This window comes from Sphingomonas sinipercae, assembly GCF_011302055.1.
GTDB lineage: Bacteria > Pseudomonadota > Alphaproteobacteria > Sphingomonadales > Sphingomonadaceae > Sphingomicrobium > Sphingomicrobium sinipercae.
Map to the genome: position 1 here is coordinate 1367693 of NZ_CP049871.1, position 112597 is coordinate 1480289.

At 65.0% G+C, this 112597-nt stretch carries 111 protein-coding genes, 2 tRNA genes, 1 other RNA gene and 1 pseudogene (2 of these 115 cut by a window edge); 56 read left to right on the forward strand and 59 right to left on the reverse strand.

Annotation, left to right across the window (positions count from 1 at the left end):
* Both crcB and mutL read right to left on the reverse strand, forming a co-directional pair.
* On the reverse strand, positions 1-250 hold the 5' portion of the coding sequence (crcB, locus tag G7078_RS07145; protein WP_166094475.1) for a fluoride efflux transporter CrcB. The gene continues 137 nt to the left of window position 1, outside the view; the window shows 250 of its 387 coding nt (coding positions 1-250); the start codon lies at positions 248-250; its stop codon lies beyond the left edge, outside the window.
* Between the two features lie 21 nt (positions 251-271).
* The gene (gene mutL, locus G7078_RS07150; RefSeq protein ID WP_166094477.1) at positions 272-2002 is read right to left on the reverse strand and encodes a DNA mismatch repair endonuclease MutL; all 1731 of its coding nucleotides are present in this window, start codon (positions 2000-2002) and stop codon (positions 272-274) included.
* A 146-nt stretch (positions 2003-2148) separates the two neighbouring features.
* Between mutL and G7078_RS07155 the strand changes: the two genes are divergently transcribed.
* From G7078_RS07155 to G7078_RS07180, 6 genes are all read left to right on the forward strand, one after another.
* Positions 2149-3192: a rod shape-determining protein gene (locus G7078_RS07155; RefSeq protein WP_166094479.1), complete on the forward strand. Its 1044-nt coding sequence runs from the start codon at positions 2149-2151 to the stop codon at positions 3190-3192.
* Positions 3193-3203: 11 nt separating this feature from the next.
* Positions 3204-4085 carry a rod shape-determining protein MreC gene (locus tag G7078_RS07160; protein ID WP_166094481.1) on the forward strand — a complete coding sequence of 294 codons (882 nt, stop codon included), beginning with the start codon at positions 3204-3206 and terminating at the stop codon, positions 4083-4085.
* Positions 4085-4609 carry a rod shape-determining protein MreD gene (locus G7078_RS07165; protein ID WP_166094483.1) on the forward strand — a complete coding sequence of 175 codons (525 nt, stop codon included), beginning with the start codon at positions 4085-4087 and terminating at the stop codon, positions 4607-4609. The genes G7078_RS07160 and G7078_RS07165 overlap by 1 nt, the downstream gene beginning before the upstream one ends.
* Positions 4606-6495, forward strand: coding sequence for a penicillin-binding protein 2 (gene mrdA / locus G7078_RS07170; RefSeq protein ID WP_166094485.1), 1890 nt, complete (start codon positions 4606-4608; stop codon positions 6493-6495). The genes G7078_RS07165 and mrdA overlap by 4 nt, the downstream gene beginning before the upstream one ends.
* On the forward strand, positions 6492-7604 hold the full coding sequence (gene rodA, locus G7078_RS07175) for a rod shape-determining protein RodA (RefSeq protein WP_166094487.1): 1113 nt from the start codon (positions 6492-6494) through the stop codon (positions 7602-7604). Before mrdA ends, rodA begins: the two co-directional genes overlap by 4 nt.
* Positions 7605-7683: 79 nt before the next feature.
* Complete coding sequence (locus G7078_RS07180) at positions 7684-9660, forward strand: ATP-binding protein (RefSeq protein WP_166094489.1); 1977 nt, start codon at positions 7684-7686, stop codon at positions 9658-9660.
* Here the strand turns inward: G7078_RS07180 and G7078_RS07185 are convergent.
* Both G7078_RS07185 and G7078_RS07190 read right to left on the reverse strand, forming a co-directional pair.
* Positions 9617-10492, reverse strand: a complete 876-nt coding sequence (locus G7078_RS07185; RefSeq protein ID WP_166094491.1) for a hypothetical protein — start codon at positions 10490-10492, stop codon at positions 9617-9619. The genes G7078_RS07180 and G7078_RS07185 overlap by 44 nt on opposite strands.
* Positions 10493-10503: 11 nt before the next feature.
* On the reverse strand, positions 10504-11460 hold the full coding sequence (locus G7078_RS07190; RefSeq protein WP_246166537.1) for a diacylglycerol/lipid kinase family protein: 957 nt from the start codon (positions 11458-11460) through the stop codon (positions 10504-10506).
* Positions 11461-11650: 190 nt separating this feature from the next.
* Here G7078_RS07190 and lptF point away from each other — a divergent pair, with 190 nt between their 5' ends.
* Complete coding sequence (gene lptF, locus G7078_RS07195) at positions 11651-12850, forward strand: LPS export ABC transporter permease LptF (RefSeq protein WP_246166294.1); 1200 nt, start codon at positions 11651-11653, stop codon at positions 12848-12850.
* Positions 12847-13944, forward strand: a complete 1098-nt coding sequence (lptG, locus tag G7078_RS07200) for an LPS export ABC transporter permease LptG (RefSeq protein WP_166094498.1) — start codon at positions 12847-12849, stop codon at positions 13942-13944. The genes lptF and lptG overlap by 4 nt, the downstream gene beginning before the upstream one ends.
* A 4-nt stretch (positions 13945-13948) precedes the next feature.
* Here the strand turns inward: lptG and G7078_RS07205 are convergent, their stop codons facing one another.
* Genes G7078_RS07205 through G7078_RS07225 form a run of 5 tightly spaced genes read right to left on the reverse strand, consistent with a single transcriptional unit; the run spans position 13949 to position 17960 of the window.
* Complete coding sequence (locus tag G7078_RS07205; protein WP_166094500.1) at positions 13949-15214, reverse strand: MgtC/SapB family protein; 1266 nt, start codon at positions 15212-15214, stop codon at positions 13949-13951.
* Positions 15195-16028: an S-formylglutathione hydrolase gene (fghA, locus tag G7078_RS07210; RefSeq protein ID WP_206367493.1), complete on the reverse strand. Its 834-nt coding sequence runs from the start codon at positions 16026-16028 to the stop codon at positions 15195-15197. The genes G7078_RS07205 and fghA overlap by 20 nt, the downstream gene beginning before the upstream one ends.
* Positions 16029-16030: 2 nt before the next feature.
* Complete coding sequence (locus G7078_RS07215; RefSeq protein ID WP_166094504.1) at positions 16031-16408, reverse strand: VOC family protein; 378 nt, start codon at positions 16406-16408, stop codon at positions 16031-16033.
* 11 nt (positions 16409-16419) lie between these two features.
* Positions 16420-16791, reverse strand: a complete 372-nt coding sequence (locus tag G7078_RS07220) for a cupin domain-containing protein (protein WP_166094506.1) — start codon at positions 16789-16791, stop codon at positions 16420-16422.
* Between the two features lie 56 nt (positions 16792-16847).
* Positions 16848-17960, reverse strand: a complete 1113-nt coding sequence (locus G7078_RS07225; protein ID WP_166094508.1) for an S-(hydroxymethyl)glutathione dehydrogenase/class III alcohol dehydrogenase — start codon at positions 17958-17960, stop codon at positions 16848-16850.
* 350 nt (positions 17961-18310) lie between these two features.
* Here G7078_RS07225 and G7078_RS07230 point away from each other — a divergent pair, with 350 nt between their 5' ends.
* From G7078_RS07230 to G7078_RS07255, 6 genes are all read left to right on the forward strand, one after another.
* Positions 18311-19429, forward strand: a complete 1119-nt coding sequence (locus G7078_RS07230) for a S8 family serine peptidase (protein WP_166094510.1) — start codon at positions 18311-18313, stop codon at positions 19427-19429.
* A gap of 100 nt (positions 19430-19529) precedes the next feature.
* Entirely contained in the window at positions 19530-20297 is a 768-nt protein-coding gene (locus G7078_RS07235) for an SDR family NAD(P)-dependent oxidoreductase (protein ID WP_166094512.1), read from the forward strand.
* Positions 20294-21103 (forward strand): enoyl-CoA hydratase family protein, encoded by an 810-nt coding sequence (locus G7078_RS07240; RefSeq protein ID WP_166094514.1) that lies wholly within the window; start codon positions 20294-20296, stop codon positions 21101-21103. The genes G7078_RS07235 and G7078_RS07240 overlap by 4 nt, the downstream gene beginning before the upstream one ends.
* Entirely contained in the window at positions 21103-22245 is a 1143-nt protein-coding gene (locus tag G7078_RS07245; protein WP_166094516.1) for an acyl-CoA dehydrogenase family protein, read from the forward strand. Before G7078_RS07240 ends, G7078_RS07245 begins: the two co-directional genes overlap by 1 nt.
* Positions 22242-22634 (forward strand): RidA family protein, encoded by a 393-nt coding sequence (locus G7078_RS07250; RefSeq protein WP_166094519.1) that lies wholly within the window; start codon positions 22242-22244, stop codon positions 22632-22634. Before G7078_RS07245 ends, G7078_RS07250 begins: the two co-directional genes overlap by 4 nt.
* Positions 22631-24214, forward strand: coding sequence for an AMP-binding protein (locus G7078_RS07255; protein WP_166094521.1), 1584 nt, complete (start codon positions 22631-22633; stop codon positions 24212-24214). The genes G7078_RS07250 and G7078_RS07255 overlap by 4 nt, the downstream gene beginning before the upstream one ends.
* Here the strand turns inward: G7078_RS07255 and G7078_RS07260 are convergent.
* From G7078_RS07260 to G7078_RS07275, 4 genes are all read right to left on the reverse strand, one after another.
* A complete protein-coding gene (locus tag G7078_RS07260; RefSeq protein ID WP_166094523.1) occupies positions 24211-24687 on the reverse strand; it encodes a HEAT repeat domain-containing protein in 477 nt (158 codons plus the stop codon). The two genes, G7078_RS07255 and G7078_RS07260, sit on opposite strands and share 4 nt — an antisense overlap.
* A complete protein-coding gene (locus G7078_RS07265) occupies positions 24684-26690 on the reverse strand; it encodes an acetyl-CoA carboxylase biotin carboxylase subunit (RefSeq protein ID WP_166094526.1) in 2007 nt (668 codons plus the stop codon). Before G7078_RS07265 ends, G7078_RS07260 begins: the two co-directional genes overlap by 4 nt.
* Before the next feature lie 98 nt (positions 26691-26788).
* Entirely contained in the window at positions 26789-28927 is a 2139-nt protein-coding gene (scpA, locus tag G7078_RS07270) for a methylmalonyl-CoA mutase (protein ID WP_166094528.1), read from the reverse strand.
* Between the two features lie 40 nt (positions 28928-28967).
* Positions 28968-29282, reverse strand: a complete 315-nt coding sequence (locus tag G7078_RS07275; RefSeq protein ID WP_166094530.1) for a DMT family transporter — start codon at positions 29280-29282, stop codon at positions 28968-28970.
* A 47-nt stretch (positions 29283-29329) separates the two neighbouring features.
* Here G7078_RS07275 and G7078_RS07280 point away from each other — a divergent pair, with 47 nt between their 5' ends.
* Complete coding sequence (locus G7078_RS07280) at positions 29330-29974, forward strand: DUF1345 domain-containing protein (protein ID WP_246166296.1); 645 nt, start codon at positions 29330-29332, stop codon at positions 29972-29974.
* Here G7078_RS07280 and G7078_RS07285 read toward each other — a convergent pair.
* Positions 29971-30873 carry a DMT family transporter gene (locus tag G7078_RS07285; RefSeq protein ID WP_246166298.1) on the reverse strand — a complete coding sequence of 301 codons (903 nt, stop codon included), beginning with the start codon at positions 30871-30873 and terminating at the stop codon, positions 29971-29973. The two genes, G7078_RS07280 and G7078_RS07285, sit on opposite strands and share 4 nt — an antisense overlap.
* Before the next feature lie 18 nt (positions 30874-30891).
* Positions 30892-32025: a flavodoxin-dependent (E)-4-hydroxy-3-methylbut-2-enyl-diphosphate synthase gene (gene ispG / locus G7078_RS07290; RefSeq protein WP_166094533.1), complete on the reverse strand. Its 1134-nt coding sequence runs from the start codon at positions 32023-32025 to the stop codon at positions 30892-30894.
* A 138-nt stretch (positions 32026-32163) separates the two neighbouring features.
* Between ispG and G7078_RS07295 the strand changes: the two genes are divergently transcribed.
* Positions 32164-32239 (forward strand) — tRNA-Lys (locus G7078_RS07295).
* 44 nt (positions 32240-32283) lie between these two features.
* Here the strand turns inward: G7078_RS07295 and G7078_RS07300 are convergent.
* Positions 32284-33201: a hypothetical protein gene (locus G7078_RS07300; RefSeq protein WP_166094535.1), complete on the reverse strand. Its 918-nt coding sequence runs from the start codon at positions 33199-33201 to the stop codon at positions 32284-32286.
* A 119-nt stretch (positions 33202-33320) separates the two neighbouring features.
* Here G7078_RS07300 and G7078_RS07305 point away from each other — a divergent pair, with 119 nt between their 5' ends.
* From G7078_RS07305 to G7078_RS07315, 3 genes are all read left to right on the forward strand, one after another.
* On the forward strand, positions 33321-34604 hold the full coding sequence (locus tag G7078_RS07305) for an alpha/beta hydrolase family protein (RefSeq protein WP_166094538.1): 1284 nt from the start codon (positions 33321-33323) through the stop codon (positions 34602-34604).
* 145 nt (positions 34605-34749) lie between these two features.
* The gene (gene msrB, locus G7078_RS07310; protein WP_166094540.1) at positions 34750-35235 is read left to right on the forward strand and encodes a peptide-methionine (R)-S-oxide reductase MsrB; all 486 of its coding nucleotides are present in this window, start codon (positions 34750-34752) and stop codon (positions 35233-35235) included.
* Between the two features lie 113 nt (positions 35236-35348).
* Positions 35349-36413 carry a glycosyltransferase family 2 protein gene (locus G7078_RS07315; RefSeq protein ID WP_281346907.1) on the forward strand — a complete coding sequence of 355 codons (1065 nt, stop codon included), beginning with the start codon at positions 35349-35351 and terminating at the stop codon, positions 36411-36413.
* Positions 36414-36500: 87 nt separating this feature from the next.
* On the opposite strand, the gene rpsI is transcribed toward G7078_RS07315, so the two are convergent.
* From rpsI to G7078_RS07335, 4 genes are all read right to left on the reverse strand, one after another.
* On the reverse strand, positions 36501-37082 hold the full coding sequence (rpsI, locus tag G7078_RS07320) for a 30S ribosomal protein S9 (protein ID WP_166094546.1): 582 nt from the start codon (positions 37080-37082) through the stop codon (positions 36501-36503).
* Positions 37082-37561, reverse strand: coding sequence for a 50S ribosomal protein L13 (gene rplM / locus G7078_RS07325; RefSeq protein WP_166094548.1), 480 nt, complete (start codon positions 37559-37561; stop codon positions 37082-37084). The genes rpsI and rplM overlap by 1 nt, the downstream gene beginning before the upstream one ends.
* Positions 37562-37681: 120 nt before the next feature.
* A complete protein-coding gene (gene cutA / locus G7078_RS07330) occupies positions 37682-38005 on the reverse strand; it encodes a divalent-cation tolerance protein CutA (protein WP_166094550.1) in 324 nt (107 codons plus the stop codon).
* The gene (locus G7078_RS07335) at positions 38002-39060 is read right to left on the reverse strand and encodes a COX15/CtaA family protein (protein WP_166094552.1); all 1059 of its coding nucleotides are present in this window, start codon (positions 39058-39060) and stop codon (positions 38002-38004) included. The genes cutA and G7078_RS07335 overlap by 4 nt, the downstream gene beginning before the upstream one ends.
* A gap of 101 nt (positions 39061-39161) precedes the next feature.
* Here G7078_RS07335 and G7078_RS07340 point away from each other — a divergent pair, with 101 nt between their 5' ends.
* From G7078_RS07340 to metC, 10 genes are all read left to right on the forward strand, one after another.
* Complete coding sequence (locus G7078_RS07340) at positions 39162-39530, forward strand: MerC domain-containing protein (RefSeq protein ID WP_166094554.1); 369 nt, start codon at positions 39162-39164, stop codon at positions 39528-39530.
* A 38-nt stretch (positions 39531-39568) separates the two neighbouring features.
* Positions 39569-40030, forward strand: coding sequence for a Fur family transcriptional regulator (locus G7078_RS07345; RefSeq protein WP_166094557.1), 462 nt, complete (start codon positions 39569-39571; stop codon positions 40028-40030).
* 94 nt (positions 40031-40124) lie between these two features.
* A complete protein-coding gene (gene dxs, locus G7078_RS07350) occupies positions 40125-42047 on the forward strand; it encodes a 1-deoxy-D-xylulose-5-phosphate synthase (protein WP_166094559.1) in 1923 nt (640 codons plus the stop codon).
* Positions 42048-42052: 5 nt separating this feature from the next.
* Complete coding sequence (locus tag G7078_RS07355; protein ID WP_166096245.1) at positions 42053-42781, forward strand: TlyA family RNA methyltransferase; 729 nt, start codon at positions 42053-42055, stop codon at positions 42779-42781.
* A complete protein-coding gene (locus tag G7078_RS07360; protein ID WP_166094562.1) occupies positions 42774-43307 on the forward strand; it encodes a TspO/MBR family protein in 534 nt (177 codons plus the stop codon). Before G7078_RS07355 ends, G7078_RS07360 begins: the two co-directional genes overlap by 8 nt.
* A 10-nt stretch (positions 43308-43317) precedes the next feature.
* Positions 43318-43623, forward strand: a complete 306-nt coding sequence (locus G7078_RS07365; RefSeq protein WP_166094564.1) for an accessory factor UbiK family protein — start codon at positions 43318-43320, stop codon at positions 43621-43623.
* Positions 43624-43628: 5 nt separating this feature from the next.
* Positions 43629-44129 carry a type III secretion system chaperone family protein gene (locus G7078_RS07370; protein ID WP_425505267.1) on the forward strand — a complete coding sequence of 167 codons (501 nt, stop codon included), beginning with the start codon at positions 43629-43631 and terminating at the stop codon, positions 44127-44129.
* 1 nt (position 44130) lies between these two features.
* Positions 44131-44937: a pyrroline-5-carboxylate reductase family protein gene (locus G7078_RS07375; protein ID WP_166094566.1), complete on the forward strand. Its 807-nt coding sequence runs from the start codon at positions 44131-44133 to the stop codon at positions 44935-44937.
* Between the two features lie 28 nt (positions 44938-44965).
* Entirely contained in the window at positions 44966-45856 is an 891-nt protein-coding gene (locus G7078_RS07380) for a branched-chain amino acid aminotransferase (protein WP_166094568.1), read from the forward strand.
* 35 nt (positions 45857-45891) lie between these two features.
* A complete protein-coding gene (gene metC, locus G7078_RS07385) occupies positions 45892-47016 on the forward strand; it encodes a cystathionine beta-lyase (RefSeq protein ID WP_425505237.1) in 1125 nt (374 codons plus the stop codon).
* Here metC and G7078_RS07390 read toward each other — a convergent pair.
* From G7078_RS07390 to G7078_RS07400, 3 genes are read right to left on the reverse strand one after another with little or no spacing between them, the layout of a single operon-like run.
* Positions 47013-48557, reverse strand: coding sequence for a DHA2 family efflux MFS transporter permease subunit (locus G7078_RS07390; RefSeq protein ID WP_166094570.1), 1545 nt, complete (start codon positions 48555-48557; stop codon positions 47013-47015). The genes metC and G7078_RS07390 overlap by 4 nt on opposite strands.
* A gap of 3 nt (positions 48558-48560) precedes the next feature.
* Positions 48561-49637, reverse strand: a complete 1077-nt coding sequence (locus tag G7078_RS07395; RefSeq protein ID WP_246166300.1) for an HlyD family secretion protein — start codon at positions 49635-49637, stop codon at positions 48561-48563.
* Entirely contained in the window at positions 49634-50065 is a 432-nt protein-coding gene (locus G7078_RS07400; RefSeq protein WP_166094572.1) for a MarR family winged helix-turn-helix transcriptional regulator, read from the reverse strand. The genes G7078_RS07395 and G7078_RS07400 overlap by 4 nt, the downstream gene beginning before the upstream one ends.
* Positions 50066-50209: 144 nt before the next feature.
* Here G7078_RS07400 and G7078_RS07405 point away from each other — a divergent pair.
* Positions 50210-50284 (forward strand) — tRNA-Asn (locus G7078_RS07405).
* Positions 50285-50333: 49 nt separating this feature from the next.
* Here G7078_RS07405 and putA read toward each other — a convergent pair.
* On the reverse strand, positions 50334-53483 hold the full coding sequence (gene putA / locus G7078_RS07410) for a bifunctional proline dehydrogenase/L-glutamate gamma-semialdehyde dehydrogenase PutA (protein ID WP_166094574.1): 3150 nt from the start codon (positions 53481-53483) through the stop codon (positions 50334-50336).
* The gene (gene secA, locus G7078_RS07415; protein ID WP_166094576.1) at positions 53462-56197 is read right to left on the reverse strand and encodes a preprotein translocase subunit SecA; all 2736 of its coding nucleotides are present in this window, start codon (positions 56195-56197) and stop codon (positions 53462-53464) included. Before secA ends, putA begins: the two co-directional genes overlap by 22 nt.
* Positions 56198-56313: 116 nt before the next feature.
* On the opposite strand from secA, the gene G7078_RS07420 reads away from it, so the two are divergent.
* Positions 56314-56754: a GFA family protein gene (locus G7078_RS07420; RefSeq protein WP_166094578.1), complete on the forward strand. Its 441-nt coding sequence runs from the start codon at positions 56314-56316 to the stop codon at positions 56752-56754.
* Here G7078_RS07420 and trxA read toward each other — a convergent pair.
* Complete coding sequence (gene trxA, locus G7078_RS07425; RefSeq protein ID WP_166094581.1) at positions 56751-57071, reverse strand: thioredoxin TrxA; 321 nt, start codon at positions 57069-57071, stop codon at positions 56751-56753. The genes G7078_RS07420 and trxA overlap by 4 nt on opposite strands.
* A 54-nt stretch (positions 57072-57125) precedes the next feature.
* Positions 57126-60530, reverse strand: a complete 3405-nt coding sequence (gene addA, locus G7078_RS07430) for a double-strand break repair helicase AddA (protein WP_166094583.1) — start codon at positions 60528-60530, stop codon at positions 57126-57128.
* 41 nt (positions 60531-60571) lie between these two features.
* On the opposite strand from addA, the gene G7078_RS07435 reads away from it, so the two are divergent.
* Positions 60572-60712: a hypothetical protein gene (locus tag G7078_RS07435; RefSeq protein ID WP_166094585.1), complete on the forward strand. Its 141-nt coding sequence runs from the start codon at positions 60572-60574 to the stop codon at positions 60710-60712.
* Between the two features lie 2 nt (positions 60713-60714).
* On the opposite strand, the gene addB is transcribed toward G7078_RS07435, so the two are convergent.
* The 9 genes from addB to G7078_RS07475 form a co-directional block, all read right to left on the reverse strand.
* Positions 60715-62481 carry a double-strand break repair protein AddB gene (gene addB / locus G7078_RS11010; RefSeq protein WP_343037789.1) on the reverse strand — a complete coding sequence of 589 codons (1767 nt, stop codon included), beginning with the start codon at positions 62479-62481 and terminating at the stop codon, positions 60715-60717.
* Positions 62370-63638: a PD-(D/E)XK nuclease family protein gene (locus tag G7078_RS11015; RefSeq protein WP_343037790.1), complete on the reverse strand. Its 1269-nt coding sequence runs from the start codon at positions 63636-63638 to the stop codon at positions 62370-62372. Before G7078_RS11015 ends, addB begins: the two co-directional genes overlap by 112 nt.
* A complete protein-coding gene (locus G7078_RS07445) occupies positions 63631-64392 on the reverse strand; it encodes a nucleotidyltransferase family protein (RefSeq protein WP_425505239.1) in 762 nt (253 codons plus the stop codon). The genes G7078_RS11015 and G7078_RS07445 overlap by 8 nt, the downstream gene beginning before the upstream one ends.
* Positions 64389-65375 (reverse strand): aminoglycoside phosphotransferase family protein, encoded by a 987-nt coding sequence (locus G7078_RS07450; protein WP_166094587.1) that lies wholly within the window; start codon positions 65373-65375, stop codon positions 64389-64391. The genes G7078_RS07445 and G7078_RS07450 overlap by 4 nt, the downstream gene beginning before the upstream one ends.
* Positions 65372-65803: a tRNA (adenosine(37)-N6)-threonylcarbamoyltransferase complex ATPase subunit type 1 TsaE gene (gene tsaE, locus G7078_RS07455; protein WP_166094590.1), complete on the reverse strand. Its 432-nt coding sequence runs from the start codon at positions 65801-65803 to the stop codon at positions 65372-65374. Before tsaE ends, G7078_RS07450 begins: the two co-directional genes overlap by 4 nt.
* Positions 65800-68151, reverse strand: a complete 2352-nt coding sequence (locus tag G7078_RS07460; RefSeq protein ID WP_246166303.1) for a sensor histidine kinase — start codon at positions 68149-68151, stop codon at positions 65800-65802. Before G7078_RS07460 ends, tsaE begins: the two co-directional genes overlap by 4 nt.
* A 288-nt stretch (positions 68152-68439) precedes the next feature.
* Positions 68440-71421 carry a TonB-dependent receptor plug domain-containing protein gene (locus tag G7078_RS07465; protein WP_246166538.1) on the reverse strand — a complete coding sequence of 994 codons (2982 nt, stop codon included), beginning with the start codon at positions 71419-71421 and terminating at the stop codon, positions 68440-68442.
* Between the two features lie 316 nt (positions 71422-71737).
* Positions 71738-73150, reverse strand: coding sequence for an adenosylhomocysteinase (gene ahcY, locus G7078_RS07470; protein WP_166094592.1), 1413 nt, complete (start codon positions 73148-73150; stop codon positions 71738-71740).
* 84 nt (positions 73151-73234) lie between these two features.
* A complete protein-coding gene (locus G7078_RS07475) occupies positions 73235-73807 on the reverse strand; it encodes a YqgE/AlgH family protein (protein WP_166094594.1) in 573 nt (190 codons plus the stop codon).
* 98 nt (positions 73808-73905) lie between these two features.
* Between G7078_RS07475 and G7078_RS07480 the strand changes: the two genes are divergently transcribed.
* Entirely contained in the window at positions 73906-74385 is a 480-nt protein-coding gene (locus tag G7078_RS07480) for a peroxiredoxin (RefSeq protein WP_166094596.1), read from the forward strand.
* Positions 74386-74503: 118 nt separating this feature from the next.
* On the forward strand, positions 74504-74959 hold the full coding sequence (locus G7078_RS07485; RefSeq protein ID WP_166094598.1) for a hypothetical protein: 456 nt from the start codon (positions 74504-74506) through the stop codon (positions 74957-74959).
* A gap of 61 nt (positions 74960-75020) precedes the next feature.
* Here G7078_RS07485 and G7078_RS07490 read toward each other — a convergent pair whose 3' ends face one another.
* The 4 genes from G7078_RS07490 to G7078_RS07505 are packed head-to-tail and all read right to left on the reverse strand — an operon-like array spanning position 75021 to position 79211.
* On the reverse strand, positions 75021-76919 hold the full coding sequence (locus G7078_RS07490; protein ID WP_166094600.1) for a M2 family metallopeptidase: 1899 nt from the start codon (positions 76917-76919) through the stop codon (positions 75021-75023).
* Positions 76920-76978: 59 nt separating this feature from the next.
* Positions 76979-77734 carry an alpha/beta fold hydrolase gene (locus tag G7078_RS07495; protein WP_166094602.1) on the reverse strand — a complete coding sequence of 252 codons (756 nt, stop codon included), beginning with the start codon at positions 77732-77734 and terminating at the stop codon, positions 76979-76981.
* Positions 77731-78183: a GFA family protein gene (locus G7078_RS07500; protein ID WP_246166305.1), complete on the reverse strand. Its 453-nt coding sequence runs from the start codon at positions 78181-78183 to the stop codon at positions 77731-77733. The genes G7078_RS07495 and G7078_RS07500 overlap by 4 nt, the downstream gene beginning before the upstream one ends.
* A complete protein-coding gene (locus tag G7078_RS07505) occupies positions 78183-79211 on the reverse strand; it encodes an aspartate-semialdehyde dehydrogenase (protein ID WP_166094603.1) in 1029 nt (342 codons plus the stop codon). Before G7078_RS07505 ends, G7078_RS07500 begins: the two co-directional genes overlap by 1 nt.
* A gap of 87 nt (positions 79212-79298) precedes the next feature.
* Between G7078_RS07505 and G7078_RS07510 the strand changes: the two genes are divergently transcribed.
* Together G7078_RS07510 and G7078_RS07515 are read left to right on the forward strand one after the other, a co-directional pair.
* Positions 79299-81506, forward strand: coding sequence for a M20/M25/M40 family metallo-hydrolase (locus tag G7078_RS07510; protein WP_166094605.1), 2208 nt, complete (start codon positions 79299-79301; stop codon positions 81504-81506).
* Positions 81507-81576: 70 nt separating this feature from the next.
* Positions 81577-82797: a hypothetical protein gene (locus G7078_RS07515; protein WP_166094608.1), complete on the forward strand. Its 1221-nt coding sequence runs from the start codon at positions 81577-81579 to the stop codon at positions 82795-82797.
* Here G7078_RS07515 and rplS read toward each other — a convergent pair.
* Genes rplS through G7078_RS07530 form a run of 3 tightly spaced genes read right to left on the reverse strand, consistent with a single transcriptional unit; the run spans position 82794 to position 84284 of the window.
* On the reverse strand, positions 82794-83213 hold the full coding sequence (gene rplS / locus G7078_RS07520; RefSeq protein WP_166094610.1) for a 50S ribosomal protein L19: 420 nt from the start codon (positions 83211-83213) through the stop codon (positions 82794-82796). The two genes, G7078_RS07515 and rplS, sit on opposite strands and share 4 nt — an antisense overlap.
* Complete coding sequence (trmD, locus tag G7078_RS07525; RefSeq protein WP_166096262.1) at positions 83191-83949, reverse strand: tRNA (guanosine(37)-N1)-methyltransferase TrmD; 759 nt, start codon at positions 83947-83949, stop codon at positions 83191-83193. Before trmD ends, rplS begins: the two co-directional genes overlap by 23 nt.
* A complete protein-coding gene (locus tag G7078_RS07530; protein ID WP_166094612.1) occupies positions 83946-84284 on the reverse strand; it encodes a hypothetical protein in 339 nt (112 codons plus the stop codon). The genes trmD and G7078_RS07530 overlap by 4 nt, the downstream gene beginning before the upstream one ends.
* A gap of 58 nt (positions 84285-84342) precedes the next feature.
* Here G7078_RS07530 and G7078_RS07535 point away from each other — a divergent pair, with 58 nt between their 5' ends.
* Positions 84343-85317: an NAD(P)/FAD-dependent oxidoreductase gene (locus tag G7078_RS07535; RefSeq protein WP_166094614.1), complete on the forward strand. Its 975-nt coding sequence runs from the start codon at positions 84343-84345 to the stop codon at positions 85315-85317.
* Here the strand turns inward: G7078_RS07535 and rimM are convergent.
* The 4 genes and pseudogenes from rimM to G7078_RS07555 all read right to left on the reverse strand — a co-directional run bounded on the left by rimM (position 85314) and on the right by G7078_RS07555 (position 88596).
* Positions 85314-85802, reverse strand: coding sequence for a ribosome maturation factor RimM (gene rimM / locus G7078_RS07540; RefSeq protein WP_166094617.1), 489 nt, complete (start codon positions 85800-85802; stop codon positions 85314-85316). The genes G7078_RS07535 and rimM overlap by 4 nt on opposite strands.
* A 237-nt stretch (positions 85803-86039) precedes the next feature.
* Positions 86040-86498, reverse strand: a pseudogene (gene rpsP / locus G7078_RS10925) (30S ribosomal protein S16); the annotation flags it as partial.
* A gap of 25 nt (positions 86499-86523) precedes the next feature.
* Positions 86524-87984, reverse strand: coding sequence for a signal recognition particle protein (gene ffh, locus G7078_RS07550; RefSeq protein WP_166094622.1), 1461 nt, complete (start codon positions 87982-87984; stop codon positions 86524-86526).
* A gap of 183 nt (positions 87985-88167) precedes the next feature.
* Entirely contained in the window at positions 88168-88596 is a 429-nt protein-coding gene (locus G7078_RS07555) for a hypothetical protein (RefSeq protein ID WP_206367437.1), read from the reverse strand.
* 61 nt (positions 88597-88657) lie between these two features.
* Between G7078_RS07555 and dapF the strand changes: the two genes are divergently transcribed.
* The 6 genes from dapF to G7078_RS07585 are packed head-to-tail and all read left to right on the forward strand — an operon-like array spanning position 88658 to position 93818.
* On the forward strand, positions 88658-89458 hold the full coding sequence (gene dapF, locus G7078_RS07560) for a diaminopimelate epimerase (RefSeq protein WP_166094624.1): 801 nt from the start codon (positions 88658-88660) through the stop codon (positions 89456-89458).
* Positions 89455-90594: a MiaB/RimO family radical SAM methylthiotransferase gene (locus G7078_RS07565; RefSeq protein WP_281346908.1), complete on the forward strand. Its 1140-nt coding sequence runs from the start codon at positions 89455-89457 to the stop codon at positions 90592-90594. The genes dapF and G7078_RS07565 overlap by 4 nt, the downstream gene beginning before the upstream one ends.
* Positions 90591-91508, forward strand: coding sequence for a signal recognition particle-docking protein FtsY (gene ftsY, locus G7078_RS07570; protein ID WP_166094629.1), 918 nt, complete (start codon positions 90591-90593; stop codon positions 91506-91508). Before G7078_RS07565 ends, ftsY begins: the two co-directional genes overlap by 4 nt.
* Positions 91505-92122, forward strand: coding sequence for a septation protein A (locus G7078_RS07575; protein ID WP_166094631.1), 618 nt, complete (start codon positions 91505-91507; stop codon positions 92120-92122). The genes ftsY and G7078_RS07575 overlap by 4 nt, the downstream gene beginning before the upstream one ends.
* Positions 92119-93060: an ABC transporter ATP-binding protein gene (locus G7078_RS07580; protein WP_166094633.1), complete on the forward strand. Its 942-nt coding sequence runs from the start codon at positions 92119-92121 to the stop codon at positions 93058-93060. Before G7078_RS07575 ends, G7078_RS07580 begins: the two co-directional genes overlap by 4 nt.
* The gene (locus G7078_RS07585; RefSeq protein ID WP_166094635.1) at positions 93057-93818 is read left to right on the forward strand and encodes an ABC transporter permease; all 762 of its coding nucleotides are present in this window, start codon (positions 93057-93059) and stop codon (positions 93816-93818) included. The genes G7078_RS07580 and G7078_RS07585 overlap by 4 nt, the downstream gene beginning before the upstream one ends.
* 15 nt (positions 93819-93833) lie before the next feature.
* Here G7078_RS07585 and G7078_RS07590 read toward each other — a convergent pair whose 3' ends face one another.
* The gene (locus tag G7078_RS07590) at positions 93834-94457 is read right to left on the reverse strand and encodes a superoxide dismutase (protein ID WP_166094637.1); all 624 of its coding nucleotides are present in this window, start codon (positions 94455-94457) and stop codon (positions 93834-93836) included.
* A gap of 76 nt (positions 94458-94533) precedes the next feature.
* Positions 94534-95589: a phage shock protein operon transcriptional activator gene (gene pspF / locus G7078_RS07595; RefSeq protein WP_166096264.1), complete on the reverse strand. Its 1056-nt coding sequence runs from the start codon at positions 95587-95589 to the stop codon at positions 94534-94536.
* Between the two features lie 164 nt (positions 95590-95753).
* Between pspF and pspA the strand changes: the two genes are divergently transcribed.
* Genes pspA through G7078_RS07635 form a run of 8 tightly spaced genes read left to right on the forward strand, consistent with a single transcriptional unit; the run spans position 95754 to position 98840 of the window.
* Positions 95754-96425: a phage shock protein PspA gene (gene pspA, locus G7078_RS07600; protein WP_166094640.1), complete on the forward strand. Its 672-nt coding sequence runs from the start codon at positions 95754-95756 to the stop codon at positions 96423-96425.
* Positions 96426-96722: an envelope stress response membrane protein PspB gene (gene pspB / locus G7078_RS07605; protein WP_166094643.1), complete on the forward strand. Its 297-nt coding sequence runs from the start codon at positions 96426-96428 to the stop codon at positions 96720-96722.
* Entirely contained in the window at positions 96719-97108 is a 390-nt protein-coding gene (pspC, locus tag G7078_RS07610; RefSeq protein ID WP_281346909.1) for an envelope stress response membrane protein PspC, read from the forward strand. The genes pspB and pspC overlap by 4 nt, the downstream gene beginning before the upstream one ends.
* A 13-nt stretch (positions 97109-97121) precedes the next feature.
* On the forward strand, positions 97122-97445 hold the full coding sequence (locus tag G7078_RS07615; RefSeq protein WP_166094645.1) for a hypothetical protein: 324 nt from the start codon (positions 97122-97124) through the stop codon (positions 97443-97445).
* Positions 97445-97717 carry a hypothetical protein gene (locus G7078_RS07620; protein WP_166094648.1) on the forward strand — a complete coding sequence of 91 codons (273 nt, stop codon included), beginning with the start codon at positions 97445-97447 and terminating at the stop codon, positions 97715-97717. Before G7078_RS07615 ends, G7078_RS07620 begins: the two co-directional genes overlap by 1 nt.
* Positions 97718-97719: 2 nt before the next feature.
* A complete protein-coding gene (locus G7078_RS07625) occupies positions 97720-97956 on the forward strand; it encodes a hypothetical protein (RefSeq protein ID WP_166094650.1) in 237 nt (78 codons plus the stop codon).
* Positions 97957-97989: 33 nt separating this feature from the next.
* Positions 97990-98403: a SufE family protein gene (locus G7078_RS07630; RefSeq protein WP_206367438.1), complete on the forward strand. Its 414-nt coding sequence runs from the start codon at positions 97990-97992 to the stop codon at positions 98401-98403.
* Positions 98400-98840, forward strand: a complete 441-nt coding sequence (locus G7078_RS07635) for a PaaI family thioesterase (RefSeq protein WP_166094653.1) — start codon at positions 98400-98402, stop codon at positions 98838-98840. The genes G7078_RS07630 and G7078_RS07635 overlap by 4 nt, the downstream gene beginning before the upstream one ends.
* Here G7078_RS07635 and G7078_RS07640 read toward each other — a convergent pair.
* Both G7078_RS07640 and rnpB read right to left on the reverse strand, forming a co-directional pair.
* On the reverse strand, positions 98830-99375 hold the full coding sequence (locus G7078_RS07640) for a J domain-containing protein (RefSeq protein ID WP_166094655.1): 546 nt from the start codon (positions 99373-99375) through the stop codon (positions 98830-98832). The genes G7078_RS07635 and G7078_RS07640 overlap by 11 nt on opposite strands.
* Positions 99376-99422: 47 nt before the next feature.
* Positions 99423-99793, reverse strand: an RNA gene (rnpB, locus tag G7078_RS07645) — RNase P RNA component class A.
* A gap of 128 nt (positions 99794-99921) precedes the next feature.
* Between rnpB and G7078_RS07650 the strand changes: the two genes are divergently transcribed.
* Entirely contained in the window at positions 99922-100311 is a 390-nt protein-coding gene (locus G7078_RS07650; protein ID WP_166094657.1) for a hypothetical protein, read from the forward strand.
* Positions 100312-100325: 14 nt separating this feature from the next.
* On the opposite strand, the gene G7078_RS07655 is transcribed toward G7078_RS07650, so the two are convergent.
* From G7078_RS07655 to G7078_RS07685, 7 genes are all read right to left on the reverse strand, one after another.
* Positions 100326-101006: an N-acetylmuramoyl-L-alanine amidase gene (locus tag G7078_RS07655; protein ID WP_206367439.1), complete on the reverse strand. Its 681-nt coding sequence runs from the start codon at positions 101004-101006 to the stop codon at positions 100326-100328.
* 32 nt (positions 101007-101038) lie between these two features.
* Positions 101039-101839: a CheR family methyltransferase gene (locus G7078_RS07660; RefSeq protein ID WP_166094660.1), complete on the reverse strand. Its 801-nt coding sequence runs from the start codon at positions 101837-101839 to the stop codon at positions 101039-101041.
* Positions 101840-101901: 62 nt separating this feature from the next.
* A complete protein-coding gene (cheB, locus tag G7078_RS07665; RefSeq protein ID WP_246166307.1) occupies positions 101902-103008 on the reverse strand; it encodes a chemotaxis-specific protein-glutamate methyltransferase CheB in 1107 nt (368 codons plus the stop codon).
* A gap of 10 nt (positions 103009-103018) precedes the next feature.
* Positions 103019-103384, reverse strand: coding sequence for a response regulator (locus G7078_RS07670; RefSeq protein WP_166094662.1), 366 nt, complete (start codon positions 103382-103384; stop codon positions 103019-103021).
* Between the two features lie 59 nt (positions 103385-103443).
* The gene (locus G7078_RS07675) at positions 103444-103881 is read right to left on the reverse strand and encodes a chemotaxis protein CheW (protein ID WP_166094664.1); all 438 of its coding nucleotides are present in this window, start codon (positions 103879-103881) and stop codon (positions 103444-103446) included.
* Positions 103878-106241 carry a chemotaxis protein CheA gene (locus G7078_RS07680; protein WP_166094667.1) on the reverse strand — a complete coding sequence of 788 codons (2364 nt, stop codon included), beginning with the start codon at positions 106239-106241 and terminating at the stop codon, positions 103878-103880. The genes G7078_RS07675 and G7078_RS07680 overlap by 4 nt, the downstream gene beginning before the upstream one ends.
* Before the next feature lie 68 nt (positions 106242-106309).
* Positions 106310-106972: a histidine phosphotransferase family protein gene (locus G7078_RS07685; protein ID WP_166094669.1), complete on the reverse strand. Its 663-nt coding sequence runs from the start codon at positions 106970-106972 to the stop codon at positions 106310-106312.
* 74 nt (positions 106973-107046) lie between these two features.
* On the opposite strand from G7078_RS07685, the gene G7078_RS07690 reads away from it, so the two are divergent.
* Positions 107047-108000, forward strand: coding sequence for an RluA family pseudouridine synthase (locus G7078_RS07690; protein WP_246166308.1), 954 nt, complete (start codon positions 107047-107049; stop codon positions 107998-108000).
* 57 nt (positions 108001-108057) lie between these two features.
* Positions 108058-108969, forward strand: coding sequence for an RNA polymerase sigma factor RpoH (gene rpoH / locus G7078_RS07695; protein ID WP_166094671.1), 912 nt, complete (start codon positions 108058-108060; stop codon positions 108967-108969).
* A 72-nt stretch (positions 108970-109041) separates the two neighbouring features.
* On the opposite strand, the gene G7078_RS07700 is transcribed toward rpoH, so the two are convergent.
* A complete protein-coding gene (locus G7078_RS07700; protein WP_246166310.1) occupies positions 109042-110022 on the reverse strand; it encodes a YihY/virulence factor BrkB family protein in 981 nt (326 codons plus the stop codon).
* 261 nt (positions 110023-110283) lie between these two features.
* On the opposite strand from G7078_RS07700, the gene G7078_RS07705 reads away from it, so the two are divergent.
* Both G7078_RS07705 and G7078_RS07710 read left to right on the forward strand, forming a co-directional pair.
* Positions 110284-112317: an elongation factor G gene (locus G7078_RS07705; protein WP_166094676.1), complete on the forward strand. Its 2034-nt coding sequence runs from the start codon at positions 110284-110286 to the stop codon at positions 112315-112317.
* A gap of 33 nt (positions 112318-112350) precedes the next feature.
* Positions 112351-112597 carry the 5' portion of an ELM1/GtrOC1 family putative glycosyltransferase gene (locus tag G7078_RS07710; RefSeq protein ID WP_166094678.1) on the forward strand. The gene runs 686 nt beyond the window's last position, so only the first 247 of its 933 coding nucleotides appear in the window; the start codon lies at positions 112351-112353; the stop codon falls past the right edge of the window.

Genomic DNA, 112597 nt, shown 5'->3' on the forward strand with positions numbered 1-112597 from the left:
GCGAAAACGCCGAAAAGGTGGTAAAGCCGCCCAGCACGCCGGTCGTCAGAAACAGCCGAAGGTGCTGGTCGCTGCCACCGCGCGCCAGCCAATAGCCTGCAAGCGCCCCCATCGCGAACGACCCCAGCACGTTCACCGCGAAGGTCGCGAAGGGAAATCCTGAACTTCCTCCGCCCGGCGCCAGCAGGTTGACGAAATGCCTCAGGGCGCCGCCCAGGCCGGCACCGAAGAACACGATCAGATAGGTCATCAAGCGCACTCCCGCACCGCTTCAACGGCCGAACAATTTTTCCAGGTCGCCCTTGGCCAGCTTCACCCACGTCGGGCGGCCGTGGTTGCACTGGCCCGATCGCGGAGTCACTTCCATCTCCCGCAGCAAGGCATTCATCTCGGCGACCGAAAGCACCCGCCCTGCCCTGACCGATCCGTGACAGGCGATGGTCGCTTCGACCAAGTCCAGCTTTTCCCGCAGGGACAACGCCGATCCCAACTCGGCGATCTCCGCCGCAAGGTCGGCGAGCAAGGGGGCGAGATTCGGACTCCCCAAGGCTGCGGGAACGGAGCGGACGAGCAAGGATGTCGCCCCGAAGCGCTCAATTTCCATTCCCAGTTGCGCAAGCTCGCCCGCCGCGGCCTCAAGCCGGTCGCAATCCGGTTCGTCGAGCTCGATCACGTCGGGGATCAGCAGCTCCTGGCGCGGCACCGTTCCTTCGGACCTCGCCGCCCGCAGCTTTTCCAGGACGAGCCGCTCATGGGCGGCATGCTGGTCGACGATGATCAGCCCCTCGTTCGTTTCCGCGACGATGTAGGTGCCGGCGACCTGCCCGCGAGCGACGCCCAACGGATAATTCTGGAGCGGCGCAATCGCAGCTTCGGCGCGGGCGGCGGGTGCAGCGCCGGCCATCGCGAACCGCGCCTGCCCGTCGTTCACCGCGGCCGCCGAGGGCGTTGCTTCTGCGGCTTGCATCTCGCTGGTCGTCCATTGCAGCGGCGCCATCGCCTGGTCGCGAGCCGCACTGCGATGCCCTTCCGCGTCGAGCGCCGCGCGTAGGCCGCCGATGATGAGGCCCCGGATCGCCGCCGGATCGCGAAACCGCACTTCCGTCTTGGCCGGATGCACGTTGACGTCGACGTCGCCCAGCGGAACGTCGAGGAACAGGGCAGCGATCGGGTGACGGTCGCGCGCCAGCATGTCGCGGTAAGCGGCACGGAGCGCCCCCACCAGCAATCGGTCCTTCACCGGCCGCGAATTGACGAACAGGAACTGCTGGTCGGCCATCCCCCGATTGAAGGTCGGCAGGCTGACGACGCCGGTCAGTGCAACGCCGTCGCGTACGCAATCGATTCCAACGCCATGCCGGTCGAGTTCCGCCGCAAGCAGCGCCGCGACCCGCGCGGGCGGCGCCGAGGGTTGCACCGACAGCACCTGGCGCCCGTCATGCTCCAGGCTGAACGCAACATCGCTGCGCGCCATCGCCAGCCGCTTCACCGTGTCCAGGCAAGCGGCATATTCGGACCGTGCCGAGCGCAGGAACTTGCGCCGCGCCGGGACCTTGCCGAACAGATCCTCGACCCGGATGCGGGTTCCGGGCGGCAAGGCCGCTGGCCCCTCGCCCGCCCTCGCCCCATGATCCACCTCGACACGCCATCCGTCGCCGCCGCGCGTGCGGCTATCGATGGTCAGACGGGACACGCTTGCGATCGAAGGCAACGCCTCCCCGCGAAAGCCAAAGCTCGTCACCCGGTCGATGCTGTCGTCGGGAAGCTTGGAGGTCGCATGCCGTTCAAGCGCGAGGCGCATGTCTTCCGGCGACATCCCGGAGCCGTCGTCGGCGACCTCGATCATCCCGATGCCACCGCCCGACAACCGGATCGAGACCGATCGCGCGCCGGCGTCGAGCGCATTCTCGACCAGCTCCTTGAGCGCGCTCGCCGGGCGCTCCACCACCTCGCCCGCGGCGATGCGATCGATGAGCTCGGATGGCAGTCTTCTTATTGACATGGGATTGGGTCTAGCCCAATCCGAGCCACCCCGCGAAGCGCTGATTTTCCGGCGGAAATTTAGTTCGCGTTCAATGGGTAAAGTTTAATTTCCAATGTAGCCGGGGGGATGTCCGGCTGCCGGGGCAAGGCGGAGAGCTGATCGGAATGTTCTGGACTAAGTGGTTCAAGTGGATGTCCCACGACATGGCGATCGATCTCGGGACCGCCAACACGCTCGTCTACGTCCGCGGCCGCGGCATCGTCCTCAACGAACCGTCGGTGGTGGCCATCGAAACCATCAACGGGGTCAAGCGCGTCAAGGCGGTCGGCGACGACGCCAAGCTGATGATGGGCAAGACCCCGGACCAGATTGAGGCGATCCGGCCGCTGCGCGACGGGGTCATCGCCGACATCGATGTCGCCGAACAGATGATCAAGCACTTCATCCACAAGGTCCATGGCGGCAAGATGCGCGCCTGGCGTTTCCCGGAAATCGTCATTTGCGTGCCGTCGGGTTCGACCAGCGTCGAACGTCGCGCCATCCGCGATGCCGCTTCCAACGCTGGCGCCAGTCAGGTCTATCTGATCGAAGAGCCGATGGCCGCTGCGATCGGTGCCGACATGCCGGTGACCGAGCCGATCGGCTCGATGGTCGTCGATATCGGCGGCGGCACCACCGAAGTCGCCGTGCTTTCGCTGCGCGGCCTCGCCTACACCACGTCGGTCCGCGTCGGCGGCGACAAGATGGACGAAGCGATCAGCTCCTACGTCCGCCGCAACCACAACCTGCTGATCGGCGAAGCCACCGCCGAACGCATCAAGCAGGAAGTCGGAATCGCCAAGCCGCCGACGGACGGCATCGGCAAGACCGTGCACATCAAGGGCCGCGACCTGGTCAACGGCGTGCCGAAGGAAATCTCGATCAACCAGGGCCAGATCGCGGAAGCGCTTTCGGAGCCGGTTGGGACGATCGTCGAAGGCGTCCGCATTGCGCTTGAGAACACTGCCCCCGAACTGGCGGCGGACATTTGCGACCAGGGCATTGTGCTCACCGGTGGCGGCGCGTTGCTTCAGGGACTCGACGAGGTCTTGCGCGACGAAACCGGCCTGCCGGTCACGGTTGCCGAGGATCCGCTGACCTGCGTCGCGCTCGGCACCGGCCGCGCGCTCGAGGAAGAGCAGTTCCGCGGCGTTCTCCAGACGGCTTGAGGCGCTGACCGATGGCGCCGCCGGCGGGGCCGCGCCCAGGCTGGTCGAGACGCGCGCAATATGGCGTCTTCTTCAGCCTGATCGCCGCGATTATCGGGATGGTGATCGGGGTCGTCCTGCTTGCCCTTTCCATCGCTGCGCCGAAAACCTTCGCCAGCCTTCGCGGCGCGGGCCTCGACCTCGTTTCGCCGATCAGCGGCAGCCTTTCGCAGGTGAATGCGACCGTTTCGGGCCTCGCGAGCGGCGCTGGCAGCTATTGGGACGCGGCGCGCCAGAATAGCCAGCTGCGCGCTGAGCGCGATGCCATGGCCCGCCAGCTCATCCAGGCGCGCGCAATCCTTCTCGAAAATCGCGAACTCAAGGCGGCGCTCCAGATTCGCCAGCAGAGCAAGCAGCCCGTGGCTACCGGTCGACTGGTCAGCTCGTCGTTCCAAAGCCCGCGCCGGTTCGCCATCCTCTCGGTCGGTTCCTCGGACGGGGTTGAGGTTGGAATGCCGGTCCGTTCCGCCGGCGGCCTGATCGGGCGGGTACTCGATACCGGCTCTATCGCTTCGCGAATCCTCCTCGTTTCCGACCGTGCCAACATCATTCCGGGCCGACTGCTGCGGGGTGGCCAGTCCATCATCGTCCAGGGCCGCGGCGACGGCACTGTGGAATTGCGCCCACTGGAAGTGGGCAAGAATCCGTTCCGCCGCGGCGACGTGATCATCACATCGGGCGTGGGCGGCCTCTATCCGCCGGGCGTGCCGGTCGCTCGGGTCGCAAGGCTGCAGGACGATGGCGCCATCGGCGTGCCCGCCGCCGACCCGGGTTCGACGATCCTGGCACTGGTCGAACGGCCGTATGAACCGGCGGCGGAGGAAGTCGTGCCAGTGCCGGACTCGATGCCCTGATGGTCCGCTCGGCGCTCAGGGCGAACCGCCGCGTCGGTCAGGGCCCGGTTCCCGGTGCCCAATATATTCCCGCGATTAGCGTTGGCCTCGCAAGCTTGCTGGCGGGGCTTCCGATCATCACGCAGAACGGCTGGTTTCCAAGTTTCGCCTTCCTCGTGCTGATCGCCTGGCGGCTGCTTCGCTCCGACCCATTCCCGGCCTGGTGGGCAGCGCCCCTGGGCCTGTTCAACGACTGCGTCAGCGGCCTTCCGATAGGCTTCTCGGTCGCGGTCTGGACTGGCTCGATGCTGGTGCTGGATCTCGCCGACCGACGGACCCTGTTCCGCGACTATTGGATCGAATGGGTGCTCGCGACAGTGCTGATTGCAGTTCATTCATGGTTGCAGTGGCAAGTAGCTGGGTGGATGGACGCAATCCTGCCCCTGAGCGGCCTGGTCCCGCAGATCGTCATCTCGGCGCTGGCCTTCCCGTTGTTCGCCTGGTTCGTCTCCCGGCTTGACCGCTGGAGGCTCGGCCGGTCGTGAAGCATCAGCGGGTCACTACCGTTCATCAATCGCTGACTTTCTCCCGCCGGATGACCATCGTCGGGGCGGCGCAGGCTGCTGTCGGCGCCTTGCTGGTGGGCCGGCTGGGCTGGCTGTCGGTGGCGCAGAGTGAGCGATACAAATTGTTGTCCGAAAACAATCGGGTGCAGCTTATCGTAGTGCCACCGAGGCGTGGCTGGCTGGTCGATCGCAAGGGTGTGCCGATCGCGATCAACCGGAGCGATTTTCGGATCGATATCATCCCGCAACAGCTCAAGGATCCGGAGCCGACGCTGCGCAAGCTGGCGCAATTGCTGGAACTCGACCGTGACGAAATGGATCGCATCCTCAAGGAGCTGAAGCAGAGCCACGGTTTCCAGCCGGTCCAGGTGGCGGAAAGCGTACCCTATGAAAAATATGCGGCGGTCATCGTCCGCCTGCCCGAACTCCCCGGCGTCCAGCCGATGCGCGGCTTCTCCCGCTTCTACCCGGCTGGGCCCGCCGTCGCCCACCTGGTCGGCTACGTCGGCACGCCTTCGGCGGAAGATTACCAGAAGACGAAAGACCCTCTTTTCCTTACGCCGGGTTTCAAGATCGGTAAGCAGGGTCTTGAAAAGACGCTCGAACCCTATTTGCGCGGCGTTCCCGGCGGGCAGCGGATCGAAGTCACCGCGGGCGGTCGCCTGGTCAAGGAACTCGATCCCAAGCCGGACCGCAGCGGCAAGACGGTACAGCTGACAATCGATGCCGGGCTGCAGGAATATGTTGCGCGCCGAATGGGCGACCAGTCGGGCGCCCTGGTCGCGCTGGACATCGATTCGGGCGACATCCTCGCCTTTGTTTCGATGCCCGCGTTCGACCCCAACAGCTTTAGCGGCGGGATTGGCCGTACCGAATGGAAGATGCTGTCGGAAGATGACCATCTGCCCCTTCTCAACAAGGTAACGCAGGGGCTCTATCCGTCCGGATCGACCATCAAGCCCGCGATGGCCCTGGCCTTCCTGAAACAGGGCATCGACCCGAAGCAGCGCATCCACTGCCCGGGTGGTCTGCGCATCGGCAACCGCTATTTCCGCTGCGACGCGGTCCACGGCTCGGTGGATATGCACGCCGCGGTCGAGCGCAGCTGCAACACCTATTTCTGGGCGATGGGTTTGCGGACGGATCCGGCGCTGACGACCGGAATGGTCAATTACCTCGGCTACGGCGAGGAGTTCGACCTGCCGCTTACGACCCAGCGGTTCGGCACGATGCCCAATCCGGAATGGCTGAAGCGCAAATATAAGCGTGAGTGGCAGGGCTATGACTCGGCTAACACCTCGATCGGCCAGGGTTATGTGCTGGTCAATCCGCTACAACTAGCGGTGATGCCGGCGCGCCTCGCATCGGGGAAGCTTGTGCAGCCGCAACTCTTGGCCGGCGCTCCGCGCAAGCCCTTCAAGGTAGTCGGCGCCGATGCCGAGCAACTCGATTACATCCGCAAGGCGATGTCGGCCGTCGTCAACGAAGGCGGAACCGGCGTCGGCTCGAAACTGCCGCTCGACGGCATCCAGATGGGCGGCAAGACCGGCACGGCGCAAGTCTTTCGCCTGACTGAGCGCGGAGTGAGCAATTCCAACTGGAAGCTGCGCGACCACGCTTTGTTCATCGCCTTCGCGCCGGTCGACAAGCCGAAGTATGCAATCGGCTGCATCATCGAACATGGCGGGTTCGGCGCGTCCTCCGCCGCCCCGGTGGTGCGCGACAGCATGACCTACCTGTTCGACCAGCAAAAGGCGTGGGACGCGCTCGGCCCCCTCGAAAAGCAATGGGGCGGGACGCTGGCCGAGCGTAACGCGCGCCGCTCCGCCGCGATCAAGGCGGCCGCCCAGGCGCGTTCGACATGATTTCATCGGCGATCATCCCGCAGCCGCTGGCGAAGCTCCCGTGGCGGCTGATTTTCCTGATCCTTGGCATTTCGCTGATGGGCTTGCTGACCCTCTATTCGGCCGCGGGCGGTTCGATGCGCCCTTGGGCCCTGAAGCAGGCGGTGATCTTCGGGGTGTTCCTGGCCGTTGCGCTGGGAATGTCGACGATCCGGGAATCGACCATCAAGACCGCGACCTTCCCCATTTACGGGGTCGTGCTGGTCATGCTCGTCGCGGTCGAGATGCTCGGTTTCGTTGGCAAGGGGGCGCAGCGCTGGCTGGACGTCGGGCCGATCCGCCTGCAGCCAAGCGAGTTCATGAAGCCCGCGATCGTGCTTGTCCTCGCCCGCTTCTACGACCTGCTTCCGCCCAGCGCGACGCGCACCTGGCGCGGGCTGTGGCCGGCGGCGGCGCTGCTCGGCGTTCCCTTCCTTCTGATCCTCGTGCAACCGGACATGGGCACCGCCCTGATGGTCATGCTGATCGGCCTGACCGTGATTTTCGTTGCCGGCGCGCCAATGTGGATTTTCCTGGGCGGGGCGGCGGCGGTGGCGGCGGGCATGCCCCTCGCCTACGCCCTGATGCACGATTACCAGCGCAAGCGCGTGCTGATCTTCCTCGATCCGGAAAGCGACCCGCTCGGTTCGGGCTACCACATCACCCAGTCGAAGATCGCGATCGGATCGGGAGGCGTGTTCGGCAAGGGCTATCTCCAGGGCAGCCAGAGCCACCTCGATTACCTCCCCGAAGGGCACACCGACTTCGTCTATGCGACGATGGTCGAGGAATGGGGACTGATCGGCGGCATCATCTTGATCCTCGCCTTCGCTCTGGTCATCCGCTGGGGTATGCGCGTCAGCCGGCGCGCCCGCTCCCGCTTCGCCCAGCTCGCCGCGGCCGGCCTTACCGCAACCATCTTCTTCTACGTCGGGATCAACCTGATGATGGTCATGGGCTTGGCCCCGGTCGTCGGGGTACCGCTGCCATTGGTCAGCTATGGCGGGTCAGCGGTCATGACGATGATGCTGTGCATCGGCCTGCTGATGGCGATCGAGCGCCAGCAGCGCAGCGTCTCCTCCCTTTCTTGAGCAACGGTTTGCCGCTCAGGCGTGGCGATCGGGAGCTGTAACCTTTCACCTGCATCGCAAGCGGGCTACACTTGAAGTCATGACGGAAGGCGGGGACGGCATCCGGTTCGATTGGCGACGCGGCGGCGCGGCGGCGGGCGCATTCTTCGCCATGCTCGTCCTGCTTGGGATGGTTTTCCTGGTCAAAGTCTCCAACGACGCGCGCGACGAAGCGCTGCAACTTGAACGCCATGCCTATGACGTCACCCTGCTCACCCGGTCGGTCGATGCCAGTATTTCCCGCTCCGAAGCTGCCTTGGGACGGTTCGCGCTCGACGAAGACCGGGACACGGGCAACATCTACTACGACCAGTGGAGCCTGGCTGGACGGCAGATCGAGCAGCTCAAGAGCCTGCTTCGGAACGACAGCCGACAGCTCGAGCGGGTCCACGCGCTGGAACGGCTCTATGACAATCTCGGCGGGCAATTTGCCACGGCCGCGCGAATCGTTGCGACCCGCAGCGGCGCCAACGGCCTGAGTTACTATTATTCCGCAACCAAGTCGGGCGTCGGCCCGGCCCTTCGCTCCAAGCTTCGCGAGGTCGCGGACAGCGAGCGGGTCGCCTTGCAGGACCGGATGCAGCAAACGCGCTTGTTCTCGGCACGCGCCGACCAGCTTACCGATTACCTTAGCTGGCTCGGTGTCATCGTCGGCTTCGGTGCAATCTTTCTCGGCGTCATCGCCATCCAGGCCGTGCGCCAATTCGCTTACGCCCGGCGCGACGCGGAAAATGAGTCGCAACGCGCCGAGTTGCTGGAACAGGCCGTCGCCGAACGCACGCAGGAGCTTCGCACCGCCAACGAGGCGCTGCGCGCCGAAGCGGAGGAACGCCAGGCGGCGGAAGCGCAGCTTCGCCAGGTGCAGAAGATGGAGGCGGTCGGCCAGCTCACCGGCGGCATCGCACACGACTTCAACAACATGCTGGCGGTCGTCGTCGGCGGCGTCGACCTCGCTCGGCGGCGGCTCAATGGCCCGCGCCGAGAAGTGCTCAACCATCTCAACAACGCAATGGAAGGAGCCACTCGCGCAGCGGCGCTGACCCGGCGGCTGTTGTCGTTCGCCCGTTCCGAGCCGCTGCTGCCGGAACGCGTTGACGCTGCCGAACTGGTCGCGGGGATGTCCGACCTCCTCGACCGGACCTTAGGCGAGCGCATCAGGGTGGAAGTCGATCTCGCCGCGGAAACCTGGCCGATCTACGTCGATCCGCATCAATTGGAGAATGCGATCGTCAACCTTGCCGTGAATGCCCGCGACGCGATGAACGAGATGGGCGCGCTTCGCATCGCCACGCGCAACGTAACGCTCGGCGCCAGCGAGGTCGGCGACGTCCAGGCCGGCGACTATGTGCAGGTATCGGTCACTGACACCGGCTGCGGCATGACCCCGGAGGTGATCGAGCGCGCGTTCGAGCCTTTCTTCACCACCAAGGCGGTCGGCAAGGGCACCGGGCTCGGCCTCAGCCAGATTTTCGGTTTTGCCCATCAGTCCGGCGGCGAAGTTGGAATCGACAGCCAGCTCGGTCGCGGCACCACCGTCTCGCTCTATCTGCCCCGAACGCGGGTCGAAGCACGCGCCCGGCTCCATGCCACGCAGCGGGTCGACAACGATGTGACGGTGCCGGGGGCACGCATCCTGGTGGTCGAAGACGATCCGCGGGTGCGAAGCTCGACCGTCGAAGCGCTTCAGGACCTCGATTACGATCCTATCGCGTGCGACAGCGGCGCCGAAGCGATCCGGCTGTTCGACTCGCGCACGTTCGACCTCGTCATCAGCGACGTCATCATGCCGGAAATGACAGGGCCGGAACTCATCAAGGTGCTCAAGGAACGGCGCACCGATTTCGCGGTCCTGTTCGTCACGGGCTACGTCGGCGAGGGCGAGAGCGACGACCTCATCGGCCATGAGCTCCTGCGCAAGCCCTTTACGGTAACCGCGCTCGCATCCGCGGTCGGCGCCGCGCTGTCGCGCGGCCCTAGCGCACGGCCCCGGTCTTCAGGAGCCGCGGCAGCAATGTGATCGCGCCCAGCAGCGGGTGACGCCGCTGCCATGGCTTGAGCTCGATGCTTGCGCCGCTGTGCCGGTTGATCTTCCAGACGATGTAATCCGCGCCCCCGGCGAAGGTCGCGCTTGCCTTGGCCAGTCGGACTACCGACAGGATTTTCCCTTTCAGACGCATACGCTTCCACCATTTGGTTGCGACTGCTTCTGAAATGGAGTTTGGCGCTTGCAGCGCCGCTTCCCCAAAGCGCTCGTAACGCACCGGATCGGCATCCACGATCGCCGCCGAGCGGTCCGACCGTTCCGCCCTCAATTCCGATGCGAAGGTGTGTGCGAAGGCCGCCTTCCATAGGTTCCCGATGGTCTGCTGCGGCGCCGTTACCGGACGGGTAAAGCCCAGCAGCGTCGGCGCGCACTGGGCGATAGCGGCAACAACGGCGTCCCTCGCCTGCTCATCCTGCGCGTAGACCAGACGCGCAGGCTGGGCGAAGCGCGCCAGCACCGACGTGCTGCGCGCCCGTTGTCCACACTCGCGGACCAGGTCGGCCTGACTGAGGACGGCATATTTCGCCACCAGCCCTTCATGCTCGAAATAGAAGACGTTGGGCGGGATCAGGCGATTGGCGAGGGCGAGCCAGCGCTTGCCATAAGCAGCGGGATAGCTGGACACGATCAGGTAGAAATCGAGCATCAACCCTTCGAGCTGCTGCTGGCGCAGGCATGAGCCGTAGAACAAGACCGCTTGCGAGGAGGCGCCATACAGCGCCGCGATTGCCTCTGCCATCGCACGGACGCGAGGATCGACCGGCAGCACCAGCTCGTCGCGAACCAGTTCGCGAAGTTCACTCATCGGCTTGAACTTTAAGCGGCGAGCTTGACGAAAGACAGCGGCTGCGCCGGCGTCAGGCGGATCGGGTGACCGACCCGGGCGCTGAACGTTTCGCCGTCCAAGATGACGTTGGACTGGTCGCCTTCGATGTTGATCTCGTCGGTTTCCTGCAAGTGGACGCCCCGCAGCTTAACCGCGCTCAACTTGCCAAGAATGGTGGCGAACGCGGCCCGCAACATGGACCACGGCCGCTCTTCAATCGCCAACAGTTTGAGCCCGCCGCGCTTGGTCGTGCCCATTTCGCTATTCAGCAACAGCTTGTCGAGCGTGGTGACGGCAAGGATCGCAAAGCGTCCGGACAGCTGCCCTTCCGATCGCATCGAAACGCGAAGATTGGGCGCAACCGGCGGCAGGAAGTCGGCGCGAAGCCGAAACACGATGCGCAGCAGGACGGCCAATATGGTCAGGACGTGGCTGACGCTGTTCGGCAGGCCCAGCGGGTAGATCTTGTTCCGGCAATAAAGCATCGTTTGCGCCAGGCCGGCGCCGCCCAGGAACATGCCGATCACCGGCTTGGCCGTGCCGTCGGTCTGCAAGGCGATGAGCTCGCGCGCGACGAGATGCTCCGTCAAATCATGCTGGGCGAGCGCAACCAGGCGCTCGAGCGAGGCGATCGGGTCGCCATGCGCACCAAGGTCGAGGGCAATCAGGTTGGTCTTGCCGCTTGGCAGGACCGCCACCGGCGGCGGCGTGTCGCCGAAATGCCCGCCATTGTACATTTCCGTCAAAGCGGCCTGCACCGTGCCGTCACCGCCGTTGATAACCAGCATCTTCGGCCGCACGCGGGCAATCGTCTTCAGCCCCTCGCCGACCTGGTCGACGCGTTCGACTTCATAGTGGAAAATGTCGGGATGGTCCGCGCAATAGCTGCGGATCCGCGCCAATTGGGCGATGTTCCCGGTCGATTTCGGATTCGACAGCAACGCAATTCGCGGCCGCCGCGAAACCGCGCCGACGCGTGTTCCGTCGCCCTTTGAAGGTCCGGCGTCTGGCTGATGCGTTTTCAACATGATTTCGCTGGCGAGTCCGCTATGAGATCAAACCCTGACATGGGACACGCCCGGGCAGGGTCTATGTCGGATGCCTTTGCGGCCAAATCATGGTGCAGGAACGTCGAATTTGCGCGCAGTTGGATTGATCGACCGCTATCTCGCGCGATCGATAGCGGTGCCGCTCATCGGCACCCTTCTGCTTGCGGCGATGCTGCTCGTCCTCGACAAGATGCTTCGCCTGTTCGATTTCGTCGTGAATACGGGCGGTCCGGTCAGCGTCGTGTGGCGGATGCTGGCCAATCTGCTGCCGGAATATCTCTCGCTCGGAATACCCATCGGACTCCTGCTTGGAATCCTTCTCGCATTCCGCAAGCTGGCGCTATCGTCCGAGCTCGACGCGCTGCGCGGGATCGGTGTCGGCTATGGCCGGATGCTGCGCATTCCCTACGTCTACGCTGTTTCGCTGATGGCGCTGAACATGCTGATCGTCGGCTACCTGCAGCCGATCGCCCATTACCGTTACGAAGGGCTTCGTTTCGACCTTCGTTCGGGCGCGCTCGGGGCATCGATCAAGGTCGGAGAGTTCAACCGCTTCGGCAAGCGCATCACCCTGCGCATCGATCGCAGCGAGGACCAGGGTACGCGGCTGGAAGGGATTTTCGTGCAGGTCGACAATCCCAAGGGCGGCAGCGTCGCCGCGACCGCCGAGCGCGGCCGGTTCCTGGCGACCGACGATCCGGAGGTGATCCTCTTCCGGCTCGGCAATGGGCGGCTGATCCAGCAGGCGCCGAACTTCCCTGCGCCCCGCACCCTGACCTTCGCCAGCTACGACCTGCCGATCCCGGTGCCGGCAATCGACCCCTTCCGCCGCCGCGGCACCGACTTTGAAGAGCTGTACCTGCACGAGCTCTTCCGCGTCGGTTATGGCGGCGGCGCCACCGACCGCGAGCAGCAACTCGGCGCGCAATCCAACCTCAACTTCAGGCTGGTCGAGGTCGTCGTCATGCTGTTGCTGCCGCTGCTCGCCGTCGCCCTCGCGGTGCCGCCGAAGCGAAGTACTTCCGCGCTGGGCATTTTCGTCGGGATCGTGCTGGTCGTCGCCTATCACAAGGTCAATCAATATGGGGAATATGCCGGCGAGCAGGGCCGGATCGATCCGATCCTAGCGATGTGGGTGCCGTTCCTGCTGATGAGTGCGCTAGTCCTGTGGATGTACCACGTGATCGCACACCGCCCGGGCGGCCAGCCGATCGGCGCGCTGGAACGCGCCGCCGCCTTGATCGGGCGTCGAATCCGTTCGCTGTTCCGACGGTCGCGTACGGCATGATCAACCTTCGCCTCTTCCCATCCCGGCAACTCGCTTTGTACACGGTAAAGCTGTTCATCACGCGCAGTGTCGCGGTGCTGATCGGCCTGGTTCTGGTCCTGATGATGCTCGATCTCCTCGGCGAATCAGGCAAGATCCTGGCCGTGCCCGGCAACGGCGATCCGGAGTTATGGCGCTACGTATCGCTGCGCATTCCGGTGTTGATCACGACCTTCCTGCCCTTTTCCGTGCTTCTTGGAACGCTGATCGCTTTTGTCGGGCTCAACCAGAGCAGCGAGGTCGTGGCGATGAAGGCGGCCGGTGTGTCGGCGCACCAGATGCTGGCCCCGATCTTTTTCGCCAGCCTTGGCATCGCAGCCGCCCTCTTCGTCTTTAACGAGCAGGTGACGGTCAATTCGGCGCGCGTCGTTCGGGCGTGGAGCGACAATGACTACAAGCCGATCCCGCCGGAGCGCGGCATCCTGACCAATGTCTGGGTGCTCAAAGGGGGAGACCTGGTCCGCGCGCGGCACATCGGTGGCCGGGGCAGCGGTTTCCACGCAGAAGGCGTCACCATCTACGAACGGAGTGATGGTGCGCTCAAGCGGATCATTGATGCGCAAAAAGCGGTCCCGGCGCGGGATGGGTGGGTCTTGCAGGGTGTCACGATTTACGATTCCAGCATGAACGTCGTCAGCAAGGTCGATCGCCAGTTCGGCTTGCAAGGCGTGACACCGCAGCAGCTGACGCTTTCGCGGGTCGACCCGGACACGACGAACTTTTTCGAGCTTCGGCGCAAAGTCGAGGAAATGCGCGACGCAGGCCTGCTCACGGCCGAAGCCGAGGCTGGCCTGTGGCACAAAATTGCCGGCCCGCTGTCCTGCGCGCTAATGCCGCTGCTTGCCGCCATTGCCGCCTTCGGCCTGGCGCGATCGGGGCAGGTCCTGCTTCGTGCAGTTACCGGCATGGCGCTTGGCTTCGCTTACTTCGTGGCCGACAATTTCAGCATCGCGATGGGCAATGTCGGCGCTTACCCGCCGCTGATCGCGGCCTGGGCGCCGTTCTTCCTGTTCCTGCTCGTCGGCGAAACCGTGCTGATCCGCACCGAGGAGTGACCGCTTAAAGCAAGGTCCAGGCTGCACCGATCGTCAGTGCCAAGACGACCATGCTCGCCGCCAGCGAGATCGCCGCGGACCGGCCTTCGCGCCGGGCATAAGCGATCACGATCCCAAGCTTCACCGCCATGTTCGCAAGAATGGTCCCCGCCAGCGCCATGCTCGCCAGCCATGGAGCAATCGCGTCTGCCGGAAGCCCGCCGGCAGTGACGATCGCGACATCGACGTCCATGCTGCCCATGACCAGCAGCAGGACGGCCAACCCCTCCTGGCCAAAGCGGCCTTGCGCCCAGGCCGCCGCGACCGCCGCAACCGCGACGAAAGCGACGAAACCGAGCGCTGGCAGGAGGGCGATCGGGTTGCCCGGCGGCGCCGGCCCCTGGTGCGTCGGCGCCTTTCGGTAGAGCCAGTAGGCAGCCGCCGCCTGCGTCAATAACGCGGGCACGACCAACAAGGTAAATTCAACGAGGAATCGGGTCGCGAGTACCGCGACCAGCACGATGACTCGAAGGTACATGACGGTGCTGGCAAGCGCGATCCCGGCGGGCTCGGCGCCGCCGCCCTTCCCGCTGCCGAGCCGCTGCGAAAGCGATTGGGTGACCGCGGTGGAGCTATAGAGGCCACCGATCAGTGCGGTCGCAACGGTGCCGTGCCTAGCGCCGAACAGGCGGTTGGCAACGTAACCGGCAAATGAGAAGCCGGTGACCAGCACTACGACCATCCACAATTTCTGCGGATTCCACGCCCCATAGGGGCCGAAGTCGCCGCTCGGCAGGAACGGCAGGACGGCGCCGGCGATCACCGCAAATCTTGCCAGCGCCTTCACGTCGGCCTCGTCGAGCCGGTCGATAAACCGGTGGGCTTCCTCGCGCAGGGCGAGCACCAGCGTCACCAGGGTGGCGCCGGCAATTGCCAGGCCCGGCCGGCCGCCTCCGGCAAGAAACCCCAGCCCGACCGTGACCAAGGCAGCCACCGGAGTCGTCGCGTCCATCTTGTCGTCGCCGGTCCGGCGGCTGTAGCCAACGACGACCAGCGCAGCAGCGGCGGCCGCGATCCCGCCCCCGGCGAGCGCCTGCCCTGATGCTCCAAGAAGACCGGCAATGCCCGAGCCCAAGCCCAGCAAGGTGAAGGTGCGGATCCCGGCAAACCGGCTATTGTCGCGCAGTTTCCGCAGGTTCCATCCGCGCTCAATTCCAACCAGCAGGCCGCAGGCGAGCGCCGTCGCCACCGCCAGCGCCTCCACCGCCCAGTCAGGCCAGCCGTTCAGCATGCCAACGCAAATGATCGGTGATGAACGTCGAGATGAAGTAATAGCTGTGGTCGTAGCCTTCGCGCCGGTAGACGGTCAGCGCGACGCCGGCATCCGCGCACACTTGCTCAAGCAGCTCCGGCCGAAGCTCCTGCTCCAGGAACGGATCGGCGGTCCCGACATCGATCAACAGCTCGGAAAGTCGCGCGCCGTCCTCGATCAGCGCAACAGCGTCGTGACGCCGCCAAGCTTCCCGGCTTTCGCCCAAATAGCCGGCGAACGCCTTTTCACCCCACGGCACCTGGCTCGGTGCAACGATCGGCGCGAACGCGGAAACGCTGCGGAAGCGGCCAGGATTGCGCAAGGCGATGGTCAGCGCGCCATGACCCCCCATCGAGTGGCCGGTAATGGATTGGCGCTTGGGATCAATCGGGAATTCAGCCGCGACTAGCCGAGGCAATTCTTCGGTTACGTAGCTCCACATGCGAAAATGTGTCGCCCATGGTTCTTCCGTGGCATCGACATAAAAGCCGGCGCCCTGCCCAAAGTCATAGCCTTCAGAATCCGGCACCCCTTCGCCGCGTGGACTCGTGTCCGGAGCGACGAAAATCAGCCCAAGCTCGGCACAGGCGGCGCGATACTCGCCTTTCTCGGTCACATTCGCGTGGGTGCAGGTCAGTCCCGACAAATACCACACGACCGGCAACCTTCTCCCCTGCTCCGCTTGCGGCGGGAGGAAGATAGAGAAGGTCATGTCGGTGCCAGTCGAATTGCTGGCATGCGACACGACCAATTGCCTGCCGCCATGCGATCTGACGTCGGAAACGACCTTCATCGTCACTGTTGCGGCCGGTGAAGCCCGCACAATTTGTTGCCGTCGGGATCGCGCAGGTAAGCGAGGTAGAGCTTGCCGAACGCATTCTCGCGATAGCCCGGCGGGTCGCAGCCCTCGCAGTCGGCACCGCCCGCCTCAAGCCCACGCCGATGCCAGGCGTCGACCTCCTCCGGGCTATCGAAGTTAAACCCGATCGTGCCGCCGTTGGCCTGCTTCGCGGGCTGCCCGTCGATCGGCTGGGAGACCATGAACACCGACCCCTTGTTGCGGTAGGCGAGGCGGCCCTTGTCATCCTGGTGCCCCTCCTTGCCGAACAGTTTGTCGTAGAAGCTCTTCGACTTTTCGACGTCGTTGGATCCGACCATCACGTGACTGAACATAGTACGTCCCCCTACAGCTCGACGGCGTGCGTCGCGGTTGCCATGTCGCCAGTGTTCGGCGTGTCGTTCGGATCGATCAAGAGCAGTTTCACCTCCCCGCGCCGGGCGGCCGGCCGGTGCTCCGTGCCCGCCGGCACGATCAGCAACTCCCCCGGCCCTACGGTCACCGTCCGGTCGCGAAAGTCCATGTCGAACTCCCCTTCCAGGATCAGGAACAGCTCGTCCGTCTCGTCATGTTTGTGCCACACCCACTCGCCGCTGGTCTTCACCAGCCTGACTTCATTGTCATTGTAGCGGGCGACTATCTTGGGCGCCCAATGTTCGCTGAACGCGCCCAGCTTTTCCGCAAGGTTGACCTTCGTTGGCGACCGGTCCGGCAGCATCGTGAGACCTCCTGTTAAGTTGCGATTCGCAACGGTCTCCTACATTCCTGGCGGGGTCAATAGACCACCACGCTGCGGATGCTTTCACCGGCATGCATCAGATCGAAGCCGCGATTGATCTCGTCGAGAGTCAACACGTGGGTGATCATCGGGTCGATGGCGATCTTGCCGTCCATGTACCAGTCGACGATCTTGGGCACGTCGGTGCGGCCCTTGGCGCCGCCGAATGCGGTGCCGCGCCAGTTGCGGCCGGTCACCAGCTGGAAGGGCCGCGTTGAGATTTCCCTGCCCGCTTCCGCGACGCCGATGATGATGCTCGTGCCCCAGCCGCGGTGGCAACATTCAAGCGCGGTGCGCATGACCTCGGTATTCCCAGTCGCGTCGAACGTATAGTCCGCCCCTCCGTCGGTAAGTTCGACGACCCTGGCGACGATGTCGTCGCGACTCATGCCCTTGGTGTTGAGGAAATCGGTCATGCCAAACTTGCGGCCCCATTCCTCGCGGTCGGGATTGATATCGACGCCGACGATCCTGTTGGCGCCGACCAGCTTCGCGCCCTGGATGACGTTGAGGCCGATCCCGCCAAGGCCAAAGACGACGACGTTGTCCCCCGGCCGCACCTTGGCGGTCTTCACGACGGCGCCGACGCCGGTGGTGACTCCGCAGCCGATGTAGCAACTGGTCTTGAACGGCGCGTCCTTGCGGATCTTCGCGACGGCGATTTCCGGCAGCACGGTGAAGTTCGAAAAGGTCGAGCAGCCCATGTAATGGAATATCTGCTGCCCCTTGTAGCTGAAGCGGCTGGTGCCGTCGGGCATCACACCCTTGCCCTGGGTGGCGCGGATCGCGGTGCACAGGTTGGTCTTGCCCGACAGGCAGGACTTACACTGGCGGCATTCGGGCGTGTACAGGGGGATGACGTGGTCGCCCGGCTGCACGGACGTTACGCCCTGCCCCACTTCGCGGACGATGCCGGCGCCTTCATGGCCCAGGATGGCGGGAAACAGCCCTTCGCTGTCGAGCCCGTCGAGCGTGTAGGCGTCGGTGTGGCAGATGCCCGTCGCCATGATCTCGACCAACACTTCGCCGGCGCGTGGACCATCGAGATCGACCTCGACGATCTCCAGCGGCTGCTTGGCCTCGAAAGCGACGGCGGCGCGGGACTTCATTCTCGGCTCCTCTGCAATTGACCGGGCGATGCCACAGCTCGCCCGCAACTCCAATCCGAAGCTCCGTCGGTTCGAACTGCCGCACACGCCGGATCCCGGCGTGCCAGCGCCTGCGCCAATTCCGGGAGTGCAGCGCTAACCGGAACGATCCCAGGTCATCGGTGCTGGCGTCATCCCAAGCGGTTCCATGCGTCCCGCCGGCAGGGCTAGATACATCCCTAGAAATGCCAGTTAACTAACTGATTTTATTGGATTTTTATTCTTTACTCCTGAGATTTGCCTGCTTAGCTTTCGATCTGCAGCCAGTTACGCTGGCGGCAGTACCGACGAGTAAAAACGGGAGAACAGGGATGAAGAAGGCAATTCTCGCAATGGCCGGGCTGATGTCGACGAGCATGCTCGCACAGCCGGCATTTGCGCAGCGGGCTGGCGACAAGATCGACGGCAGTTACATCTGCGTCTTCAACAAGGGCGCTGTCGGCCGCGGCGCCGCTGCCGCGGAAGCCAATCGCGCCGCCGCCTCGGTCGGCGGACGTGTCAATCACGTCTATAGCGTCGCAATCCGCGGCTTTGCCGCAAACATGTCGGCCCAAGCCGTCGAACGGATGCGCGCCAACAATCCGAACATCGCTTATTGCGAGCAGGATCAGGTCATGAGCACGCCGCCGATCCAGGCAGCGGCACCGCCCAGCGGCGGCGGGAGCGTTCAACCGGCCCAGGAAACCCCGCGGGGCATTGCGCGGGTCAAGGGCGGCGTTGCCGGCACCTTCGCGACGGCCTGGGTCATCGACACCGGGCTGGATTTCACGCACCCGGATCTCAACACTGACGCAGCGCGTAGCCGCAGCTTCCTCCGCGACACGTCGCCGGCCGACCAGAATGGGCACGGCACGCACGTTGCCGGAACGATCGCTGCCCGTGACAACGCGATCGGCGTCATCGGCGTTGCGCCGGGCGCAACGGTCGTCGCGGTTCGAGTCCTCGACCGGCGCGGCAGCGGCGCAAACTCCGGCGTGATTGCCGGGGTTGATTACGTCGCCCAATACGGCCGTCCTGGCGACGTCGCGAACATGAGCCTTGGCGGCGGCGTGAGCACTGCGCTGGACCAGGCCGTGATCGCCGCAGCCGCGGGGGGCGTCCGTTTCGCACTCGCCGCTGGCAACGAAAGCGACAATGCCAACAACCACTCGCCGGGGCGCGCCAACGGCCCGAACGTTTACACCGTTTCGGCCTTCGCGGTCGGCGACAAGTGGGCGAGCTACTCGAACTTCGGCAATCCTCCGATCGAGTTCTCCGAACCGGGTTCGGCGATCAAGTCGACGTGGCTGAACGGCGCCTACAACACGATCAGCGGGACTTCGATGGCGACTCCGCACCTGGCCGGCCTGCTGCTTTCCGGCGCGGTTCGCACGGACGGCAATGTCATCAACGATCCCGACGGAAACCCTGACCCGATCGGCGTCAAGTAACCATCAACCTGATCATGGAGGGGGCGGCCGTTGGTCGCCCCCTTTTTTGTGTCCGCCGCCCGCCTTGCCTCGCTTTGGTCGTTGCGCCAATGCTCAGCCGATGCAGAAAACCGCGCTTGAGGGGCGTCACGCCCTGATCACTGGCGGAGGCACCGGGATCGGTGCGGCCGCGGCTCGACGATTGGCAGCGGCCGGCGCCAAGGTCACGCTGACCGGACGCCGGATGGAGCCTCTGCAGGCTACGGCGCAGCCGCTGGGCGGCACGGCGCTTCAATGCGATGTCAGCGACCGCGATCAGATCGACCGTGCTTTCGCTGAGGCTCGCGAAACCAACGGACCGATCGACATGCTGGTGGTCAACGCCGGCATCGCCGACAGCGCGCCGTTCCACAAGATGACCCGCGAAAGCTGGGACCGGATCATTGCCGTCAACCTGACGGCTGCCTTTGATTGCGCGCAGGCGGCCCTCCCCGACCTGATGGTCAGCGCGAACGGTCGGCTCGTCTTCGTCGCCTCGGTCGCCTCACTGCGCGGCGTTCCCTACGCAGCCCATTATGCCGCGTCGAAGCATGGCCTGTTGGGTCTGATGCGTAGCCTCGCGGTCGAATATGCGAAGACTAACCTGACGGTGAACGCAGTGTGCCCCGGCTATGTCGACACGCCGATGACCGATCAGTCGATCGTCCGGGTTTCGAAGCTGACCGGCCGCAGCGAGGATCAATCGCGTGGCGCGATCAGCGACATGAATGCCAGCGGCCGCCTGGTCGATCCCGAAGCCATCGCCAACGTCATCGCGATGTTGTGCCTCCCGCTCAGCCGCGACATCACCGGCTCGGCCGTGACCATCGACGGCGGGACCAACGCATGAGCTTCGACCCGGCAGGCTTCCGCCCGCGGCATTTCCGCTGGGACCTGTCCGGCAAGGTCGCAACGATCACGCTCGACCGCCCGGAACGCAAGAACCCGCTGACCTTCGAAAGCTACGCCGAACTTCGCGACACCTTTCGCGCGCTGACCGACGCCCCCGCGGTCAAGGCGATGGTGATCACCGGCGCCGGCGGCAATTTCTGTTCCGGCGGCGACGTGCACGAAATTATCGGGCCGCTCACGCGCATGGACCGCTCCGGCCTGCTCGATTTCACCCGCATGACGGGCGACCTGGTCAAGGCCATGCGCGCCTGCCCGCAGCCGATCGTCGCCGCGGTCGAGGGCGTCTGCGCCGGTGCGGGCGCGATCATGGCGATGGCCAGCGACCTGCGAATCGCGACGCCCAGCGCTAAGGCCGCTTTCCTCTTTACTCGCGTCGGGTTGTCGGGGGCCGACATGGGCGCCTGCGCCATCCTGCCGCGGATCATTGGCCACGGGCGCGCGGCCGAATTGCTGTTCACCGGCCGCAGCATGAGCGCAGACGAGGGGCTGGCATGGGGCTTCTGGAACCGGCTGAGCGACGACGTCCTCGCCGATGCGCAAGCGCTCGCGGCGGACCTCGCCAACGGCCCGACCCTTGCCCACGCCATGACCAAGCGGCAACTCGACGCGGAATGGCATGTCGGGATCGACACGGCGATCGACATGGAGGCGGAGGCGCAGGCGGATTGCATGCAGACCAACGACTTCCGTCGCGCTTACGAAGCCTTTGCAGCGAAGCAAAAGCCGGTTTTCCAGGGCGACTGATGGCGGATTCGACATTCCTCTCCTGGCCGTTTTTCGAGGCGAAGCATCGGGAGCTTGCCGATCGACTGCACGGCGTTGCCGCCGAACTGCCTGCCCACGGCAAGAACATCGACGACGACTGCCGGAGTCTGGTGCAGGCGCTCGGCGGGGCTGGGTTGCTCAAGCTGTGCGTTGCCGACGGCGACCGGCGCCCCGACGTGCGCAGCCTCGCGCTTGCGCGGGAGACGCTTGCCTATCACTCCGGCCTCGCCGACTTCGCCTTTGCAATGCAGGGGCTCGGCTCGGGCGCGATTTCCCTGTTCGGCACGATCGAGCAGAAGCGCGAGTGGCTGCCTGCGGTCGCCTCGGGCCAGGCGATTGCGGCCTTCGCAATGACCGAGCCCGAATGCGGATCGGATGCGGCCAATATCGCGACGTCGGCGATGCGCGAGGGCAATGAGTGGGTGCTGGTCGGGGAAAAGACCTACATTTCCAACGGCGGGATCGCCGATTTCTACCTGACGTTCGCGCGCACCGGCGAAGGCGAAGGGTCGCGCGGACTGACCGCCTTCATTGTCCCGGCGGATGCCGTCACCATCGAGGAGCGGATCGACGTCATCGCGCCGCACCCGCTGGCCCGAATCAAGTTCGACAAGGCCCGCATTCCCGCCGACTCCGTCGTCGGTGAGCCGGGCGACGGTTTCCGCGTCGGCATGGAGACACTGAACCTGTTCCGGGTCACCGTCGCCGCCGCGGCGCTTGGCTTTGCGCGCCGTGCCCTGGACGAAGCGCTGGGGTTCGCCAGCAGCCGCCGCCTGGGTAGCAAGACCCTTGCGGACAATGCGGTGACGCAGGCGAAAATGGCCGACATGGCGACGGCAATCGATGCCTCGGCGCTGCTGGTCTATCGCGCCGCCTGGCAACAGGACGTCGGTGGGACCGACAACCGGCGCGCGGCGGCAATGGCCAAGCTGCACGCGACCGAGGCCGCGCAGCAGGTGATCGATGCAGCGGTGCAGATGCACGGCGGCGCTGGCGTCACGCGCGGCGTCAAGGTCGAGGAACTCTACCGCGACGTTCGCGCGCTGCGCATCTACGAAGGGGCGAGCGAAGTGCAGCGGCAGATCATCGCCCGCGACCTGCTGAAGGAATTTCGCGCATGAACGTGCTGCAACCGCCCGGATGGCCGCGGCCAAAGGGTTATTCCAATGGCATCAGCGCGCGCGGGCGCCTCATCTTCACCGCCGGCGTGGTCGGTTGGGATGAGCAGCAGGACTTCCGCTCGCCCAACATCGCCGACCAGTTCGAACAAACCTTGCGCAACATTGTCGCGATTCTCGCCGAAGATAGGGCCGGACCCGAGCATGTCGTACGGATGACCTGCTACGTCATCGACATGCAGGCGTATCGCGACCATCTCGGCGCCATCGGAGAGGCGTGGCAGCGAGTCATGGGCCGTAACTTCCCGGCCATGGCCCTGGTGGAAGTGCAAAGTCTCGTCGAACCGGCGGCCGAGATCGAGATCGAAGCCATCGCCGTGGTGCCCGATTGAGTTACGACAGCTTCGTCCGCGACCGCTTGCCACCGGCGGAGTTGTTGCCCGAATTCCGCTTCGACCTGCCGGAGCTGCAATATCCGGAGCGGGTCAACGCGGCCGCCGAGCTGCTGAAAGGCGGGGCGGCGGACGCGCTGGCGGTGGTCAACGCGCACGGCCGCTGGACCTACGCCGACCTCGACAGCTTCAGCGGACGCATCGCCCGCCTGCTTGTCGAGGAGGAGGGCCTCATCCCCGGCAACCGGGTCCTGCTGCGAGGTCCCAATTGCTACACGATGGTCGCTGCCTGGCTGGGCGTGCTGAAGGCCGGCGGGGTGGTCGTCGCGACCATGCCCCTGCTCCGCCCCGGCGAAATCGCCACGGTCATCGAGCGCGCGGAAATCAGTCACGCGATCGTCGACAGCCGCTTCATCGGCGATTTTCGCGAAGCGGTCGAGCAGACGCACTTCGTAAAGCACCTCATCAAATATGACGGCGACCATGGCCACGGCGAGCTGGAAACGCGCACCGCCTCGCTGCAGACGCTGCCGCCTTTCGACACCGGCCGCGACGATCCGGCGCTGATCGCCTTCACCAGCGGCACCACCGGCGTCCCCAAGGGCTGCGTCCAGTTCCACCGCGACATATTGGCCCCGTGCGACACCTTTGCCCGGCACCTGCTCGGGCCGAAGCCGGGCGACATTTTCATGACTAGCGCGCCAATGGCCTTCACCTTCGGCCTTGGCATCGCGCCGCTGTTCCCGCTTCGCTTCGGCGCGGCGAGCGCGACATTGGAACAGGCCAACCCGCAGGCCCTTATCGAGGCGATCGCCAAGTTCGGCGTCACGCATCTCGGCACGGCACCGACCGCCTATAAGGCGATGCTGTCGCAGCCGGGTCTGGACGGCGCGCTCAAGTCGCTGCGCACCTGCATATCCGCCGGCGAACACCTGCCCGAAGCGACCTGGCATGCGTGGAAAGTCCGTACCGGCATCGGCATCATCGACGGCATCGGATCGACCGAAATGATGCACATCTTCGTCTCGGCGGCGGGTGAGGAAATCCGTCCGGGCTCGACCGGCAAGGCGGTGCCAGGGTACGAAGCGGCCGTCCTCGACGACCGTGGCGAACCGATGGACGAAGGCGTCGGCCGCCTTGCGATCAAGGGCCCGACCGGCTGCCGCTATCTCGATGACGAGCGGCAGCGGAATTACGTTGAGAATGGCTGGAACGTCACCGGCGACACGTACCGCAAGGATACCGACGGCTACTTCTGGTACCTCGCCCGTAGCGACGACATGATCGTCAGCTCGGGCTATAATATCGGCGCGCCGGAAGTCGAAAATGCCCTCCTCGCCCACCCCGCCGTCGCCGAATGCGCGGTGATCGGCGTTCTGTGCGCCGAGCGCGGGCAGAAGGTAAAAGCGTTCGTCGTCCTCGCCGACTTCGCCGAGCCCAGCGACGAACTGGTGAAAGGCCTGCAGGACTTCACCAAAGAGCGGATCGCCCCCTACAAATATCCGCGCGAGGTCGAATTCGTGGACGCGCTTCCCAAGACCGCGACGGGGAAGCTCAAGCGGAGCGAGCTAAGAAGCTAACCTTTGCGGCACGCCGCCAGCGCATCGTCAATCTGTGAGTCGATATGAGATGTGCCAGTTCTCTTTGCGGCGAACGGTTCGAGCAATGGCGCAAGCGAAGTTTCCGCTAAATCGGCCGCCGCCTGAAAGATCGCATAGCAAGCCGTTTTGCGGGCAAGTTCCCTCGTCACAAGCGAGATTGCGACTTGGCGATCCCGTTCCACTAAGGCCTGAATTGCCTCTCCTCGCACATATACATCTTCGTCTTCGGCTGCTTCTCGCAGCGCATTGCGAACTTCGACCGTAGGCGGGCCGTGATGGCCAAGCAGCATTGCTGCATAATCTCGATTTGACCGGTCTTGATCCTTCGTCATGCCGATCAGAAGAGAGAGGTTTGCTCGTCCAAATTCCGAGTCATCGAGCACGACTTCCTCGTTCATGATGGACACAAGGAACTCGGAAGCGGGAAGATAGGGTTCGTCGTCCCAGCTCACTCAAACTCCACGATGACCTGATCGACGGCGAGGCTGTCGCCGGCCTTCGCGGGCGTTGCCTTGACCGTCGCCGCCTTGGGGGCGCGGAGGATGTTTTCCATCTTCATTGCCTCCATCACCGCGACCGGCTGGCCGGGCTCGACCTTGTCGCCCTCTTTCACGTCCAGCCGGGTCAGCAGCCCCGGCATCGGCGCCAGCAGCAGGCGCGACAGGTCCGGCGGGACCTTTTCGATCATATGCCGCGACAGCTCGGCGACGTGCGGCGGGAGGACCTGCACCGTGTGACTGGCGCCGCGGGTCGTCAGCGTCATGCCGCGGCCGCTGCGCTCCACCTGCACCGTCCGCCGGCGGCCGTCGATGCTGACCGAAAGCATCCGCTGGCCGGGCGCCCAGCTGCCGACCAGGTCGATCATCTTGCCGTCGTCGAGGACGCCGAACGCGCCGCCGTCGTACGGCTTGATCCGCACCCGGTGTTGATCGCCATCGACCGTGACGACCCGATCGGAGGAGGTCGTGCCCGGCTCGCCCAGCTGATGATCAACGCTCGCCGCCCGCTCGTCGGTTATCGCGCCGATCAATCCGCCAACGATGGCTAGATCCGACAGCAGTTGCGGATCTGCCGGCGCGCCTTCGAACCCTTCCGGATATTCCTCGGCAATGAAGCCCGTAGTGATTTCCCCCGAGCGGAAGCGCGGGTGCTGCATTAGTGCGGATAGGAAATCGACGTTGTTGCCGATGCCCTCGATCTGGAATGCGTCGAGCGCGTCGACCTGCGCATCGATCGCCGCCTCGCGGGTTGTCCCCCAGGTCACCAGCTTGGCGATCATCGGGTCATAGAACATGCTGACCTCGCCACCTTCGAAGACGCCGTCGTCGACGCGCACCTTCACGCCATTGTCGGACTGCTCTGGCGGGGAATAGCGCACGAGCCGCCCGGTGCTTGGCAGGAAGCCGCGGTACGGGTCTTCGGCATAGACGCGCGTCTCAACCGCCCAGCCGTTCAGCTTCACGTCGTCCTGTGTGAACCCCAGTTTCTCCCCTGCCGCGACACGGATCATCTGCTCGACTAGGTCCAGGCCCGTGACCTCCTCGGTCACCGGATGTTCGACCTGCAGCCGGGTGTTCATCTCAAGGAAGTAGAAGCTCTTTCCGGTCGGGTCCGCGCCGGAGACGATCAGCTCGACCGTGCCCGCCGAATAATAGCCGACCGCCCGGGCCAGAGCGACGGCCTGCTTGCCCATGCTTTCACGCATTTCGGGCGTGACGAAGGGCGACGGCGCTTCCTCGACCACCTTTTGGTGGCGGCGCTGGATCGAACATTCGCGCTCGCCCAAATAGACGATGTTGCCGTGCTGGTCGCCGAGAAGCTGGATCTCGATGTGGCGCGGCTGCTCGATGAACTTCTCGATGAACACGCGGTCGTCGCCGAAGCTGTTGAGCCCCTCGCGCTTGGTCGCTTCGAAGCCTTCGCGAACGTCCTGCTCGGACCAGGCGAGCCGCATGCCCTTGCCGCCGCCGCCGGCCGATGCCTTCATCATCACCGGATAGCCGATGTCGCCGGCGATCTTCACCGCGTCGTCGGTGGTGGCGATGTCGTCGAGATAGCCGGGCACGATGTTGACCCCGGCATCCCGCGCCAGTTTCTTGGACTCGATCTTATCGCCCATCGCCGCGATCGCCTTGGGCGGCGGGCCGATGAAGGCGATCTTCTCCTTGGCCAGCGCCTCGGCAAAACTCGTCCGTTCCGACAGGAAGCCGTACCCCGGATGCACCGCCTCCGCGCCCGTCGCCTTGCAGGCGTCGATGATCAATTCGGCGTTGAGATAGCTTTCGGACGCCGGCGCCGGCCCGAGGCGCACGCTCTCATCCGCCATTTTCACATGCGGCGCGCGGGCATCGGCGTCGGAGTAAACCGCGACGGTCTTGATGCCCATGCGCTTGGCCGTGCGGACAACCCGGCACGCGATTTCGCCGCGATTGGCGATCAGGATTTTCTTGAACATCTCACCTCAATCGCCTGCATGAACATGCCGGTCTAGATCATCAGTAGGAATGGCATCGCGATCGACACAATGCCGGCCAACACCCCACCTCCAGCCTCTCATTCTACGGGCTCATCGAGCGGCGGACGGTTGTGGCCGAGCAAGCGCAGCACTTCGTCGGCGGCATCTGCCAGGTTGGTGCCGGGCCCGAAGATCGCCTGCACGCCAGCTTCCCGCAACATGCTATAGTCTTGCGCCGGGATGACGCCGCCGGCGACGACCTTGATGTCGGCGCGGTCCAGGTCGCGCAGGTGACCGATCAGCTCGGGAATGAGCGTGCGGTGCCCCGCCGCCAGGGAGCTTGCGCCGACGACGTCGACGTCTTTCGCAACTGCCATCTCGGCTGTCTCGCGCGGCGTCTGGAACAGCGGACCCGCAACAACCTCGAAGCCGAGATCAGCGAACGCCGAAGACACGAGGTTGGCGCCGCGGTCGTGACCGTCCTGGCCCATCTTGGCGACGAAGATGCGGGGCTTGCGGCCAAGCCGTTCGGCAACCGCGCGCGTGCCTTGCTCCGCGCCCTTCCAGCGAGCGTCGCGGCGATTGCCGCCGTAAATGCCGCGCACCGGAGCGGGCGTCGTCGCATATCGGCCGAAGGCGCGCTCCAGCGCATCCGAAATTTCGCCCAGGGTTGCGCGCGCCCTCGCTGCCTCGACCGCAAGCGACAGCAGGTTGGTGTCGGCACGCGCGCCCTGCTCAAGCGCGTCCAGGGCCGTTCGGACGACGCCCTCATCCCGGCCCGACTTAACCTGCTCCAGCCGCGCGATCTGCCCGGCGCGAACCTTGGCATTGTCGACTTCGAGGATGTCGAGTTGGTCCTCTTCGGACAAGCGATAGCGGTTGACGCCGACGATCACTGTCTCGCCCGTGTCGACCTTGGCTTGGCGAGCGGCCGACGCTTCCTCGATGCGGTGCTTGGGCAAGCCCTCGGCGACCGCCTTGGTCATGCCGCCATGCGCCTCGACCTCGTCGATCAGCGCCTGCGCCTTTTCTTCCAGCTCCCGGGTAAGCGCTTCGACATACCAGCTTCCGCCGAGCGGATCGGCAACCGCCGTCACCCCGCTTTCCTCGGCCAGGATCAGCTGCGTGTTGCGGGCGATGCGCGCAGAGAAATCTGTCGGCAGCGCGATCGCTTCGTCGAAGCTGTTGGTGTGCAGCGACTGGGTGCCCCCAAGCACCGCGGCCAGCGCCTCGATCGTCGTCCGGACGATATTGTTATAAGGGTCCTGCTCGGTCAGCGACACGCCACTGGTCTGGCAGTGGGTGCGCAACAGCTTCGACTTTTCCGACTGCGCGCCGAGGTCGGTCATGATCCGCGCCCACAAGGTGCGCGCCGCGCGCATCTTGGCGACCTCCATGAAGAGGTTCATCCCGATGCCCCAGAAGAAGCTGAGGCGCGGCGCAAAAGCATCGATATCGAGCCCGCTCTTCACCGCCGCACGAACATATTCCATGCCGTCGGCGAGCGTGTAGGCCAGCTCCTGCACCGCCGTCGCCCCGGCTTCGTGCATGTGATAGCCGGAGATGGAGATGCTGTTGAACTTCGGCATCTCGCGCGACGTGAAGGCGATGATGTCGCTGACGATCCGCATCGAAGGTTCGGGCGGATAGATGTAGGTGTTGCGGACCGCGAACTCTTTCAAAATGTCGTTCTGGATCGTGCCCGTCAGCGCGGCGCGGTCGACGCCCTGCTCCTCCCCGGCGACGATGAAGAAGGCCATCACCGGCAGCACCGCACCGTTCATCGTCATGCTGACGCTCATCTCGCCGAGCGGGATGCCGTCGAACAGAAGCTTCATGTCCTCGACGGTGTCGATCGCAACGCCGGCCATGCCGACGTCGCCAGCAACGCGCGGATTGTCGCTGTCGTAACCGCGGTGCGTGGCTAGGTCGAAAGCGACGCTGAGCCCCTTTTGCCCCGCGGCGAGGTTGCGACGATAGAAGGCGTTCGATTCCTCGGCCGTCGAGAAACCCGCGTACTGGCGGATGGTCCAGGGCCGGCCCGCGTACATCGTCGCATAAGGCCCGCGCGTGTAGGGCGGCAGGCCAGGATAGCCGCTGTCGATGCCGTTTGCGTCCTCAGGACCGTAGACGGTCTTGAGCCGGAAACCCTCCAGGGTCTCGCGGGACAAATCCTTGCCCTTTGACTCCTTGTCGGCGAGCTTTTGCCAATCGTTTCGGGTCGCCTTGTCTGTCATCGCGCTTGCACTAGCCGCTTGGCAGCCGGACCGTCCAGCATCAGGCGAGAAGCTTCAAACCGGCGATCGCGGCGACGATGATAAAGATCAGCATGATCCTGATGAGCGTCGTCGGTTCATCGAACAGCATCATTCCCACGACCACGGTGCCGACTGCGCCAATGCCGCCCCACACGGCATAGGCGGTGCCCATCGGGATGGAGCGTGAGGCCAGCTCGAGCAGGGCCATGCTGACCGCCACCGAAACCAGGAAGGCGACTGTCCATGGCAAGTTGCGAAAGCCGTCGACGAAGCGCAGCGACGTGGTGAAGCCGACTTCGAACAGCCCGCCGATGATCAGGTAGAGCCAAGGCACTCGTGTCTCCCGCTGGACGGCGCGCCGGGTTCGTCTATCCTGCAACGATGGGGGTCGCCAAGAGGCTGGGGAAAAGCATTGCGCCGCTGCGCTTCGTGGCCTTCGTCGTCGTCCTGATCGTCACCTCCGCGATAGCGGGATCGCTACTCGGACTGGAGCGCGGCGGCATGATCGGCTTCGACGTCGCCGCCCTCGTCTTCCTCGGGTCCGCAATCAGCCTCTTCAGCGCCACACCCTCGCAGATGCGGCGGAGTGCGGCTGAAAATGACGCCAACCGATTGCTCCTGCTGGTCATCAACGTCGCGCTCGCCGCGGTGACTTTAATCGCGATCGTCGCGCTGCTGCAGGACAAGGCGGCGCTTACGCCCGCCGACAAGTTGCTGGTGGTCCTGACGCTGGCCCTCGCCTGGGGTTTCGGCAACGCCGTCTACACGCTGCACTACGCACACCTTTTCTATTCCTCGGCGGACGGCGGCAAGGACGCGGCCGGACTCGTCTTCCCGGGCACGAAGGAACCGCGGTTCGCCGATTTCGCTTATTTTGCTTACACTCTCGGCGTTGCGGTGCAGACGTCCGACGTCCAGGTGACCTCGCCACAGGTGCGCAACGTCGTCACCGTTCACTGCATCGTCGGCTTTTTCTTCAACCTCGGGGTCCTGGCGCTGATGATCAACGTCCTCGGCTCGAGCTAGGTCGCGGCCTCAAGCTTCGGGCTCGCCTCTTCCGGCATTCGCGCTGCCAGCAGGCAACCGGCGACGATCAAGACTGCTCCGGCCAGCGTGAAAGGCGACACGCTCTCCTGAAAGAACAGCCAGCCGAACAGCACCGCCCACAAGAAAGCGGTATATTCCGTCGCTGCCAGGTAGCTCGCCTCGGCGCGGGCATAGGCCCAGGACAGCAGCAGCATGGACGAGACCGCGAGCGCCGCCGCGAACAGGATCCACGGCCATTGCGCCAACGGCGGTACGGGGAAATCGAAGACCGCCATCGCGGCAAGCAACACGGCGGTCACGATGACGCTTTGGAAAAACGTGATTTCCATCGGGTCGGCGACCAGGGCCTGGCGTCGCATGATAATGATGTTCAGCGCGTAGAGCGCCGCTGAAACCAGGATCGCCGCGCTTCCGATCAGCGCTTCGCGGCCGAGATCGGCCTGCGCCTGCCCGACAAAGATGACGACGACGCCGCCGAATGCCACCACTGACGCGCCCACGGTCTTTGGCCCAACTTTTTCATGCAGCATGATCGATGCCAGGTAGAGCGCGATCAGCGGCGCGATGAACGCCAGCGCCACCGCCTGCGCAAGCGGCACTCGCCCGATGCCCCAGAAAAAGAGGAAGCCCATGCCCGTCGACAGGATGCCACGGGCCAAGTGGATGCGCATGGTCGAGCGTTCGGGCCAACCCTTGCGCTTCGGAAGATAGAGCGCCCCCGACAGGAATATGCCGGTGAGATTGCGCCAGAACATGGTCGCGATCGTGCCGATCGCCAGCACCAGGCCTTTCATGACCGCGTCCATGCCGGAAAACAGTGCGATGCCGAGCACGCCGACAAAGAAGGCGATGAGCGGCGGATGGTTTGGGCGAGTCACCGCCGCGCGTTATTCGGACTATTCGGCGGCGTCGAGGATTGGTTCGTGGGCCGCCGCAGCTTCGAGTTCTGCAGCTTTCGCTTCCACCAGCGCGACGATGTGGTCGATCATGCCCTCGTCCTGCACATGGTGGTCGGTCACGCCCGACAAATAGACCATGTGCTTGCCATTGCCGCCGCCGGTGATTCCGATGTCGGTTTCGCGCGCTTCGCCAGGTCCGTTGACGACGCAGCCCAGCACCGACAGCGACATCGGCGTCTTGATATGCTGCAGTCGCTCTTCGAGCTTCTCGACGGTGCGGATCACGTCGAATCCCTGGCGCGCGCAGCTTGGGCACGAGACCACGCGTACGCCCCGGCTACGAATGCCGAGCGACTTGAGGATCTCATAGCCGACCCGCACTTCCTCTTCGGGCTCGGCGGAGAGCGACACGCGAATCGTATCGCCGATCCCAGCCCACAAAAGCGAACCGATGCCGATCGAAGACTTGACCGTCCCGCCGATGAGTCCGCCCGCTTCGGTGATGCCAAGGTGCAGAGGGCAATCGACCGCCATGCTGAGCTGCTGGTAGGCAGCGACGGCGAGAAACACGTCCGACGCCTTCACCGCGACTTTATAGTCCTGGAAACCATGGTCCTCGAGGATTCGGATGTGGTCCAGCGCGCTTTCGACCAGCGCTTCGGGACACGGTTCGCCATACTTTTCGAGCAGGTCCTTCTCCAGGCTCCCCGCATTGACGCCGATCCGGATCGCGCACCCGTTCGCACGGGCCGCGGCGATAACCTCCCTGACCCGGTCTTCCGAGCCGATGTTGCCCGGATTGATGCGCAGGCAGGCGGCACCGGCGTCGGCGGCTTCCAGCGCGCGCTTGTAGTGAAAATGGATGTCGGCGACGATCGGCACCCTCGCCTCGCGGACGATTTCGCGCAGCGCCGCAGTTGCCTCCACGGTCGGGCAGGACACCCGGATGATGTCCGCCCCAGCCTCTTCGCAACGGCGAATTTGGTCGATTGTCGCCCGCGCGTCCTCGGTCGGGGTGTTGGTCATCGTCTGGACCGAGATCGGCGCATCGCCGCCGACGGGCACCGCGCCGACCATGATCTGGCGCGAGAGACGGCGTTCGATGGTTCGCCACGGGCGGATTGCGGACATGCCCGTCATATAGGCGCTCTATGGCGCGCCGGCAAAGGCGGCCCTAAGGCCCGGCACAACGGTTGCATCGTCGTCGATGCGCGGCTATCTGGCCCCCGCACCGGCGAGCATAGCCGCCGGTCGCGGCCTTCCAGGCATGGACGTATAGCTCAGTTGGTAGAGCAGCTGACTCTTAATCAGCGGGTCCTAGGTTCGAGCCCTAGTGCGTCCACCACTTCCCACAGCGACGACGAACCACGGTAACTCGGCGGATGACTTTCAGTCCTTTGCCTGGAGGACGAATGGGATCGCGTTTGGGGGTACCGAATTATCAAGCCGCGACACTTGCAAAGCCGCCAACTGTTCGGTCGAGAGTTCTGCAAGCTCGGCCTGGGTCAGGTAGCGAGGGACCTCTCGCCTGAGGAAATCCAGAAGGTCCGTCTCATCATCGGGTGCCTCGGGAAATCGGATGCGAACGTCGGCCGCTGTGCGGCCCAGATATCGGAACGTACACCGCGACGCGGTCGGATGACTGCGAATTTCATCGACACCGCCTGACAAGCCAAGCGAAATGCCGCGAAGCACGGGTGGCGCTCGTTCCGGACGGTTCGTTAGATAAACCACCACCTCATCAAATAGATGTTCCTTTTCCACCATGAAATAGAGGTGGCTCATCACGGGGAAGACGACCCCCCGATAGGTGAAGTTCACGTCGTGGACTGTGCACGGCAAAAGGCCGGCCTCATCCGGCCGCTCGATGACGCAAAGTTCACGCGACAAAGCCTGGGTGTCTGTTCGACTGAACGACCAAAATACGAGCTCCCAATACCCGCTAACAAGATCACTCAGCCGGGAAAGTGCAGTGAGGTCGCGGGTGCGCGCTGCAAACTCCAAGCCAGGGAGCCCACCCGACATCACCGACAATGCGTCCTTCGACGATAGATTGAGCTGGACGGCGATGTCACGCGGCGTCGCGTCAAAGTCCAAGGTGGGCAGTCGAAGCAATTCCCTGATCAGTTCGCGATGCCGTTCCCGCAGGAGCCGGGTGCCGTTGAGAAGACGCCGAGCGTAATCCAGATCGCAGCCAAGCGCTTTCTGAAACTCCCGTTCGAAGGACGCATAGCTTTTGAGCTCCACGGACTGGGAGCGGAGCGCCAGCTTGATCACGTTCTTGGGCACGAGGCGCGGGCTGGGCATCAAAGAATCCGTAAGCGTTGGAAGCCGGTCCGAAAGTTGTCCTTTCCGGACTCAGACGTCGTAGTTCAATGAAGTTACCGGTATCAATAAGTGGGGTGGAAATGAAATCACCAGCGCGAATGCTTGTTTGGCTGCTAAGCGTGCTCTCATCGGCGCCAGCGGCAACACCCGGCTTGGCTAAATCGGTCGATATTCCCTGCGAAGCCGGCGCCTACGGATCGCCCGACGGACGTACACTTGCACTAACGCAGTCTGGATCGAGCTTCGAATACACGCATCTCGACGGGCGGATCGGGGTTCTCTCTCATCCCAAGACCCGAGTCCATTGCGCAGCGGGTGGTGTTAACGTCACACTCCCGAACGACACAGTCGAATTCTGGCCGCGCATTCCACTCAGGTTAACGCGGACGACTTTCGTAAGCGACGGGGCCCGCCTTGCCGGCTTGTTGGTCGAGCGAACAGACGCATCGACGTCCACCCCTTTGGTCGTTTCCGTCCAAGGTTCCGGTGATGAGCCGTACACCAGTGCCCTTTGGCACATGCAATTCACGCTCTCGGCGCAAGGCGTCAGCACCTTCGTTTATGACAAGCGCGGAACCGGGGAGTCCGAAGGCCTTTTCACGATGAATTTCCAGCAACTCGCTCGCGACGCGAGTGCCGCTGCGGTAGAGGCCAAGCGATTGACGCACGGGCGGCACGGCCGGTTCGGCTTCTATGGCTTCAGTCAGGCCGGCTGGGTCATCCCCCTGGCTGCCAAGCAGGTCCCCACCGATTTCATCGCGATTGGGTACGGCATGGCCTATACCCCGATCGAGGAAGATGCCGAGGAAGTTGCGCTCGAATTGCGGGCGAAAGGCTTCGACGATTCGGCGATTGCGGTTGCCCGCCGTCTCACCGCTGCAACAGCCGTTGTGATTGGCTCTGGTTACCGGCGGGGGATAGACACGCTGGCCACACTTAAACGCCAGTATTCCGGCGAACCTTGGTACAAACATATCCGGGGGGAGTTCAGCGGACGAATATTGCGCGCGACCCCTGCCGAATTGCGGGGTCGTGCGAAATCGCCCAATGACCTCGGCCTGCCGTGGCATCATGATGCGATGGCGGTCCTGCGCACCCTCACGGTGCCACAATTGTGGGCGCTTGCGGAGCAGGATCGAGTAACCCCTTCGCTGCTTACCCGCGACCGCCTTAAAAAGTTGCAGTCCGAAGGGCTACCGATCGACATCGCGATGTTCCCAAATACCGACCATGGAATAAGGGAATTCATCCAGCATCCGGACGGTTCGCGAACGCATACTCGGTACGCCGACGGCTACTTCCGGTTGCTGGTCGATTGGATCAAAGGCTCAGTGTCGCCGCCGTACGGGAAGGCGACGTACCTGCCGCGGCCTAAGAACTGAGCCTCTTCGACCATACGGAGTTAATCTCAGCCGGCCACCATCCGGTGGAGCGTTCGGCGTTCGGCGTTGACCCGATCCTAGCGCGCGCTTTGTGTCATGCCTATCTATGCTCCGACGCTCAATCAGGGCATCGAGGAGCATCGACATGACCGACGCCGCGACGCGCGAATTCGACCTTTCCCCGCCCACCGACGATCAGTTGGAGGCGCTTGCGGCCGATCTCGATGCGGACGAGCGGCGAGTGCTCCTGCAACACGGCACCGAAGCGCCCTTCTGCGGCGTGTTTTTGGACGAGAAGCGAGCCGGGGTATTCACCTGCCGGCTGTGCGGGCTGCCGCTGTTCACCGGCGGGACGAAGTTCGAAAGCGGCACCGGCTGGCCCAGTTTCGGGCAGCCATTGGCCAAGGAGCACCTCCGTTACATCCGCGATTCCAGTTACGGCATGGTGCGAACGGAGATCGTCTGCGCCCGCTGCGGTGGGCACCAGGGCCATGTGTTCCCAGACGGTCCGCCGCCTACTGGCGAACGTTACTGCATCAACTCGGTGTCGCTGGCGTTCACGCCCACCGGCGAGCCCCTTCCCGACAAGCTTGGCCGAGGCGCCCCAGAAGGCGAACCTTGGCCCGAATAGCGCCTAAAGCGCGCCTGCCTTCCCTTGAATAAACCACGATCGCTCACCCGGCGGTTATACCGGAGCGGTTTCTGCTCGACTTACACGGACGGCAAATCTAGCAAACCGAGGTCTTGTCAGAGTCTTCTCCACCCCCTCCGCTGAGCGTAGTCATGCCGGTTCACAACGCCGGCGAGCATCTGGACAATGCTGTCCGGAGCATTCTCGACCAGTCGTTCCGCGATTTCGAGTTCGTCATCTACGACGACGGCTCCGACGACGGCTCCCGCGAGAAGCTGCGTGGGTGGGCGGAGAAGGACAAGCGGATCCGGCTGGTCGAGAGCAGCACCAACCTGGGTCCATCAGGCAGTTCGAACCGGGTTGTGGCCTTATCCAGCGGGCCGATCGTCGCTCGCATGGACGCGGATGACATTTCCCACCCGGACCGGCTTCAGCAGCAGATGAACCTGTTGCGCGATCGGCCGGACGTCGGCCTGGTCGCCAGCCTGTGCGACATCATCGATCCTTCAGGCAAGAAACGCCGGGGTCCAGAGCCCTGGCGGCTGACCCGGCGATCCTGGTTTTCGCCCTTCCCGCACGGATCGATCATGTACCGTCGAAGCATCGCGGAACGGATTGGCGGCTATCGCGCGGAGTGCGAATTCTGGGAGGACCAGGATTTCACGCTCCGAATGAGCCATGAAACCAACATCGCCGTCATTCCGGCCGCGCTTTACCAGCACCGCCAGTCGGACAGCAGCACACGCGTCTCCTCCAGGCAGGACCGGGTCGAAGCAGCGGTCGACCTGATGTACGATTCCCTCGCCCGGCTTCGCGCTGGCGAGGATTATGAGGAGCTGCTCGCGAACCGGTCGCAGCGGCGGGGCAAGATCAACCCGCGCGTTTTCGTGGCGCTTGGTTCGCTGACCTTGTGGGCAAACGAAAAGCCGCGCCTGTTCAAACGCGTGTTGGAGCGCGCGGATCTGGGGCCGAACCTGGCTTCGCTGAGCGCGCTGGTCTGGGCCGGATGGGCGTCGCTGAGCCCGAGCACATTGAGGATGTTCCTGCATTCGGTCATGGCAGCCCGCAACGTCTTCGCGTCGACGAGCATCTCCGGGCCGGAGGCCGTCGTGTGGCACCCGCCGCGCCCATACAGCGCGCCCGCGCCGGCCGAAACGGCCGAGCGGCAGGGCAGCTGACCCAACCCAACCGGGGCTGATTCACGCACATGAAAAAGGCGGCCCGGAGATCCGGACCGCCTCTCACATACAGCGATGCAAGCGAATTTAGCGCTTCGAGAACTGGAAGCTGCGGCGTGCCTTGGCGCGGCCGTACTTCTTGCGCTCCACGACGCGCGGATCGCGGGTCAGGAAGCCTTCGCGCTTGACGGTCGTGCGAAGCGCCGGCTCGTAACGGGTCAGCGCCGTCGAAATGCCGTGACGCACCGCGCCCGCCTGGCCGGACAACCCGCCGCCCTTGACCGTGGCAATGACGTCATACTGACCCTTGCGATCGGTAACGTCGAACACCTGGTTGATGACCAGGCGCAACGTTGGGCGAGCGAAATAAACTTCCTGCTCGCGGCCGTTGACGACGATCTTGCCGGTGCCCGGCTTCAGCCAGACGCGCGCGACGGCGTCCTTGCGGCGGCCGGTCGCATAAGCGCGGCCCTGTTTGTCGAGCTGCTGCTCACGAAGCACAGCTTCGATCTGCGGACCCTGGGTCGACGCGCCATGGTCATCGGCGGGCGCTTCCGCTTCGGCAGCCGCAGGCGCGGCAGCTTCAGTCGCCGCGGCCTCGGGGGCAGCGGTTTCCGGTTCGGCGCTGGTCAGAGCGGCGAGATCTGAAAGGGACTTCTTGTCGGCCATTATGCGCCCACCTTGTTCTTGCGATTCATCGAGCCGACGTCGAGCGGCTGCGGGCTCTGCCCGGCATGGGGATGCTCGGTGCCGTTGTAGAGGTGCAGCGCACGCATCTGGTCGCGGCCCAGCGGACCGCGCGGAATCATGCGCTCAACAGCCTTCTCAAGCACCCGCTCAGGGAAACGCCCTTCGAGTACCTTGCCCGCGGTGATTTCCTTGAGCCCGCCGGCGTAACCGGTGTGCTTGTAATAAATCTTCTGGTCCAGCTTGCGGCCGGTGAACTTCACCTTGTCGGCGTTGATGACGACGACATGATCGCCGCAATCGACGTGCGGGGTGAAGCTCGGCTTGTGCTTGCCGCGCAGGATGTTGGCGATAATCGTCGCGACGCGCCCGACCACCAAACCGTCGGCATCGATCAGATGCCATTTCTTATCGACCTCAGCCGGCTTGACCGACTTGGTCGTCTTCATCAGCGCCTTCATGGCGTTTCTGCCTCTTCTAACGAGAAAAGCGACGCACTTCAGGCGCCGCCGTCGAGCGGCCGAATGACAGAGAGGTGGCAATTCGTCAAGCAAACAGCGGACTTGCTGACGGGTATTATATTACCGCAGGGATCGAACGCCGGACTCGACCCACTCGCTGAAGCCCCTCGCCGCCTGGTCGACCGGCCACTGGGTAATCGCTGGCACCTCATAACTGTGAAGCTCGGCGATGCGGGCGATCAAGCTGTCCGCGGCCGCAGCCGTCGTCTTGAGGATTGCAGGCGTTTCGTCGGTGACTTCGACCTTGCCTTGCCAGCGATAGATCGACCGGCACGGCGCGAGAATATTGATGCAGGCGGCGAGCTGCTCTTCAACGACCTGCCGCCCGACCCGCTCGGCCTCCTCGACGCCCGCAAAGGTGCAGTAGATGGAAACGACGCTCATCGCGTCCGGCCGACAACGTGCGCGCCCCACACGCAGGCGACGAGCACGAGTGCGCCGACGGCCTGGTGAAGTGCGGCCAGCCAGATGGCGACGCCGGTCATTACCGTGGCGATACCGATGATGATCTGGGTCCCGAAGGCCGAGTGGATCGCGACCGAGGCGCGGCGGCCGTCGGCACCTTTCACCTTGCGCGCAAACAGGACGAGCGCGGCGACCATCACCCATGCCCACCAACGGTGGACGAAGTGGACCAGGTACGGATCGTTGGCGAAGGCGAACAAGGCGCCCTTCGACCAATCGACGCCTTCCGGGAAAAGGCGGTCGTTCATCAGCGGCCAGGTGTTTGCCACTTGCCCGGCGTTGAGCCCTGCCACCCACGCCCCGTAGAGCAACTGGACAAACAGCACGCCAAGGGCGCCAACGGCAACGGCGGTCAATCGCGCCGGTTGATCCCGACCGGTTATTGCAAGCCGGCGCAAATCCAGCGCGAACCAGATCAATGCGCCCATGATGGTCAGCGCCAGCAGCAAATGCGCGGCAAGCCGAAAGTGGCTGACGTCGGTCCGGTCGGCGAGCCCGGAGCTCACCATATACCAGCCAAGCGCGCCTTGCAGACCTCCCAGCACCAGCAGGCCCACCATCTTCCAGCCGTAACCCCGCGGAATTTCGCGGCGGACGGCGAACCACAGCAACGGTAGCGCGAACACCACCCCGATCAGCCGGCCCAGCAGCCGGTGAACGAATTCCCACCAGAAGATCTGCCTGAACTGGGCGAGCGTCATGCCCGCGGGTCCATTGATCTCCTTATATTCCGGAATCTGCTTGTAGAGGTCGAACGCACGCTCCCAATCCGCATGGGTCAAGGGCGGGATCGCCCCGGAAACCGGCTTCCACTCGGTGATCGACAAGCCGCTTTCGGTCAGGCGGGTGATGCCCCCGACAACGACCATCGCGAACACCATTGTGGCGACGAGAAACAAAAGGTTGGAAAGCGCCAGCGGCTTCGGGTTGGCCCCTCGGGCGGAAGGCGCCGGGCGGGCGAGCGTCGAGGTCATGAGGCGGGGCATATGCACTCGACCAACCGCCGTCACAAGTCGTCGAACGGATGCAGATGTGATGTTGTAACCTGACCGAAGGCGGGTTATATCGTCGCCCGATGCCGCAGCAGTTTCTTCATACCCGCGCTCTCGACCGAGTCGCCATCGGCATTTCTGGGCTTTGTCTTGTGCACTGTCTCGGTACCGCAGTGGCGCTTGGCCTGCTGGCCAGCGCCGGCGGAGTCCTTGGCGCACCGATCATCCATGAAGTCGGGTTGACGCTGGCGATGGCTCTTGGCGCGATCGCCCTTGGGCGCGGCGTCCTCGATCATGGGTTCATGATGCCCAGCGCGGTCGGCGCCCTGGGCCTCGGGGTGATGGGCGGGGCGTTGCAGCTTCCCCACGACGGCAGCGAGGCGCTTTACACGGTCATCGGCGTCGGGCTGCTCGCCCTTGGGCACCGGCTCAACTTCCTGGCCGCCGAGTAGGCGTTGCCGCGGCCCGGTCGCGGGCCTATCTTACAGCCATGTCCGCGCACACCCACCAGCTTCATCATGGCGAATCGTTGCTTGAGGCGGCGCAAAGCCGCCTTGAGGACAAGGGCGAGCAATGGACGGAAATGCGCTCCAACGTTTTCGAAACGCTCGCCGGCTTCGACCGTCCCGCAAGCGCCTATGACATCGCCGAAGCCGTTTCGAAGTCGCAGGGCCGCCGCGTCGCTGCAAACAGCGTCTACCGGATCCTCGACCTGTTCGTCGCAGCCAATCTGGTGCGGCGGGTGGAAAGCGCCAATGCCTATATCGCCAACCAGCACCCGGACTGCCTGCATGACTGCATCTTCCTGATCTGCGACAATTGCGGACAGGCCGTGCACCTGGATGACGACAAGGTGTCCGGCGGCATTCGTGAAGCGGCCGCCGGCGCCGGCTTTGCCGCCCGGCAGCCCGTCATTGAGGTGCGCGGGACCTGCGGCGATTGCGGCGAATAAGCCTCGCCTGAGCAAACCCTGAGCATTCGCTGAAAAACCTCGCCTTTGGGCTAGGGCCGGTGACATCGTGGTGGCTTCGGGATAAGCGGAAATCATGTCAGACCGGCCCGATACGCCCCTGCTCGACCAGGTTCAGTTTCCCAGCGACATCCGCTCCTTGAGCAAGGAGCAGCTGCGCCAGCTGTCCGACGAGCTCCGGGAAGAGATGATCTCCGCCGTTTCCGTAACCGGCGGGCACCTTGGCGCTGGCCTCGGCGTCGTCGAGCTTACCGTCGCGGCCCACTATGTCTTCGACACACCGAACGACAAATTGATCTGGGACGTCGGCCACCAGGCCTATCCGCACAAGATCGTCACCGGCCGGCGCGACCGCATCCGCACCTTACGCCAGGGCGGCGGCCTGTCCGGTTTCACCAAGCGCAGCGAGAGCGAATACGACCCGTTCGGAGCAGCGCACAGCTCGACCTCCATCTCCGCCGCGCTCGGCTTTGCCATCGCCAACAAGCTGACCGGCAACCCTGGCAAGGCGATTGCGGTCATTGGCGACGGCGCGATGAGCGCCGGCATGGCCTATGAAGCGATGAACAACGCCGAGGCGGCCGGCAACCGCCTGGTCGTCATCCTCAACGACAATGACATGTCGATCGCGCCGCCCGTTGGGTCGTTGCGCAACGCGCTGGCGCGGCTCGTCTCCTCCAACAAATATCTGACGCCGCGCAAGCTGGCGCAGAAGCTCGCGCGAGCGATGCCGGCACCGCTTCACCGCACTGCCCGGCGGGTCGAGGAATATGCGCGGGGCCTCGTTACCGGCGGCACCTTGTTCGACGAACTCGGCTTTTATTACGTTGGCCCGGTCGACGGGCACGATGTCAACGCGTTGGTCGAAGTGCTTGAAAACGTTCGCGATGCCGAAGTTGGGCCAATGCTGGTTCATGTCGTCACGCAAAAGGGCAAAGGCTACGGCCCGGCCGAGAGCAGCGCCGACAAATACCATGGCGTCGTCAAGTTCGACGTCGTGTCGGGCAAGCAGGCCAAGGCGGCCGCCGGCGCGCCATCCTACCAGAACGTGTTCGGCGAAACGCTGGCGAAGCTGGCGGAGACCGACGACCGGATTTGCGCGATCACCGCGGCGATGCCCTCAGGCACCGGCGTCGACAAGTTCGCCACTGCCCACCCCGACCGCGCGTTCGATGTCGGCATCGCCGAGCAGCATGGCGTCACCTTCGCCGCCGGCCTTGCCGCGCAAGGGATGCGCCCGTTCGTGGCCATTTATTCGACCTTCCTGCAGCGCGCTTACGACCAGGTCGTCCACGATGTCGCGATCCAGAACTTGCCGGTCCGCTTTGCGATGGACCGCGCCGGCCTGGTCGGGGCCGACGGTGCGACCCACGCGGGCAGCTTCGACCTCGCTTACCTGTGCACCCTCCCCAATTTCGTTGTCATGGCCCCCTCGGACGAGGCCGAGCTCGTCCACATGGTCAAGACGATGGCGGAACATGACGGCGGCCCGATCGCCGTCCGCTACCCGCGCGGTGAAGGACGCGGCGTGCAGCTGCCCGAGACGCCGCAGGTGCTGGAAATCGGCAAGGGCCGTATCGTTCGCGAAGGCAAGAAGGTCGCCATCCTCGCGCTCGGCACCCGGCTTGAGGAAGCGGAGAAGGCGGCCGACCAGCTGGAGGCGAAGGGCCTGTCGACCACGGTCGCCGATCTCCGCTTCGCCAAGCCGCTCGACAGCGCTTTGATTCGCAAGTTGATGACCACGCACGAAGTTGTCGTGACCGTCGAGGAAGCCGCGATCGGTGGTCTCGGCGCCCATGTCCTGACCCTTGCAAGCGACGAAGGCCTCACCGACGCTGGCCTGAAGGTCCGCACGATGCGCCTTCCCGACCGCTTCCAGGATCACGACAAGCCCGAGAAGCAATATGACGAAGCCGGCCTCAACGCGCCGCACATCGTCGAAACGGTACTCAAGGCGCTGCGCATCAACAGCGCCGGCGTCGAAGAGGTGCGGGCGTAGCCAAAATTCGGGCAGACCAGCTGCTCGTCATCCGCGGACTGGCGGAGAGCCGGTCGCGGGCGCAGGCGCTGATCATGGCCGGCACCGTCTTCTCGGGGGAGCGCAAGCTGGCGAAAGCGGGCGATACGCTGGCCGAGGACGCAGCGCTGGAAGTGCGTGGCAAGGATCATCCCTGGGTGTCGCGTGGCGGGGTCAAGCTTGATCACGGACTCACGCACTTCGGCTTCGATGTCGCCGGGGCGGTTGCGCTGGACATCGGCAGTTCGACGGGCGGCTTTACCGACGTGTTGCTCAGTCGCGGCGCAGCAAAGGTGTACGCCGTCGACGTCGGCACCAACCAGCTTGCGTGGAAGCTTCGGCAGGACGAGCGCGTGGTGGTGCACGAACAGACCAACGCTCGCACGCTCGACCGCGAGACGATCGGCGAAGCCATTGACATCGTCACCTGCGACGCAAGCTTCATTTCGCTCACCAAGGTTTTGGAATCACCGCTGAAACTTGCCCGCGCCGGCGCCAGGCTCGTCGCTCTGGTCAAGCCGCAGTTCGAAGCCGGCCGGGCCGAAGTCGGCAAGGGCGGAGTTGTCCGCGATCCGCTGGTTCACCAGCGGGTTTGCGCGGAAAGCAGCGCGTGGGTGCAATCGCAGGGGTGGCGCGTTGTCGGCGTGACCGAAAGCCCGATCACCGGGCCTGAAGGCAATATCGAATTCCTGCTGGGAGCTGAAAAGAATGGCTGAAACGATCGCTGACTCGGGTCCACGCAAACCATGGTGGAAGCTGGCGCTGATCACGGTGCCGGCGATCGTGCTGCTTGGGTCGGCGTCCGGGTTGCTGTCCAATTCGGGCTATGAAAACGGCTGGTTCATCCAGCTCGACAAGCCCTTTTTCATGCCTCCGGGCTGGGCCTTCGGGGTAGTCTGGCCGATCCTTTACGTGCTGCTCGGCCTGTCGCTGGCAATGATCCTGGCCGAGCCGCCATCGGTCGCCCGGCGCAAGGGGCTGATCCTCTTTTTCGTCCAGCTGGTACTTAACTTTGCCTGGTCGCCGATGTTCTTTGCCGCACATCTGATCAAGCCGGCACTGATGACGATCGTCGTCATGGCTGCGATCGCCGCGATGGCTGCAGGCCAATTTTGGCGGATTCGCCCACTGGCGGGCGCGCTGATGGTTCCCTATCTGGCGTGGCTATGCTTCGCGGCGTCCCTCAATGCCGCGATCGACCGCCTCAACCCCGGCGCCGGCGCTTCCCTGTTCGGCGGATAGGAGATTCAGCATGCAGTCAGAAAATCGGCTGTTCGACGATTTCGTGAAAATGGTGAACGGCTTTGCCGGCACGGTGGCGGGCATGGGCCGTGAAGCGGAATCGTCAACGCGCGAGAAGATGCGCGAATGGATCGGCGGGATGGATTTCGTCGGCCGCGACGAGTTCGAGGCGGTCAAGGCAATGGCGGCGGCCGCACGCGACGAAAATGAGGCCCTAAAAGGCCGCATTGCAGCGCTCGAGGCCCAGGCGGCTGGTGTCGCGGCAGGGGCAAAGCGGGCATCGAAGCCGAAGACGAATCCGGAGCCCAAGCCCTGAGCGACATCGAAACCGGCGAGGAGCGCGACGACGGCGCTCCGATCGAGATTCTCGAGCAGTATTTCGAAGCCCGCGGTTGGCCGTGTGAACGGTCGGCCGAAGGCGAAATCGTCGCGTCCGCGTCCGGCAGCTGGGCGCAATATGAATTTCGCGGCGTCTGGCGGCCGGAAGACCAGGTGCTTCAATTCCTGGCGTTTCCCGACATCAAGGTCGCGCCGGAAAAGCGCTCGGCGATTTACGAATCGCTCGGCCTGATCAACGAGCAGCTGTGGCTCGGCCATTTCGAAATGTGGTCGGGATCGGGACTGGTCGTGTTCCGCCATGCGACCATCCTGGACGCGCGAGAAAGCGATGGTCTGACGATCGAGCAGGCCGAAGCCATTTCCGAAGCCGCACTGGAAGAATGCGAACGCTTCTATCCGGTTTTCCAGTTCGTCTTGTGGGGCGGCAAGTCGCCGGGCGAAGCGATCGCCGCAGCGCTGATCGACACCCACGGCGAGGCGTAAGGTGCAGCTTCCCTCTCCGACCTGGCTGGTTGGCTGCGGCAACATGGCCGGCGCGATGGTCGAGGGCTGGCGGATTGCCGGTATCGATCTTTCGACCGCGATTGCGATCCGGCCCAGCGGACGGCCGGTTGAAGGCGTGCGTACCGTCACCGCAATCGGCCAGGCCGGACCCTCGCCCGCCCTCGTCCTGCTCGGTTTCAAGCCGCAGCAGCTCGATAGCGTCGCTCCGGAGCTTGCGCCCCACCTGACGGAACGGACTACCGTCGTTTCGATCCTGGCTGGCGTTGAAGCTGCAAGCCTGAAGCAGCGCTTCCCCGGCGCGAAGATCGTGCGCGCCATCCCGAACCTGCCGGTCGCCATTCGGCGCGGCTTTGTCGGCCTTTATAGCGACGATATCCAAGCCGACTCGCAAAGCGCCCTGGCACAATTGTTTTCGGCGCTTGGCATGGCGCTTTGGACGGATAGCGAGAAGACACTCGGCGGGATGGGCGCGGTCGGCGGCGCCGGCCCGGCCTACGTCGCCCGCTTCATCGATGCCATCGCCAAGGCAGGCGTGGCGCAGGGCCTTCCCGAACAAACCGCCTTTGCCATCGCCCTTGAAACCGTCTTCGGAACGGCCTGGCTCGCTTCCAGCACTCGCGAAACGATGGACCAGCTCGCCCGGCGCGTCGCCAGCCCCAAGGGGACGACGGAGGCCGGGCTTGCCGTTCTGGATGGCGGACAGGCGCTCGACCGGTTGGTGGAGGAGACGATCGAAGCCGCGGCGGCGCGCGGGCGCTCGCTTGCCCAGGATGCGCGCCTGCCCTAGTCCGCTCGCCGGGGAAACAGGGAACGACATGGCGGACACGCAGACCTTTCACGATCGGGACGGCTGGATCTGGTTCGACGGCAAATTGGTGCCGTGGCGGGAAGCGAAAGTTCACGTCCTCACTCACGCCCTCCATTACGCTTCGTCGGTGTTCGAGGGGCAGCGCGCGTACAACGGGCGGATCTTCAAGCTCGGCGAGCATTGCCAGCGGTTGCGCCGGAGCGCCGAACTGCTGGGCTTCGAAGTTCCCTGGAACGTCGAGCAACTGGGGGACGCCTGCAACGAGGTCCTCACCGCCAACGCGATGACCGACGCCTACATGCGCCCGGTGGCTTGGCTCGGATCGGAAAAAATGGGCGTCTCGCCGACCGGCGCGAAGGTGCATGTGGCGATCGCCGCGTGGGAATGGGGCAAGTATTTCGACGCGGACAAGGCGGCCAAAGGCATCCGCCTCACGCTCGCGCCGTGGCGCCGCCCGGCCCCCTATACCGCCCCCGTCCATTCGAAGGCATCCGGCCTCTACATGATCGCATCGCTGTCGCGGAAGCATGCGGAAGACACCGGCTTCGACGACGCCCTGATGTTCGACTGGCGCGGCCAGGTGGCCGAAGCGACCGGCGCCAATGCCTTTTTCATTCGCGAAGGCGTGCTCTACACGCCGACGCCCGACTGCTTCCTCGACGGGATCACCCGGCGCACTGTGATCGACCTGGCCCGGCGCCGCGGCGTCGAGGTCGTCGAGCGCGCGATCTGGCCGGAAGAGCTAGAAAGCTTCGAGCAGATGTTCCTCACCGGAAGCGCTGCCGAAGTGACCCCGGTCGGTTCCGCCGGGCCATGGACCTTCGAAGTCGGCGACCTCACCCGCCAACTTGCCAAGGACTATGACGACTTGGTCAACGGGCGCCTGGCCGACCGCTGAGCGTGGCCGACTCGACGCGCCCTGACACAAGGCTCGTGACGGGCGGTCGGCGCAAGGAATGGCGCGGCCGGCTGGTCAGCCCGCCGGTTGAGCGCACATCGACCATCCTGTTCGACAGCGTCGCGGACATGCGACAGCGAAAGCCGGGGCTGGGCAGCTACGCTTATGGGCTGCAGGGAACCGCTTCCCATTGGGCGCTGGCCGAAGCGCTAACCGAGCTTGAGCCTGGCGCTGCCGGGACCGCCCTCCTCCCCTCTGGCCTGGCAGCAATCACGGCCGCCATGTTGGCGGTTCTGTCCGCCGGCGACGAAGTGCTGGTGGTCGATAGCGTTTATGGCCCGACCCGAATCTTCTGCGACAAGATTCTGAGCGGGTTTGGCATCGCCGCTCGTTACTACGACCCGCTGGCGACGCCCGAGGCACTCGAGTCGCTGGTTGGCGAATCGACCCGCGCGATCCTGCTGGAAAGCCCGGGTTCGCTGACATTTGAGGTCCAAGATGTGCCGGGCATCTGTGCCATGGCCCGGCGCCGCGGACTGACCACAATCCTCGACAACACCTGGGCGACCCCGCTGCTATTCCCGGCGATCGCAGTCGGCGTCGACATCAGCATCCTTGCCGTGAGCAAGCACGTTGGCGGCCATTCAGACCTGCTGATGGGCGCCGTCACGGCGACGCCGGAGTGGTTTGAGCGCATTCAGCACACCGCCTGGGACCTGGGCCATGCCGTCAGCCCGGACGATGCCTGGCTCGCGTCGCGCGGGCTGCGGACATTGGGCGTGCGCCTGCGCCAGCATGAGCACAGCGGGCTGGCGGTCGCGAAGTGGCTCGATGCGCACGCCGCGGTCGGGACAATGCTTCACCCGGCCTTGCCCGATTGTCCCGGCCACGCGCTTTGGCAGCGCGACTTCCGCGGCTCCTCGGGCCTGTTCGCTTTCTCGCTACTCAACGCCGACCGGAAGGCTCGCGATGCAGTCGTGGACCGGCTGCAACTGTTCGGCATCGGCTACAGCTGGGGCGGCTTCGAAAGCCTGGCGATCCCCGTCGATCCGGTGAGGACGGTCGGGAAGCAGAACAGCCAACCGCTGATCCGTCTGCACATCGGGCTCGAAGATGCGGACGACCTCATCGCCGACCTGGAACAGGCCCTTAGCGTCTAGTCCATCGCCATTGCCGGGGCACTGCCGGCGGCACGCGGTTTGCGCATGAGCAGCAGCAGCGGAAGCACGGCGAACGTGACGATCATCATCAGCTTGAAATCGTCGAGATAGGCGATGAACACCGCTTGCCGCGTCACTTCCGCGTTAATCAGTGCAATCACCGCATTGCCCGGCACGCCAAGGCTTTGCAGCAGCGGCCCGGCCGTCGTTGGAAGATCGGAACTGATCGAGCTTGCCATGTCGGCATGGGCGACCTGCGCCATCCGCACCAGTTGCGTGCTGACCACGGAGATTCCGATCGAGCCGCCGACGTTGCGCGACAGGTTGAGCAGGCTGGCCGCGTTGGTCCGCTGGCGCGGCATCAAAGTTTCGAAGGCAAGGCTTTGCAGCGGCACGAAGATCATACCGAGGCCCAGCCCTTGGACGACCCCGCTCCAGATAACCGGCCCGGACGGCTGATCGAGCGCGAAGCCGGTCATCATCCACAGCGAGACACCCATCAGCACGATGCCAAGCCCGACCAGCAATCGCGCATCGACCTTGCCGGTCAGTCGCCCGGCAAGCAGCATCGAAATCAAGGTTCCGATCCCCCGCGGTGCGGTCAGGAACCCCGACTGCAACACGGAATAGCCGTACAAATTCTGCAAGAGCGGCGGCAGCAGCGCGAGCCCGGCGAGCAACAGGACCCCCGTGACGACCATGAACACCAGCCCGGTCGCGAAGTTGCGGTCGGTAAACATGCTGCGTTCGAACAGTGGGTCCTTCGCGGTGACGATGTGGACGACGAACATCCAGAATGCGGCCAGCGAAATGCCTGCTTCCGCAATGATTTCCCAACTGTCGAACCAGTCCTCGCCCTGCCCGCGATCGAGGCACAGCTGCAGCGCGCCGACGGCGACCGCCAATAGCACGAAGCCGAGCACGTCGAACTTGCGCCGGTGAACGTCGGTCTTGGGAAGAAAGCGAAGCAGGAGAAAACCGCAGATGATCCCGACCGGCAGGTTCACGAGGAACACCCACCGCCAATTGTAATTGTCGGTCAGCCACCCGCCGAGCACCGGTCCGAGGATCGGCCCGATCATGATTCCGCCGCCGAACAGGGCCATCGCCTGCCCGTGCTTTTCGCGCGGGTTGATGTCGAAAAGCGTTGCCTGCGCCAACGGCACGATGAAGGCGCCGCTGACGCCCTGCGCAGCGCGGAACAGCACCATTTCCGTCAGTGAGGTCGCCGCGGCGCATAGTACCGACGCGGTCGTGAATCCGACCACCGAGATCATCAGCAGGCGCTTGCGACCAACCCGGTCGGCAAGCCAGCCGCTGATCGGAAGGGCAATCGCAGAAGCGACGATGTAGCTCGTCAGCACCCAGTTGATCGTATCCTGCGTGGCGCTGAGGCTCGCCTGCATGTGCGGCAACGCGACGTTGGCGATCGTCGTGTCCAGCACCTGGAGGAGCACCGCCATCATCACCGCGACGGTGACGATGGCGCGCCGTTGGGGATCGAGCGGGTGGCTGGCGACGCCGGGCGCCGGATCGGCCATGAACTACTTCCGCTCGTCCAGGCGCACCGTGACCACAGCCGACAGCCCGGCGACCATCGGCCGGGCCGGCTTGCCGTCGATTGCGATCCGAACCGGCACGCGCTGCGTCACCTTGACCCAATTGCCGTTGGCGTTTTGCGCCGGGATTACTGCGAATTCGCTGCCGGTGCCGGCGCCGATGCTTTGGACATGCCCCTTGAGGTCGAGGTCGGGGTAGGCATCGACATCGATCGCGACCGGCTGGCCTGGCCGCATTTCCGCCAGGTCCTTCTCCTTGAAGTTGGCCTCGATCCAGGCGCCGGTGCCGTGGACGAGCGACAGCAGACCGACACCCGGAGCCACCGCTTGGCCGGGCTGCAACCGATCCGCGTTGGCGACGATCCCGTCCATCGGCGCTCGGACCTCCGTCCGCTGCAGGTCGAGCTTGGCCTTGTCGACCGCGGCTTGCGCCTGTGCGATCGACGGCTGCTCGCCGGGCGCGATGGCCGATTGCGCATTGGCGGCACGCGCGCGGGCATCGGCCAGCTGCGTTTCTGCTGCGCGCACTTCGTTGAGCGCGTCATCATAGTCCGCACGCGTCGTGAAGCCGCGATTGAGCAGCGCCTGCTGACGGGCCAAAGCGTTACGCTGGATCTGGAGATTCGCTTGCGCACCGACGATGTCCGCCCCGGTGCCTGCCGCCTGGGTGCGCAGTTGCTGGGTCTGCAGCTTTGCCGCGGCAAGCTGCGCTTCGGCCTGCTCAAGCGCCACGCGGAAGGAGGAGGATTCGATCCGGAATAATGGCTGGCCGCGCTTCACCACGTCGCCGTTCTTCACCAGCACCTGCGCCACCGGCCCCGCCACCTGGGCGCTGACCGCGACGATATCCTGCTTCACCTGCGCGTTATCGGTGGAAACCGTGCTCCCGCTCGACAGCCACCAGTACATCCCGCCGATCAAAAGGATCAGCGGCAACGCCAGCATCAGCGGCGCGCGCAGCCTTCCCTTTCGCGAGGCACGCACGACCACGACCGCGTCGCCGGCGCCGGCCTCATCCGGCTCGATGACGGTGGCGCCTTCATCCGACTTCATCTCGTTCATGCACTGACCCTGTTCTTATGCTGCCCCGCGGCGACCTTGGCGCGGACGTCCTTCAATTCGGCACGCAGATTCTCGACACCCGCTGGACCCATCGAACCCAGGATCTCGCTCGAAAATTCGCGCACCAGTTCGCGTAGGCGGGCGACCACCGGCTCCGCCTTGTCGGTCAACTCCAGCTTCCACGCCCGCCGGTCGGACGGGTCGCGGTGGCGTTCGACCAGCCCCGCTTCCTCCAATCGGTCGACGATCCTGCACAAGGTGATCGGCTCGACGTCCAGCTTGTCCGCCAGTTCGACCTGCCGAAGGCCGGGCTCCCGCTTGAGTCGCGCCAGCACACGCCACTGCGCCTTGGTCACGCCAAGGGACGCAGCGCGCTGGTCGAACGCGCGCCGGATCGCATGCGCGGTCTCATTGATTTCGAAAAGCAACTCTTCCACAACGCGCCCATATAATAAGGGTGCTTACTAAATCAACCGGGTTCAGGTCTCCACGCACGCGGGCGCAAAGTTGCTTGTCTTTAAGGAGCGCTTCGCTATTTAGCCGCCGTCGCCCCGCGCATGTCGCGAGGCCGCTCCCCGGTAGCTCAGCGGTAGAGCATCCGACTGTTAATCGGACGGCCGCCTGTTCGAATCAGGCCCGGGGAGCCATTTTTCTCGAAGCATCGCGCAGCGGCCAGCGGGCCGCGTGCGCGGAACATCACCCCTCGATCGCCGCCATCAGCGACGCGTTTCCGCCGGCTGCGGTCGTGTCGATGCAGGTGACCCGCTCCGTCGCGAAACGCGCCACATAATGCGGTCCCCCGGCCTTCGGCCCGGTCCCGGACAAGCCTTCGCCACCGAACGGCTGGCTTTCGACCACGGCGCCAATCTGGTTGCGGTTGACGTAGAAATTGCCGACCCGGGCACGCTGCTCGACGAACTGGCGCGTGGTATCGATGCGGCTCTGCAGGCCAAGCGTCAGTCCGTAACCGGTGGCATTGATCGCATCGACGACGTCGCCCAGCTTGTCGGCGGCGAAGCGGACGACGTGCAGAATCGGCCCGAAATTCTCGCGATTGAGGTCACTTAGCGCCTTGATCTCATACATGGCAGGAGCCACGAAATGCCCGTGGGCCGTCGCTTGCGGGAGCTCCAGCCGGTTGATCCGGCGCGCATTCTTGTCGAGCCAGTCAAGATGCTCGTCGAGCAATCGCTTGGCGTCCTGGTCGATCACCGGGCCGACATCAGTGGCAAGATCGCGCGGGTCTCCAACCTTCAATGCGTCCATTGCGCCGGAAATCATTTCAATCATTCCGTCGGCGACATCGTCCTGCACGAACAGCACTCGCAACGCCGAACACCGCTGCCCCGCGCTTTGGAATGCGGACGACACGACATCGCGCGTGACCTGCTCGGGCAAGGCCGAACTGTCGACGATCATCGCATTCTGGCCGCCGGTCTCCGCGACGAAGGGGATGATCGCACCGTCACGCTCGGCGAGCGTCCGGTTGATGGTTCGCGCGGTTTCGGTCGATCCAGTGAAAACTACGCCTGCGATCAGCGGATGAGCCGTCAGCGTCCCGCCTACGACCCGCCCCGAACCGGGCGCGAGCTGCACGATCGGCTTGGGAATTCCCGCCTTGTGCATCAGCTCAACTGCCAGGGCGGCGATCAGCGGCGTCTGTCCGGCCGGCTTGGCAATCACCGCATTGCCTGCCGCCAGTGGCGCGGCGGTCAGGCCGGTGAAGATCGCCAACGGGAAATTCCACGGCGAGATGCTCGCGAACACGCCGCGGCCGTGCAGGCGCAGCTCATTCTGCTCGCCGGTCGGCCCGGGCAGCGGCATTGGCCCAGAGAACTGTCGTCGCGCCTCGCCAGCGTAAAAGCGCAGGAAATCCACCGCCTCACGCACTTCCAGGACGGCGTCGACCAAGGTTTTGCCCGCTTCGCGGATGCATAGGGAGAACAGCTCCTCGCGATGCTCCTCGTACAGGTCGGCTGCGCGGTCGAGCAGCCGGGCGCGCGCCTCTCCGCCCAGCGCATCCCAGCCGGGCTGGGCGGCGTGGGCAGCGCCGACCATGCGATCGACGTCGGCCGCAGTGACTTCGGCAACCGTCCCGACTTGAATCCGACTGTCGAACGGCGACAGGACTGGCGTCCCCTCCCCACTTCCGGCCGACCATTGCCTCGTCTCAAGCGCAGCGAGGCGCTTCAGCAGGGCCTCACGGACGAGAGGGTCGGCAAGGTCGACGCCGGCGCTATTATGGCGCTGAGGGCCGAAAATCTCGCGCGGCAAGGCAATTGCCGGATTGCGCTTTGGCTCGAGGCCGTCGAGCTCGGCGACCGGATCCCGGACAAGGTCGTCCAGCGAGACCTGTTCGTCGGCGATGCGGTTGACGAAGCTGGAATTGGCGCCGTTCTCAAGCAGTCTGCGAACCAGGTAAGCAAGCAGCTCCTTGTGGCTTCCAACCGGGGCGTAAATCCTGACCGGCGTCCTCGGATCGCCGATCGCCGCCTCCAGCTTGGCCAGCTCCTCATATTGCGGCTCGCCCATGCCGTGGAGCCTCTGGAACTCGAGCGGCGCACCGCCGGCCATCGCCTTGATCGCGCCAATCGTGTTCGCATTGTGGGTTGCGAAGGCGGGGTAGATGCAATCGCCAGCTTCGATCAGCACTTTTGCGCATGCCAGGTAGGAAACGTCCGTCGCCGCCTTGCGCGTGAAGACCGGATAGTCGGGCAGGCCAGCGACCTGGGCAGCCTTGATTTCGGTATCCCAATACGCGCCTTTGACCAGGCGGACCATCAGCCGGCGGCCATGGGCCCGTGCCAGATCGGCCGTCCAGCGGCACAGCGGTTCGGCCCGTTTCTGGTACGCCTGCACCGCGAGCCCAAATCCAGCCCACCCGTTGGCGAACAGCGCGTCGTCGGCAGCGATTGCCTCGACGACGTCCATCTGCAGCTCAAGCCGGTCAGCTTCCTCGGCATCGATGGTCAGGTGGACGTCCGCCGCGCTGGCCCGGGCCGCAAGATCGCGGACGACCGGAAGGATATAAGCGGTCGCTTCTTCGGCGTGGCTCCACTCATAGCGGGGGTGAAGGGCCGACAGCTTCACCGAAATGCCTGGCGAGCGGATGAAACCGCCCTTTGCTTCCTGCGCGATCCGCCCGATGGCCAGCCGATAGGCCTCCGCATAGCGTTCGGCATCGGCGAAGGTCCGCGCCGCTTCGCCCAGCATGTCGAAGCTGTGGCTAAGGCCCTGCTGGCGTTCCGGCGCGGCGCGGCGAAGCGCTTCGTCGATAGTTCGGCCGAAGACGAATTGCTTACCCAGGATCCGCATCGCCTGGTTGACCGCGGTGCGCACGACGGGTTCGCCCAGCCGACCGACCGCACGACCGAGCGCGGCGCGCCAATTGTCGCTGCGGTCGTTCGCGCCTTCCAGCACCTTGCCGGTCAGCAGCAAAGAGAATGTCGCCGCGTTGACGAATGCGGAGCCTGATTCGCCGAGCTTTTCCGCCCAATCGGGCTTCGACAATTTGTCGGCGATCAGCTCGTCGGCGGTGTGGGCATCGGGGATTCGCAAAAGCGCTTCGGCCAGGCACATCAACGCAATGCCTTCGTCGCTGCCCAGGTCGTAGGCATGCATGAACGCGTCTAGGCCCGACGGCTTGTGGCCGCGAATGCCTTTGACCAAGGTCCGGGCAATCGACCCGGCTTCCTGGAGCTGGGAGTCGCTGAGGCGCGCCTGCAGCAAACGGGCGGCATCGACCGCCGCCTCGTCACGCCGATAGTCCTGCCGAACTGCGCTACGGTCGACTGGCTTCAAGCCGGCGCCGCTGCGCGCAAGCGTCAGCCCAGCTGGCCGTGACAATGCTTGTACTTCTTGCCCGATCCACAAGGGCACGGCGCATTGCGGCTGATGACCGGGGCCTCGCCCTCGGCGACTTCGCTTCCGGCCGGCATTTCGCCCCGCGGAACCGCCGCATAGGGCAGGCTCGAAAGGATCGCGCCGGTCGATGGGTCGATATCGGCCGAATCGTCGTCGCCGGAGAGCGGATCGATATGCTGGGTGATGAAGTCTGGCAGCGGCGGCGGCTCAGGCGCCTGGAACTGGACGTTGAGACGAAGCAGGGTCCGGGTCACTTCCTCGCGGATGGCGATCAGCAAGCGTTCGAACAGTAGGAAAGCCTCCTGCTTATATTCGTCGATCGGCTTCTTCTGGGCGTAGCTGCGCAGGTGGATGACCTGGCGCAACGCATCCAGCGTCGCCAGATGCTCTTTCCAATGATGGTCGAGCGTCTGGATGAGGATGCTCTTTTCGATGTTCGCCCATTCGTCGGGCGCAATTTCCGCCGTTTTCTGCGCAAGCAGCTCTTCGGTCATGGTGCCGAGGCGCTCAATGATCAGGTCTTGCTCGACCGCTTCTTCCTGCATCCACGCTTCGAGCGGAGGTTCGAGCCCGAACACCGCCCGGACGCTGTCCTTCAGTCCTTCGACGTCCCACTGCTCGGGATAGGTATTGGCCGGGCAATGCGCCATCACGACGGAGCTGACGGTGTCCGACCGCATTTCCGCGAGCGCTTCACCGACGCTGTCGGAATCCATGATGTCGGCGCGCTGTTCGTAGATCACCTTGCGCTGGTCGTTCATCACGTCATCGAATTCGACGACCTGCTTGCGGATGTCGTAGTTGCGCGCTTCGACCTTCTTCTGCGCCGTCTCGATCGCCTTGCTGATCCACGGGCTGACGATCGCCTCGCCATCGGCAAGGTTCTTGTTCATCAGGCGGGCAAACATCGTTTCCGGCCCGAAGATGCGCAGCAAATCATCGTCAAGGCTGAGGTAGAAGCGCGACAGGCCCGGGTCGCCCTGGCGGCCTGAACGGCCGCGCAGCTGGTTGTCGATCCGGCGGCTCTCGTGACGCTCGGTACCGAGCACGAACAGGCCGCCGTTGGCCAGCACCTGCGCCTTTTCGGCGATGATCTGTTCGCGGACCTTCTCGGCCTGCGCTTCATATTCCGGCGTGCCGGCAACCAGGTCGGCGAACTCGTCCTGCATCCGGAATTCAAGGTTGCCGCCAAGCTGGATGTCCGTGCCGCGGCCGGCCATGTTGGTGGCGATCGTTACCGCGCCGATCCGTCCGGCCTGCGCAACGATGTGCGCCTCGCTCTCGTGAAAGCGGGCGTTGAGCACCGTATGCTTGATGCCTTCCCGCTCGAGGAACTCGGATAGCATTTCCGACTTTTCGATCGAAACGGTGCCGACCAGGACCGGCTGGCCCATCTCCTGCCGCTTCTTGATCTCCTTGGCGATGGCGCCGAACTTGTCGGTGATGTTCTTGTAGAATTCGTCCTCATCATCGATCCGCTGGACCGGGACGTTGGTCGGGATCGACACGACGTTCATCTTGTAGATGTCGAAGAATTCCGGAGCCTCGGTCATCGCCGTGCCGGTCATGCCCGACAGCTTCGGATACATTCGGAAATAGTTCTGGAAGGTAATCGACGCGAGGGTCTGGTTCTCCGGCTCGATGAAGGCGCCTTCCTTGGCTTCAACCGCCTGGTGCAACCCGTCAGACCAGCGTCGCCCGTCCATCATCCGGCCGGTGAATTCGTCGATGATGACGACCTTGCCGTCCTTGACGATGTAATCGATGTCCTTCTTGAACAGGATGTTGGCCTTGAGCGCCTGGTTGAGGTGGTGGACCACCTGCGTATTGGCGATGTCGTAGAGGTTGCGGCCCTCGATCAGGCCGGCTTCCTCCAGCATCCGCTCGGCCTTCTCGGTGCCCTCTTCGGTCAACACCACCGACCGCTGCTTCTCGTCCTTTTCATAGTCGGCGGCTTGCAGCGTCTTCACGACCTGGTCGACCGAGATGTACAATTCGGACTTGTCGTCCGTCGGGCCGGAAATGATCAGCGGGGTGCGGGCTTCGTCGATCAGGATCGAATCGACCTCGTCGACGATGGCGAAATTGAAGGGCCGCTGGACCATCTGATCGCGCGCATACTTCATGTTGTCGCGCAGATAGTCGAAGCCAAATTCGTTGTTGGTGCCGTACGTGATGTCGGCGGCGTAAGCTGCCCGGCGTTCCTCGTCGCTGAGGTTGGGGATGATTACGCCGGTGCTCAGCCCCAGGAACCTGTAGACTTGGCTCATCCAGTCGGCATCGCGGCGGGCAAGATAGTCGTTGACGGTGACGACGTGGACGCCCTTGCCTTCCAGCGCGTTCAAATACACCGCGAGCGTCGCGACCAGGGTCTTGCCCTCGCCGGTCTTCATTTCCGCGATTTCGCCGCGGTGAAGCGCGATGCCGCCGATCAGCTGGACATCGTAATGCCGCTGGCCAAGCGTGCGCTTCGCCGCTTCGCGTACCGTCGCGAACGCTTCGGGCAGAAGATCGTCGAGCTTGGTGCCGTCGGCTAGCCGGCGGCGAAACAGATCGGTCTGTGCGCGCAGCTCCTCATCAGTCAGCGCCGCAATCGTCGGCTCGAAGCCGTTGATCGCGTTGACATATTTACCCAGGCTGCGGACATAGCGATCGTTTGCCGATCCGAAGACGTTCTTGGCCAGTGCGGCGAACATGGAATTCCCTCGATTGCCGGGCGCGCGCTAGGATGACGAGACACCTCGCCCGCGCGCAGGCGACTGCGGCGGCGATGTAGGAAGCGGCCTGTTGTTAGTCAATTAAGGAGGGCAGGATGAACGGACTGACCGGCGGGTGCTTGTGCGGCGCGGTTCGCTACCGACTGGCCAGCGCCCCGTTCGATGCCGGCTGGTGCCATTGCCGCACCTGCCAGCTCAACAGTGGCTCGCCAGCGATGGCCTTCGCCAGCGTCAGGATGGGAGATTGGGTCGTGAGCGCCGGCGAGGACCGGGTTGTGCGCGTGCGATCCAGCGACATTGCCCAGCGGTTGTTTTGCGCAGGCTGCGGAACGCCGCTTGCGATCGATTACGACGTGCAGCCGGAAACGTTCGATTTCAGCCTGTGCACGCTAGACGATCCGGGCGCGATCGCACCCGGATTCCACATCTTCTGGGGCAGCAGGGTCGCCTGGTTCAATCCCGGCGACGATCTGCCGAAACACGACCGCTTTCGGCCCGGCACGGTGGGCCTGAACGGAATCGAACCGCCCGGTTAGATGTTGCCTTCGACCCACTGCTGGATCTGGCTGCGCGGCGCAGCACCGACCTTCTGCGCGATTGGCTGGCCGTCCTTGAACAGAAGCATCGTCGGAATGCCGCGCACGCCATAGCGTGCCGGGGTATCCGGGTTCTCGTCAATATTGAGCTTGGCGACGGTCAGCTTTTCGCCCAGCTCATTCGAGATTTCTTCAAGCGCCGGCGCGATCATCCGGCATGGGCCGCACCATTCCGCCCAGAAATCCACCAGCACCGGACCGGACGCACCCAGCACGTCGGAAGCGAAGCTCTGGTCGGTAACGGTCTTGCTGCTCATGAGTCGGTCTCCTGTCTGGGCTCCGCGTCCATATGGGATGGCTTGCCGCCGCTCTCAAGCGCCTAGCTCGAACAACGCCCCCGTCGCGGTGTAAAGCAGCGATGCGGCGATGTGCCGGCCGGGGAATATGACCTGCAACGCCTGGCGATAGGCTTCCATTTGCTCGCTATGCGAGCGCGGAATGAGCGTGCTGGTCTCAGGGGCGCGGCCGGTCTTGAAATCGATGACGCTGATCCGCCCCGGCTCAACCAGCAACCGGTCGACGGTGCCGGCGATTACCCGGCCGTCGGGCAAGGTGGCGACGATCGGCGCTTCGGGCAGCGATCCAGGGCCGAACAAGGACGAGAAGCGTCCGTCTTCAAGAATCCTGAGCACCAGACCGACGATCGCCTCGCGCTCCGCTGCATCCGTCACTCCAGCGGAGCGCTCTAGCCACCGCGCGCCGGCAATTCCGCGCTGCGACGCCTCCACCGGCGGCAGGCGCTCCAGCAGGGCATGGATCAGGGTTCCGCGTTCCGCGGCGGCACGAGCCGCGGCGCTTGGCGGCGCTGAAGGCTCGCGGTCTTCGGCGAGCGCCGACGGCGCCAGCGGCCGCGGCGGACGCGCTTCCGGCGGCGCAGGCGCCTTCGCCCAAGCCGGCACTTCGGGAAGCGGCAGGTCGCGGGGCGCCGGCTTATGCCGGACCCGCCCACCCTGGACCGCACCGCGATAGCGAAGCAGCGCGCCCCACTGCGCATCTTCATGCACCTCGGCGCCCAGCACTGCGAGTCCCCGCTCGACACGCTTGTGCCAACAGTTTTCCGCAGGGTCGCCTTTGTCGATGCCGGCAATCACCAGCCGGTCCACCGCCCGGGTCATGCCCACGTAAAGCAGCCGCCAATGCTCTTCGAGATCGAGCCTCTTGTCCTCGTCCAGCAAGGCCCCGAAGGGCTCCAGCCGCTCGTCCTTGCGTGGCCGGATCACCGGGACCCGTGCGTCGGCAATCGGCAAGGTCATCGATCTGGCGACGCCGCCGATCCGTTCCGGGTCGGCCGTCGCGTCGGCGAGCACCACCAGCGGCGCTTCCAGGCCCTTCGCGCCATGCACCGTCATCACCCGCACGGCGTTGACCGGCGCGGACGGGTCGCGCTTGATCTCGACATCCCCACGCGAGAACCAGGCGAGGAAGCGGTCGAGCGAGGGAATTTCGCCGCGTTCGAACTCCAGTGCGCTCGACAGGAGCTCATCGATCGGGTCGCGGGCAGCGAGACCGAGGCGGCCGTAGAGCTTGCGGCGTCCGTCAAGCGGTCCGGACAGGATGGTTTCTAGGAACCGGTGCGGCGTGACGTAATCGGCCATCGCCAGGAGTGAAGCGAGCCGATCGCGCGCCGTGCCGAAATCCTCGCGTTCGCCCGACCGTGTGCGCAACGCCTGCCAAAGCGAGATTTCGCCCCGCCCAAACGCGAGCGCGCGCAGCTGCTCCTGATCCCAGCCGATCAGCGGCGACACCAGGAGGCTGGCAAGGCTGAGGTCGTCTAATGGCTGCACCGCAAAGGCCACGGCGCTGAGCAGGTCTTTCACCGCCAATGGCTTGTGCAGGTGAAGGCGATCGATTCCAGCGACCGGCACTCGCTCGGCGAACAGGCGCGCGACGATCAGCGACGCCAGTTCCCCGCGGCTTCGGACCAGGATCATGATGTCGCCGGGGCCAAGCTCGCGCCCGGTCGAGGCCATCAGCGGCCGCTCATCCAGCCACCGCCGAACCTGCCGGGCGAGTTCGGTGGCATAGGCGCGCTCTTCCTCGTCGAGCCACCCCTCCTCGGGTTCGTCCTCCTGGGCGTCCGTCGGCGCATATGGCTTCCAAAGCTCGACGAGACCCGGCCGGTCGCTGAAGAAGGCGCGGTGACGGTTGGGCTCGTCCGGCAGGCCCATGTTGGGATAGCCAACCTCGTCGATCACCGCGTCGACAGCGTCGAGGACCGCCTGCGAGGAGCGGAAGCTTGCGTCGATGGACAGCTCGCGAAACTCGGGCGCGACCCAGTCGTCCGTATCTTCCGCGGCCTCGCGAAGCGCCGCCGAATGATCGCGAACCCAGTCGCGGGCGCGGCGGAACTCTTCGGGATCGGTCCCTTGGAAGCGGAAGATCGCCTGCTTGAAGTCGCCGACCATGAAAATGGTCCGGTGCCGCTCTCCAGCCGCCCCGGCGCCGGCGAAAAATTCCTCCGCCAGCGCCTGCACGATCTGCCACTGCGCCGCGTTGGTGTCCTGGCTTTCATCGACCAGGATATGATCGGTGCGGCGGTCGAGCTTGTAGCGGACCCACTCGCCCATACCGGGCGTGGCGAGGAGCCGGCGAGTCCAGGCGATGAGGTCGTTAAAGTCCGCGACCCCTGCCCGCCGCTTGGCGTCAGAATAAGCCTTTGCAAACGCTTGCCCAGCGCGCAGCCCGGCTGCCATCTCCGCGGCCAGGCGAGCGCCGCGCTGGATGGTCAGCAGCTCGCCGATCGCGCGCGCTAGCCGCTCGGCATGCGCATCATAATCGGGGTCCGCATTGCGCTGCCCCGCGCTCACCTTGCGCAGGTCGCCGCTGCCGGTGAAGACGATCAGCGCCAGGTCCGGCAGCGCCCCCGCGCGGTCTGCGGGCGCAAGCGCGAGCCAACGTTCGATCGATTGCACCAACTTTTCGCCGGTCGCCGCACCCCACGCCCGGTTGGCATCGGCAATCGCCCGCAGCAGGTCGCAATCGAAACGGTCGTCCGCACAGCTCGCGGCAAGCATGTCTTCGACCGACTCATCGGGCAGGTCCATCACGCGCCGAAGCGCAGGCTCGATCTCGCTCGCGCCGCCCAGTCGCACCATCGCGTCCGCCGCGTGCGCGCATTGCATTAGGTAGCGCGTTGCACCGTCCTCGCCCAAGCGCAGGCTCAGGCACTGGACGTCTTCGATCAACTGGTCGCGGCCAGCCGCTTCCGCATCGGCAAGCAAGTCGGCAAGCGTCGAGCGCGCAAGTTCCTGCTCGGCGCGCCCCTCGATCGGCTGAAAACCGGGCGTGATCCCCGCTTCGGCCGGAAAGGATGCCAGCAAGGCCTGCGCGAAACTGTGGATCGTCTGGATGCGCAGCCCGCCCGGTGCATCAAGCACCTTGGCGAACAGCCGGCGTGCGCGCTCCAGATATCGCGGGTCGGTCGATTCACCGAGCGCGAACAGGTCTTTCTTCAGCGCCTTGTCCGGTAGCCGCACCCAGGCGGCCAGCTGGCTGCCGATCCGGTTCGCCATTTCGGTCGCACCGGCCTTGGTGAAAGTCAGGCACAGGATATGTTCGGGATCGACCCCGCTCAGGAGCAGGCGGAGGACGCGCGCCGTCAGCACTTGTGTCTTGCCGGTGCCGGCGGAAGCCGAGAGTGAGGCGTGGGCACGCGGATCGGCGGCCGCGGCTTGTGCGCCCGCCAGTTGCGGAAGCGGCTTGAAGCGATTGCTCATTCGACTTTCCAAGCCGTCGCGGAGCCCATAGAATCGGCGCTATGAGCGAAGACAGCAACAAGCCCGGCGAAGAGCGCCGCCAGAAACTCGTCAAGGCCGGGGTCGCCGTCGGCATCGGCTCCGCCGCGATCGTGGCGGCGTTGCTCTACGCCTCCAAGGTGAAGAAGAAGCCGCGCCGCTAGCGTCATGAGCGGCCGTACCATTCTTCGAGCCGCATCAGCTGGTCGTAGTCGCCGTAAGGCGCAAATGCGGGATTGAGCTTGGCGACGAACGGCTTCTCGCCGGTCAAGTAATCGCCCGCGGTTGCGGTGAAGCTGCGCAATGCCCGTTCGAGGAATGCGTCGGCGCCTTCCTTTGCATCCGGGCGGACGCACCTGCCGAACTTGTCGCCATATTTGGTGAGCGACCAATATTCATGGGCGTCCGGCGCGCCGGCGATCTCCTTGAAGCCACCGCCCTGCGCAATCAGGCCGAGGAGGCCCAGTTGCAGGGCAAATCCTCCCTCGATGGCTTTGGGAGCGGGCGGCTTCCCGGTCTTGTAATCGACGATCGCGATCCCGCCATTGCTGAGCCGGTCGATCCGATCGGCCGTCCCATAAACCGTCACCCCCGCAATCGTTGCTTCGCCGCGCTTTTCCGCTGCGAGCGGCAACCGGCCTTCGGCCTGGTTCGCCCGCTCCAGGCCCTCGACCCAGCGGATCGCCTCCATCAGCCGGGGCTGCCACAGCGCGCGAAGCATGGGGTGGATCGCCTGGTCGGCAAGCAACGCCCGTGCCCGCGCCAGCAGCCGGTCGGGATCGCACCGATCCTGGGCGAGCCACTGTTCGAGCACGGCATGCACCGCTGTACCCTTCCACGCCGCGCTATGATCGGCATCGACGGGGTCGAGGCTGCTGAGTTTCAGCATTTCCCGTGCGTAAAAAGCGAATGGATCGGCCTTCAGCCGGTCGACCGAAGTGACGCTGATCTTCTTCGGCCGATCGGCCACCGGCGGGCACGGCTGCGGGCGATCGACCGGCCGCGGCATCCCCATATCGTCCACGGCGACGGCCAAGCGCTCCAGCCGGATGTCGTGCGGCAGGCCGCCGGTCATTGCCTTCAGCCGAAGCCAGAAGCGGGAAGCGACCGTTGGCGAGCGTCCGTCCCGCCTGGCGCGCGTGATCAGCACCTCCGGCGCGCCAAGCGCGCTGGCGAAGTCATGCGCCGACAGGCCGATGCGATATTCAAGGCCGGGAAGCCCAAGGTTGGCGCGAATCTTGGGCGCCAGCCAGGGATCGGGGGCGGGCGCGGCGGGCCAGACCCCCTCGTTGAGCCCGCCCAGGATCATCAGGTCGGCCTGCTGCAGCCGCGCTTCGAGCAAGCCCCAAATAAAGACCCGGGGATGACCGCCATATGGCGGGCGGACCCGCTGCGCCTCCAGCAACTGGCGAAGGATCGCGAGGCCGTCTTCGGGCGTCACTGCAAGCCGCTGCGCTTCCTCGAGGCCCTGCAAGTCCGCGAGCAGCTCGGCTGCAATCCGGCCGTTCTGGCCGCGCCAGGCATTATCCCCGGCCAATGCCTCGGCGGCTTGGGCCACGCGGGTCGCGAATTGCGCGAGGCTGAGCGCGGCCGGCGCTTCATCCAGCAAAGCCAGCGTTGGCCGCAGCCCCTCCCAGGCAGCAAGGCAGCCGCGACAGCCGCGCTGGCGTTGGTGCTCGCGTTCCTGGAAATGACGCGTCAGGCCCTCGATCCCCGGCGCCGGCCGTGGGCCGCGCAGCGCAAGGTCGAGCAAGCGCACCTGTTCGAGCCAGGCGAGGCGCGCTTCGTCGACGCCGCCCACCAGCGGATGCTTGAGCACCGTCAGCAGCGGCACTGGCGCCAGGGATTCGGCCATCGCCGCCGCGACCGCCAGGAGAAGCGTCCCCGCGGGCAGCTCCGCAAGCGCGCGGCCGGCGCTGTCGTCTGCTTCCACCCCCAACGCGCCAACAAGGCGGAAACCCGCCGCGCCAGGACTCGGTCGGGGGTCACAAAGGCAATGGTCTTCCCCGGGACTTCCAGGGCCTGGCGGATCCCCAGCGATATTGCCTGCGCCTCTGCAGCCGGGTCGGACAACTCGGCAACGCGAATTCCCGACAAGCGGCGATCCGCAGGCTTCAGGGCGTTCCACTTGTGCGAGAAATCAGCGGCTGCCATCGCATTGGCAACGGCCCGGCCACGGGCCGGCGGCGACGATGCGCGCCCTGCCCTTGGCCACAATCGAACTTCCGCGCGATTGATGCCGAGCCGCCCGAGCAGCAATTTCAGGTGAAACTGCGGGTGGGTCTCCTCCCCCCGTCCAGTTTCGTCGGGCCCGAGGGCGTCCCACTCGGCATCGGGCACGCTCGAAGGCAGACTCAGGCCGGGCAGCACGACCAGCCCGCCCGGCATATAGGCAACGGTCCTGACAAGCTCGGCGACAGCCGGCGCCGCGGTCGTGACACCCGCGGCTACGGTGAACCCGGTGGGCGGCTCTCGCGACCATCGCTTCGCCAGGCGGTGGAGCAGCAGGTTGCGGCGCTCGGCAAGGTCAATGGCGCCGAGGTCGCCAAGTCGCTCGGGCCACTGCTTGACGATTGCGCGCAGGCGGTCGAGCGAGACCTGCCAATGCCGGGCTAGATCCTCGACGACAGCATCCTTGAGCCGCGCCGGTTCGACCTCTTCGATCAGCAGCGCATCCAGGGTTCGCCCGAGGTCGCTCGCCATCCGCAGCGCCTCGGCCGCGCCCTCATTCTCGCCGCGGACGAGTTCAGCCAGCGCCAGCAGGCGAGCGAGCGGTTCGACGGCCGGCGGCGGCTGGTCTTCCGTGTCCGCCAGGTCGAGCGCTCCACCGACCCTCTCCTCCAGCTCCGGATCGCCGATTGGGATCAGCCTGGGCAGCACCAGGCCCCCACCGCTGGCGCGAACGAAGGCGTCGGTGATGCTTCGCACCGCCCGATTGTTCGGTAGCAATATCCGGCCCGCAGCGAGCGTCGTCGGCTCGGTGCCGAAGCGCGCAAGAAGCCCGGCGACGAGCGCATCGGCAAACGATCGGTGCGACGGGATAGTGAAAACCGCAGGCTGCCTGGCCGGCGCCTCCGTAGCCTCAGGCATAGTTGAGGACGTGCTCGGTCGCCTTGATCGCCGGCGGAGTCCCAACGTCGAACCACAATCCCTGATGGACGGCGCCGAAGCAGCGGCCCTGTTCGATCGCTCGGTCCCACAAGATGTTGGTTGAAAAGGCGCCCGTCGGCGCGCCTTCCAGCAGCCGCTTCGAAAGCATCTGGATGCCGGTGTAGACGAACGGCGCGACGCGGTTGCGCTCACGGCGACGAAGGCGGCCGCTTCGATCCATATGAAAGTCGCCGAGGCCGCGATGGTTTTGCGCACGCGCGTGCGGCACCAGCAGCAGCAAGGCGTCCATCCGGCTGTCGTCCCAGTGCGATGCGAGCAGCCGAAGCGTATCCGCCGGCCCGTCGATCCACAGGTTGTCACTATTGACGCACAGGAACGGGTCCGCGTCGATGAGCGGCTCGGCGTGGACCAGGCCGCCGCCGGTTTCCAGGAGCAGCGACCGTTCGTCGGAAATGGCAATGTCCAAGCCGAAGTCGCGGGCGGCGAGATGCGCTTCTACGGCGTCAGCCAGGTAGTGGACATTGACGACGGCCCGGCGGACCCCCGCACCCTGCAATCGAACGAGCACATGGTCGAGCAGCGGCTTTCCGGCGACTTCGACCAGCGGCTTGGGCCGGGTCGCGGTCAGCGGCCGCATCCGCTTGCCGAGCCCCGCCGCCATGACCATCGCGGTCGCCGGCACTTCGGCGGCGATCTCGGCCTTTAGCCGCAAGGCCTGGCGAGCGCTGCTCACGTTGTCGCCAGCCAGGGCGCGGCGCGGTGTTCCGGCGCAATATTCTGATCGAACCACCGGCGCACCGGCTCCAGGCCGGGCTGCGCCAAGTCACGCTCGAGCAGGCCCCACATTCGCGGCTGGAACGCTTGATAATGCGGCTTGCCGTCCCGCTTCCACAACCTGGTGAAAACGCCGAGGATTCGCGTGTTGCGCTGGGCCGCCAGCGCCCAATAAGCGCGCTCAAGGGCCTCGCCACTTCCAGTGGCCGCGACGTACCGGGCAATCATCTTTGCTTCGATCTCAGGCGCAACGTCGCGCCTTGCGTCTTCGAGGACGGACGCAAGGTCGTAGGCTGGGTGCCCGGCAACGGCGTCCTGGAAATCGAGGAGCCCGAAGTGGCGCACCCCGGCGCGATCCCCGACCAGCATGACGTTTTCCGCGTGATAGTCGCGAAGCACCGTGACCGGGCCTAGGCCGTCCTTCGACACCGGCGAAAGCACATCCTCCCACGCCGACCGATAGGCTTCGGCATCGACATCGATGCCCAGCGCCGGGCAGTACCACTCGGTGAACAACCCCAGCTCTTCGACCCATTGGTCGAGACCGTGCGGGCGCAATCCGTCCATCGGCGTGTGGCGGTGGAGGTGGACCAGGACATCGGTCGCCAAGGCGTAGAGTTCTTCTTCCCTTTCGGGATGCTGGTCGAGCGTCTCGCGCAGTCGTCCGCTGCCGAGGTCGGCGAGCAGCAAAAGGCCACCCTCGACGTCACTTGCCAGGATGTCGGGCGGGCTGAGACCGGCGCTCGCGAGCCACTGCGCAACCGCGACGAACGGACGCACGTCCTCTTGCGGTGGCGGCGCGTCCATCAGGACGGCGCTGCGATCGCCATCGACGACGCGGAAATACCTTCGAAACGATGCGTCGCCGGCAAGGGGCTCGATGATCGCTGCACCCCACCCATGGCGGGCAAGGAAACCGTGAGCGTGTTCGGGCGGATTCATTGTGGCGGCCACCGGCCCTGCCATGACGGCGGCACCTTGGCTGTCAAGCGGCGAGCGCCGGCCTCGGCGAATTCTAGCGACAAGCGGAGTGCCTGGGGCCAGGAAGCCGCGCCGGCGCGCTCCGGCCACTCGACAATCAGCGCCGTGTCCCGAACGTCGAGCCCAAGCTCCTCCAGTTCGCTCGGATCTTCCAGACGGTACAGGTCGACATGCCAGACTGGCGGCTTGAGATCGTCATACGGCTGGACGAGGGCGAAGGTCGGGCTGGGCATGTCGCCCTTGTGGCCAAGGCCCGAAAGAATACCGCGCGCAAGCGTCGTCTTGCCAACGCCGAGCGGGCCGGAAAGCGTGATCACGTCGCCGGCGCGCAGGGCCTTCGCCAGGTCCGAGCCCAAGGAAGAGGCGGCCGCTTCGTCCTTGATGATCATTCGGGCGCGCGCGGTAGCGTCAGCGTGACCGTCGTCCCCTTCCCCTTGGCGGAGACCAGGTCGACCTTGCCGCCATGCGCTTCGATAAATTGGCGGGCTAGCGGCAGGCCCAGGCCAAGCGCCGCCTCTCCCCGGACTCCGTCGTCCGAGACTCGATCGAAGCGATTGAACACCCGAGGCAAGTCTTTCTTGGCGATGCCGGCACCATTATCGCTGACCTGGATGTGGGCGGCCGCTTCGTCACCCCAAGTTTTCAGCGCAATGGACCCGCCAGTGTCGGTGTAAGCGAGCGCATTGCTGAGCAAATGCTCGACCGATTCCCGAATTCGTCGAGCGTCGCCGACCACGAACCCCGCGGAGCCCTGGATGTCAGGGGTCAGCTTCTGTTCCTTTTTCTCGGCGCGCGCGGAAACCTTGTCGAACGCAGCTTTGCACAGGCCGGCAATATCGACCCGCTCGCGTTCCAAGACGACGCCGCGGGCATCGCCCTGGGTGAGGTCGAGGACGTCGTCGATGAGCTTGGACAGGCGCGTGACCGATTCGAGAATCGCCTGCACATAATCCTTCGCCGACGAAGAAAGATCGCCGGCATAGCCTTGCGATAGCATCTCCGCGAAGCCGCCGATCGAGGTCAGCGGCGTCCGCAGTTCATAGCTCATGTTGGCGACGAAATCCGTCTTCACCCGGCTAGCTTGCTCGAGCGCGGTGGCACGCTCGCGCAGCGCCGCCTCGATCCGGCTCGAATCGGTCACATCGACGAGGGTGAAGAGCGCGTTGCCGTCCGGCAGCGGGACCGCAGCGAAATCAAAATGCCGCCCGTCCGTTAGCGTCAAGCGGCCGTTCGCCGGTTGCCGCTCATTGGTGGTTTTGCGCACCATCTCCCGGATTTGCGCAGCGGCCGTGGGGTTGACGAGCTTGCGCGCAATCGCCGGCACCAGCTCGTCGACCCGCGGATGTTCGCCAAGCCATTCCTCATCAAGGTCCCAGACCTGGCTGAAGCGCCGGTTCCACAGGTACAGCCTGCCGTCGCTGGCGAACACGCCGATGGCCTCGAACAGATTGTCGAAGGTGGCGGCGCGCACGCGGAGCAACGTGTCGCGCGCGGACGCGAGGCGGACCTGTTCGGTGCGGTCTTCCAGGAACAGTCGCAAGCCGCCGTCGGGAAGCGGCTGGCCGACGACCCGGAAATGGTCGCCGTTGGCCAGGATCCAGTCTTCCTCGATGACTTCGTCCGCGCTCGTGAACCAGTTGCGCCGATCCGCTTTCCAGCTCGGAAAATCGCGCGTCTCGGGCACCCGGTTCATTTCGCGCATGCGTTCCAGCACGCGGTCGAACTCGGGCCGCTCGCCCAACCATTCGGGGTCGATATGCGCCATCGACGCGAACGGCTGATTGAAAAAGCTAAGCGTTCTATCGTGATCGAACTGCGCGACGCCCGCGGTCATCCGGTCGGCCAATTCGCGTTGCGACTGCGCGTGCCGGACGAGCTCGTCGCGGGCATCTTCCAGATCTTGGACGTCGATCGCAAAGCCCGCGACCGCGCCCGTCGGCAACGGCACGTTGACGAGCCGCAGCATCCGGCGTTCCCCGCGAACGATTGCCGCCTGCTTGCGGACCGATGGCTTGCCGCTGTCGATCGCGGCTAGCGCGCCGGCTTTTGCCGACTCCCTATCGCTGACCAGTTCCAGGCCGTTAGCGATCACTTCGGTCGCCTCACGCGCTTCGACCGCATCGACGAAAGCGCGGTTGACCAGGCCAAGCTTCAAGTCGGGCCCGCGATACCACATTGGGAACGGCGCGGCCTCGATGACGTGGGTGAGCGCATCCAGGGCGGCTTCGGTCTGACGCAAGCGATGCGCCAGTTCGAGCCGCTCGCTTTCGGCGGTCGTCGTGTCCGAGAACCACAAGATCAGCGAGCCCGGAGCCTCTAGCGTCAACGCCGCGCCCCCGCGGACCTCGAGCACACGCTCCGACCCGGCGAGACGCACCTGAAGCTCAACCCGACCGCCGGATACTGTCGCTGCCCTGACCGCAGCCGCAAGTGCGTCCACATCCTCCTGAAGCAAACCGGCCCCCGGCCCAGAGAGATCGCCCAGCGTTTGGGGATTATCGAGCAGGCCGAGCTCGCGGCTTAGCCGTGCATCGGCCTCGATGGCGAGATCCGGGTGAACGATCACGGGTCTCGCGGGCGACAACTCAAGCAGGCCGCGCATTCGCTGCGCTGCATCGATCACCCCCGTCGCGTCGCGAATGCGCCTCGACGCAAGCGCCGACAGAAGCGCGGCAATGATGATCCACAGCCCGGCGAAGGCAAGCGCAAAGACGCCGCTCGTTCCCAACGCCGACACGGTTAGTTCGTCTCGCTCCCCATGAACGGACCATAGAGCGCTGCACGGCCGGAAAGAAGAGCGGTAAAGTTCAACGTGAGAGACGTCGAACGCTGTGGCGCCGAGCGGATCTCGCGGCAGCCGTACGTCCCCCTGACGAAGGCCGTGCGACAAAAAAGGGGCGGGGATTGCTCCCCGCCCATGTCAGTTTTGAAATCTCGCTTCTGGATGGTCGGCCGCGACCAAAAAGCAGTCGGCCCGCCAAACAAAACCGGGGAGTGGATCCCACTCCCCAGCCTTGTCCTATCCTTAGAAGTTAACCCGGGCGTTCATGAAGAACGTACGGCCCAGGAAGTCATAACCGCCCTGGATCGGCACGTTCGACTGGGTGTTAACCAGCGGGTTGGTCGTCGTGATCTTCGGCGGCTGCTTGTCGAAGAGGTTCCGAACGCCCAGCGTGAACTGGTAGCGACGGTTCTCAAAGCGGACCGATGCCCGGCTGATCATGTAGTCGTCGACCTTGAAGTTGTAGAACTCCGGAGTGTAGCCGAACTGCTCCAGGTACTGAGCGTCGTCCGTCCCGTGGATGTAGTCGAACCCGTACAGGAAGCTCAGGTTGTTCACCTTGTAGCGAGCATCGAACGTACCGGCCCACTTCGGGTTCGCCGTGAGGCCAACCGACTGGACGATCGTGTCGGACGGAAGCGTCTGGTCATAGCGATCCAGCATGCGAACGGCCTGACCGTCGAGGCTCAGCGTACCCGGGCCGAGGCGGCGGGTATAGTTGGCCACGAAGTCGATACCCTTCGCCAGCGAGGTCGCGATGTTCACGTAACCCGACGTCACCGACAACGAACCCGTGCCCGGACCCGTGTAAGGCCCACGCTCGATCAGGTAGCAGGTCAGGCGCTGCGGGTTCTCGTAGCACTCGTCGAGAATGTTCGTGTAGCTGAGCTGCGACACGCCGTTGTTGACCTCGGTGCGGAAGTAGTCGGCCGCGAACGAGAAGGCGCCGATAGCATCACCGAAGTTGTGCTGAAGCACGACACCGTAGGTGAGGTTCTTCGACGTTTCCGCCTTCAAGCCGGATTCGGCGCCACCAACGGTGATGACCTTGATCCCGCCATTCTGCACGAAGTTCGCCGGCAGGCCATCCGCCTGGCACTGCTGAAGGACCACGAAGTTCGTGACCGACTGCAGCTGATCGCAAGGATCGTTCTGACCCGGCTGGAAGCCTTCCGAACCACCGATGTACTGCTCGAACAGCGCCGGAGCACGGTAGGACGTGCCGTAGCTGCCGCGGAAGCTCAGGAAGCTCGAAGGCCGCCACAGGGCGCCGATCTTGTAGGTCGTGTCACCGCCGTACGACTTGTAGTGCGTGTAGCGATAGGACGCTTCCAGCGAGAGCAGCTTGGCGAACGGAACGTCCTTGAGCAGCGGAGCCTGAACTTCGCCGTAGAGCTCGTAAACGCTGTCCGACCCGACGGTTGGGCCGCCACCTGCATAGTTCTGCAGGTTGAGGGCCACGGCATCCGGGCTCGGCTGATCGTTGATGGCGTTCTTGCGATACTCGATACCGAGCGCCGCCTTCACGTCACCGCCCCAGATCGGGAACAGCGAACCGTTGATGTCCGCAACGTACAGCTGCTCGCGGAACTTGGTGGTCCCGACGACATCCTCGGTCACATAATCGTACCAAGCCGTGCCGTTGAACGAGCCGCTGGCGAGGCCAGGCGTGAACACCGGCTGCGCGACGCAGCCGCCGGTCGGATCGACGCAGTTGAAACCGCCGCTGCCATTCGAAACGACGTTCGAGCTCTGCGCCAAACGGTCGAGGAGAACGGCCGGGATGTGATACTCGGCGTCGCTCCAGGCCCGGCTGTGATACAGATCGTAGGCCCAGTCCTTGAACGGCAGGTCGCCGCGCATGCCGATCGACGCCTTGACGAAGTCGACCTGCTGACGGAACTCCTGCGCGCCGCGGCTGGCGAACACACGAAGTCCGAGACCGGAGTTGACCGGGTGACCGACCAGGTTCGCCGGGATCAGCGGGCTGTTGATCGGATAGTCGATGTTCAGCTGCAGCTCGTTCGTGTTCCGCGACTTGCGGCGGCTGGCGAGCACCTCGGTGTAGATGGTGGCATTGCCAAGCACCGACGTGTCGAGGTTGCCGCTCAGGTAACCGGTGAGAACTTCGGCGCCGCTCACGACGCTCTGGTTGAGCGTCCCGGACGTCGAGGTGTCGCGGATGTTGAGGCTGATCGAACCGCCGCCGGCGCACTCGAAGCCCGGCAACAGGCCGGTGGTGACGAGCGGATTCGGCCGGAAGCGGTTGCAGGTGCCGTTGTAGGCAGGGTTGATGCCCGGTGCGAGGACGACCGACTGACCGTTGAAGGTGCCAGTCGCGATCAGGTTAACCGAAACGCCGCCTTCATCGATCGGGAAGCACTTCGATTCGCCCGTTGCCGGATCAATGAAGTCGCTACCGTCAGCATAAAGTTCCTGGCCGCAACGCAGCGAAGGCACGTCGCCGAGACGCAGAAGGTCGCGCTTGTACCATTCTACCGAGCCCTGAACCGACCAGTTCGAGCCGGAGGTGCCGCCGACAGCAGCAATACGGCGGCTTCCGCCAGCGCCGATCTCGGGGAATTGGCTCGAACCTTCGAGGGTCAGGCCGTTGATCTTGTTGCGCGTGATGACGTTAACAACGCCCGCGATCGCGTCCGAACCGTAGATCGACGATGCGCCGCTGTTAAGCACTTCCATACGATCGACGATCGCGTTCGGAAGCACGTTAAGGTCGACCGAACCGACCGCACCCTGCGAACCGGCCGGCGAAACGCGACGGCCGTTCAGGAGGACGAGCGAGCGGGTCGCACCCAGGCCGCGAAGCGACAGGGTGTTGGCGCCGGCGCCACCGTCGGTGACCAGGCCGCCGTACGTGTCGTTGACCTGCGCCGTGCCGCCCGTGATGGCGACGCTCTGCAGGACGCCCGCAGTCGAGTTGAAACCAGCCTGGGTCGAGCGGTCACGCGTAACCACCGTGATCGAGTCCGGGCTGTTGAAGGTGGTGCGGCCGATGCGCGTACCAGTAACAACGATGGCCGGGCCGCCAGCTTCAGTCGTCGGCGGCGCGTTCGAAACGCCGGTGGTGCCGGAATCAGTGGGCTCCTGCGTCGTGTCCGGGCAGGCAGCCTTGTCGGTCTGACCCGACGGAGCCTGACAGGCGCTTTCGCCCGGCTTCACCGTCTGGCCGGCCTGAGCATAAGCCGGAGCGGCCGCGGCGAGCATTGCCACCGGCGAAACGCCACAAAGAGCTAGTACGGTTAATTTGCGCATCGTAATTGCACGGTGCATTGTGAAACTCCCCTTCACCCGAAAATACGTAATGGGAGCGGATGCACAAAGCGCCCGGGGAAGTAAACTGAAGTTGAAGCCCCCGTTCGAGTTCAACTGGCTCTGTTACAATTATACAACAGCCGTTCAGGTTGGCCGCGTCGCGGCCTGCCGCGCCGATGAGTCGACGCGGCGAACATGCTGATCAGGCTCCGGAAAGTGGGGCAGCTTGCGGGGCGAGCCTCAGCTCGTCCCCGCGCACGGATGCGGCCTAGTAGCGGTAGTGCTCGGGCTTGAACGGCCCTTCGGTCGCAACACCGATATAGGCGGCCTGCTTGTCGCTCAGCTTGGTCAGCTTGACGCCAAGCTTGTCGAGGTGGAGCGCAGCGACCTTCTCGTCGAGGTGCTTGGGCAGGACGTAAACCTCGTTCTTATACTTGTCGCCGCCGGTCCACAGCTCGATCTGGGCGAGCACCTGGTTGGTGAAGCTGGAGCTCATTACGAAGCTCGGGTGGCCGGTGGCGTTGCCCAGGTTTACCAGGCGGCCCTTAGACAGGACGATGATCTTCTTGCCGTCCGGGAATTCGACCTCGTCGACCTGCGGCTTGATCTCGGTCCACTTCATGTTGGACAGCGCGCCGATCTGGATCTCGCTGTCGAAGTGACCGATGTTGCAGACGATCGCCATGTTCTTCATCGCCCGCATGTGATCGAGCGTGATGACGTCCATGTTGCCGGTCGCAGTCACGAAGATGTCGGCGCGCTTGGTCGCCTCCTCCATCGTGATGACCTCGAAGCCCTCCATCGCCGCCTGGAGCGCGCAAATCGGATCGACTTCCGTGACCAGCACGCGGGCGCCGCCGTTGCGCAGCGACTGGGCCGAGCCCTTGCCGACATCGCCGAAGCCGGCGACGCAGGCGACCTTGCCGGCCAGCATCACGTCGGTGGCGCGGCGGATCGCGTCAACCAGCGATTCCTTGCAGCCGTAGAGGTTGTCGAACTTCGACTTGGTCACGCTGTCGTTGACGTTGATCGCCGGGAACGGAAGCTTGCCCTGCTTCGACAGGTCGTAAAGGCGGTGGACGCCGGTGGTGGTTTCTTCCGACACGCCCTTGATGGCTTGGACGGACTTGGTGAGATAGCCCGGACGCTCCTTGAGGAAGCGCTCGAGCGTCGCCGCGAACACTTCTTCTTCCTCGTTCGAGGGGGTGAACAGGGTTTCGCCGGCCTCGACGCGGGCGCCCCACAGCGCGAACATGGTCGCGTCGCCGCCGTCGTCCAGGATCAGGTTGCAGGTCTCGTCCTGCCCCCAATCGAAGATGCGGACGACATACTGCCAATATTCCTCGAGCGTCTCGCCCTTGACGGCGAAGACCGGTACGCCCGTCGCTGCAATCGCGGCGGCGGCATGGTCCTGGGTCGAGAAGATGTTGCACGAGGCCCAGCGAACCTGGGCGCCAAGTGCGGTCAGCGTTTCGATCAGCACCGCAGTCTGGATCGTCATATGCAGCGAACCGACGATGCGCGCGCCCTTCAACGGCTTAGACGTTCCGAATTCGGAACGCAGCGACATCAGGCCCGGCATCTCCGTCTCGGCGATCTCGATTTCCTTGCGGCCGAATGCGGCCAGGCTCATGTCCTTCACGACATAATCGTCAAAACGCGTCTCAGCCTGGGTCGCCACGCTATAGTCTCCGATGAAGTTGGTTGGTTTGGCGGCGCCCTAGCGGGGGAACCGTCGGAAGGCAAATATAAAGAATTCTTTATATCACGCCGCACCCGTCTGCGTGGACAGCAAGCGAGGGTCGACGCCGGTGCTCTTGAACGCCGCCGCCCAGCGCTCGTCGGTCGGCGTGTCGAAGACGATCCGCGCATCGCCGTCGGCGGCGAACCAACCGTGGCGAGTCATTTCCTCTTCCAGCTGCCCCGCGCCCCAACCGGCATAACCGAGCGCTGCGATCCACTGCGAAGGGCCGCGCGCTTCGGCGATCGCCTTGAGAACGTCGATGGTCCCCGTCATCGCATACACCGCGCCGTTTGGCCCGTTGACCTGCAAGGTGTCCTGTCCGCCCCAGTCCGTCGAATGGATGATGAAGCCGCGGCCCGGCTCGACCGGCCCGCCGTGATGAACCGCGCAGTCGGGCGCTTTCCCTGGATCTATATCGAGCTGGCTGAGCAATGCGCGAAACCGAAGCCCGGCCCGCTTGTGGCCGATGCCGACGCCCACTGCCCCATTCTCGTCGTGGACGCACAAGGCGATCACTGCCCGCTCGAACCGGGGATCGGCCATGCCTGGCATCGCCAGTAGAAGCTTGCCGGAAAGATAAGGCGCGTCGGACACCCCCTGTCTTTGCCGCAGCGACAGCGGTTCGGGCAAGCCTTGAGCCGCCTGGTCGCCGCGCTTATCTGCCAGGCCACACGCATCAAGGAGTAGTGACGATGGCAATTCAAGTCGGTGACCGCATTCCGGACGTTTCGCTGTCCGTCGCCACCCCTGACGGTCCGCAGCCGACCACGACCGGAGAATATTTCAGCGGCAAGCGCGTCGCGCTGTTCGCCGTGCCCGGGGCCTTCACGCCGACCTGCTCGGCGCGGCACCTTCCCTCCTACGTGGAAAAGGCCGGCGAGCTGAAGTCGAAGGGCGTCGACGAGATCGCCTGCATTTCCGTCAACGACCCGTTCGTCATGTCTGCATGGGGGGAGCGCGACGGTTCCGCCGACATCACCATGCTGGCCGATGGCAATGGCGAGTTCGCCGACGCGGTCGGGCTCGGCATGGACGGCGAGAAGTTCGGCATGGGCAAGCGCAGCCAGCGTTATTCAATGCTGGTCAACGACGGCGTGGTCGAACAGGTTAACGTCGAAGCGCCGGGCGAATACCGCGCTTCGAGCGCCGAATACCTGCTCGAGCAGCTTTAGCGGGCGCCCTGTCGCTCCACCGCAACTCCTCACCGAGTGGCGGCGGTGGGGCGGCAACGGCCGGGCGTGCCAGCGCGTTACACCTCTCGACGATCTTAGACTTTAGGAGACTTGAGAAATGGCACGCACAACCAACTCGAACCGTGGCCGCAGCAGCAGCCGGAGCGGCAGCAAGAACAACAATCCCGAAGGCCACAATCAGTATAGCGGCGGGTTCACCGACCTGGCCCGCGAACGTCCCATTGCTACCGCGGCGGCCGCTGCTGCTGCGGTCGGCGCCGGCGTTTTCCTGTGGTCGCGCCGTGGCCAGATCAGCGACCAGCTTTCCAGCCTGTCCGACCAGATCAGCGAGTGGAGTGAAAACCGCCGCAGCGAAATGTCGGACGGTTCGGCGAGCGAAGGCGAAGGCGAAGGCTTCATGGCCCAGTCGACCTCATCACGCGGACGCGGTGGAAAGAGCCAAAGCCGCATCGCCAAGGAAGCAATGGCGATGAAGGAGAATGGCAATTCGACCACCCACCCGGCCGATCCGGTGGTGGAAGAGCAGACCAAGGTCGGTTCCGTCGCTTACTAAGCGTCGGCCAGGCTAGAAGAACGAGGGGCGTCCATCCGGACGCCCCTTTTTTTGCCAGCGGCTACCAGCCGCACTGCTTGCCGCGGTTCTGTTCCTGGAGCCACGCCTGCAACGGCGCGAAATATTCCAGCATCGGCTTCGCCGTCATCTCGCGCGAGCCGGTGAATGCCTGGAGCGCGTCCGGCCAGGGCTTTGAAGCACCCATCGCCAGCATCTGGTTCAAGCGCGCCCCGACCTCCTTGTTGCCATAGAAGCTGCAACGGTGGAGCGGCCCCTTCCAGCCCGACATTTCGCATGCCGACTTGTAGAATTGGAACTGAAGGATGCGGGCAAGGAAGTAACGCGCATAAGGCGTGTTCGCCGGGATGTGATATTTGGCGCCTGGGTCGAAGTCCGCTTCCGTCCGGGTCACCGGCGGAACGATCCCCTGGTATTGCTGCTTCAGGCCGTGCCAGGCCGCGTTGTACTGGGCCGGCGTCGTCGAGCCATCGAACACGCCCCACCGCCATTTATCGACCAGCAGGCCGAACGGCAGGAACGCGACCTTGTCCATCGCCTGGCGCAGCAGCAGGCCAACGTCCTTGTCAGCGGACGGTACCTTGCTGCGGTCGAGCAAGCCGATCTGCACCAGATAGTCCGGCGTCACCGAAAGCGCGACGAAGTCGCCGATCGCTTCGTGGAAGCCGTCGTTGGCGCCATTCAGGTAGATGAACGGCTGATCGTTATAAGCCCGCTGGTAGAAATTATGGCCCAGCTCGTGGTGGATGGTGACGAAGTCGTCGGCATTGACCTTGGTGCACATCTTGATGCGCAGGTCGTCCTTGTTGTCGAGGTCCCATGCGGACGCGTGGCAAACTACTTCCCGCCCTTCCGGCCGCGTGATCTGCGATCGCTGCCAGAAGGTCTGCGGCAGCGGCGCGAACCCGAGCGACGTGTAAAACCGCTCGCCGATCTTCACCATCTCGGTCGGCGTGACCTTCTTTTTCACCAACAGGTCGGTGAGGTCGTAGCCGATGTTGCCCGCCCCTTTCGGCGCGACGACGTCATAGATATTGCCCCATTCCTGGGCCCACATGTTGCCCAGCAAGTCGGCGCGGATCGGGCCGGTCGCGGGCTGCACGGCATTGCCGTACTTCTGGTTGAGCTTGGTCCGCGTGTAGCAGTGAAGCTGGTCGTAAAGCGGCTTGGTCTCCGCCCACAGCCGGTCGTACATGGCCGAGAATTCTTCCGGGCTCATGTCGTATTGCGACCGCCACATGGCGCCGGTGTCGTCGTAACCGAGTTCCTTCGCGCCCTGGTTCGCGATTTCCACCATCCGCGTGTAGTCGGCGCGCATCGGCCGGCCCACATTGTTGTGCCAGCTGGTCCACACTTCCTTGAGCTCTTCGGGCTTGCGCAGCGTGCCCATCAGTTCTTCGGCGTCGTCACCGGTGATGACCTTGCCGTTATGGGTCGCGCGGCCCTTCCCGTACGTCGACTGCAGCCGCGTGGTGATGTCGTTGAGCTGTGCCGCAGCGCCCGGCGTGCTGGGGGCGGCGAGGACCAGTGCCCCGCGCAGGATGTTCAGCTTGCGCGCCGTGTCGGGATCGAGCCCCGGGACGCGCGCATATTGCGCGGCCTGCTTGGCATATTGCACGCCTTTTTCCGTCCCGATCGTCCCGAAATAAGCGGCCAGCGCGTCGGTATCGTCGGTGATGTGGGTGGCGTTGACCCACTGCGCCCGGCTGGAAATGTTGCTGAGCTCCAGCAGGTCCGCTTCCACAGCGGCGACGAATTGGCGCGCGCCTTCGGGCGTGAGCGGGTGCGTAAGTTCGCCGGCGCCGGGAAGCGCTGGGCCAGTGTTGATTTGCGGGGGTGGGGCGACCGGGTCGACGACGGCGACGGTGGTCGGCGGAGCAGTGGTGGTGCAGCCCGCGGTTGCGAGCGCCATGAGCGAAACGGAAGCAGCAACAAGTTTCATGGGCGTCCTCGTCCTTGGTTTATCGCGCCAGAAGCGACTGACGCGTCCGCGCGCCCTCGTCAAGTTGCCAGGAAGCGGGCGATTTCCTCGCCAAGTTCCGGCTTGGTGACGGAACTCATGTGGGTTCCCGGCACCTCCTTGAACTCGGCGTTGGGTAGCGCTGCGGCAAGCTCCTCCGCGGACCCGTTATCGTCGTCTTCGCTGCCGCAGACCACCAGCGTCGGCATGGTGAACGCCGCCAGCCAGTCCATGAACGTATCCTCGAAGCTTTCGAGCAGATGCGCCGAAGCGACGAGATCGACCTTCTGGCTCTTCATGAACTGGACCGAAAGCCAATGCGGGTCGCCGCGCTGGAAGGTCTCGAACCCGGCGATGGCTTCGAGGAAGAAGGTCTTGCGGCGTTTCCAGTTGCGCAGCCCCTCAAGCCCCGCCCCGCCGAGGATTGCGCGCCGTGGGCGAAGGCCTTCGCCTATGGCTTCGACCGTCGTCCGAGCGCCGAGCGAGAACCCGCCGAGATCGAAATCGTCGAGGTCCAGGTGGGCAATCAGCTCGCGCAGGTCACGGGCGAGGACTCCGTGGGGGTAGTGCTCGGCCTCGTGCGGCCGGCCGCTCTGCCCGTGAGCGCGAAGATCCGGCATGATTACGCGAAAGCCCTCGGCTGCGATCCGCGCCGCATGGCCGAACTTGATCCAGTTCATGGCCGCGTCGGAAAACAGGCCGTGGAGGAGGATCACCGCCCTGCCCGCCCCCAGCTCCTGGACGGCAAGCTCGACTCCGTCCGAAGCGGTCCAGCGCTTGCTGGAAAGGTCGCTCACTCGGGCACGCTACCCGTTGCCGCCACCCACTTGTCGACCAGCTTCTGGTGCTCGTCGGTGCGGATTTCCGGCAAGCCTTCGGTGTTCAGCCAGGCGCGATGGATGCTCTCGGCGCCAAAATGGTGTTTCGGCACAAAGCGCGATGGGTCGTCGAACGCCGCCACGGTCAGGTCCATGCTGTCGCTGTCCTTGGCGAACGCAAAGCCGAGCGAAGTCCCGCATGCCGCGCAATAGGGCCGCCGCGCGATCGGCGAGCTCTCGTACCAGTCGGGCTCGGCCGTCCACGCGACGTCCGCGCGCTTGACGCTCTTGAACGCGATCGAGATCGAGCCGGTCGCGCGCTGGCACATCCGGCAGTGGCACAGATACGCCTCGTCATCGTCGATCCGGGCGGTGAAGCGCACGCGGCCGCAGGCGCAGCCGCCGTCCATCGCCTCGGCGCCCGCCATCAGGCCGCCTTCTGCAAATGCTTGCGGCCCAGCAGCTCGGCGATCTGGACGGCATTGAGGGCAGCGCCCTTGCGCAAATTGTCGCTGACGACCCACAGCGAAAGGCCGTTCTCGACCGTCGAGTCCTCGCGGATGCGGGAGACGTAGGTCGCATATTCGCCAACGCTTTCGACCGGCGTGACGTAGCCGCCATCTTCCCGCTTATCGACGACCATCACGCCCGGCGCCTCGCGCAGGATCGATCGCGCCTGGTCGGCCGAAATCTCGTCCTCGAACTCGATATTCACGGCTTCGGAATGGCCGACGAACACCGGCACCCGGACGCAGGTCGCGGTGACCTTGATCCGCGGGTCGAGAATCTTCTTCGTCTCCACCACCATCTTCCATTCTTCCTTGGTCGACCCGTCGTCGAGGAAGTCGTCAATGTGGGGGATGACATTGAACGCGATCTGCTTGGTGAAATGCTGCGGCTCGTTGGAATCGCCGACGAAGATGTTGCGCGACTGGTTGAACAGCTCGTCCATCCCCGCCTTGCCGGCGCCGGACACGGATTGATAGGTCGCCACTACCACCCGCTTGATCCGCGCGGCATCGTGCAGCGGCTTGAGCGCAACGACCAGCTGCGCCGTCGAGCAATTGGGGTTGGCGATGATGTTCTTGGCGCGATAGCCGGCGATCGCTTCCGAATTCACTTCCGGCACGATCAGCGGCACGTCGGGGTCCATCCGGTACAGCGAGCTGTTGTCGATAACGGTGCAGCCGGCCGCGGCGCCCCGCGGCGCATGGACTTCGCTGACCTTCGACCCAGCGGCGAACAACGCAATGTCCCAGCCTTCGAAATCGAAATGCTCGAGGTTGCGAACCTTCAGCTCGGTGCCGCTGTCGCCGAAATCGATAACGTCGCCCGTCGACCGCGCGGAAGCCAGCGCAGCCACCTCGTCGGCGGGGAATTGCCGCTCAGCCAGGATATTGAGGATTTCCCGGCCGACGTTGCCGGTGGCGCCTACGACGGCGACGCGATAGCCCATTTTCTAATCTCCACGGGGGATGCTGCGCCCCTATCGCAATGCTCCCGTTAAATCGATACGCTCGGACGCCGGCACAAGGGGGGAAGGATGCGACGCGACGCCTGGCTGGCGCTTATCGTACTGGTCGCCGTCCTGGCAGCGATGGCCTCCAAGTCGATGCTGGTCTCGATCCCGCCGGTCCGGAGCCACGCGGTCGAGGGCGGGTTCGACACCCGGTCGGCCAAGGCGCGCCTCCAGCGAATCCTCGGCGACGAACGTCCGCACCCGTCCGACAGCGAAGCGAACGACGCGGTTCGCGGGCGGCTGGTTGCCGAGCTGAATGCGATCGGGCTGAAGCCCATCGTTCGCGACCAGTTCGCCTGCAACGATTTCGCCAAGGCGCGAACCGTGTCCTGCACCCGCGCCCGTAACGTCATCGCCGTCCTCGGGCCGCCGGCCGGCAAGGCGCTGTTGCTGAACGCGCATTACGACAGCGCGCCCGCGAGCCCGGGTGCCGCGGACGATGGCATCGGTGTCGCAACCCTGCTGGAGGTTGCCCGGCTGATGAAGGACAGGCAGCTTCAACGGCCGGTCGTCTTCCTGTTCAACGAGGGCGAGGAGCTTGGGCTGGTCGGCGCCCGCGCCTTCCTGCGGGACCCGCTCAGCCGCAACGTCGATTCGGTCCTCAACTTCGAAGCGCGCGGCATCACCGGGCCCGTCGTGATGTTCGAGACGAGCGCGCCCAACGGGGCTGCGGTCAAGGCGTTCGGGGACGCCGTCGACCGCCCCTTCGCAAGCAGCATGGCGACCGACCTTTACCGGCTGCTGCCCAATGGCACCGACGTCACCACCTTCAGCGAACGCGGCTGGCTTGCGCTCAATTTCGCGATGGTTGGCAACGAAACCCGCTATCACAGCCCCGGCGACAACCTTGCCGCGCTCGACGACCGTTCGCTGCAGCATATGGGCGACCAGGCACTGGCGATGACGGAACGGCTGGCCGACGGCGTGCCCGAGGCGAAGGGCGACCGCATCTTCGTCGACGTCCTTGGCCGCTTCCTGGTGCAGATGTCGCTGGCGGTCGGGCTGGCGATCTTCGCTGCACTTGCGATCGCCGTGTCGGTCCTGGCAATCAAGCGGAGGGCCTGGTTCCGGGCGCCCCTGGCGGTGCTGCTTGCGCTGGTCCTGGCGACCGCTCTGGCATGGCTTGGCGACTTCGTCATGAGCGCCCTGCGCCCCGGGACCTTCTGGCGAGCGCATCCGGAGCTGACCCTGTCTGCCGTCTATGCCTCGGCCATGCTGGGAGCACTCATCCCCCTGCGCACGCTCGCCGCGGGCATCGAGCGGGAGCGCATGCGGCTGGCATATTGGCTCGTCTTCCTGCTGCTTGGCGCTGCGCTCGCCAGCGTCGCGCCCGGCGCGATCATCTACTTCATGCTCCCGCCGCTGATCGTTCTGGCCGGCGTGGGCTTGCGGCGGTGGCGCCGTCGGGCCGAGGACGTTGCCGCGCTCGTTGCACTGGCGGTGTTGTTTCTCACCTGGGGCGAGATGCTTGCCCAGGTCGAGCAACTGTTCAGTCCCGGGCCGCAATGGGTCGTCGCGCCGGTCGGGGCACTGGTCATGATCGCCGCGCTGGTCGAAGCGGGCCCGCTGCTGCAGCGGGCGGGACGCGCGCTCGTGCTCGTCGGCGCTGCCATCCTCGCGCTGGCCGGCTGGGCGGTGGTAGGCGTCGCCCCCGCTTACGCGCAGGACCGGCAGCAGATGTTTTCGGTCCAGCACGTGACCGCGCCTGATGGCCGCGCCAGTTGGGCCGTCTCGAACGATCGTGCGCCGCTGCCCCACGGTTATGGGAATGGGGCGAAGTGGGAACGCGAGGCGCTGCCCCATGGCAAGCGCAAGCTGTGGACGACGCCCGCGCCAACCGCCCGCATCCGGCCGGTCACTGTCGAGGTGCTGGGCAGCCGCAATCTCGGCGCCAGGCGCGCGGTCCAGCTGCGCCTGCGAAGCAACGGCGCGATGCAGGTCGCCCTTCGCGCTCCCGCCAACTCCAGGCTTGAGCGGGCCGGAACGGAAGGGTTCATGCGGCCTTTGGGAGCGGGCGGCGATGAATTCACGGTCGCTTGCGTCGGACGCAGCTGCGACGGCGCAGTCCTGACCCTTGTCTTCGCAACCTCAAGGCCAGCGCCGCTAACCGTCATCGGCACGCGGCCGGGCCTGCCGCCGGGCGGTGAAGCCCTGCTCCGGCAGCGCCCGCGACATGCCCAGCCGCAATATTCCGCCGACCAGACGGTCGTCGTGAGCAAGATCAAAATCTGAAATTGCGGGTTCGATCGGACTTTACCTCCACAATTCCCGACCTATCGTTCGGCACAGGGGGACTTGATTGATGACTCGGACGATGAAGTTGGCGGCTTTGCTCGCCTGTGCGACCGCGCTTTCCGGCCAGAAGGCGCCACCGCCCGATCCGATGACCATCATCAAGGCGCAGATTCAGCCCATCACGACCGACGGCCAGGGACACTTTTCCGGCCACGCGTGGAACGCGCTGGTCGCCGATGGCGCCGCCGCCCAGTTCACGATGATTGGCGAGCAGCACGGATCCGGCAGCATCGCGCTATTGGAAGCGGCGCTTCAGCGGGACCTGGCCCGCCGGGGTTACACGCATTCGGCGCTGGAAGTGGGGCCAGATTCGACAGCCTTCGTCGAACGGCTGATCCGGCGCGGTCCGGGTCAGATCCAACGGTTCATCGGCGCGCCCGGTCACGGCTTTACCATCCCGTTCCTGTTCTTCGGCGAAGAAGCGGACATGGCCGAAGCGATGGTCCGTTCGTCGCCGGACCGACGGCAGGCCTTGTTCGGCCTCGACCAGGAATTCGTCGGCGGCGGCCCCATCCTGGTCGAAAACCTGCACCGGCTCGCCCGAACCGCGGCGGAGCGGAAGGCCGTCGCAACCCTGCGCGCGGCTTCGGCCAAGGACCCGATGATGCTCGGTTCGATGTCGGAGCAGCAGCTGGCCGCCCTGGAAAAAGGCTTCAGTGGAAATGCGCCAGCCTTGAAGGTGATCGACGCGGTCCGGACCAGCGTCGCGATCTACCGGCCGTATATGGGCGGCTCCGGAAGCTTCTACGATTCCAATCTCGCGCGCGAAAACTACATGAAGACCAACTTCGTGCGGCAGTTTACAGAGGCAAAGCGGCGCAACGGCAAGGCGCCCAAGGTCTTCTTTAAGTTCGGTGGATATCACGCGATGCGCGGCCTGGGCGGCACCAACGTCCCAGCGCTGGGCAACTTCCTGGGCGAATGGGGGCTCCCCCAGGGTTATCGGCTGGTCAACGTGATGATCGATTGCGACGGCGGCGAAGCGATGAACCCGCAAACCAACAAGGCCGGGCCGTGCGAATCCTATTTCTCGAAAGACGCGCTGCTGTCCCGCGCCATGGCTGGCGGGCCCGCGGTACAGATCGTCAACTTGCGCGAACTCCGGCCCCAGCTCGATGCGCTCAAGTCGGCCGACGCCGAGACCAGGAAATTGATCCTGGCGTTCGACTATTACATCGCGGTGAAAGGCGGCCGAGCAGCCAGGCCGCTCGGCACGCTGCCCTCTTAGGCTTCGGTCTTGGCGTCGCCCTTGTCGGCGGTCGCGGCCGGAGCGGCGTCGCGGCGGACGTCGCGGCGTTCGGCGATACGCGCCGACTTACCGGTACGGCCACGCAGGTAATAAAGCTTGGCGCGGCGAACGACACCGCGGCGCACGACTTCGATCGAATCGACGGCCGGCGAGTAGAGCGGGAACACGCGCTCGACGCCTTCGCCGAAGCTGATCTTGCGGACCGTGAAGCTCGATCCGACCCCCTTGTTCGAGCGGGCGATGCACACGCCTTCGAAGTTCTGGACGCGGCTGCGTTCGCCTTCGACGACCTTCACGCCGACCCGAAGCGTATCGCCAGGGCGGAATTCCGGGATCTTCTTGTCGGCGGTCAGCGCCTCGATGGCTTCGCGCTCAAGCGTCTCGATCAGGTTCATTGGTCTTCAAGCCTCTATTTCGTTGCCGCGCGCCAGAGGGCGGTGCCTGCGATGCGCCCCCGTGGCGCTCGATCAGGTCCGGCCGCCATAGCCGTGTGTGGTCCAGAGCGCGCTCGTGTCTCCACGCCGCGATCCTCGCATGATCCCCCGATCGCAGCACTTCGGGGATCGTGCGCCCTTCCCATGTGACTGGTCGGGTATAATGCGGATATTCCAGGAGGCCGCTTTCGAAGCTCTCCTCCTCTCCGCTGGAGGCCGCGCCCATTACTCCGGGGAGCAGCCGAACGCAAGCATCCAGCACGATCATGGCGCCAAGCTCGCCGCCCGACAGGACATAGTCGCCGATCGAGACCGGCTCGATGTCGCGAGCTTCGAAGATTCGCTCGTCAAACCCTTCGAACCGTCCGCACAGCAGGATCACGCCCTCGCTCGCTGCCAACTCCCGCACCCGAGCTTGGGTCAGCGGCTTGCCGCGAGGCGTCAGCGCGAGCAGCGGCCGACCGTCGGCAACGCTGTCGATCGCGGCGCCAAGCACGTCGGCGCGAAGCACCATCCCCGCACCGCCGCCGGCGGGGGTGTCGTCGACCGTGCGATGCTTGTCGGTGGCGAAGTCGCGGATGTGGACGGTATCCAGCGACCACCGCCCTTCGTTGAGCGCCCTGCCCGCCAGGCTGATTCCCAGCGGCCCGGGAAACATCTCCGGGTAAAGGGTCAGGACGGTGGAGCGGAAGTTCACCATGGATCGTCGTCAGAACCGAAGCGACGATAGGCCAGTCGCGCGCCTATTAGCCCCGGGACCACGAGAACCACGGCGAGCGTGGTCAGCACCAGCCCAGCTAAGATGCCCATCCCGCACGCATCAACACCGCATTGCTCCGCCGACATCAGCGATATTCTAAGGAAGCTGGCGCAGCATAGAGCCAAAATGAGCACCGGCAGCACGAGAGCAGCAGAGCGGATGACGCGCTTCTTAGACCATGTCGGCTTGTAACGTATTAGTGCCACCGAAGCCGCGGCGGCGAAAAGCACGGCAAACAAAACGACTGCCATCAGGAAAAGAATATCGGCCACCCGAGTGTTTTAGCATCGACATTCTGGAACCGCCATTTCCTCGGCGCGCTTGGTGTTCATGGACGAAGACGACATCCTCGACTGCCTGATCATTGGGGGCGGCCCCGCCGGACTGACTGCCGCCATTTACCTCGCCCGTTTTCACCTGGACATTCGCGTCGTCGATGCCGGCAAGAGCCGCGCCGGCTGGATCCCCTGCAGCCACAACCATGCGGGATATCCGGACGGGATCAATGGCAAGGAGCTGCTTCGGCTGATGCGCGAACAGGCTCAGAAATATGGGGCCAAGATCATCCAGGATCGCGTGACGAAGCTCGAGCGCGATGACGAGACTGGCGTGTTCACCGCCACTTGGGGCTCCGGCGGCGAGCGGGCGCGATCAATCCTGCTTGCGACAGGCGTCACCAATCGCAAGCCGCCGATGGACGAGGACCTGCACGACGAGGCGCTCGCCAACGGACTTATCCGCTACTGCCCGATCTGCGACGGTTACGAAGTCACCGACAAGAAAGTGGGCGTCATCGGCAGCGACAGCCACGGCGTCGCCGAAGCGCTGTTCATCCGCAGCTTTACCGCGGACGTGACGCTCATCGCGCCGGACGCCGCGCTTCGCCTGTCGGAAGAAGACCAGCAGAAACTGAAGGAAGCGGGCATCGAGTGCATCGACGGGCCGGCGCAAGCCGTCGCCGTGGCGGACCAGTGCATCGTCGTCGATACTGCCGAGGGCCGCCACGCTTTCGACAGCGTGTACCCGGCACTCGGCTCGGACACGCACACCCAGCTCGCCGAAATGGTCGGCGCAACCCTTAGCGATGACGCCTGCGTCAAGGCCGACAGCCATCAGCGGACGACTGTGCCGGGCCTCTATGCGGCGGGCGACGTTGTGCTTGGCCTCGACCAGATCAGCCACGCGATGGGCGAAGGCGGGGTCGCGGCGACCACCATTCGCAACGACCTCGCCAGGCAGCGGCCGCTCTTCAGGGAAGCGGCGATCTCCGAGCCGACGCTGGAGGAAGCGGAAACCGGCTCCTAGGCGAGAAAATCCGGATCGATGACGATCCGGCCATCGGCGAGGTCTGCCACGCCGTCGCGGAACGGGATGAGCGCGCGTTTGCCGGCCGGGCTTTCGACCTCCAGCAGGTCGCCGGCACCGAAGTTCTCGACGGCCACGACGCGCCCGAAGTCGCTACCCGCGGCATCCACGCACGCCAGGCCAACCAGGTCGGAGTGATAATATTCGCCGTCCTCGAGCGGAGGCAGCGCGGCGCGATCGATTTCGATCACCGATCCGCGCAGCAACTCGGCGGCCGACCGGTCCGCCACGCCCTGGAAACGGGCAACCGCGCCGCCGCTGGCCGGGCGAACGCTTTCCAGCTGACGCTCGGCCCCCGCCACGAACACACGCCGGTGGCACGCCAAATTTTCGACGCTGTCGGTGAACAGCTTCAGCCGCACTTCGCCCCTGACGCCGTGCGCTCCAGCGACGGCGGCAAGGGCGATGCGGTCGGTTTCAGCCAAGGCTGAAGCTTACTCGGCCTTCTCGGCGCCTTCTGCCGGAGCGTCCTCGGCCGAACCTTCAGCAGGCTCGTCGGACGATTCCGCAGCGGCCGGAGCTTCGGCGGTCGCAGCCGACTGGTCGGGCGTTTCGGCGCCTTCAGCGGGCGTGTCCTCGACGGCGCCTTCCGCCGGCTCGTCGGTCGACTCGCCAGTGGCTTCGGCTGCCGGAGCCTCTTCAGCAGCGGGTGCTTCCTCGGCGGCCGCGGCGTCATCGGCGGCAGGCATTTCAGCAGCAGGTGCCTCGTCAGCGGCAGTGGCTTCCTCGGCCGGCGCCTCTTCGGCGGGCGCGGCAGCGGCTGCAGCAGCAGCTTCAGCGGCCTCGGCAGCCTTCGTCTCGCGCTCCTCGACGCGCTCCTTGGCCTTTTCGCCCGGCTGGCCCTTATTCGGGTTGTTGCGCGCGGCGCGCTCCTTGATGCCCGCGGCATCCAGGAAGCGGAGGACTCGGTCCGACGGCTGCGCGCCGACGCTCAACCAGTGCGAAATGCGATCGGCGTCCAGCTTCACGCGCTCCGGCGAATCCTTGGCCAGCAACGGATTGTAGGTACCGACCTTCTCGATGAAGCGGCCGTCACGGGCGTTGCGGCTGTCGGCAACGACGATGCGGTAATAAGGGCGCTTCTTGGCGCCGCCACGGGCGAGACGAATTGAAACTGCCATTTTGTATTCCTTTCAGTGCGTTCTGTTATTTCTTTGAAAATTTGTCGAAACCGGGGGGAAGATTGAAGCCGCCGGCACCGCCGCCAAGGCCCGGAAGCCCGCCGGCCGACATTCCGCCGGGGACCATCCCGCCCAGCGCGCCTTCAAGCCCACCCTTCCCGAACATCGCAGCCAGCTTGCCGAGGCCGCCCATCTTCTTGAGCCGCTTCATGGCATTGGCCATTTCCTGGTGCATCTTGAGCAGCTTGTTGACCTCCTGAACGGTGGTGCCGCTGCCCTTGGCGATGCGGATCTTGCGCTTGGCATTGATCAGCTCGGGCTTGGCCCGCTCCTTGGCGGTCATCGAGCTCATCATCGCCTCGAGGTGGACCAGCGCCTTGCCGTCCTGGGCCTTGTCGATCGCGCCCTTCATCCCCTTGATGCCGGGCATCATCGACGCCAGTGCGCCAAGGCCGCCCATGCGCTGCATCTGGCCGATCTGCATGCGCAAGTCGTCGAGGTCGAACTTGCCCTTGGCCATCTTGGCGGCGAGCTTTTCCGCGTCTTCGACCTGGATTGTCTCCGCCGCGCGCTCGACCAGGCTGACGACGTCGCCCATGCCAAGGATGCGTCCGGCGACCCGTTCCGGGTGGAACGCCTCCAGCTTGTCGAGCGCCTCGCCAACGCCGGCGAATTTGATCGGCTGGCCGGTGACGGCGCGCATCGACAGCGCCGCGCCGCCGCGGGCATCGCCATCCATCCGGGTGAGGATAACGCCAGTAAGATCGACTTCGGCCGAGAAGCCCTTGGCGACGTTGACGGCGTCCTGGCCGGTCAGGCTGTCGACCACGAGCAGGGTCTCGGTCGGGGTCGAAGCGGCGGCAACCGCCTTCATCTCGCCCATCAACTGGTCGTCGACGTGCAGCCGTCCGGCGGTGTCGAGCAGGACGACGTCATACCCCTGCAGCTTCGCGGCCTGCAGCGCCCGCTTGGCGATGTCGACCGGCTGCTGGCCGGCGACGATCGGAAGCGTTTCGACACCGGTCTGGCGGCCGAGCACCGCGAGTTGCTCCTGCGCGGCCGGGCGGGCCACGTCGAGCGAGGCCATCAGCACCCGCTTGCGGTCCTTTTCGGTCAGCCGCTTGGCAAGCTTGGCCGTGGTCGTCGTCTTGCCCGACCCCTGCAGGCCGACCATCATGATCACTGCCGGCGGATTGACGTCGATGCGCAATTCGGCGGTTTCGGCGCCCAGCGTCTCGACTAGTTGGTCGTGGACGATCTTGACGACCATCTGCCCCGGCGTGACCGACCGCAAGACTTCCTGGCCCACGGCCTTTTCGGTCGCCTGGTCGACGAAATCGCGGGCCACCGGCAGCGCGACGTCCGCTTCGAGCAGAGCCACGCGAACTTCGCGCATCGCAGCGCGCACGTCGGCCTCAGAGAGGGCGCCGCGGCCGCGAAGCTTGTCGAACACGCCGCCAAGGCGGTCGCTCAGGGTATCGAACACTCAAACTCTCCCGATGGTCGAGCCGCCCACATAAGACGCGACAACGCATTTTGCGCCGGCGGACGAAACCTCGTCGGCCGGCGTGCGCCCTCGGGCGCGACCATCCTTATCTGTCGAAAACGACAAGCGGGCGGTTAGGGGAATTATCCGCGACAATCAACCGCGGCCGCACATCGTGCGTCCTTAGACGAGCTTCGGCTTGCCCTTCGGCTTTCGCCTCGGCCCGCCGCCGGGGCCGGAGCCCGGGCCACGCGGACCACGCGAGTTCGGGTCGCGCGGCGGACCCGACGGTCGTGGCCGCCGGTCGCCTGGAGGACCCCTGCGGTCGCGCTCAGGTACGCGGTCCATCGGCCGCGCCTGCTGCATCTGCTGGCGCGGGCCGACCGCATAGCCGTCCTTGAGCAATTGGGTGAACGCGCCCCGCGTGCTCTCTGCAATCGCGTCCTGCAGCGGCTTCGGAAGGTCGGCGAAGGTCACGTTCGGGTGGATCGCCTGCACGTCGCGAAGCAATTGGTTGGGAAGCCCCCCGGACGCACCCTTCAACGCCGCGATGGCGTCCAGCACAGCCGAGAAGATCACCGACTGCATCACTTCGTTCGCTGATCTTGTCATGGCTCTCAAAAACTCACGGGTGGTGGACTAAGCATCGGCGGCTGCCTAACTGCGCCGGCAGATGCAACTCCACTTCCACAAGATGCATGGCCTCGGCAACGACTTCGTGATCGTCGACGCCCGCGAACAGGCGGTGACGATGGCGCCGCAGCTCGCCCGCGGCATCGCCGACCGCCACCGCGGGGTCGGTTGCGACCAGGTGATCGTGATCGGCAAGTCGGACCAGGCGGACGTGTCGATGCGCATCTGGAACCACGACGGCGGAGAGGTTGAATCCTGCGGCAACGCCTCGCGCTGCGTCGTTGCACTAACCGGCGCCAAAACGATCGAGACCCCGGCCGGGATCATCGAAGGCTCCACCGCCGGACGCGAGTTCGAGGTTTCCACGGTCGAACCGCGGTTCGGCTGGGCGGACATACCGATCGCTTATCCAATGGATACCGCCTCACTGCCGCTGCAATGGGGCGAGTTGAAGCATGGCTTCACGGTCAACGTCGGCAACCCGCACATCGTCTTCTTCGTCGACGATCCGGCCACGATCGAGCTCGACCACCGCGGACCGGAGATCGAGAACGACCCGGTGTTTCCGGAGCGGATCAATATCCACGTCGCTGTGGTCCGCGAAAACGGCATCCACATGCGCTCCTGGGAGCGCGGCGCCGGCCTGACCCTCGCCTGCGGCACCGGTGCGTGCGCCACGGCCGTGGCGGCCATCGTCACCAAGCGGGTCGACAGCCCGGTGGCGGTGCACATGCCCGGCGGGTCGCTGACGATCGCATGGGAAGCGGGGCAGCCGGTGCGAATGCGCGGCGCGGCGACCCACGTGTTCGAAGGAACGCTGGAAACGGACGCGCTGGCTTGAGCATCGAGACCATTACCCTGGGTTGCCGTCTCAACTTCGCGGAAAGCGAAGCGATGGCCCGCGCCCACCGCGACGAGGCGCTGATTATCGTCAACAGCTGCGCGGTCACCAACGAAGCCGTGCGCCAGACTCGGCAGGCGATTCGGCGCGCCCATCGCCGGCGTCCCGACGCGCGGATTCTCGTCACCGGCTGCGCATCAGAGCTCGACCGCGCCGCCTTTGAAGCCATGCCCGAAGTCTCGAGCGTCCTTCCCAAGACCGACGCCATGGCGTCAACGGTTCCGGCCGGATTCCAGGGACATGTCCGCAGTTTCGTCGCGGTCCAGACCGGCTGCGACCATCGCTGCACCTTCTGCACCATCTGGCAGGCACGCGGCGAAAGCCGGTCCTACCCCTTTGAAGCGATCCGCGATGCAGTGGCGAAGGAGATCGACCGCGGAGCGCGCGAGATCGTCCTGACCGGCGTCGATATCACCGACTACGAAGGCGGCCTGGGCAAGCTGTGCCAACGGTTGCTTGCCGCCGAACCGCGCTTGTCCCGGCTGCGGCTCTCATCGCTCGACAGCATCGAGATCGACGGCGCGTTAATGGAGCTGGTCGCGGGGGAGCGGCGCCTGATGCCGCACTTTCACCTGTCGTTGCAGGCCGGCGACGACATGATCCTGAAGCGGATGAAGCGCCGCCATGACCGGGCTGACGCGGTCCGCACGGTCGAGCAAATCAAGGCCGTGCGGCCCGACGCCACCATCGGCGCCGACCTCATCGCCGGCTTTCCCACGGAAACTGAGGATATGTCGCTTAACAGCCTGAGATTGATCGACGATTGCGATATCGTCGCGGCCCATGTCTTTCCCTATTCGGCACGTCCAGGCACCCCGGCGGCAAGAATGCCTCAGCTTGCCCATGAGGTCGTGAAGGCCCGCGCATCCCGCCTTCGCGAAGCCGCCGCAGCCCGCCGGGAGGCATGGCTCGACTCGCTGGTCGGCACCAGCCAGCAAGTGCTGATCGAGAACAAGTCCAAGGGTCACGGCCAGTCCTTCGCGCCCGTAAGCGTGGCGGGCAGCGCGCGCGGCGACCTCATCGAAGCTCGGATTGTCGAGCGCGACGGCGGCCAACTGGTCGGAGTAGCCGCATGAGTTGGCTCGACCGCCTGCGTGGCGGCTTTTCCAAGACTGCCGAGCGGGTTGCCGACAATCTGACGGGCCTCACCGGCCGCGCCGCGCTGGACACCTCGACCCTCGACGACATCGAGGAAGCGCTGATCGCCTCCGACATCGGTCCCGAAGCGTCCCGGCGTATCCGCGAGGCGATCGCCCGGCAAAAGTTCGACAAGCTGGATGAACGCGGACTTCGCACCATCCTTGCCGAAGAGATTGAGAAGATCCTCGCCCCGGTCGCCAAGCCGCTTGCGGTCTGGGGCTTCCCGCGTCCCCACGTGATCCTGGTCATTGGCGTCAACGGGTCCGGCAAGACGACCACCATCGGCAAGCTCGCCCACTGGCTGAAGGAACAGGATTACGGCGTCCTGCTTGCCGCCGGCGACACCTTCCGGGCGGCCGCGATCGAGCAATTGAAGATCTGGGGCGACCGCATCGGCGCGCCGGTCATCACGGGCAAGGAAGGCGGCGACGCTGCCGGAATCGTCTTCGACGGGGTCAAGCAAGCCACCGCGACCGGCATCGACTGCCTGATTGTCGACACTGCCGGCAGGCTTCAGAACAAGACCCACTTGATGGAAGAGCTTTCCAAGATTCGTCGAGTGCTGGGCCGCCTTAACCCCGAAGCGCCGCACGACGTGCTGCTCGTCCTCGACGCCACGACCGGCCAGAATGCGCTGAACCAGGTTGAGGTGTTCCGCCAGACGGCGAACGTCACCGGCCTCATCATGACCAAGCTGGACGGCACCGCCCGCGGCGGCGTGCTCGTGGCGGCCGCCGAACGCTTCGGCCTTCCGATCCACGCGATCGGCGTCGGCGAGCAAGCCGACGACTTGCGCCCATTCGACCCGCGCGCCGTCGCTCGCGCCATCGCAGGACTGCCCCCGGAATGAACGAAGCCAAACAGGAACCGGGCAGCGGCGCGCAGCTGTTGATCGACGTCGGACCCTTGCTGGTCTTCTTCGCCGTCAACTTCCTTGCCCCGGTGCCCGCCGCGCTCAAGATTTTTGTCGCCACCGGCGCCTTCATGGTCGCGATGATCGCCGCGATGATCTACTCGGCGATCCGCTTCCGCCGCATCTCGCCGATGCTCTGGTTCTCGGGCATCATGGTGGTAGTGCTCGGCGGCGTCACCATCTGGCTCCACGACGAGACCTTCATCAAGGTGAAGCCAACGCTCTATTACCTGTTCGTCGCGGGCATCCTTGGCTTCGGACTCCTCACTGGCCGCTCGTTACTTAAGAACGTGCTTGGCGGCGCCTATCCCGGGCTGGATGCCGAGGGCTGGCGCAAGCTGACCCGCAACTGGGCCTGGTTCTTCGCCGTCATGGCCGCGCTGAACGAATTCGTCTGGCGCAACAGCACCACCGATTTCTGGATCGGGTTCAAGCTGTGGGGCGCCCTTCCCCTCACTTTCATCTTCGCTGCCTTGAATATTCCGATGCTGCTGAAACACGGGCTGACGCGCGACGAAGCGGCGCCCGCAGAACCAGGACCAGTCGATTGAGCGATCCAATCCTTTCCATCCGCGGCGTCCGCAAATCCTACGCCAGCGGCACCGAAGCGCTCAAAAGCGTCGACCTCGATATTCGGCGCGGAGAGATCTTCGCACTGCTCGGCCCCAACGGCGCCGGCAAGACGACGTTGATCAGCATCATTTGCGGCATCGTCACCGCGACCGCGGGCGAAGTGCTGATCGATGGCAAGGACTGGCAGCGGCACTATCGCGAAGCGCGCAAGCGGATCGGCCTCGTTCCCCAGGAACTGACCATGGACGTGTTCGAGCCGTTGCTGAACACCGTCAGCTTCAGCCGCGAATTGTTCGGCCGCAAGCCCGACCCGCAAAAGGTCGAGCAGATCCTTCGCGACCTGTCGCTGTGGGACAAGCGCAAGGCGATCCTGAAAGACTTGTCGGGCGGCATGAAGCGCCGCGTGATGATTGCCAAGGCGCTGGCCCACGATCCCGACATCCTGTTCCTCGATGAGCCGACGGCCGGCGTCGACGTCGAACTTCGCCGCGACATGTGGGAGCTGGTTCGCCGCCTGCGGGAGCGCGGGACCACCATCATCCTGACCACCCACTACATCGAAGAGGCCGAGGAGATGGCCGACCGCGTCGGCGTCATCAACAAGGGCGAGCTGATTCTGGTCGAAGAAAAGCATGCCCTGATGCAGAAGCTCGGCCGCAAGATCCTGCACCTGCAGCTGACCGAGCCGCTCGACGCGGTGCCGGACGCGCTTGCCCAGTGGTCCCCGACGCTGACCGACAACGGCAACACGCTGCGCTACGAGTTCGACGCGAAGGCCGAGCGCACGGGCATTCCCTCGCTTCTCAGCGCGATGCGCGAGGCGGGCATCGCCTTCAAGGATCTCGATACCAAGCAATCGAGCCTGGAAGACATTTTCGTCAACCTGATCCATGAGCGCCGGGAGCAAGCAGCATGAACTGGCGGGGCGTCTGGGCGATCTACAAGTTTGAAATGCACCGCTTCCGGCGGACGCTGTGGACCGGCCTTGCGGTGCCGGTCATTACGACATCGCTTTACTTCATCGTCTTCGGTGCCGCGATCGGCAGCCGGATGAGTGAAATCAACGGCATCGACTACGGCAGCTTCATCGTCCCCGGTTTGATGATGCTGTCGCTGTTTACCGAGAGCATCTTCAACGCCAGCTTCGGCATCCACATGCCGCGCTTCACCGGCACCATCTACGAATTGCTGTCGGCGCCGCTGTCGGCATTCGAAACGGTGCTCGGCTACGTCGGCGCAGCGGCGTCAAAGGCGATGAGCGTGGCGCTGGTGATCCTGATTACGGCCAACCTGTTCGTGCCGGTGCATATCGAACATCCGCTGCTGATGCTGCTTTACCTGATCCTGGTGGCCAGCACCTTTTGCCTGTTCGGCTTCATCGTCGGCATCTGGGCGAAGGGGTTTGAGCAGCTGCAGATCATCCCGCTGCTGGTCGTCACGCCGCTGACTTTCCTCGGCGGCGCATTCTATTCGATCGAGATGCTGCCGGAGCCCTGGCGAACGATCACCTTGTTCAATCCCGTGGTCTATCTGATCAACGGCTTTCGCTGGACCTTCTTCGGTCAGGCCGACGTGCCGGTGGGCCTCAGCCTGGCCGCGACCTTCGCCTTCTTCCTGGTCTGCCTTGCCGCCATCTGGTGGATCTTCCGGACGGGCTACCGGCTCAAGCAGTAGCCCGTCCCGACCGGATTAACCTTTCTGGTCGGCCCGGCTGGCGCCGTTGCCGTCGAGGTTCTGGGCCACAAAGTCCCAGTTGATGATGTTTTCGAGCACCGTCTTGAGGAAGCGCGGCCGCTCGTTGCGGTAATCGATGTAATAGGCATGTTCCCAGACATCGACGGTCAGCAGCGGCGTCATGCCGTGTGCGACCGGCGTGTCCGCGTCATGCAGCGAAGTGACTTCCAGCTTGCCGTTGTTGAGCACCAGCCAGCCCCAGCCGCTGGCGAAATGGTTGGCGCTTTCCGTCGCCAGTTTCTCCAGCAGCGCATTCTGTCCGCCGAAGTCGCCGTCGATCATGTCCTTGAGCCGGCCCGACGGGGCGGTGGAGCCCTGCGGCGCCAGGCATTGCCAGAAGAAGCTGTGGTTCCAGATCTGCGCGGAATTGTTGAACAGGCCCTTGTCGCCCTTGTCCTTGGCGGCCTTGATGACCTCGATCAGCGACGCGCCTTCCAGGCCCTTCTCACCCAGCATGCCGTTGGTCTTGTCGACATACGCCTTGTGGTGCTTGCCGTGGTGGTAGTCGAACGTTTCCGCCGACATGTGCGGCTGCAGCGCGTCCTTGGAATAGGGCAGTTCGGGAAGGATGAAAGCCATGGGTTGCTCCTCGTCGCGTTGTGGCGTGGTTGGAAGCGCACCTAGGACGCGGCCCGCCCTTGTTCAATTGCGCGACTCAGGCGCTTTCCTGTCCCAGCAGCTTGTGGCGCTTCAGCGCGTGGCGAAGTTGGTCGTAACTCAGCCCGAGCGCGGCAGCGGCGGCGCGCTGGTTGAACCGGTGCCGCGCGAGCGCATCCTCAAGCAGGGTGCGCTCATAGGACGTGACAGCGGTGCGGAAATCCGACGTGCTGGTCGGCGGCGCGGCGCCTTCCCCACTGGGCGCTTCCGGAGCAGCCTCTTCGGCCGCCGTTGCGGGTGCGGGAGGCGGCACTGAAACGGCGTTCGCCTTTTTAGGTGTCCACGGCGAATGAAACGGGTCGAACTGGATCGAATCGATCGGGCGTTCGGCATCTTCCCAGCGGTACACTGCGCGCTCCACCACGTTGCGCAGCTCGCGCACGTTCCCCGGCCAATCGTAGCGCTCAAGCTCGCCCATCGCCGCCGGAGAGAAACCGGGCCAGTTGGGCCAGTCGAGCTCGACGGTCATTCGCCGACCGAAATGCTCGACCAGCAGCGGGATGTCGCCGGTGCGAACGCGCAGCGGCGGCAATGTCACGACTTCGAAGGAGAGCCGATCAAGCAGGTCCGCCCGGAACCGCCCCTGGTCGACCAGGGTCGGCAAATGCTCGTTGGTCGCGGCCACGATCCGGACATCCACCTTCACCGGCTTCGACGCGCCGATACGGGTGACTTCGCCATATTCGACCGCACGCAGCAGCCGGTCCTGGGCCGGCGACGACAAGGTCGCCAGTTCGTCCAGGAACAAGGTCCCGCCGTCCGCTTCCTCGAACCTGCCGTGACGAGTCTTGGCGGCGCCGGTAAAGCTGCCCGCCTCATGTCCGAACAGCTCCGCCTCGATCAATGTCTCCGGAAGCGCGGCACAGTTCATCGTTACCAGCGGCCCCGCCCAACGCGGCGACAGATGGTGGAGGCGCTCGGCAATCAGCTCCTTGCCGGTGCCGCGCTCGCCGATCACGAGGACCGGCCGGTTCAGTGCAGCGGCGCGGCTCGCGCGTTCGACCGCGTCGAGCACCGCATTGCTTTGTCCGACGAAAGTCTCTTGCCGCTCCACGCGCTGATTGTTGGTGACAAATGCCACCACTTGGCAAGATATTTCGCCAGCAAAACTGCCGAAAAACGGAGGTTTTGTTGTTTATCCGCGCAATCGCCAGTTTTGGCACGGAGCTTGAATAGCTTTTTGCAGACAGGGCCCGGAATCGAATACGAGGTTAGTGAATGAGCATTTTTTCCCGCACGCGGGACATCTTCGCAGCCAACATGACCGAGCTGCTCGATCGCGCCGAAGATCCCGCCCGGATGATCCGCATGATCATCCTGGAAATGGAGGAGACTCTGGTGGAAGTGCGGGCGAGCGCTGCCAAGTCCATCGCCGACGGCAAGGACATGCGGCGCACGCTCTCGCGGCTCGACGAGCTTCAGTCGAGCTGGACGGAGAAGGCGGAACTGGCTTTGTCCAAGGATCGTGAAGACCTTGCCAAGGCGGCGTTGGTGGAGCGTCAGAAGGCCGCGGACATGGCCGTCGGTCTGAAGGCGGAAATCGACCTGATCGACGATACGCTGCGCAGCTACGAAGCGGACATCGCCAAGCTTCAGGCCAAGCTGCGCGAGGCACGCGCCCGCCAGAACGCCATCGCCCACCGGCTCGAAAGCGCGGTCACCCGCGCCAAGGCGCGCGAGTTGCTGAACGGCAATCGCACCGAGGACGCCTTTAGCCGGTTCGAGGTTTTGGAACGGCATGCCGACTTCGCCGAAGGCCGCGCCGACGCACTTGGAATGACCGGACCGAAGAGCCTTGAGGAAGAGATTGCCGAGTTGCGCTCATCCGACCAGGTCGATGCCGAACTCGAAGCCATGAAGGCCGCGCTCGCCGCGAAGGGGACTAAGTAAATGGACGAATTCTTGCTGCCGATCGTGATCTGCGGAATGCTGTTCATCGGCTTCCCGTGGATCTTCTTCCACTACATGACCAAGTGGAAGCAGGCGAAGACCCTGACCGGCGCCGATGAAAAGCTGCTCGACGACCTGCACGACATGGCGCGCCGCCTCGACGACCGGCTGTGCAGCATCGAACGCATCATGAATGCGGAGAATCCGAACTGGCGGCAAAGCTGCCTGCCGGATTCGACCAGCGGCCTGTCCGAAGACCTGGCATCCGCACGCCTGCGCCGGGGAGAACGCCTGTGAGCACGCAACCCCCGAGCCGCACGAAATTCTATCTCGACAAAAAGCGCGGCAAGGTCATGGGCGTCTGCGCCGGCCTTGCCGACTACACCGGCTTCGATGTTTCGCTGGTCCGGATCCTGTTGGTGCTCGGCATCTTCATGGGCGGCGGCGCGCTCCTGCCAATCTATTTCATCGCCGGATGGATTGCCGACGACAAACCGGATTCGTTGCGCGCGACCGACCCCGAAGAGAACCGCTTTTGGCAGGGCGTCCGCGCTTCCCCTGCCCGCTCCGCCAGTGAAATCAGGTCGACGCTTCGCTCGATCGACCGCCGGCTTGCGGACATCGAACAATATGTGACCACCGAAAACCGCTCGCTCGCCCGCGAGATCGAACAACTGCGCTAGGGGATCAGCACTGATGGGAATTCCGTTTCATGTGATCGCGCCCATTTTCATGATCGTCGGACTGGCCGCCGTTGGCGGCTGGGTTCTGACGACCTGGATGCGCGTCAAGCACGGCTATCCGCTCGACGGCGGCTGGGGCCAGCCAATCTATCCCAAGAGCGACTCCGAATCGATCGAGCGGATCAAGCTGCTGACCGGCGAGAATGCGCAGCTTCGCGCCGAGCTCGGCTCGCTGAAGGATCGCCTCGAGACCATCGAACGCATCGTCACCGACCAGCCGTCCCGACTGGAGCGCGAGATCAACGCGCTGGTGACCGACAAGGCTGGCCACGCCTGATGGACGATATCTCCAGCTGGATCTGGGTGCTCATCCCACTCGCCGCGATCGGCATCGCGCCGTTCAAGATGTGGCTTCGGATGAAGGAAAAGCAGATCGACGCGCAGACCAGCCTCGCTGCCGAAAAGAGCGCGCAATATGCCGCGCACGTCGAGCGGTTAGAGGCCCGGCTGCGCGTGGTTGAGCAGATCGTCACCGATGCGGGCGCCCAGACCGCCTCCCAGATCGAGGCGCTTCGCGACCAGAAGAAAATCGAAAGCAGAGAGTTTTGAGCATGAACCCGTTTGAAATGGTGGTGATCATTGTCGCGATCGTGATGATCGCCAGCGTGCTCAAGGCGCGTTCCGGCGGGCGATTGCGTGGCGACTCCAATCCGGCCGCCGACGCCGAGAACCTTCGTCTTCGTGAGGAGGTCAAGGAACTCAAGGAGCGGATCAAGGTGATCGAGCGGATTACGGTCGAAAAAGAGAACAGCTTGTCACGCGAGATCGAAGAGCTTCGCGACCGCTAGAACGGCCAACCGGCCGCTGCTAGGCGGCTGGCCATGACCCTGCCGCCGCTCGCCGACATCCTCGAGGAATATGAACTGCTCGACGGCGACGACCGCTATCGGTTGCTGATCGACCTTGGCCAACAGCTGGACGCAATGCCCGACGCACTGAAGACTGACGCGACCAGGGTGCGCGGCTGCTCGGCATCCGTCTGGGTCTACCCGACCACGACTGCCGACGGGCGCCTGCACTTCCTGGCCGACAGCAATGCGGCGATCACCAAGGGCATCGTCGCGCTGGTCCTCGCGGCGGTTCAGGACCGGCCGGCGGCGGAGGTCGCAGGCACCGACATCGCGGCAGAGCTCGCTCCGTTCGAACTTTCGCGCCAGCTCAGTGCCAATCGGACCCAAGGTGTCCCCAACATGATCGAGCTGATCCGGACGACCGCGGAGCGGCTGGCTGGATGAGCAGCCCGCTCGATGCCGACGGCGCCTTCGACGCGGCCCGCTTCGTGTCGGCTGCACGGCAGCTTGGCCACACGCGGGCGCTCGGCCTCGAATATGGCGGCCATGGCGATAATTGGGCGGAGCTCTCCCTGCCCTGGCGGCAAGAGCTGGTCGGGGTCGCGGAAACCGGCGTGCTCGCCTCCGGGGCGATCGTGAGCCTCGTCGATACGGCGAGCGGTCTCAGCGTCTGGGTAACGCTGGGGCGCTTCTCGCCGATCGTCACGCTCAACCTGCGCCTCGACTATCTCCGTCCCGCGGCGAAGGGGGAGACGATCGTCGCCCACTGCACTTGCGAAAAGCTGACCCGGCGCATCGGCTTCGTTCGCGGCATTGCCCATGGCGGCGACCCGGAGCGCCCGATCGCGCTGAGCAGCGCGACCTTCATGCTCAATCGGTAGCTGGCCGGGCCTCGCGCCGTTCCTCGCTTCGGCGCAGCACCTCATAGGCGGTCTGCACCTTCTGGAAGCGCTTTGCCGCTTCCTCGTCACCCGGCTTGAGGTCCGGATGGTTTTCCTTTGCCAGCCGCCGGTAGGCCGCCTTTACTTCTTCGAAGCCAGCGTCGGATTCCAGCTCGAGCGCGTCCAGCGCGCGCATTTCGTCGCGGGTCCGAGTGCCGTCGCCGGGGCCGCCCCACTGCCAGTGCGAAGATTGCCGAAAGCCGCCGGCATCGCGTTCCTCGCCCGCGGCACGCTTGGCCGCTTCCGCTTCGGACAGCCCGGCGAAGTAATTCCAATTCTTGTTATATTCGGCCGCGTGCGCTTCGCAGAAATACCAGCGTTCCGGGCTGTTGGGCGCCTTGGGCGCCGGCCGGTCGCCGGCCTCGCTGCAGCCCTCGCGGTCGCACAGGCGCACTTTCGCCGCCCCTCGGCCCTTGTCGCCGTAGCTTCGCCAGCGGGGGAAACCCCAGTCGTCCGACCGTCTCTGCTTCGCCATTACCTGTCCAACTAATCGCGCGCGGATTGGTCCGCCACCGCTAAGAATATGCCAGAGGGCCTGTAAGCCGGGTTCTGTCCACCGCCTTCGCGGATGGGCGACCATTCCTCTAGGAGGCAGGTTGCCCTGCCCCTCAAGCGACCAACCCGGGCGCCGAGCCGGAACAGGCTCATGCGGCGCCCCTATTCGGTCTTGCACCCGGTGGGGTTTACCGTGCCGCCCCTGTTGCCAGGCGCGCGGTGCGCTCTTGCCGCACCCTTTCGACCTTACCCGTCCGAAGCCGGGCGGAATCCTTTCTGTGGCACTATCCCTCGAAGAGCGAACTCTCCGGCCGGGCGTTACCCGGCACCGTTATTCCGTGGAGCCCGGACTTTCCTCGCCGGAGACAAGTCCCCGCCGCGGCCGCCCAGCCCTCTGGCGAGGGCGATATAGGGGAAAGCCGATACGGTTGCCAGTGAAGAGCCGCGCAGCGCAGCACTCGCAATAATCTATTCGAGCGGGCAGGCGCCTGCCATTGGCGTCCAGTGAAGTCGCGTGGATCAGGTCATGGAATTTATCTTCGAGATCATATTTCAGTTTCTCGCGGAGTTGCTTCTCCAGGCCCTGTTCGAAATGCTCGCGGAATTGGGATTTCGCAGCCTCGCCGACACGTTGAAAAGGCCAAGAAACCCAGCCCTGTCGACCGTTGGCTTCATCATCTGGGGAACTGTGGCCGGCGGCCTGAGTCTTTGGATTTTCCCAGCGTCCCCCATTCACAATCCACTGTTCCGCATGGTCAACCTGGTGGTGACGCCGGTTTGTCTCGGGTTCGCTATGATGCTCATAGGAAAAGTAAGGCGGAGGAAGGGCCAAGACCTCGTTCGGCTGGACCAATTCGGATACGCATTCGTCTTCGCTTTTAGCATGGCCCTCGTGCGGTATATTTGGGCGAGCTGAGGACAGCCGGAAGGCTATTGCGGCCGTGGCAGCAACAGTGACAGCAGCTTGGCCCGGCATTCGCCGTCGATGATCCCGTCGATCATGTCCGGGCGGAAGCGGCGCTGGAAGGCGATCACCGCCTTTTGCGGATCGGTCACGTCATAGCCGAAGCGCTCCAGCGCCAGCAGGAAGCCGGCGTCGGTCCAGAACGGGTCGACCAAATCGCGGGTTGGGCTCGGCAACGCGAGCCGCCGCTTGGCCAGCGCTTCCCACGGAAACAGCTCGCCCGGGTCTTCCTTGCGCGCCGGCGCGATGTCGGAATGGGCGACGACGTTGCCCCGCCCGATCCCGTGCCGTTCCTTGATGTCGGCGACGAGGGGGATCAGCGCAGCGATCTGCTCGTCGGGAAACGGGCGATAGCCGAATTCATGGCCCGGATTGACGATTTCGATGCCAATGCTTGCCGAATTGATGTCGGTCATGCCGCGCCAGCGCGACTTGCCCGCGTGCCACGCGCGCTTGCCTTCATCGACCATGCGGAAGACCGTGCCATCTTCGTCGACGCAATAATGGGCGGAGACCTTGGCCTCGGCCGAGCACATTCGCGCCAGGGCACCTTCGCAATCGGGCATCCCGGTATAGTGGAGCACGATCATCGACACCGGCAGCGCCCGTTCGTCGAAGTTGGGCGATGGGCGGTCGATCATGGTCATGGGGTCAATGGCGCATGAATCGCGCCGCGCGGTCAAGCCTTTGCCGCTGCCCGCCGGTCGCCGGCGCGCTTTTCGACGATCGCATCGCCATCGGTGCGGCGGTAAAGCCCGCGGGCGTCCACATCCGAGCCGAACCGCGTGGTCTGGCCGATCACCGTCTCGCCCGCGCCAAGCATGAGCCATCCGTCGGTCGCAACGGCGGAGGCAAAGCGTTCGAACGCCAGCGTCCGCTTTTCCGCCGTCAGGTAAAGCAGCACGTTGCGGCACAGGACGATATCGAACTCACCCGGGTGCGGCGGAACTTCGAGGAGGTTGTGCACCTGGAAGCGGACGCTCTTGCGCAGGGCTTCGACCGCGCGCCAACCGTCATTCGCTTCTTCGAACCAGCGAATCATCTGCTGGATGCCAAGCCCGCGCTGGACCTCGAACTGGGTGTAGGTCCCGCTGCGGGCGCGATCGACCACGGCCGGCGACACGTCGGTGCCGAGGATGTCGATCTGCCAGCCGCGCCACGGCACCGGATTTTCGGCGAACAGCATCGCCAGCGAATAGATTTCCTGTCCGGTCGAGCAGCCGGCCGACCAAATCCGCAACCGGCGCTGGGCCTGCCGGCGCTGGGCAAGCTGCGGCAGCGCGTGGCGGGAAAGAAGGTCGAACGGCGTGCGGTCGCGGAAGAAATAGGTTTCGTTGTTCAACAAGGCTTCCACGACGCGCTCCGACAGGCCGGGCTCCTTGCCCATGACGAGAATGGTGATCAGTTCATCGAGAGTCGCGATGCCGCGCTCGCGCATCAGCCCGGCAAGCGCAGTCTCGATCCGCCAGCGCCGGTTCATCGTCAATTGCTGCCCCGTGCGCGCTTCCAATAGGCCGGCGAGGATCCGGCTCGAGCTATCGCTTACTTGCAAGGATTGTCTCCGGTACGCGAGGCAATGCGGCGCGCGATCTGGTCCGGCGGCATGACCGCGCTGGCAAGACCGGCTTCGATGACGGCGCGCGGCATTCCCCACACCGCGCAGCTGGCTTCGTTCTGCGCCAGCACGGAGCCGCCGCAACTGACGAGACGCTTCGCGCCTTCGACCCCGTCGCGGCCCATTCCGGTCAGGACGACGCCAAGCGCGGCGGCGCCGAAAGCTGCGCCGACGGAAGCGAGCATCGGATCGACCGAGGGCAGGCAGCCGCTGGCGACCGCGCCGCGAGTCAGCTTGACCATGTGACCGCTGGCACATTGCTCGATGGTGAGGTGCGCGTCCCCTGGGGCGATGATGACCCGGTCGGGCGTCAGCAGCATGCCGTCGCTTGCGACCAGCGCCTCGCGCCGGGCGGCGATGCCAAGCTGGCGCGCGAACACGCTCATGAACGGGACGGGCAAATGCTGGGTGACCAGGATCGGTACGCCAAGCCTCGGCGGCAGTGCCTGGAACAGGCTTGCAAGCGCGTGGATGCCCCCGGTCGAGGCGCCGATGGCAAGAATCCCGATCGGGTCGGTCGGCGACGCGCGCAGCGGCGCATAGCCCTGCAGCCGGATCGGCTGCTTCAACGGCGGCGGGTCGTCGGCGTAGCCCAAAGCTTTGAGCTTGCTGATCAGGACTTCCGAAAAGCGGCCGTTGAAGCGGCCGGTCCCGGGCTTCGGGATTGCGTCGGCGGCGCCATGGGCAAGTGCGGCAACGGTATGCTCCGCCCCTTCGTCGGCAAGCGACGACACGATCATGACTCGTGCGCCGTTGGACGCGCGCAGGATTTCAGGGATCAATTTAAGACCGCCGGCGCCCGGCATCTCGAGGTCCAGCAGCACCGTATCGACCTGGACGGTGGCCAGCGCATCGATGGCGTCTTCGGCGGTCCCGGCGACCGCGGCGATTTCGAACCCGCCGTCGGCTTCGATCATTCGCCCAAGCACGGCCCGGGCGATGATCGAATCGTCGACGATCATCAGCCGGATGGGATTGCGCTTGGCGGTTCGGTCGTCCTCTCGGCGCCGCGGTGTTGCGAGCGCCCGCTCCATTGAGCGGGCCTCAGGCTACGCCGACGAGCTGAAGCTTTACGTGCAGCGTCTCGCGGTCGAACGGCTTCATCACATACTCGTCGGCACCGGCTTCAAGCGCGGCGCGGATGTGCGCCATGTCGTTCTCGGTGGTGCAAAAGACGACCTTGGGCTGGTCGGAATGGCCGCGCTGGCGAAGCAGGCGCAAGAACTCCATCCCGCTCATCACCGGCATGTTCCAGTCGAGCAGGACGACGTCCGGCATCTTCTCTTCGCAGCGAGTCAGGGCTTCTTGTCCGTCACCGGCCTCTTCGACGTTGAATTCCAACGTTTCGAGGATGTGCCGGGCGACCTTGCGGATCACCTTGGAATCATCGACGATCAAACAGCTCTTCATGCTTCAGGCTTCCCGCTTTGCGTTGCCGACAGGTCTATTCAACAAGAGTAACGAAGAGCTTAAGCCGCGCGTGCTTCGGCTCCGGAAATCAGGGCCGCGACATCGACCAGCAGCAGCGGGCCGGTCTCCGTTTCCACCATGCCCGTCGAAACCCGCTCCCAGCCCGGGCCCATCGCCGCGCGCACGGGCGTCGGATCGGCCAGCGCCTCCACCACGTCTTCGACCAGGTCGACCAGCAAGGCGTAATGGTGCCCGTCCAGCTCGACCACGGCCGCTTCGCGAATTGCCGCTGCGCTGTCGGTCAGGCCAAGCTCGAGCGATCGCCGGCAATCGATCACCGTCAGCACCCGGCTGCGCAGGGCGGACAGCCCGGCGACATGGGGCGCTGCACGCGGCACGGGGATGAGGGCGTCGAGCTCGACCACCGATTCCACGACGGCGGCCGGCAAGGCGACGCGCTCGCCGGCAATGGTGACGATCAGCAGCAGCTCGTTCACTTGCCCCTCCCGGCGCGCTTCGGATTGCCGCCAACGCTCGCCGCGGCCTTCAGGGCCATCAGCAGTCCGGCACGGTCGTAACGGTAAATCGTGTCGTCATCGTCGCCGGCACCTTCGGGCTCCGCGCGAAGGACGATCTTGCGCGAAGCCGAAGCGACCGGCGGCTTGCCGTCGGTGGCAATGACGAGGTCCGCTTCGACTGCCTCGTCATCGTCGACCACGCGATAGCCGGCGGCTTCGACAATCGGGCGGAGCATGTTTTGCATCCACGGGTCGCTTGCGGGCAGGCAGCAGACCGGCTGGTCGCCCGATCGGCGCGCGGCGACGCCCAGATGCCTGGCGAACAGCCAATGGGCATCGACGAGCTCGGCCGGCTCCCCGCCGATCAGGCTCACGCCCGAAATCTCGCCCGGGCTGTCACTGCGAATGACGTCGTTGTCGACTGCCGACAGGTCGATGACCTCGCGGAAGACATAGCCGATCTCGCTGACGCCGTCGTTGAGCCGGAACACGCGCACCTTGTCGTCCGGCATCTCGCCATTGGCGCCGGCGAGCGGGAGGATCGCCTCGCCAAGCTGGACCCGCAGCTGGCCCGCAGCCTGCCTGATCGCGGTCGCGGGCACTTCTTCGATCCGGTCGACGACGGCGAGCCGAAGCGCGCGACGCGATCCGTCGAGGCCCCGGAACAGCAAGACCGGCGTTGCCTGCTCCTCGTTCTTGGCAGGGCCGGCGGCAACGCGCGCCGTACGCTCCTGCGCCTCGAGCCTGACGCCGCCGACCTCGGCCAGTCCAGCAGGGTCGAATAAAAGGATCGGGCTGCCGTCGTCGGCAAGCGTGGTGCCGGCGTATAGGCCGGTCGCCATGACCGCCGGCGCGGCGGGCTTCACCACCAATTCCTCGTGATCGTGAATCTTGTCGACCGCCAAGGCATAGACATCGCCGCCGGCAGGCCGAAGCACCACCAGGTTGCGCTCCTCCTCCGGGATTTCGCTTTCGATGCCCAGAATGTGGGCAAGCGCGACTTCCGGCACTCGGCGTCCGCGGATCGTCGCGACCCCTGCGCCGCCCAGGCTGTCGAGCCTGACCGATTCCCCGTTCGCGCGGACGATCTCCTCGATCGCCGAGCGCGGGATCGCGAAATGCTGCGAACCGATGGATACGGTCAACGCCGGGATGATGGTCAGCGTCAGCGGCACGCGCAGGGTCATCCGCGTGCCCTGCCCCGGCGTACTGTCGACTTCGACGATGCCGCCGATCCGTTCGACGTTCGAACGCACCACGTCCATCCCGACACCGCGGCCGGAAATCGCGGTGACTTCCTTCGCGGTCGACAGGCCTGCTTCGAAAATCAGCGCCAGTTGCTCGCGCGGCGAAAGCAGCGCGGCCTGGGCCTTGTCGATGATGCCTGCGGAAACTGCCTTTTCGACCAGCCGCTTGCCGTCGATACCGCGGCCATCGTCCTGGATGTCGATCAGGATCTGGTTGCCCGACTGGCGCGCGGAAACGGCAAGGATGCCGATCTCGCGCTTGCCGGCCTTCAGCCGGTCGGCGGGATTTTCGATGCCGTGATCGACCGCGTTGCGAACGATGTGGGTCAGCGGGTCGCGGATCATCTCGATCATTTCGCGGTCCAGCTCGACGTCACCGCCTTCGACGTCGACCAGCACTTGCTTGCCAAGCTCCGCCGACAGGTCGCGGACCATGCGCGGCAGCGCCACAAACAAGTTCTCGATCCGCTGCATTCGGGTGCGGGTGATCGCGTCGCGCATCTCCGCGATGATCGACGACAGCCGCTCGAACGCTCCGTCGACCGAGACGTCGGTGGACGTTTCGCGCAGGCGTCGGGCAAGCTCGTTGCGGGCCAGCACCATGTCGGAAACTGTGCTCATCACGCGATCGAGCAATTCCACCGAAAGCCGGATCGTGCGCGGCGCTGAAGTGCGGCCGTTGGCTTCTGCCACCAGCGTTGCCGCCGGGACTATCGCGCCCTCGGCTCCCGGTTCGAGCGCCTCGATCAGGTCGCTGTCGCCGCCGGCCGGGAAATCCGTCCCGTCGTCGATCGCCGCGATCATCTCGCCGATGCGGTCGATGACCGCCAGTACGGCGCTGACCAGCGGTCCGTCCGCCTGGCGCCGCCCTGCCCTGACGTCCGCCAGCGCATCCTCTGCGGCGTGGCTCAGCGCTTCCAGGCGCGGGAAGTCGAAGAAGCCGCAATTGCCTTTGACGGTGTGAACAAACCGGAAGATGCTATCGAGGCGCGCGCGGTCGTCGGGCGCCGCTTCCCAGGCGACGATCTCGCTGCCCAGCGCTTCCAGCATTTCCCGCGCTTCGGCGACGAAATCGGCAATCAGGTCGTCCATCAGCGCTTACTCGAGCCCCCAACCGGCGAAGTTGCGGGCCCTTATGCGCAGCAGGAGTTAATGTGCCGTTATCCCTGCGCGGGAGGCGTGGGTTGCCCCTGCACGGGCAGCGTCGCCCCGATCACCAGGACGCCATCGCCCGGTTCCATCAGCTGGATCTCGCCGCCGGCCTCCTGGGCCAGGCTATGCGCCAGCCACGCCCCGGCCGAGCGCGGCTCGACCGCGTCGTCGCCGCCATCGACCAGCATCGCCTTGACCCCGCTATCGATAACGACTCGTGGGCCCTCCGCGCGGATGACGATTTCCAGGCCGTTCGCCCCGGTCTCGGCGCCGATATCCAGTCGACCGCCGCGCACCAACGCGTCACCGGCAATCAGCGCCAGGTTGAGCAGAAGCTTGGTCGCGCCCTTCGACAATTTGGCGTCGCCGACCATCCAGCCGGTCTCGATCCGCTTGTCGGCGCCGAACAGCCCTTCGACGGCAGTCCGCGCTTCGGAAGTGTCGATGGCTTCCCCGAACCCGCCGGCCGCCCCGAACGCGAGGCGGAAGAACTTGAGCTTGTTGGCGGAGGTTCGAGCGCTTTCCGCAAGCAGGTCCATGCATCGGTCGCGCATCGCCGGGTCGTGCTCGTCAGCAAGCAATTCGACGCCATTATTGAGTGCCCCGACCGGCGACATCAGGTCGTGGCACAGGCGGGAACAGAGCAGGCTTGCAAGGTCGATGGGGTTCATGGGCTGCTGAATGGGGCAGCGGTCGCGGCCGCGCAAGGCGCTACGATCTTGAAGAAGGCCGATCGCAATCCAACATGGCGTTCGGGATGGGGGAAAACAGCACGATCGACATACGCCTGGAGTCCGGTCATGCCGGCTGGCGGCTGGATCGTGCGCTTGCCGACGCCGTGCCCACCCTGTCGCGCGAGCGGCTTAAGGCGCTGATCCGTGCCGGTGCGCTTGAACCGGCCGTTCGGGACCCCGCAACCAAGGTCCGCGGCGACGAGGCGTTCCAGCTCCAGGTCCCGGAACCGGAGCCGGCGCACAACGAAGCGCAGGACATTCCGCTCAAGATCGAATTCGAAGACGAACATTTGCTGGTGCTCGACAAGGACGCTGGCCTCGTCGTGCACCCCGCCGCCGGCAATGCCGACGGGACTTTGGTCAATGCGCTGCTTCACCATTGCGCCGGCCAGCTTTCGGGGATCGGCGGCGTTGCCCGCCCGGGCATCGTCCATCGCATCGACAAGGATACGTCGGGCCTACTGGTCGTCGCCAAGACCGATGTTGCGCACGAGGGGCTGGCGAAGCAGTTCGCCGCCCATTCCATCGACCGGCGCTACCTGGCGATCGTCTCCGGCGTGCCGAAGATCGCGCAGGGAACGGTCGATGCCCCGCTCGCCCGCTCGACCACCAACCGCAAGAAGATTGCGGTGACCACGCCCGGCCGGGGCAAGCGTGCGGTGACGCATTGGAAGCGGATTGAGTTGCTGCGCGATTCGGCACTGGTCGAATGCGCGCTGGAAACCGGCAGGACTCACCAGGTGCGCGTACACATGGCGTCGATCGGCCATCCGCTGCTTGGCGACCCGGTTTACGGTGGTTCCGGCAAGGCCAACCGCGACCTGCTGAAATCGCTGAACTTCGAACGGCAGGCGCTGCACGCGGCGACGCTTGGCTTCACTCATCCGGTGACGAAGCTCCGACTGTCGTTTCACAGCGGCATGCCGGCGGACATGCAGGAACTGTTCACTGCCCTTATGGTATAGGTTTGGATTGGCTACGGATGACGGTAAGAGCGTCCGGGCCCTTGGAGAATGGAAGCAATGGCGACGCGAAAGGCTGGGGCAGTATCGATCCCCGCATCGGGCGGAGAGGCTGGCCTCAACCGGTACTTGGCCGAGATCAAGAAATTCCCGATCCTCGCCCCTGAGGAGGAGTTCATGCTCGCCAAGCAATGGCGCGAGCATGGCGATACCGAGGCGGCGGCGAAGCTCGTCAACTCGCACCTGCGCCTCGTCGCCAAGATCGCCATGGGCTACCGCGGCTACGGCCTGCCGGTCAGCGAGCTGATCAGCGAGGGCAATATCGGCCTGATGCAGGGCGTGAAAAAGTTTGAGCCCGACCGCGGTTTCCGCCTCGCCACTTATGCGATGTGGTGGATTCGCGCCTCGATCCAGGAATTCATCCTGCGCAGCTGGTCGCTCGTGAAGATGGGCACCACCGCCGCCCAGAAGAAATTGTTCTTCAACCTTCGCCGGATGAAGAACCAGATCAACGCGTTCGAAGACGGCGACCTGAAGCCGCAGGACGTGACCAAGATCGCCACCGACCTCGGCGTGACCGAGGACGAAGTGATTTCCATGAACCGTCGCATGGCGATGGGCGGCGACACCTCGCTCAACGTCAGCCTGAAGGGCGACGAGGGCGGCGAAAGCCAGTGGCAGGACTTCCTGGTCGACAATGGCCCGCTGCAGGACGAGCTGATCGCCGAGGACGAGGAAAGCCGGGTCCGGCACGACCTCCTGCTGTCGGCGATGGACTCGCTCAACGATCGTGAAAAAAACATCCTGACCGAGCGCCGCCTGTCAGACGATCCCAAGACCCTGGAGGAATTGAGCCAGGTCTATGGCGTCAGCCGCGAACGCATCCGCCAGATCGAGGTGCGCGCGTTCGAAAAGCTGCAGGGCGCGCTGATCCGCCTCGCCACCGACAAAAAGCTACTCGCAGCCGCGTAAGCGGCGTCAGCGACAGCTTTCTGCTCGCAGCCGCGTAAGCGGCGTCAGCGACAGCTTTCTGCTCGCAGCCGCTTAGCCTTTGTCCTCCAGCTTGGGCGGATCGGGCGTCGCATCGGCCATGGTCGGCGCTTCGCGGCGGTCGGGCTCGTCGCTGGTAGCGACATTGTCCGCCGCCCAGGCGCCGCGCTGCCCCAAAGGTACCGGCGGCCCGGTGGTGCTGTCCTTCGCGGTCTGATGCTCGATTTCGCTGTTCAGCTCGGCACCGAAGATTAGGGCGTAAGCGGACAGGTAAATCCACGTCAGTAGCGCGATGATCGTCCCAAGCGATCCGTACGTCGCGCTATAATCGGTAACCTGCGTCACATAGACGCCGAACAGTGACGTCAGGAGCAGCCATGACCCCGCCGCGAATAGCGAACCCGGCGTAATCCATGTCCACTTCGCATTTTCTCGGGACGGCCCGTAGCGATACAATGACGCCGCGATCCCCGCCGCGGCCACGGTCATCGCCAGGTAGGCGCCGGCTTTCGCCCCGAACACGGCCATCGGCGAAGCGTCGCTCGGTCCCGTTCCGAAATAGGAAATCGCGGCCGTGGCTCCAAGCGCGACGATCGCCAGCACCACCGCCACCACGGTCATGGTCATGGCGATGGCGTAGAAGTGCAGCAGCGTGCGCTTCTCCTTCTCCTCGTAAGCGATGTTCATCGCGGTGATGATCGCGCCCGCGCCGTTGGTCCCGCCATAAAGCGCGACCAGCAGCGCCGCGACGAGGCTGAAGCCCTTGGTCTGCTCGGACGTCTGCACCGCCGCGATCAATTGCTCGGCGATCCACTTGGCGACGTCGGGCGGCAGCACGTCGGTCAGCGACCGGACGTTGCTGACCACCGTCGAGGCGTCGGCGATCAGTCCGTAGAGGAGGACGATGATGCCGAGCAGCGGCACCAGGGCCAGGAACCCGTAATAGGTCACCCCCGCGGCGACGAGGCCGACATTGTCCTGCCACGTCCGGATCCAGGTTCGCCGGGCGATATCCTTCCACGCGGCGGGCGGCATTTGCCAGGGCGATTCGGCTCGATGCCCCCTGTCTCCCGCCCTGCCCGCCGCTTGCTTTCGCTGTGCATCCATCCGGCATTAAACCGCGCGACGCCGGCGCGTTCCGGGCAAGGTCCGATCCACGAGCGCTTCCGCCGGCGATTAGGCCCAGGAGCCTCTTGCCAAGCCGGCAAAAGAGTCCGAGCGTGATCTTTCGGTGCGCCAGTTCGCGCCTTCTACCGCGACTCGCGCGCCCGCTGACACGGACGAGAGGAGAGTCGCATGCCCCATGGAGCCCACGCCAACGGTACTCGAGTCATCGCGCTGGTCGGACCGGCCGGCGCGGGCAAGACCAGCTTGGCCGAAGCGATGCTTCATGCCGCCGGCGCGACCGACCGTCTGGGCTCCACCGGCAACGGCACCAGCGTTGGCGACAGCAGCCCGGAAGCGCGGGCGCGCGGCGGCTCGACCGAGCTCAACCTTTACCATTTCGACTATCTCGGCGACCGTTTCGCGCTGATCGATTGCCCCGGTTCGATCGGCTTCACGGCTGACGGCGCGCGCGGAGTCGCCATTGCCGACATGGCGATCGTGGTCGTCGACCCGGATTCTTCGCGCGCCCCGCTGGCAGCGCCGGCGCTCAGGATGCTCGACGAGCTGGGCATCCCGCACCTGATTTTCGTCAACCGGATCGACCAGGCGCACGGGCGCATCCGCGACCTCCTCTCCGCGCTTCAGCCAATGAGCGTTTCGCCGCTGATCGCACGCCAGATCCCGATCCGCGAAGGCGACAGGGTGACCGGCTTCGTCGACGTCGCGCTTGAACGCGCCTTCCATTACCTGCCCGGCAAGGACAGCGAGCAGATCGATATTCCCGGCGATGTGCAGGAACGCGAAACGCAGGCGCGCACGCAATTGCTGGAGCAGCTCGCGGACCATGACGACGAACTTCTGGAACAGCTCCTCATGGACCAGGCGCCCGAGCCGGAGCGCGTTCTCAAGGATCTCGCCCGTGAGACGAGCGAGAGCCTCGGCGTGCCCGTCCTGTTCGGCTCCGGCGGCAGCGGCTGGGGCATCGGCCGCCTGTTGAAGGCTCTGCGCCACGAAGCGCCCGATCCGCAAAGCAGCGCCCGACGCCTCGGGGTCACCGACGCCTCGCTCTACGTCTTCAAGGTCCACAATGGCGGCACCATCGGCCGCCTCGCTTACGCCCGCGCGCTCGGCGGGCGGATCGCCGAAGGCTCCGACCTGAAGACTGCGGACGGTGGCACGGCACGGCTCGGCGCCATCTTCTCGGTGCAGTGCGAAAAGACCCAGAAGGTCAGCGAGGCCAAGCCCGGCGACATTGTCGCGCTCGCGAAGATCGAAAACGTGAAAAGCGGCGAGTGGCTGAGCAGCGGCGCGCTGCCGGCGCCGGTTGAGGTCGACTATCCGGCGCGCAATTGCGCCTTCGCCATCGAGCCCGCCGACCGCAAGGACGACGTCAAGCTGTCCGGCGCGTTGCAGAAGCTGCTTGAGGAAGATCCGGCGCTGCTGCTTGAACAGCATGAGGGCAGCCACGAAATGCGCCTGAAGGGCGTCAACGACGAGCATCTCAACACCGTCATTGCGCGCCTGAAACGCCGCTACGGCGTTGAGGTGAAGTCGCATCCCCCGACCGTGGGCTATCGCGAGAGCATCCGCCGGACCGTCACGCAAAAGGGCCGCCACAAGAAGCAGTCGGGCGGCCATGGCCAGTTCGGCGACGTCGTCATTGAAGTCCGCCCGCTCGCACGCGGCGAAGGCTTCCGCTTCGAGGAGAAGATCCACGGCGGCGCAATCCCCAAGCAGTGGATACCAGCGGTCGAGCACGGCGTGCGCGATGCGATGCGCAAAGGCCCACTCGGCTTCGAAGTGGTCGATGTCGCCGTGACCCTGGTCGACGGCAGCTACCACAGCGTCGACAGTTCGGAACTCGCCTTCCGCACCGCCGGCCGGATCGCAATGGCCGAAGCGCTCTCCGCCGCCGCTCCGCACCTGCTGGAGCCGGTGCACAAGCTGACCGTCGTCTGCCCGTCGAGCGCTACCAGCCGCGTGACCTCGGCGGTCGCCAGCCGCCGCGGCCAGATGCTCGGCATGGCGCCGCGCGATGGCTGGACCGGCTGGGACCGGGTCGACGCCTTGCTGCCGGAGGCGGAGCTTGGCGGCCTCGAAGCGGAACTTCGCTCGCAAAGCCAGGGACTTGCCAGCTACGAAGCCGACTTCGACCATCTGTCGGAACTCAACGGCACGCTGGCGGACAAAGTCGTGCAGCAGCGGACGCCAGAGCTGGCATGACAGGCCCCGGCCGCGCCTCTATGAGGGCGGCCGATGGGGAAGCCGCGGGTTTGGGTGCTGCTTGGCGGCCGCAAGGGGGACAATAACCAGCTGCTCGCCCTTGCCGGCGCGCTCGGCTGGCCGTTCGAGGCCAAGCCGCTGCGCTACAATCGCCTGCGCTTGCTGAGCAAGCGGCTGCTTGGGCCTACGCTGGCGGTGCTCGACGAGCCGTCGCGGCAATCGCTGGGTGGGCCGCTTCCAGACTTCGTGCTGGCCTCCGGCCACCGTTCGGTTCCGGTAG

Bases quoted from the DNA above. Each gene is read 5' to 3' on its own strand.
- mutL (WP_166094477.1), bottom strand. From the start codon at position 2,002: ATGTCAATAAGAAGACTGCCATCCGAGCTCATCGATCGCATCGCCGCG.
- G7078_RS07155 (WP_166094479.1), top strand. From the start codon at position 2,149: ATGTTCTGGACTAAGTGGTTCAAGTGGATGTCCCACGACATGGCGATC.
- G7078_RS07160 (WP_166094481.1), top strand. From the start codon at position 3,204: ATGGCGCCGCCGGCGGGGCCGCGCCCAGGCTGGTCGAGACGCGCGCAA.
- G7078_RS07165 (WP_166094483.1), top strand. From the start codon at position 4,085: ATGGTCCGCTCGGCGCTCAGGGCGAACCGCCGCGTCGGTCAGGGCCCG.
- rodA (WP_166094487.1), top strand. From the start codon at position 6,492: ATGATTTCATCGGCGATCATCCCGCAGCCGCTGGCGAAGCTCCCGTGG.
- G7078_RS07180 (WP_166094489.1), top strand. From the start codon at position 7,684: ATGACGGAAGGCGGGGACGGCATCCGGTTCGATTGGCGACGCGGCGGC.
- G7078_RS07185 (WP_166094491.1), bottom strand. From the start codon at position 10,492: ATGAGTGAACTTCGCGAACTGGTTCGCGACGAGCTGGTGCTGCCGGTC.
- lptG (WP_166094498.1), top strand. From the start codon at position 12,847: ATGATCAACCTTCGCCTCTTCCCATCCCGGCAACTCGCTTTGTACACG.
- G7078_RS07205 (WP_166094500.1), bottom strand. From the start codon at position 15,214: ATGCTGAACGGCTGGCCTGACTGGGCGGTGGAGGCGCTGGCGGTGGCG.
- fghA (WP_206367493.1), bottom strand. From the start codon at position 16,028: ATGAAGGTCGTTTCCGACGTCAGATCGCATGGCGGCAGGCAATTGGTC.
- G7078_RS07215 (WP_166094504.1), bottom strand. From the start codon at position 16,408: ATGTTCAGTCACGTGATGGTCGGATCCAACGACGTCGAAAAGTCGAAG.
- G7078_RS07220 (WP_166094506.1), bottom strand. From the start codon at position 16,791: ATGCTGCCGGACCGGTCGCCAACGAAGGTCAACCTTGCGGAAAAGCTG.
- G7078_RS07225 (WP_166094508.1), bottom strand. From the start codon at position 17,960: ATGAAGTCCCGCGCCGCCGTCGCTTTCGAGGCCAAGCAGCCGCTGGAG.
- G7078_RS07230 (WP_166094510.1), top strand. From the start codon at position 18,311: ATGAAGAAGGCAATTCTCGCAATGGCCGGGCTGATGTCGACGAGCATG.
- G7078_RS07235 (WP_166094512.1), top strand. From the start codon at position 19,530: ATGCAGAAAACCGCGCTTGAGGGGCGTCACGCCCTGATCACTGGCGGA.
- G7078_RS07240 (WP_166094514.1), top strand. From the start codon at position 20,294: ATGAGCTTCGACCCGGCAGGCTTCCGCCCGCGGCATTTCCGCTGGGAC.
- G7078_RS07245 (WP_166094516.1), top strand. From the start codon at position 21,103: ATGGCGGATTCGACATTCCTCTCCTGGCCGTTTTTCGAGGCGAAGCAT.
- G7078_RS07250 (WP_166094519.1), top strand. From the start codon at position 22,242: ATGAACGTGCTGCAACCGCCCGGATGGCCGCGGCCAAAGGGTTATTCC.
- G7078_RS07265 (WP_166094526.1), bottom strand. From the start codon at position 26,690: ATGTTCAAGAAAATCCTGATCGCCAATCGCGGCGAAATCGCGTGCCGG.
- scpA (WP_166094528.1), bottom strand. From the start codon at position 28,927: ATGACAGACAAGGCGACCCGAAACGATTGGCAAAAGCTCGCCGACAAG.
- G7078_RS07280 (WP_246166296.1), top strand. From the start codon at position 29,330: ATGGGGGTCGCCAAGAGGCTGGGGAAAAGCATTGCGCCGCTGCGCTTC.
- ispG (WP_166094533.1), bottom strand. From the start codon at position 32,025: ATGTCCGCAATCCGCCCGTGGCGAACCATCGAACGCCGTCTCTCGCGC.
- G7078_RS07300 (WP_166094535.1), bottom strand. From the start codon at position 33,201: ATGCCCAGCCCGCGCCTCGTGCCCAAGAACGTGATCAAGCTGGCGCTC.
- G7078_RS07305 (WP_166094538.1), top strand. From the start codon at position 33,321: ATGCTTGTTTGGCTGCTAAGCGTGCTCTCATCGGCGCCAGCGGCAACA.
- msrB (WP_166094540.1), top strand. From the start codon at position 34,750: ATGACCGACGCCGCGACGCGCGAATTCGACCTTTCCCCGCCCACCGAC.
- rpsI (WP_166094546.1), bottom strand. From the start codon at position 37,082: ATGGCCGACAAGAAGTCCCTTTCAGATCTCGCCGCTCTGACCAGCGCC.
- rplM (WP_166094548.1), bottom strand. From the start codon at position 37,561: ATGAAGGCGCTGATGAAGACGACCAAGTCGGTCAAGCCGGCTGAGGTC.
- cutA (WP_166094550.1), bottom strand. From the start codon at position 38,005: ATGAGCGTCGTTTCCATCTACTGCACCTTTGCGGGCGTCGAGGAGGCC.
- G7078_RS07335 (WP_166094552.1), bottom strand. From the start codon at position 39,060: ATGACCTCGACGCTCGCCCGCCCGGCGCCTTCCGCCCGAGGGGCCAAC.
- G7078_RS07340 (WP_166094554.1), top strand. From the start codon at position 39,162: ATGCCGCAGCAGTTTCTTCATACCCGCGCTCTCGACCGAGTCGCCATC.
- G7078_RS07345 (WP_166094557.1), top strand. From the start codon at position 39,569: ATGTCCGCGCACACCCACCAGCTTCATCATGGCGAATCGTTGCTTGAG.
- dxs (WP_166094559.1), top strand. From the start codon at position 40,125: ATGTCAGACCGGCCCGATACGCCCCTGCTCGACCAGGTTCAGTTTCCC.
- G7078_RS07360 (WP_166094562.1), top strand. From the start codon at position 42,774: ATGGCTGAAACGATCGCTGACTCGGGTCCACGCAAACCATGGTGGAAG.
- G7078_RS07365 (WP_166094564.1), top strand. From the start codon at position 43,318: ATGCAGTCAGAAAATCGGCTGTTCGACGATTTCGTGAAAATGGTGAAC.
- G7078_RS07380 (WP_166094568.1), top strand. From the start codon at position 44,966: ATGGCGGACACGCAGACCTTTCACGATCGGGACGGCTGGATCTGGTTC.
- G7078_RS07390 (WP_166094570.1), bottom strand. From the start codon at position 48,557: ATGGCCGATCCGGCGCCCGGCGTCGCCAGCCACCCGCTCGATCCCCAA.
- G7078_RS07395 (WP_246166300.1), bottom strand. From the start codon at position 49,637: ATGAACGAGATGAAGTCGGATGAAGGCGCCACCGTCATCGAGCCGGAT.
- secA (WP_166094576.1), bottom strand. From the start codon at position 56,197: ATGTTCGCCGCACTGGCCAAGAACGTCTTCGGATCGGCAAACGATCGC.
- G7078_RS07420 (WP_166094578.1), top strand. From the start codon at position 56,314: ATGAACGGACTGACCGGCGGGTGCTTGTGCGGCGCGGTTCGCTACCGA.
- trxA (WP_166094581.1), bottom strand. From the start codon at position 57,071: ATGAGCAGCAAGACCGTTACCGACCAGAGCTTCGCTTCCGACGTGCTG.
- addA (WP_166094583.1), bottom strand. From the start codon at position 60,530: ATGAGCAATCGCTTCAAGCCGCTTCCGCAACTGGCGGGCGCACAAGCC.
- G7078_RS07435 (WP_166094585.1), top strand. From the start codon at position 60,572: ATGAGCGAAGACAGCAACAAGCCCGGCGAAGAGCGCCGCCAGAAACTC.
- G7078_RS11015 (WP_343037790.1), bottom strand. From the start codon at position 63,638: ATGCCTGAGGCTACGGAGGCGCCGGCCAGGCAGCCTGCGGTTTTCACT.
- G7078_RS07450 (WP_166094587.1), bottom strand. From the start codon at position 65,375: ATGAATCCGCCCGAACACGCTCACGGTTTCCTTGCCCGCCATGGGTGG.
- tsaE (WP_166094590.1), bottom strand. From the start codon at position 65,803: ATGATCATCAAGGACGAAGCGGCCGCCTCTTCCTTGGGCTCGGACCTG.
- G7078_RS07465 (WP_246166538.1), bottom strand. From the start codon at position 71,421: ATGCTCGCCGCGGCCGCTCCGGCTTATGCTCAGGCCGGCCAGACGGTG.
- G7078_RS07480 (WP_166094596.1), top strand. From the start codon at position 73,906: ATGGCAATTCAAGTCGGTGACCGCATTCCGGACGTTTCGCTGTCCGTC.
- G7078_RS07485 (WP_166094598.1), top strand. From the start codon at position 74,504: ATGGCACGCACAACCAACTCGAACCGTGGCCGCAGCAGCAGCCGGAGC.
- G7078_RS07490 (WP_166094600.1), bottom strand. From the start codon at position 76,919: ATGAAACTTGTTGCTGCTTCCGTTTCGCTCATGGCGCTCGCAACCGCG.
- G7078_RS07500 (WP_246166305.1), bottom strand. From the start codon at position 78,183: ATGGCGGGCGCCGAGGCGATGGACGGCGGCTGCGCCTGCGGCCGCGTG.
- G7078_RS07505 (WP_166094603.1), bottom strand. From the start codon at position 79,211: ATGGGCTATCGCGTCGCCGTCGTAGGCGCCACCGGCAACGTCGGCCGG.
- G7078_RS07510 (WP_166094605.1), top strand. From the start codon at position 79,299: ATGCGACGCGACGCCTGGCTGGCGCTTATCGTACTGGTCGCCGTCCTG.
- G7078_RS07515 (WP_166094608.1), top strand. From the start codon at position 81,577: ATGACTCGGACGATGAAGTTGGCGGCTTTGCTCGCCTGTGCGACCGCG.
- rplS (WP_166094610.1), bottom strand. From the start codon at position 83,213: ATGAACCTGATCGAGACGCTTGAGCGCGAAGCCATCGAGGCGCTGACC.
- G7078_RS07535 (WP_166094614.1), top strand. From the start codon at position 84,343: ATGGACGAAGACGACATCCTCGACTGCCTGATCATTGGGGGCGGCCCC.
- G7078_RS07555 (WP_206367437.1), bottom strand. From the start codon at position 88,596: ATGACAAGATCAGCGAACGAAGTGATGCAGTCGGTGATCTTCTCGGCT.
- dapF (WP_166094624.1), top strand. From the start codon at position 88,658: ATGCAACTCCACTTCCACAAGATGCATGGCCTCGGCAACGACTTCGTG.
- ftsY (WP_166094629.1), top strand. From the start codon at position 90,591: ATGAGTTGGCTCGACCGCCTGCGTGGCGGCTTTTCCAAGACTGCCGAG.
- G7078_RS07575 (WP_166094631.1), top strand. From the start codon at position 91,505: ATGAACGAAGCCAAACAGGAACCGGGCAGCGGCGCGCAGCTGTTGATC.
- G7078_RS07585 (WP_166094635.1), top strand. From the start codon at position 93,057: ATGAACTGGCGGGGCGTCTGGGCGATCTACAAGTTTGAAATGCACCGC.
- G7078_RS07590 (WP_166094637.1), bottom strand. From the start codon at position 94,457: ATGGCTTTCATCCTTCCCGAACTGCCCTATTCCAAGGACGCGCTGCAG.
- pspA (WP_166094640.1), top strand. From the start codon at position 95,754: ATGAGCATTTTTTCCCGCACGCGGGACATCTTCGCAGCCAACATGACC.
- pspB (WP_166094643.1), top strand. From the start codon at position 96,426: ATGGACGAATTCTTGCTGCCGATCGTGATCTGCGGAATGCTGTTCATC.
- G7078_RS07615 (WP_166094645.1), top strand. From the start codon at position 97,122: ATGGGAATTCCGTTTCATGTGATCGCGCCCATTTTCATGATCGTCGGA.
- G7078_RS07620 (WP_166094648.1), top strand. From the start codon at position 97,445: ATGGACGATATCTCCAGCTGGATCTGGGTGCTCATCCCACTCGCCGCG.
- G7078_RS07625 (WP_166094650.1), top strand. From the start codon at position 97,720: ATGAACCCGTTTGAAATGGTGGTGATCATTGTCGCGATCGTGATGATC.
- G7078_RS07630 (WP_206367438.1), top strand. From the start codon at position 97,990: ATGACCCTGCCGCCGCTCGCCGACATCCTCGAGGAATATGAACTGCTC.
- G7078_RS07635 (WP_166094653.1), top strand. From the start codon at position 98,400: ATGAGCAGCCCGCTCGATGCCGACGGCGCCTTCGACGCGGCCCGCTTC.
- G7078_RS07640 (WP_166094655.1), bottom strand. From the start codon at position 99,375: ATGGCGAAGCAGAGACGGTCGGACGACTGGGGTTTCCCCCGCTGGCGA.
- G7078_RS07650 (WP_166094657.1), top strand. From the start codon at position 99,922: ATGGAATTTATCTTCGAGATCATATTTCAGTTTCTCGCGGAGTTGCTT.
- G7078_RS07655 (WP_206367439.1), bottom strand. From the start codon at position 101,006: ATGACCATGATCGACCGCCCATCGCCCAACTTCGACGAACGGGCGCTG.
- G7078_RS07660 (WP_166094660.1), bottom strand. From the start codon at position 101,839: ATGAACCGGCGCTGGCGGATCGAGACTGCGCTTGCCGGGCTGATGCGC.
- cheB (WP_246166307.1), bottom strand. From the start codon at position 103,008: ATGGAGCGGGCGCTCGCAACACCGCGGCGCCGAGAGGACGACCGAACC.
- G7078_RS07670 (WP_166094662.1), bottom strand. From the start codon at position 103,384: ATGAAGAGCTGTTTGATCGTCGATGATTCCAAGGTGATCCGCAAGGTC.
- G7078_RS07680 (WP_166094667.1), bottom strand. From the start codon at position 106,241: ATGGACGACCTGATTGCCGATTTCGTCGCCGAAGCGCGGGAAATGCTG.
- G7078_RS07685 (WP_166094669.1), bottom strand. From the start codon at position 106,972: ATGAACCCCATCGACCTTGCAAGCCTGCTCTGTTCCCGCCTGTGCCAC.
- G7078_RS07690 (WP_246166308.1), top strand. From the start codon at position 107,047: ATGGCGTTCGGGATGGGGGAAAACAGCACGATCGACATACGCCTGGAG.
- rpoH (WP_166094671.1), top strand. From the start codon at position 108,058: ATGGCGACGCGAAAGGCTGGGGCAGTATCGATCCCCGCATCGGGCGGA.
- G7078_RS07700 (WP_246166310.1), bottom strand. From the start codon at position 110,022: ATGCCGCCCGCCGCGTGGAAGGATATCGCCCGGCGAACCTGGATCCGG.
- G7078_RS07705 (WP_166094676.1), top strand. From the start codon at position 110,284: ATGCCCCATGGAGCCCACGCCAACGGTACTCGAGTCATCGCGCTGGTC.